Raw genomic sequence first — 115,343 nt, 5'->3', positions numbered from 1 at the left:
TCCCAACAATGAGGCGATAGTTCCGCTTTTGTTGACCACCACTTCAGTTCCGAATTCCAGTTTTCCACCATCTTTTTCATCCTTTTTAATAATCTGTACTCTCTGGCCGGCTACTTTCAGTTCCCAGTCTTCTTCTTTGGCATCTTTGATGAATTCACGAAGGTGCTGCATTCTTTGGGATTTTGTCATAGCAACCTGCTGAATAAGATATTTTGTCAGCGGAATATTGTGCCACCATGCCCCGAATAATGATCTCAGGTTTTTTGTGTTGACACTTTCAGGCAGATCAAGATAGCTTCCTTCTCTTAGGAATTTTGTGGAAAATCCGGCAAAAGGTCCAAAAAGAAGTGCTTTTTTACCATCAATAATTCTGAGATCAAGGTGAGGAACAGACATAGGCGGAGCATCTACAGTTGCCTGGGTATATACTTTAGCATGATGCTTTTCCACTAATTCCTGATTATGACTTACCAACCACTGTCCCGAAACAGGAAAGCCTCCGTAACCTTCACTTTCCTTAATATCAGAACTGTCCAGCAACGGAAGTGCATAACCTCCGGCTCCGATAAATACAAAATCTGCAACAACTTCCTGTTTATGGCTGTGAATCCTATCTTTAACCTTCATTTCCCATTTTCCGTCTTCTCTGGGATCAATATCTTTTACTTCATGATACAGGAATACTTCTACATTGGAATCTTCCAGCAGGTGTCTTCCCATTTTTCTGGTTAAAGTTCCGAAGTTAACATCCGTTCCCATATCCATTTTGGTAGCTGCCATCACTTCAGACTGATTTCTTTTGCTCATGACTAAAGGAATCCATTCTTTAAGCTGCTCGTGATCGGTAGAATATTCCATCCCGGAAAACAATACGGAATCTGACATTTTCTCATGGCGTTTTCTAAGATATTCAGCATCTTTTTCACCAAATACCAGGCTCATATGTGGACAGGAATTGATAAATTCCTTAGGATCTTTGATATATCCCTGATTTACTAGATAAGACCAGAACTGTTTTGACATTTCAAACTGTTCTGCAATGCTTTCCGCTTTGGTAATATCAATAGTGCCATCCGGTTTTTCAGGAGTATAGTTTAGTTCACAAAAAGCAGAATGCCCTGTTCCTGCGTTGTTCCATGCTGCTGTACTTTCCTTTGCAAATCTTCCGAGCCTTTCAAATATGGCAATCTCAAGACTGGGATCAAATTCGTGAAGCAGTGTTGCTAAAGTGGCGCTCATGATTCCGCCGCCTATCAGTACAACGTCATATTTCGGTTTCGGTGTTCTGCTTGTAAGCGATTGTGGCATAATTCTAAATTTTATTTCAAATTTCGGGAAAAAGTTTTATAAACAGGAAAATGTTTAACGATTTTAACACGTTAATTTTTATGGTAAAAATGGTTTTTAAACAGGCAAAAAAATTCTATGAATACTGTCAATATTTATCTATTGAAGAAATAATCAAACCAGAGTTCACAGTTATTAAATAGGTATGAAATAAAAAACTTAAGCCCTGAATGACTTAAGTTTTTTATTTTTATGATTAAGCTAGAGGTCAGTAAAGGCCTTACTTTTTCTAATTTAGTTTTGCAGTAAGCTTTTTAAACTGTTTTTCTGCATTTTTTCCTTCATAAAGGATGGCATAAACCGTATCTATAATAGGAAGCTTCAAATGCTTCTGTTTTGCTGTTTTATAAATGGAATCTGCAGCATAATATCCTTCTGCCACCATATTCATGGACTGGATTGCAGATTTTACGGTATATCCTTTTCCGATAAGATTTCCTAAACTGCGGTTTCTGGAAAAAAGGGAGTACGCTGTTACCAGAAGGTCACCCAGATAAGCACTTTCATTGACGTCTCTAGGGGCTTCGTATACAGCTTCAAGGAAAATTTCCATTTCACGGATCGCATTGGAAACAAAAACAGCGGTAAAGTTATCTCCATACCCCAGCCCGCTCGCAATTCCTGCTCCTATTGCAAAAATATTTTTAAGAATGGCACTGTATTCATTTCCTAAAATATCCTTGCTGGAATGTACTTTGATAAAATCTGAACTGAATATTTTTTCAAGTTTTTCAGCAGTTTCATCTTCTACTGCTGCTACCGTAAGATAAGAAAGTCTTTCCATAGCAACTTCCTCAGCGTGGCATGGCCCTGCAATAACCGCCTGGTTTCTGAAACCAATCTTAAATTCATCTCTCAGATAATGAGCTACCACATCGTTTACTTTAGGTATAATCCCTTTAATGGCTGAAACAAAAATTTTGTCACCATATTCACAGCTTATTTTCTCCATCGTATCCGAAAGGTAAATAGATGGGGTTGCCAATACGATCACATCGCAGGCAGAGACAAGCTCATTAATATCCGTAGTAAGTTTCAGACTTTTAAGATTAAAATTAACCGCCGTAAGATAGGTTGGATTGTGCCCGCGGAGTTCTATAGCTCCTTTTACAAATTCACTTCTTACGCACCAGTGTACTACTTTACAGTTTTCAACAAGCATTTTTACGATAGCGGTTGCAAAACTTCCGCTTCCTACTACTCCTACAGAAATATCGTTCTTATTCTTTTTTGGATTGGAAGATTCTGAAATTATTTTCTTTTTAGCCATAATTGGAATGTGAACTGCAAATATATTAAAACAAAGACGGAACGCAGACTTTTAAAACGATGATAAAAGCCACTTTCTGAAAAAATTAACACTTCAACACAATTAAACAGCTAATCAAACGTTAAATACAGAAAAAACTAAGTTTTCTTTAAAAATATACATCAAAGAGTATTTTTAATTAAATTTGCAGGCTTAAAACCGTTTTGTAAATATACTAAGAGAAGAAAAATGAAGAAATTTCTAAACAGCAAGAAGAACGTAAACATTCTCCTGGGAGGACTTTTACTAGTAGTTTTTGCGCAGGCTATCCTTATCGCCAGGTTATTTTCTGAAAAAGATGACAAAATGTACGAAGTGAACCTGGTAAAAATTAACACTGAAAAAGACAGTGTAGATTATTTGAAAATGAAAACAGATCTCACTATGGTGGATCAGACTGTAGCCCAGCTTAATTCATTCTTGAAGTCTAAAGATATCTCCAATGAAAAGCTGATGGTTCTCAGTAAAGACAGTATCTCAAATTCCATATACTTAGCTAAACAGGCCAACCGCTACAGCCAGTATTTAATGAATCTTCAGAAAAAACTGATGGAAGTTCCCCTGGGAATGCCAACAGACGGATATATTTCCTCCAATTTCGGCATCAGAAAAAACCCGATTCCTTTTAAAACGGTATTTGCTTCTGTAAAATCAAATACGGCTTCAGAATCTAAGCCGGCAGTAGTTGTTGCTGCTCCAAAGCCTGAAGTAAAAGCTGAGCCCGTTGAAAAAATCATTGAACTGACAGACAGCTATGGCAATAAAAGAGAAGTAAAGGTAATGGTAACTCCTAAAGCGGCTCCTGCTGCTCCGGCACCAACGCCTGCTGCGACAACATCAACGAAAGCTGTAGCCGGCAATGCTTCAGCAAAAGCTCCTGTGGAAAAGAACAATCCACCTGCTGAAGCTGATCAGATGCAGTTTCACAAAGGGCTGGATATTGCAGTTGCTTATGGTTCAGATGTAAGAGCTGCCGCTGCAGGAACTGTAATCTTTTCCGGACAGAAAGGAGGTTACGGAAACTGTGTTATTGTTTCTCACGGGAACGGGCTTGCCACGCTTTACGGCCACTTATCGCAATTGGTTTCAAAAGTAAATGATAAGGTAAAAGTGGGACAGGTTATCGCCAAGTCAGGAAACTCCGGGCGTTCTACAGGGCCTCACCTTCATTACGAAGTACATAAAAACAATACACCGGTTAATCCGAAATTGTTTATGAATTTATAAAAAAACGGCTGTCGAGTTGACAGCCGTTTTTTATTATTTATTTTATTTCAGAATCTTCAGAGTTCCTTTCAAGTGGGTGAATGTTCCGTTCGGTTCTGCAATATTGGTATAAATTATATTTTTGTTGTAATCCTGAATGTGGGTAACATCAGAGCCTAATTTGGGTTCATGCCAGTATACCATAAAGACATTTTTTGCCACTTCTACAGCAGTATACTGTACGGTATCTGTACTGCCTTTTACATTTTCGGAAACTCCTGTAAAGGTCATTTCTTTATTGTCTTTAAAATCCAGCATGAATTTAAGTGTTCCGAAATCGGCTTCCACTTTCTTTCCAATGGCGGGATATGGTGATTTCAGATCCCAATTCATTTCTCCAAAGAAAACTTTTGCTCCCATTTCCAGTTCTTCTTTTCCGTGAAGGTCAGGATATTTTTTTACCATAAAATCTGTAACAGCGGAAGATGTCTTATTTTCTGTGACTGCTTTTTTATAGTTTTCCAGGTAATTTTTAACGAAATCAAGGGACTGAGGAGACAAAGACTGTTTTGCAAAGTGCGAAGGTACTACCTGTTCAGGTTTTAATGCTTTCATGGCATCAATCTGCCCGATCCATTGATCGATTGCTTTGATATTCTGTGTATCTGCCATCCAGATATGTGAATCTACGGAAACGGAAATACCTCCTGCCACAGTTTTTAGAGAGGGAATCCAGACAAAACTGTGGGCAGGATCTTCAGCATTCTGTTTTATTTCAATTTTATTGCCTTCCAGATCCGGAATTGCATTAACTGCTTCCGGAATAATAATCTCTGAAGGGGCATCTTCTTTCAGCTGTGGTTTCCATACCGCCATTTTATCATCCTTTGAAGCAGATATAAGATAAGCAGTCTGTGCTGTTGAAATGATTTTTACGTTTGGAAATGCTTTTTTGATTACATCAAGTCCGAAATAAAAATCCGGGTCACTGTGGGAAATAAAAACCGTTTTCAGATTTTTTCCTGTTGCCTTAATTTCTTTTACCAGCTGTTCTGCATACTGCTTCTGAAACTGGGCATCAATAAGCATAGCATCTTTATCCCCGTAAATAATAGTGGAGGTAATAGGAAAGATAGCTTTGGCCCCGGGATTGTAAACTTTAATCTTCAGATTTCCTGCCAGAAGGATGCTTACAAACCCCAGCATCGCTACCAATGATAATAATTTCTTTTTTAACATTGTTTATTTTTTAAATTAATATGCTGCTGTAAAACGTTCACGGATGTGGTTGTTCTTTTCCAGCTCGTCTACCAAAACTACTGCTACATCTTCCACAGAAAGACGGCTTCTTCCGTTTTCATCAAAGACCGGTGTTTCCAAAGATGTTCTGTACTTTCCTGTTCTTTCTCCTACATTGGCCTGGTTCATTTCAATGGCAGGACTGAAAAAGGTCCAGTCCAACGTATTATTTTCTTTGATCCTGTTTAAATAGTCTCTTGCTGCTGTTGCTCCCGGCTTATAAGCTTCAGGAAAATCCGGAGTGTCTACAATCTGTACGTTATCGGGAGTGTAAAGGCTTCCTGCTCCTCCTACTACGATAAGTCTTTTTATTCCTGACTTTTCTACTGCTTTTTCAATATTAACAGAACCGTTCAGGAAGTCGTTGTAAAGATTGGGATTCGTCCATCCTGCATTGAAAGCGCTGATTACGGCATCACTTCCCTTTAAAGCTTCTGCCAGTTCGTCTGTATTGTTTACATCAACGCTTTTTGCAGTTACGTTTCCTTTTGTTTCTACTTTAGAGGCATCTCTCACCAAAGCTTCTACTTCATATCCTCGTTCTGCCAATTCGTTTACTACTTGTTTGCCTACAAAACCGGTCGCACCGATTACTGATACTTTTTTCATACTATTTTTTATTTTAAAATTAAATTGTAATAAAATTTGTTACATTTATGGTTAAAAATTTTTATTCGAACTGCTCTGAAAATTCTTTCAGGGATTTATCACCTAAAAATTGAGTAACCAACTTATCTGTTTCTTCAAATAATGTATTTAAATGATTATTGATCTCTTTACCTACGCTGCATGCCGGATTAGGATTTTGATTTTTCTTGCCTAAAACCTCAGTATTCTTCACTGCTCTGTAGATTTCCGATATACTGATTTGTTCTGCACTTTTAGCAAGCTGGCTTCCACCTTCTTTTCCCTGTCTGCTGACTATCAGGCCAACTTCCCTCAATACGCTGATCTCTTTTCGTACCATCACCGGATTGATGTTGATGCTGCCCGCCATCCATTCAGAAGTAAGCCACTCCTGAGGACTTTTTGCCAATAAGGTCATAATATGTATTGCCGTAGCAAATCTTGTATTGTTCATTGTAATTACAGGGCAAAGGTAAACAAATTCTTAATTGTAACAAATTTTATTACAGTTAAATTTTTCTTAAAGTATTAATTTATCCAGATCCAGCAATAAATAATTGATATTCTGATTGATTGTCCGTGTGGCAGACTGCATCTGGTTGAGCATGGCGGCACGGTTATGAAGATCATCCGCCCTGTAGAAACCTCCGTTGCTGAAAATAACTGACTGATCGGCATCAGCTTTAACATCATCAAACTGGTAATGCAGCCATCTTTCTTTCATATTGCTGATAATGGAATGCTCTTCTTTATTGGAAAACTTTTTCTCTGTATACATATACCAGATGAACGGTGGGAAATTCGGGGATTCCAGCTTTTCTCTCCAGATGTCTATCAATAAGTTTCTCTGGTGAATAAATTCTACTTTTTTTCCTTTGGGGTTAAGTGTTGCCAAACCGAAACCAGCTCCTAAAACTCCTCCACCGATATCAACTGCATTGCTCCATCCGCCATCTTTTATAATTCCACCTGCAATAGAAGCCGTAGCTCCCGTTACAATGGAAAGCAGGATAAGTTTGTTATTTTTAGATTCATTAAGGTTATCCACATAATTCCCGATCTGGGCTACTCTTTCACCTTCACAGTCGAATTCTGCAGCTACAGCATCCAGTTCTGTAAGGGCAATCGTGATTTTGCTGTTGATCCTGGATTTAAGCTGCAATACTTTAACCTGGGAAGCAATAGAGGAATCTTTTTTAAGATCAATGATCTGGTGAACTTCATCAAGATTATCCAAAGCATTTAGAATAAGAATGCTCTGATCGGAAAATATTCCCTGCAGCTCTTTATTGGCCAATAAAATGGAATCTGCATTATATGACGGAAGTTTATTGCTGTAATTGTATTTGAAAGGAGCCTTGCAATAACTATCCTTCAGGGTAAGGATATTTTGTTTAATCACCTGGTTCTTTTTGGAAACACAGGATGTCAGCAGGCTGAATACCGCCAAAATGTAAAAGAATCTTTTCATTCAGTTATATTTTTTGCTTTTTGCAGTTTTTGGATGAATAGCAGAGGACAAATCTTTATTTACTTAACCTCCTTCATTAATCTGTACGAATATAATACAAATAAAAAAATTACCCGGATTCAGGTAATTTTTTTAAGCTATTTTTAAGCCGGATTACTTTATATCCAACAGCTCCACTTCAAATACAAGTGTGGAGTTCGGTCCTATTTCTTTGCTGATCTGCTGATCTCCATATGCCAGATGCGGAGGAATAATCAGTCTCCATTTACTTCCTACGGGCATTAACTGAAGTGCTTCTGTCCATCCTTTAATTACTTTGTTCAAAGGGAAAGATGCCGGTGTACCTCTTTTCACAGAGCTGTCGAAAACTTTACCTGAAATGGTTGTTCCGTGGTAATGGCATTTTACTGTAGATTTAGGACCTGGTTTTGCGCCATCTCCTTCGGTAATGATTTCGTATTGCAAGCCGCTTGGCAACTGTACAACGCTTTCTCTTTTGCCGTATTCTTCCATGTACTCTTTACCGTCATTGAGGTTTTTCTCTGCCAGTTCTTTTTTCTTTTTAAATAACATATCTGCTACTCCCATTGTTGATATTTTTTACAAAGATAGGGGTTTTTGGCAAAGGATGGAGCAAGCGGGAAGATGGGAGCCGGAGACTGAAAAATAGAGGGACTTTATGATATACTTTATCACTAAAATACAAAGCTTCAATATTTTTTTACCACAGATTTCGCTGATTTACACAGATGATTGCACATAACTTTAACAATTTCAATAAAGTACAACATAAACATCTGTGTAAATCAGCGAAATCTGTGGTGGAAAATTCAATATAATTTTCATTTTGTCACTACAACTCTTCAAAATTCAAACAATTTTAATATTATGTTAACACAAATTCAGAAACTTGGCTTTATAATTGGATTTAAAAACTAAATGCCACAATTATTAAAATATAATAAGAAATTTGATGAGCTTAATGAGGAGGAAAAGAAACTCTTTGAAATCAATAAAAAATCGATTGCTGATTTTGTTGAACAGTCATCTTCTATAAGTGACACCAATTATGCCACCAGAAATGCCCATGCAAAAACTTATACTATAGCTGACGGTACATTTTTCATTGATAAGAATATCCCTGAAGAACTTCTTCTGTTTTTTGACAGCGAAAAATTTGATCTTACCATAAGACTTTCCAATGCCGGGCTGAAAATCAATACTGCCGGAAAAGATATTCCTGCTTATGGATTTGCTGTAAAAATCAAGGATGAAAATGGTGAACTGATCGCTAATTTTCCTCTTGTTAATTTTCCTTTATTTCCTACGAATTCGGTTTCCCAGTTTCTGAAGCTGTTTACTGCTCTGAACCGGTTTTATATCAAAAAATGGAGCAATATTTTTTCACTGACTGCTCAGGCTGCTAAAATAATTCCTTCTTTTTTCACTTTATCTTTTGTCAAAAATATTTTAAATCTTCTGGGTAAAAGAAACGACTTTATTCTGTCTTTTGACTATCATTCTGTGGGAGCTTACCGGCTTGGAGAACATATGATCAAGATCAAACTGGTTCCCAAGTCTGTCAATAAAAAATTTGGACGTAAGCTGAAGATGCAGGATGCTTTAAAAAATTATTTTCAGGATCATAATTATGCTGCAGATGTTTTTATTCAGCTGTGCTATGATCTGAAAGGCCAACCGATTAACCGGTTGAATGTGGAATGGAAAAATTCTCCTTATATTAAAATCGGGGAAGTAGTAATCAATAAAGGTTCATTGCTTGACTCCCGCGATTGTACCAATGAACTGCTTTCATTCAACCCATTTGAAAGTAAAGCTTTTTTTCAACCTGTGGGAAAAATACAGAAACTGCGTGATGAAGCATATAAGGTTTCTGTGCAGACGAGAAGAAAGATTAATAAGTTGTTGCATAAGCATCAATAAATTAAAACGATCTCAGAAATATTTTTTTAACTACGAAAATTCTGCTTTTTGAACCATTAAGATATAAAAGGCTCCTGAAATTGATCTTTCAGGAGCCTGTATTTAAAAGTAATTTTGATACTATTTATTCTTCCATCTTTTCTTTCTCATCTTCTTCCTTTTCAGGGAAAACAATGGATGCAAGAACGGAAAGCACCAATACCCCTCCTACAATTCCCAATGAAACCGGAGACGGAATATGAATCCACGGTGCAATAAGCATTTTTATCCCGATGAATGACAGGATAATTGCCAATCCGTATGAAAGTTTGCTGAACATGTGGATAAAATTCGCCAACAGGAAATATAAGGATCTCAATCCTAAGATGGCAAAAATATTGGATGTATAAAGGATGAACGGGTCATTTGAAATCGCAAAGATGGCCGGAATAGAGTCTACCGCGAAAAGAACGTCAGTAAATTCAATAACTCCCACCACTACCAAAAGCGGGGTTGCCATTTTGATTCCGTTCTGAATGGTGAAGAATTTATCACCATCATAATTATCGGAAACTTTCCAGAAGCTTTTAATTAATCTTGCTCCGGCTGTATTGTTGTAATCTTCATCATCTTCACCATCTCCTTCACCCCAGGATTTGATCCCAGCATAGACAAGGAACAGTCCAAAGAGTGTCATTACCACATTGATTTTTACTGCTTCCCCGAAGATATTCATTTCTGGAAGATAAGTAAGGTTGATAAGCCCTACCCCCGCAAAGATAAATATGGCCCTGAATATCAGCGCACCAATGATTCCCCAGAAGAGAACTTTATGATGGAGGTATTTCGGAACTTTAAAGAACCCGAAAACAAGGATAAACACGAACAGGTTATCTACGGAAAGAGCTTTCTCGATCCAGTAGGCTGCCTGATACTGTGTAAATTTCTCAATAGCCAGCGCATGGCTCTGAGGAGTTCCGTCTGTATTGAAAACCCAGTACACTACCCCGGAAAAAACCATAGATAATGAAATCCATACGACAGACCAGATGGTAGCTTCTTTTGACGATACTTCATGGCTCTTTTTGTTGAATACTCCTAAATCCAGGAGCAGCATGATAACTACCGTTACCGCAAATCCCCACACCAAGCCCGGGTGTAATTCTAAAATACTTTGATGTTCCACTTCAGTTTATGTTATTATATGATAAAAGCAATAGATGTACTGTACGCACAAATATTGCTAATTTTTAATGTTTTTATTTTGATATCAATCTATAAACAGGTTCTTGCTAAAGCCTGTAAAATTATTCATTTTTTCTGAACGAACCTAACCCTATTATGATTGAATATCTTTTGGTTACAAATAATTGGCCTGAACGGTCTGGATCGTCTGCTCCAGTTTTCTGTCTGAAGTAGCGCCCCCGATTGCATTGAATTTCCATTCTCCGTTTCTTTTATAGAAAACTCCCATTACCATAGCCACATGCCCTTTGAATGAAGCGTCATTCGCAATGTCATATTTGGCGAAAACTTCTCTTACATTGGTAGGAGTTCCTTCATAATAAATGTGAAAACCTATATACTGATCCAGTTCTTCCTGAATCAGGAATTTCCTCATGGTTCTTCCTTTGATAAATCCTGTATTACTTAAAATATTAACTGTTTTTCCCTGATTTTTAATTTCATCAAGAAAGTCGTTAATATTTTCGAAAATGATAACAGGCTTATATTCTAAAAACAGTTCTTCGCTTTTCAGATAAAAGGCTTCCAGTTTTTCTTTATTCAACTGTTTTATATCAACATTCAGTGCTCCAAGTATCATTAAATAGATCTCAAAAATCTCAATATTCCCTCCTGTAACCTCATTAACCGTATTGCAAAGATCATCATAATATTTTACGGTTTTTGCAACCTCATTTATCGGTTTATCAACATTAAAAAAAATGAGGAGAACAGCTCAACTCTTTTTGCTTTAAATTCAGGATGAGATTTGATTAGAGTAAGCCACAAGTCAAAGGAAAAATGACAGTGGTTATGAATGTCAATATCTGTTTTCAATAGTTTTAAGTTAAAAGTTTTTATTTAGCTTCTTGAAAAAGATTTAAAATTGTTCAATCATCAACAAGTGTTTAATTTCCTATTATTTTCAAAGATAAAATTTTTCTTATAAAAGCATTGCGAACTTCTCTGTTTTAAGAATTTTTTATGAAATTTCACCAACTTTTCTACTGGCTATGGGCAAAGCTTAACTATTTGTTTACATTCATTTAGCAAAAAATTCTTCAGAAAAATTTTTGACAATTAAAAAATTTATTTAAATTCGCAACCGATTAAAAATCAACAATGTCAACAAAAATGATAAATATAATAACTTTAAGCAACCCTGTGAGAGCTGTGTACTCTGGCAGCACTAAATATTTATCTGAATAGTTCTTAGATCTTGTATTATTAAAAATATATTGAAGACCTATCTGTTCAGATGGGTCTTTTTTGCTGCCTTATTTTCAGACATAATCATTAAAAGAAAATAGAATGGAACATAAGAGTTTCGTACGGGTACGGTTTCTTTAACGCAAAGAACTTCAACTCTAATCATTAGTAAGAAAGCAAAGAAATAATCAATCTCCGATTGATCTGATTAAGCTTACACTATACCAACAGCTTAATCAACGGCAAAGCCGCATTCTTTGCAAAACTTAAAATGAAAAGATTCTTAAGAAAAAACTTTGCGCCAAATAAAGTATTCCGTTTCAACAACTTGAGCATTCAATTCTAAAACATTCTAATAATCAACAATTTAAATACAGCAAAATGAAATATAACACAAGAAATATAGGAATTATAGCGCATGTAGACGCAGGAAAAACCACTTTATCGGAAAGGCTTCTTTATTACACGGGCCTTATTCACAAGATCGGAAATGTAGACGACGGAAATACCACCATGGATAAAGATATCCAGGAAAAAAACAGAGGTATTACCATTTCTTCCGCTGCCGTTTCAACGCAATGGAAAAAAGGGGAAACCGTTTATAATATCAATATCATTGATACTCCCGGACACATTGATTTTGCCGTGGAAGTGGAACGTTCTTTAAGAGTTCTGGACAGTGTTGTCGCTGTTTTCTGCGCTTCTTCCGGAGTTCAGCCGCAAACTGAAAATGTATGGTTCCAGGCTGAAAAGCATGGAATTTCAAAGATCTGTTTCATCAATAAAATGGACAGAATCGGAGCGGATTTCTTTGGAGTTCTCAAGGAAATTGAAACGAAACTTAATGCTGTTCCTATGGCTCTTCAAATTCCGATTGGAGCTGAGGCCCAGTTTGAGGGTGTCATTGACCTGATCAGACAGAAAGCGTTATACTGGACGGACGAAAACGGAGAAATCATCGTTGAAAAAGAAATTCCGGCAGATTACAAAGCTGATGCAGATGAATACAGAATGAAATTAATGGAAATTCTCGCCGGATATGATGAAGCATTCTTTGAGATTTTCATGAATCCTGAAGATAACATCACGGAAGACATAATTACTGAAGCCTTACAAAGAGTCTGCAGGTCAGGAGCTGCGGTTCCTGTCCTATGTGGTTCTGCTTTTAAAAACAAAGGAGTACAGCCTCTATTGGATGCCGTAGTAACCTATCTTCCCGCTCCGGATCAGTTGCCTGCCGTTCAGGGGAAAACTCCCGATACGGAAAAGACCGTGGAATTGGGAAGAAATGAAACGGAATATTTTTCAGGGCTTGTCTTTAAAGTCTTGATTGATAAACATATGGGCAGGTTCGCCATGCTCCGTATATATTCCGGGAAGATAAAATCCGGTGATACGGTTTTGAATGTGAGAACAGGTGAAAGTTTCAGAATATCAAGAATTCTGCAGATGCAGTCGGACAAAACGTTATCCTTGGAAGAAGGAAAAGCGGGTGATATTGTTGCCTTAACGGGAATAAAAGATGCCAAAACAGGAGATTCTTTATCTGCTGTCGGGAAACCGGTACTTTTGGAAGCGATTACCATTCCTGCTCCTGTCATCAGGGTTTCAATTGAGCCTAAAACAAACAGTGACGAGAAATCTTTCGGTTTGGTTCTGGCCAAAATCCAGGAAGAAGATCCTTCTTTAGTAGTTGAAAGGGACAGGCAAACCGGGGAGACTTTATTAAGCGGCCTGGGAGAGCTTCACCTTGAAGTTACCCTGGAAAAGATCCGTCTGAATCATGGGATAGAAGTCAATCAAGGGGAACCTAAAGTATCTTACCGTGAGATTTTAACGGAAACCAGAACTCACAGGGAAAAGCTTTCCAAGCAGAATGGCGGAAGCGGACAGTTTGCCGATATCACTTTTGAAATCGGACCTAGAGTGAGTAATGAACCGGGGCTTGAATTTATCAACCTGATTAAAGGAGGTACTATTCCTTCCGAATTCATTCCTTCTGTTGAAAAAGGATTCAGGGATGCTATGGAGAACGGGGCACTTAAAGGATATCCTCTGGAAAGCATGAAGGTAACACTTCAGGACGGTTCTTTCCATGTTAAGGATTCTGCTGCAACTGATTTTGAAATGGCAGCCAGAGATGGATTCAGAGCAGCGGCTTTATCATGCAGTCCAAAGCTTCTGGAACCGGTGATGCAGGTTGAAATTCAGAGCATTGAAGAGTATACGGGTGCAGTAACAGCCGATATTAACCGAAGAAGGGGAATTATTTCGTCTATTGATGAAAAGTCAGGCAGAAAGATTTTCACAGCAGAAGTTCCGCTGGCTTCTACTTTCGGATATATTTCTGATCTGAGGACTCTTACAAGCGGAAGAGCATCAATCAGTATGAAGTTATCGCACTATGCTTTGGTGCCTGATTTCATTGCCAATACATTAATAACCTAAAAAACAAGGGCTGTAAAGTTATTTTACAGTCCTTGTTTGGTTATTGTGATAGTGAGTGTCAATAGTGAATTCTTTTAATCTCCCGTTGATTGAACGGATGAAGCAGATTTCCCTTTCAGCTGCTTGCATCTTCCACCTTCCATCTTCCGTCTTCCTTTCTCATTACCTTACACTCTTTATTTCTCCGGTATCACTTTATACGTAGGGTCTTCCCGGATACTGATTTCTATAACGGCTTCTGCGTTTTTCAGCATTTTACGGCAGTCTTCACTGAGGTGGCGCAGATAGAGCTTTTTATTTTGCTGGCTGTAACGTTTTGATAATTTATCCAGTGCATCAATGGCACTCATATCTACAATCCTGCTTTCCCTGAAATCAACAACTACCTCATCAGGATCATCCATCACATCAAATTTATCCATGAATGCTGTTACTGATCCAAAAAATAAAGGTCCATATATTTCATAATGTTTTACACCGTTTTCATCTGTAGATTTCCTGGCCCGGATTCTTTTGGCGTTGTCCCAGGCAAAAACCAATGCGGCAATTATAACCCCTACCAGTACTGCCAGCGCAAGATTATGAAGAACAACTGTGATCAGGGCTACGGTAATTCCTACAAAAATGTCAGATTTAGGCATTTTGTTAACAATACGGATGGAAACCCACTGGAATGTACTTACAGCAACCATCATCATAACACCTACCAGCGCAGCCATTGGAATTTTTTCAATAAAAGGCGCCCCGAACAGAATAATCAGCAAAATCATAACGGAGGCAATAATTCCGGATAATCTCGCTCTTGAACCTGCATTTAGGTTCACAAGTGTTTGTGCCACCATAGCACAGCCTCCCATTCCTCCGAAAAAGCCGTTGGTGATGTTGGCAATTCCCTGCGCTACAGATTCTTTATTGGCATTTCCTTTTGAATTCGTGATCTCATCTACCATTGATAATGTTAAAAGGGATTCAATAAGTCCTACTCCTGCCATTATCAGTGCATAAGGAAAAATAATCTGTAAGGTTTCAAAAGTGAAAGGAAGCTGCGGAATATGAAAATCCGGAAGGCTTCCACTGATATGGGCAATATCCGCCACTGTTTTCGTTGGGATATCAAAGCCTAAAACTACAGCAAATACAACAATAATTGCCACTAAAGATGCCGGAACAGCTTTGGTTATCTTTGGAAAAAAATATACAATGGTAATCGTTAAAGCAGTTAATCCTGCCATAATATACAAAGGCATTCCCTGAAGCCAGCCAGAAGCCCCTGCATTACCGGTTATTTTAAACTGTTCTATCTGGGCCATAAAAATAATAATGGCGAGGCCGTTCAAAAAGCCGTACATCACGGGTTGCGGAATAAGCCTCACAAATTTCCCCAGCTTAAAAATTCCGACAAGCATCTGGAAGATTCCGGCAAGGGCAACAGCGGCAAAAAGATATTCTATTCCGTGGGATTTTATTAAAGCGATCAATACCACAATGGTTGCTCCTGCCCCACCTGAAACCATTCCGGGACGTCCGCCCAAGATAGCAGTGATGAGCCCCATCATAAAGGCTGCATAAAGCCCGGTAAGTGGAGGAAGTCCGGCCAGAATTGCAAATGAAAGTGATTCCGGAATCATGGTCATGGCTACCGTAAATCCAGCCAGAAGCTCGTTCTTGTAATTTATCTTTTTCGAGAAATCGAATAAACTTATTGTATTTTTCATTGCACTGCAAAGGTATGTACTGGGAGAATGGAATACAATATTCTTTATTTTTTTAATACAGCTTTATTTAATTAAAATAATTCACACAATCGTTCATTTAATTTGTTAATTTTAATTAAAATTAATTTTAATAGATATTTTTTATGTGTTTTTGAGAATTAGGTTCTAATTTTTATTTAAATTTGAAAACGAACAAACAGATTATTTACTTTTTAATAAAATGTATAATAAGTAAGAATCTGTTGATACTAAGGTAAATAGTTAAAAATATTACGAAAACTGTATAAAAAGGCCTGATAAGAATATTTATACAGGAATCAGCTTGAAACATAAAAGAGGTTTTGTCTGAATGAATTGAACGAGCATGTAGAGATAGGAGCCGAAGAAACAGAGTGTTCTTAAGATATAACCTAAACAATTACCGGATGGTCATCCCCTCAGACTGCCGACTGTGCATAATCAGGTATAGTGTTGAGCTTAAATTTCTTTTTTTTGCTGCTGCTAAGATTTTCCGGACGTTGTTTTTTGAACGTTACGTTATTCTTCGGAATGTAATATATTATCTGTTTTCCTTAATTGAATTTAACAAAAAAGTACTCAATATATGTTATATAAAGAAATTCATATAGGAAAATTCATCAAAGAGATGGTTGATGAAAATGAGGTCCCGATGGAAAGGATCTGTAATTTCATCAATAAAGATGAAAGTTTTATTGAGGCTGTGTATCAAAGCAAATCAATAGATACAGAGTTACTTTTGAGATGGAGTAAGTTGCTGGAATATGATTTTTTCAGATTGTACAGCTCTCACCTGATCCTTTATGCACCACCATCTGCAGTGAATAAGAATCAGAAGAAATCTGATAAAATTCCTTATTTCAGAAAGAATATTTATACCCAGGAGATCAAGGATTTTATTATGAAAAGGATTCTATCCGGTGAAATGACTTACAATGAGGTGATTAAAGAATATTCCATTCCTAAAAGTACGCTTCACCGATGGATTCAGAAAAAAGAGGATAATAGTAACGGATAAACAGAATTCTTTATGCGCCCCAATTACAAAAAGATATATTATGATATGCTGAGGCTGGAGCATCCGGAAAAGCTGAAAGACCCGAAAATCAAATCGCTTTTAGAAAAACTTAATACAACTGAAGATGTATTGAATTTTAATGATAAGATTTTTGAACAGTCAAAAGAAAGCCAGGCTAGCAATCAAAAGTTAAAAACTTATGATAAAAAAACCATGTTCAAGCTTTTGCAGTATCAGAATAAGCATGGTTTTTCCACCAGTTATATGTCCCGGAAATATAAAATCAGCAGGACAACGATCATGAACTGGAAAAAGACCTTTGAGGAAGAAATAGAAAAAGTAATAAATGCCGGCGAATAATTCACCGGCATTTTTGTAAAAGGTAATGAGCAGGAAAAAACGGGGCAGTCAGCCAGCCGGAGTCGAACCGGATAGCCTTGCCGGAGTTACCGGCTTCGCTATTCCTCCCCAAAATGTGTGACGATGGAATTTTTCCTTTACGACACTTTTATATTTTAAAACAAGGCAACGGCTGAAAGTGTATAAGCGTGCTCTAACCAACTGAGCTACTCTTCCTGTTTATAGACTATGTTTTTGTGGAAGAGACGGGATTCGAACCCGCGACCCCGTCGTGATGAGCGAAGTAACACTGTTCTACGGCACTTGTTTTTTTGGCAGATAAGGAAACAGGCGAAAAGAGTTTGCTCTTTCAGAGCGTCGTTCTTACCCTTAAGGGGCAGTGAACCGGCAATTCTACATCTGCGTGAGACTTACATTTTCCTGAGAAAACTTTTGCCAGGCCGGGTTTCAATCCGGCGTCGCTGGTTCGGTCACCCGAATTACGCTACCTTAGGACCGTTATATTACGAAGGAACCCTTCTCTACGACACTTATCTGCTTGTTTTTTTAATTAAAAAGAGGCTAAAGGCGGGAAAACTGCTTATATAAACCATCAGGTTTATGCTGGAGTCGAACCAATTGTAACCGAAGTAAGTTTTCTCTAACGGCACTCTTTGTTTACATCAAGGTAATTTTCATACAGACACTTTTATGCTTATATCTTACCATTAGACAACTGTTTTCACAGACAGGATTTGAACCTGTATCTTAAGCCTGGAACGAAGTATTTCTATACTACGACACTCGATTTTTGTTTTAAAAGTCTTTTTTAATTGAATAACATCATATATTTTTAAATCAGGGTAATAATGGCAGAATCTTTCTTTTCCATCTGCTCTGCCTGCTGAGCTACAATCCCGTTTACAACAGGGAAGACAGGGATCGAACCTGTGACCTGATGACGCGTATCGAAGTATGATTCCTAGACGACACCTGATTTTATTTTAAAGTTTTTTAATCAAGGTAATGATGAAAGGATCTTCCGTGCACTTGCTCTACCTGCTGAGCTACCTCTCCTTTTCGAGGGAAAGGGCAGGAATCGAACCTGCGACCCAATGTTTCAAAATCCCGAAGTATGATCCTAAAACGACACTTGATTATTTTTAAATTTTCATGGTTATTTTAATATTATGCTTATTATTTATAAAAACCAAGCAACTGGCCATAAGAGTTTTTGAATGTATTCAAATTGGAAGTTTGACGATGAAACTCTTACTGTACGGCATTGGTCTGTTTTACCGGGCATCAGGCGGAAAGACTCATATTCAATTAAAAGTCGAAGGAATTCTTTCCTTACGGCACCGGATTAATAACAATGCAAAGTTATTCTGAAAGTGCGCATTCTTTTTACGCAGTTAATATTTTTTTTATTTTTTTAAATACTGATATATAATTTCTGTGCTTTATTGATAACATCTTCTGTAAAGCTTTTAAAAACAGGATAATAATAGTTTTCAAAATCCGTATCCTTATATTCAATATGGTTGCAGTTTTTTACGGCTTCCAAAGTTCTCAGAAAATCATGAGCATCTATTTCGGTACATTCAGCTTCTATGTTTTGCCAGCCTGTACATTCATTATTCTGTCTTACCAATTCCGGCAGACTGCTGTATTCTTCAGGGGTAATGCCTTCGTAAAACCAATAGTTCAGATATCTTCTGAAACTTGCTCCACCAAAGAGCACAGCTTCCGTTCCCGCTTCTGATTCTGTAATGAGCATATATTCTTCACCGCAATCGGGTGCGCCGCAACAGGGACATATGCAGAGATGGGTGAGATCTTCTTTGACAAGGAAATTGTTTTCTATACATTGATGGTATGCTTCATTCATTACTCATCTATTTCAAATTTACTATCGTACATAATAACCTGCATAGTTTTATTTTTTTAGTAGAAAAGCAGTGCCTTTTACAGCACTACTTTTTTAATGATCTGAACGGCAGATTTTCTGTCTTCCAAAGCATTCAGTACATCGAAAACTTTATCTGACCAACCTGCGATAAGATATACATCATTTTTTCTGATATCCAGCGGCTGTGTTCCGTAACCTGCCAGGTCAAAAATATATAATTTTGCATTTGGAGCAATACTTTTGTACCGGTTCCAGGAATCTTCAAAGGAATTTTTTGTTCCGTTGCTGTTCCATAACTGAGTATCGGTAAATAGCATTACTTTGTCTGTTTTTTCTCTCCTTTTAATCAGGTCTTCAATCACAAGGTAACCATTGGTAGAATAACCTACTTCACCTTCCCGTTTGTAGAATTCATTAACATTTCTCAAAATACCGCTCTTAGGCATAGGAATTCTTTTCCAGCTGTCACCGAACATACCTGTAATAACGTTTTTACATTGTGACTGCAGGATCATAGACATCAACAAACCGATATCATAAAGCAATACTTTGCTTCTGGAAGAAACCGGCTTCTGCATAGAACCTGAAACGTCTGCAGCAATCACCACCGAAGTGTTAAAACCAAAACCTTTAATGTTTTTTGCACTCACCAAAACGGCATCTTCCAATGCCTGCAGAATGGATGCAATATAAGGAGAATCAATAGTTTTAAGTTCTCTGTATGCTGCCAAGAATCTGAACGGAAGCTGCTTTGAGTTCATTACAGCTTTTTCGCTGGATAAATAACTGCAAACTTTGGACATCGCTTCAGAAGAAACTCCTGCTTCTATAATATTTCTCAGGTTTCTGAGAGTCGCCATATAACCCAGCTTATTACTGAAGATTAATTCTTCCCATTTATTTTTAAAAGCCTGCTTTTTTTCTGCTTCGTTTGCAAATTTTGTCTGACCTAAAACTGAAAGCTCAACTTCCCATGTGTAAGGAGTTTCCAATGTATCACCAACAATCTTGTTGAAGATTGCCTGCTGACTTTCATCTTTTGCTTTCGGGTGAACCAGAAACAGGGCATCTCTCAAGGTTACTTCTGCCTTCCTGTTGTATTTGGCAAACTGGTATTCGTCAAATTTATTGAAAGATTTTGCAAGACCTTTCTGGATCTGTTTTGAAAGTCTGTTCAGTTTTTTAGTTTCTGTTCTTTCATTGGCAGTCTGGTAGTAAGCCAAAAGTTCAGTGATTTCATCTGCTCTCTGTACAACACCATCTACAGTTCTGCTCACCAGATCTGTACCTGAGATTTGCTTGGCCAACTCTGCGGTAAGAACCAAAGGAATTGAACGCAGATACATATCATTTCTTGCATAAACCGCCAATTTACCTACAAATTCAGGATCATTTTTTTTGATCAGAGACTGGATTCTTTCCAATCTTTCATTTCCTTTTTCGTAGGATGTATTGGATAATCCTGTTGTAACAACAGCACTATATAGTTCTTCGGCGGGTGTCATTGTAAATGCTTTTGCACCTTCGTAGTTCATTACGGTATTTTTCTCTTTTCTTAAAAAATTAAATTTCATGAGTTACTGTTTTTTTGTTAAACATTTTAGAGGATCATCTTCCTCTCTGATTTCTGATGCAAAGTAAAAACAGTATTACGCAGTCTTTTTGCGTAGTAAATTTTTGTGCAATTTTTTTTTCGGAGGTTGTAAAATATTTGATTATAAAACTTGAAGTTTCATCTTATTTAAGAGCATCATAAGTTTTTTTATAACCACAGATTTTACAGATGAACGCAGATGATTGTGGTTATTTGTGTAAAGTATTTGTGTAATTTGTGTTTAAAATTTAAGTTTTGGCTAAAGCCGGATGAATGGATTTTTTTTTTGAAGTGGGCTAAAGCCCACCCCTATTGAATATTGATAAAAATCTTTTAATCTTTTAATCTTTTAATCTTTTAATCTTTTAATCTTTTAATCTTTTAATCTTTTAATCTTTTAATCTTAAATACAATTTTTCTATCATCCATTTTCAATAAAGGAATTACGGTTCTTTCAGTTTTGAAAATGCATTATATAGTTTTGTATCCATTAAAATTCAAGTAATGATCAAAGGATTATATGAAACTCATGTTCAGGTAAGTAACTTAGAAGATTCTATACAATTTTATACCGAAGTATTGGGTCTGAAACTGGCGCATAGGGATGAAAACCGTCCTATTGCCTTTTTATGGATAGGAAAAGATAAGGAATTCATGCTGGGATTATGGGAGCAAAAAGAAAACCTGCAGACAAGACATTTTGCCTTTTCCTGCAGTAAGGAAGATATTTTAAATTATTCCGTAGATTTTCTGAAGAAAAAAGATCTGAAGCCTTATAACTTTCTAAGGGACGGCATTGATAAACCAATGGTTTTTGCCTGGATGCCTGCGCTGGCTATTTACTTCAATGATCCGGACGGAAACCAGCTAGAATTTATTTCCATCCTTGAAGGTGAAGGAAAACCGCAACTGGGCGTGGTCTCTTACGAAGAATGGATGAAGCATTAATAAATGAAAAAGGACAGACTTATTTTAAAAAGCTGTCCTTTTACTTAAATCTGCATTAATTTCTTTACGGCAAGCACATGTTTACACGGCCCTCTTTCGCCCTGGTATTTGCTGAACCATTCGCAGGTGCACCGCTCTTTATCATTCTCTATAATTACTGTGTGATGTACATCTGTGCCTTCCACTCTTGCCTCAGTTCTGGTTTCACTTTTATTTAATATTTCTATTTTTCCTTCTGCGATGAGCTTTTCTGCATTTTTCATACGTGGATTTAAGCCGATGATACGACTTAATTTAAATGGCAGTCTCCGGTAGAAAAACCCGTTATCGTCCAGGTCATAGCCCAAAAGTCCCATAGCAGCTAATCTTCCTGTAAGATTTTCCGTTTTTTTTAAATTAATATTTTCATTCAAAGCAAATACTGAAGGATTAAAAGCCTGGTTGGCATAGGCATATTTATCCAATGCATCAATCCATTCATCGGAAACATCATCTGTCAGGCTGTCCAGCACTGCTCCTTCGCCGGAAAATCCCCGCCAGCTTTCTCTTGATAATGAAAAACTGAACCTTATATTTCCCAAACAGAGCTGCCATGTAGTGGACTGCATACTGGAATGCGGAAATACCTGCATTTTATCAATATAAGGAAGAAGGGGCTCCAGCAAACGCAGTCTATGAAGTCCTCCGATGCAAACGGCATCCACCGATTTTACCGGTGAAAACATGGGCCTGTTTCCTCTGATGATCAGGTAATAATCTGTTTTAATAGTCCCTTTCGGTATTCCTCTGAACAGCTGCTGGGTCTGAATTTTATTGAAACAATGAAGTTTTTCAGATTCGGAAAGATAGATCTGGACTGTACTTAATCCTTTGATCCACTTTACAGGTAACGGGGCTTTTCTTTCTATTACTTTTCTATCTTCTTTGTAAAGCCCTACTTCTTTTTCACCTATGGAAAGCATTATTTTTTCACTGGGCCTGATGCTTCCCAGCGCTGTAATCATGGACTGATTAAAATCCACATTGGTGGTTCCGCTTTCTATAAACTCACCGTGAAGTCCATCAGGCAATACATCTACTCTTGCGTAAACACCCGCACAATGTGAAAATCCTTCAAAGCGTAATTTGTTATTTCCGGCAGTTACGATAGGATCTTTAAGCAGTGCTGTCTGAAACGGTGACAGGTTAAAGCTGGATTTCACAATATTGGATAGCGTAATGAGGCACCTTGCCAATATAAACGGCTGGCTTACATCTCCCCAAAAAAAGCAGGGGGCATCCGTATTTTTCTGAATTTCGCTGTACTTGGACAGAAATAATTCTTCAGATGTATCTTTTCTTATCAAAGATGATGGTCTCTGATAGTTGTAAATTAGCGTATCTTCCATATCTATTTTTTTAGAAGAAGACTGCAGATTTTTTTCAGGCTGGAATTTTCTTTCCAGCTATTCAGTTTTTCTTTTAAGTTCTTATCGGTCTCTGATTGGTTCAAAGCCAAAACCTCGTGGTAAATGTCCAATATTTTTTTAAGATTGGTAACAGGTGTTTCCATCTGATGTAAAATATGAGTGAGAAGCTGTTCCAGTGCCAGATTGTGGTCTTTGCTTACATTGAGCATCTGATGCTGTACAAGATCTGTAAATCTTTTCACAGGAGCCCATTCCAGCTTTTCGTGAAGCCCGATTACCTGTCCCAAACGTACATCATCCATTACTTTATGGGAAGTATGCTCCAACCAGATCTCTGCCGCAGTACCGCGTATTACCTTGTCTCCGTCCAGGAAAATGGTTCCCAGAAACAGATAACCTATTGTATCCAGAGGCTTTTTCATCTGATGAAGTGCCTGAGCCGCATTCAGCACCATATTTCTTTCATAAACTTCTGCAATTCCTGAGTAGAAGAGGCAGTGTTTAATGATCTTTGCCAAAACATTTCCTAATGTGTTGGGAAAACTCCAGATCAGGGACGGAACTTCTGAAAAGTTTCCCTGCTCAGCAATAAAGTATTCCAGAAAAAGCTGATGCTGTCTTTTTTTCAGGTGATATTTCGGAACACTGATATTAAGTTCAACAGGATAATAGGAGTTTTTTTTGCTGTCAATTGTTTTCCAGTCATAAATACCGGTCAGGAATTCTTCAGGAATATCATCATATCCGAAAGTTTTAAATTCTTCAAAACATACACCGGGGGATCGTGTAATTCCTGCTGTCATCCACCATGACGGATGTTGAAATTTTCCTTTTGGAGAAGCATTTTTATTAAAAAAGAAGAGCAGAAGCTCTTTATACTCTCCTTTTAACTTTTCTTCAGCCAACTGTAATGCGTATGAAGTTTTTTCCAGTGAACAACGCTGTAGTGCAAGCTGTACATCCAGGTCATCAGGCTCAATATTTCTGTTCTGATAGATTTCCAATCTTTCTACCAATGCTTCAGGATTTATCCAACATGGCTCATGAGTAACAGTAGATAGCAGCGGAGTTCTATCTCCTGATTCTATTTGATTAAAAACACGTACCGCCAAATGTTTGAAGGGTTCCATAGCCAATCCTCCGGCATAAATATCTTTAATGGGTTTCAGCTTTTTATGATAGGTGGAATACACTTCTCTCGAGGCTTCATCCTCACGGGTTCTGTTATATATTTTTTCAATATTTGTAAGCTGTAACGGGAATTTTTTCAGCAGCAGCAATCCGTAATTGATAATCAGGTTGCATAACAGTACGTTGAAGTGATTCACCTCCCATTTGGCAATGGTTTTACAGGCCTTTTGAAATACGGGTTCAAAAAGTTTTACAGATCCGGAATCGGCTTCATCTGCGAAGTGTACAAGTCCTGCAAGTGCCAGATCATAATAATAGGTTCCCGGATTTTCTATAGCCTGCGGAAGGAAAAACATGAGATCTTCAAAACTTTGCAGTTCCTGAATTTTGCATTCTTCATTAATGAGCTCGAGTTTTTCAGGCTTAACATGATCCAGATCCAGCTGCCTGTTCTCTATGTATTGGGCCAATACCGGTCTTACATTGGATAATATGTTATCGGTATAATGGGACAAAGCTTCTTTGATCTCTTCTGAGACCGGAATGTATTTAAGAATGAACTTTGCCGCTTTGGTCTGTATGCTTTCATCTTTGCTTACAAATGCTGCGCTCAGGGCAATTCCAAGGTTTTCAGTGTCAGTATTACTTTTCTGTAAAACTTTTTCTGTAACCGTTAAACTAGTTGTTACAACTGTTTTGATCTCTGAACTTAACAGGTTGGGAAGAAAATGTGAAAACTCATCGGTTCTGAATGCCGGGTCCAGAACTATTTTTTTCAAGTGTAAGAGTATGGTATTGACTGCCTTTGACTGTACGGAAGCTAATCCTGCCATCAGTTCATCCTGAAGTGCCACAAGTTCATCATCAGAAGGTTTCACTGCGATGAATGCATCCATAAACCATCCTGTAACATTTTTGTTGAAATTCCTGTTTGCCGCCAGAAGGGATTCCCTGAGAAATTTTGTTCTGTCGATTTTATTTTCAGCAATCAGTTTCTGAACCAACGGGAGCCATTCTCTTGTAAAAGGAAGTGATTTTGAAGGAAATTCGCACAGGTACCAGAAATGGGTTTCCAAAGTTACCGGAAATTTTTCCAGATCATACGGATGAAGGCTCAGGTGATAGCCCAGCAGCTCAGGTGTAGGTTTTACATAACCTTTTTCAGACCATCTTAAAATATCATGATAATTGAATGCAGTAAATTCTGCATCTACAGAATCATTAATGAAATCTGAAAACCAGTCCGGGCATCCCCACTCCAGTATTTTTTCGGTCTGTTCCTTATCTCTGAAAAGACTCCAGTAGTTTTTCCCGTAATGTTTCTGATCCATGCAGACAAATGAAGCGATATCAATAATAGAATGCTGCTCTGCGGAGCCTGCAGTATGATAGGATTTTTTTGTCATTACGATCTTACTGATCTCCCTGTCCAGCTTTTTTATTGTAGGAACCAGGGCCTTTCTTTCTTCTTCTGTGAGCTTCTTCAGGTATGGAATAATCTCATGTGTTTTTTCCTCATTAAGGATATCATAAAGCCTTTCTTTCATTTGTTTTTAATTTGGTAATAATTTTTTCAGGTTATTTTTGTTTTGTCATTCTTTTAGTCTTCCGTCACCATATGATCCATTTTAAGATGATTAATAGGCAACAGTTTATGATAGCAGTTTCCTGTACATCCGGGAACATACGATTCGAAAATTCATTAATGGGATTTACAGGTATTGGATAATGGCATGAAGCCTGGTACTGTTCCGGAATCCGCTCAGAATTCAGAAGGGAAAGCATGGAAATAGGATTATATCTCCGGTCTCTATTTAAAAATTCCTTTAAAATGACCGCAGTTTCTTTTTTCTCCCTGGAGTTAAATTTTTTATAAAAAGGAATTATTTTTCTGAGTTTATGGTTAAAATAAATCCTCTTCCATTCATGTTCAATAAGCATGATTCCAGTCTTTAGGGCCTAAAATAACAAAAAAAGGACTGACCGGCATACAATTATCCCTATAAAGTGAATTTTTTAACAAAAAATTATGCTTTAAACAACAGTTCAGCAGGCATTTCCGAATAAAAGTTAAAAGAATACTTCGCTCTTTTTATTTAAACTGCCAGATTTTTATTATCAATTTGATTGAGAGTTCATTATTCAATTTTTTAAGCAATAAAAAACTCCCTTAAAAAAGGGAGCATACTACATTTTTAATAATGATTGTATTAAGATTGCCTCAAGCACCAATGAAGAATCTTTGCAATATTCTTTGCGTCATCAACACCTCTGTGGTGGGTACCTTCAAGTTTCAGGTTAAGCTCGCCTAAGGCACGGCTCATTCCTACACTTTTTCTTACCGTTGGATGCAGCTGGCCAAACAATGTCTTTACATTGATATGATCGTTACTCAGCGGATAATCCACATTGAATCTCCTGGCCTGGTTCTGTAGCATATTCAGATCATAGTTTCCATAGCTGGCCCAGGTAAGATCCTCGGAGTTATATTCAGCTCTCAGAATATCCAGTGCATCTTCCAGCATAATTCCTTCATCATCCAGCATTCTTTGGGTGATGGTGGTAAGTTCCGTACAGAAAGGGCTTACCTTTGAATATTGTGGTTTCACTAAAATGCCTTCATTTTTTGAGATTGCACCGGTTTTTGTGTTCATAATACAGACACCGATTTCAATAATCTCGCTTTCCTGGCCTCTGGGGGGCCGTTCATCCCAGCAGGTGGCTTCCAGGTCAATAATTAATATATTTTCTGTTGTTTTCATTTGTTTACATTTTGTTGTTAAAAAAATGGATAAGAAAGGTTGGAAGTTTTACAAAATCCGGTTTTCACTCTTTCATCCATGACTATTCAAAATACTATTCTTCTCTTGTGTTAAATGGCGGCGAGCATTTCTTTCGCTTCATAATTTCTTTGACTTCTTCGTAAGAAACCGGATAGAAATTGTGACAGTCTACCCCTACATCGAAGCTTAATGCCATTTCATCATCAGGCAAGGTTCCGTGTGAGTGGCCGTACAGCTGCCATACCCCGCGATGTGAGCCGTTCCATGTACGCATAGCGTAGTGCAGGAGAATGATTTTCTGTTTGCCGTTGGCATTTTCGGGTTCATCAATTCTCAGTTCGTGGTAATCTCTTATGGAATCAAAACGTTTGGGATATGTGAGGGCTGCGCCTTCGTGGTTTCCTTTGATCAAATGGATCTTACCGTTTAATCTATCCAGAATTTCTTTGGTGAAGTCGGGTTTTCCCAAGCTGACATCGCCAAGATGGTAGACGGTATCGTTGCTGCTGATCTTTTCGTTCCATCTTTTGATGAGTTCTTCATTCATATGATCCAGGGACTCAAATGGCCGTTCTGAAAATTTTATAATATTGGCATGACCGAAATGGTGGTCTGCTGTAAAAAATATATTTGGTTTCATTTTTTTAATAGTTTGTTTGTTAATGTTTTAGTACATTTTTTTTACCACAGATTGCGCAGATTTTCACAGATGATTGTGTTTATCTGTTTTTTAAATCATACTGATTTTTAGTTCAAGCTTTAGTTAGTTTCTGAGAATGCTTTATAAAAAGCAGTTTCAATTTCAGTTACATCATTTTCCGTATATCTTCTTGAAAAATGGATGGGAACTGATTCTTTCACCTGACAATCTTTCATAATCTTTCCTGATGCAGAAGCGAAGCTGTGATAATTGATCTTTGCAAATTCCTGATCCTCATCTTTGTAAAATGTTTCAATGTAAACCATATCCGCTCTTTTGAAAACCGTTTTTAGCTTATCATAATTGCTTTCACAAACGGCATGATCCATAATGACGCCTAGTCTGTAGCCTGCATTTTTTGTCAATAAACGGAATAAATCAAAAGCTTTGTAAACTGTTCCTTCAATCTCAATTTCTTTTTCTGACTGGTCGTTTTCAAAAGCTGCTTTCAGTTCGCCGATCCATTTTCCTTTTTTGAATCCGGAACCGTTTTCATTAAAAGTAACTGAATCTTTTTCCTTAAACAGATAAGCAATAGAATCTGTTTTATGGTCAAGAATCGCGAAATCAACATTCACATATTCGTCTTCAAAAAGGAAATTCTGAGTTGTCACCAATTCGGGCTTCCAATATGGCGGACGGATTCTATAGACATTAATTTCTTCTTCTGAAACAATTTCCCGGATTTCATATTCAATGGCATTTTCATCCACCAGGTTCCATGTGTAAGATTTTAAGCGAGATTCAATCTGATGATGGATATTTTTCGGTCCGCAGATGACAATTTTTTCTCCGCTTCCAATCTGATGCCTGAAAATTCCGTCAAAATTGGAAAAATGATCGATGTGTGTATGGCTGATGAATACTGCTGAAAGTGACTGTATTTCTTTTACTGTCAATAAGCTGGCTTCACCACAGTCATACAAGTAATGCTTTCCTGAATTGGTTGTTTTTATCAATATACTGATGTCTTCTCTTAAAAGACTTTTTATTTCTGCCTGTAACATAATTTTTTTCTTTTTTTACCACCGCCAAAAATTCTTTGGAAGTGAATTATCACACTCTGATGCTGGCGGTTTCATTTTTAAATGTAAAAAAGTTCCGGTAAAAAATTACCGAAACTAAACTTTAAGAGTCATCAACTCTTCTTTTATAAAATCAATAACCAAAGTATTCAGTTTTTTATTGATTCTTTTCTGTTCTTCTTTTTCCACTGTGCTAAAAACTTCAGGAAAATCTTTTCCAAAATCTTCCAAAATATCTTGTGCAAAAAGGCCTATAATCCTACCAAGCATTTTGGGTTCAAATTCTCCAATTTTGCTTACTACATTATTTAACCTGTTTACAGTGACATATTTTTGAATCTCTTCCCAGATATTTTGAGCAGTTTCACTGAAGCTGACCTGTTTTTGAACAGTTTTCTCCTGCTTTCTCACCATTTTGGATTTTTCAGTCCATTTTTCATTCTTATTTTTCAGAATAACTCTTGAACCGTTTCCAAAATACCTGGTTTTCAAAGTTTTGACAATAGTTCCTTCACAGATATTGTTTTCAATTTCAGGAAGGCCAAGCCAGCCCGGGATTTTGGAATCAAAAGCGTTCGGAAATCTCAAAGCTTCTTCAAGTGAACCCTGAAATAAAATTTTAGCATAGAAAAATCCTGTTTCTTCGAAAATCATATTCACCAAATCTGTATCCAGATAAGTAGTACCGTTCAATTTAATGTCGAAAGCATAGAATTCGTTGTGAGGTACATATTCAATACCTTTCTGCACTTTTACAGCGTCTTTTACGGGTACTACTTCTTTGTGTTTGTAACCTCCCCCGAATAATTCTCCGTAGATTACTACAGTTTCAGTATCAGGATATATGCTTTTCACTTTATGGAATAAATTGATCACATTTTTCCTGTACTTTTCCAAAATCTGGTGAGCATTGAAAAACTTTTCATCTTTTTCAATAAAAGCGGTTCTTTTTCCGATCTTAATTCCCTTTCCATCGGTAAAGAAAGAGAAATTAGCCCCGTGAACCTTTTCCTGTACTATAAAAAACTCATCCCCAAAACCCTGTAACCTGATCTGATCGACCACACGGGTTTGGTAAGCATTTTCTATAGAGTTATATGTTTTGAAAATCATTTTTTAAATTTTTTAATAGTTTCTGATTCATTATTCAGCATTTGAGTAATGTGCCGCTGGGTATGAAGTGAGAGAAAATAAATGTACTCATAGGCATTAATTTTTCCTAAATCATTTACAGTCATCGTTGTTTTGCAAAGGAGGCCTTCACCATTTTTCATCAGATTTAAATAGTTTAAACACTGATGATACTGCTGGGAAATTAAATTCCTTATCTGATTTAAATTTAAGTCTCCTTTTGGCTCCATATGTTCCGGTCTTATCCATTCAAAAGCGCCATACTCTCCTACTTTTTCAAACTTTTCTTTATCGAAACTGTAATCTTTTATTTCAGCATCCAAATCAAGAGCTTTATAATTTCGCATTGCTTTTTTCGATCCTTTTTCAATAAGGATAAGCAGATAAAAGTTTGTAAGATAAATATGTTCAAGAATTTGGTGAGTAGTCCATCCTCCATTTGAAGGCTTATAATTTAACGTTTTCTGATCTTTATCAAACCACCTATCAGCTTCATCAAAGCTGAGCTTCAGATGCGTTTTTATATCCTGAATTAATCTAAAAATATCCATTACAATTTTTTAAAGTTTTTTAAAAGGCTTTCAATATTTTCCTTTCCTACCGGATTCATAGAATGGCAGTAGAATTTTGGCAGATTCAAATAGTTATCCATGCAATATTCTACCAGCCATTTGGCACAATCGTAGCCTGTTTTCTCTACAAATTTCAGGGTATCCGGCTCCAGATAATGTTCATCCGCCAGGTCATGATCAAAAGAGATCATTTCCGGAAGTCCTTTTTCAAGAATCCTGTTCACAAACTGTTCGTAATTGCGGACAATATGCCAGTCTTTTCTGAGGAAAATATCCTGTCTGGTATAATGATATGCTTCAATTGGATATCTTATATCATCGAGAAACAATAATCTTTTTGTGAGTTCCATGATTCCATTTTTATTTTTGAATACCTGTCGTTTTATATTTTAAACCATCATATCAGCACAATTGGAGCTTGCAAATGCGTGAGGTTTTGCCTTAAACACATATCCCATTCCCAGAATATAGCCCATAGCATCTTTCAATGCGGTATTTGATTTAAAATCGGGGTCGGTATTAATGTCTGCGTGTACCTCCATTTCCACACCATAAGCATCCAGAACGGCACAGATAGCGTAAGCAATTTCTACGGATCTGTTTACCTCGTTCAGCATTCGTTCTTTGATACTGATTTTCTGTATTTCTCTTTCTTTTCTGATAAAGGTAAACGCTCCTTTTCCTTCACGAACAAATACTACTGCCGTTGCGTAATTAATTGCGTCTCCATAAACGTGAGAGTCTGAACCCACACATACTTTAAGACGGTGGCCGTTAGCCTGTTCGCGGATAATGGCTTCTTCTACCAGCTGCGTGATAGGTTTCCGGAAAAAATTTCCATTCATGTTCTGCCATATTTCTTGTTGCGTTTCCATTTTTTCTACATGTTTTAAATTTGTTTTGTTTGTATTTTAATTTGTCAATCGTGAATTGTCAGTTCGTTTCACTTATCAATTTAAATTCACTTATGAAGTAAAATTCACTATTAGCCATTCACTTTTTTGCACTCTGAACCGGACCCGAACCAATACCATCAGTTTTGGAGACTGAGATGCTGCCATTACACTATCAGAGTAAATTTGTTGATTCACCAGGACTCGAACCTGAACAGCAAGAGTCAAAGTCTTGTGTGCTGACCAATTACACTATGAATCAGTTTCATAAGTAATGAGTAATAGGTAATTCGTAATATATTTTTGTATGTCATTGATTACTTATTGTACATTACTCATTACACATATTTTGTGGAACAGACAGGAATCGAACCTGTACCTTTAGTTTTTCAGACTAACGTGCAGACCTGCTACACCACTCTTCCGGATTTATAAGTATTGAGTAATAAGTAATTCCATACATTCATTACATTTACAATTTATTCATCGCAGCAATTACTTATTACCTATACTTTTTGTACCTCTCCCCGGATTTGAACCGGGACTTTACGGGGTTTAAATCCGTTTTCTCTGCCAATTGGAATAGAGAGGCAATTTTTGTACGGGAAGAGGGCCTCGAACCCCCAAAACCTTGAGCCTAAATCAAGTGTGTCTGCCATTTCCACCATTCCCGCAGGTTATTTTATGAGTAATGAATAATTGGTAATGAGTAATCCAAAGAATTATTCATTCATTATTCACAAATTACTTATTGCTCATTACTTATTACTTATCATTAAGGTCAGAGAAAGCCTGTCTATATTAAAAACTATGCCTGTTTGTTAGTGCTTGTAAGATCTTCTGCGCTTGACAAACTTTTCTCCTTCCTGTTTTTCTGTGAATGATCGATCAATTTTATTACTCAAATCTGAACTTTCATGGTATTCATTATGTATAACTGATTTTGACCATTCACATTTGTACTCCATAAGGGAACCGAACCCTCGTCTCCCGGTAGAAAGCCGGATGCACTCACCTCTATGCTAATGGAGTTTTTGAACCGACTGACCAGGAATCGAACCTGAACAACAAGAGTACATTTCCTGCATGCTGCCGTTACATTATCAGCGGTTTTGGTGGAAGTAGCAGGATTCGAACCTACTCAGCAATAAAGCAACAGATTTACAGTCTGCCCCGACTCTCCAACTTCGGCGTACTTCCAGATATGATGGGTAATAAGTAATTAGTAATGGGTAATTTTTTCATTCTTTATTTTCATTTTCTAATTTTTACCATCTAAATTCTTTTTGTGAAGAAAAACAAAGCCTGTCTGTAATTTTTAGTTTGATATAAGAACTTCTACGCTCGACAAACTTTTACTTTTTCTCCGGAACTAATCTCATTTTAGTTATTTGAGATGGTTATGGGATTCAAACCCACTAAGTTTTCACAACGGTTTTGCAGACCGCCCCGACTCTTCCACTTTGGCGAACCATCGTTTTTATAAGTAATCAGTAATGAGCAATGAGTAATTTTCATTTTACTGATTATTCTTTTATTTAGATTTTCATTAAAAAATAAAGTCTGTCTTAATTTTTTGTTTGATATAAGAACTTCTGCGCCCGACAAACTTTATTTTCATCTAAAAATTTATATTATGTTTATTATTTATTCTTTTCAATCTCAATAATTCAGAGTCAAGAAAAAGCCTGTCTGTTTTTTATCGTGTTTTTGGCGTAAAGATCTTCTGCTCCTGACAAACCTTTTCTTTTCTCTTTTTTTCGAAACAATTAACATTTAGCTATCTGCGATTCCGGAAAGATTCGAACTTTCAACTTCCGGTTTAACAGACCGGTGCTCTACCGTTGAGCTACAAAATCGTTTTGTAATTTCGGAAGGACTCGAACCTTCAACCTCCGGCTTATGAAACCGATACTCTAACCTATTGAGCTACGAAATCTTTTAAATGAATGGTGATTGTCAATTTGCGTTGCCTGTCAATTTTTAACATTCACTTGTGAAACAAAATTCACCATTCATTTTTCAGTCTGGAAAATAGGATTCGAACCTATGACCTCCCGCGTCCAAGGCGGGTAAACAACCACCGTTATCTTTCCAGTTTTGCAGATTCACTTTATATTTCTTTCCGGGAGACAGCCGAGCTGAAATTTTCCGTGAATCTTTGCGGTCTATGCGAGAATCGAACTCGCAGTACCCAAGAGACAGTCGGGCAGGTTACCGTTACCTCAATAGACCTTTTTTGTGACTCCGACAGGATTCGAACCTGTAACCTACGGTTTAGAAAACCGTTACTCTATCCAATTGAGTTACGAAGCCATTGGTAATCCCAGAAAGATTTGAACTTTCAACCCCCGGTTTAAAAGACCGGTGCTCTAACCATTTGAGCTATGAGATTATATTACTTTGGGTATCTTCGGGGATCGAACCCTGTTCTCCGGTTCCACAGACCGGCGCTTTACCAAATAAGCTAAAGAAACCATAAAAAAAGCACCTCTTTTCGGGAGGTGCTGTATATATTCAGACGTAAGAGATCATTAGCTGACCCACGTATATAAGCACCTTTTATCTATAAATTCACTATCAGGCATACATGTATATCCTTTCGGCCCCTGTCCGTATAGTCTTGAATCCAGATTAGATATGTTATGTAATTGTTTCATTATATTTTTTGTTTATTTAAAAGTTTTTGAATCCTGAAAACCTGTTGCTTTCAATTTTCGGTTGCAAAGTAAATATGATTTTTTTTAACCCACAAATTTATTTTTAATTTAAAATATTGATAATCAGATATTTAAATCTAATTTTTAGCATAGGAAATTTCTGTCCGCAATATCCTGCAGATGTCTTAAATACCTAAATGACTGTCTCTCATCGGGTTACTTATCACTCTTATTTATTGTATTAAATGTTCATTGTTAATTAAAAAATTTTCAATTTTATGGTTATTTTTTTTCATTCTAAATAATTTATGGCCTAAAACACAAAAAACGCCCCGATCATTCGAGGCGTTTCTGCAGTATTTTGTTTAAATTTTTACGGGTTTATTGTAAATAATTTTCAAAGCAAGCACATTTCGCCTCATTCCATATCATCCATTCATATCCGAATAATCCTTTTATTGAAGGGCTATCGCATAGATTTACATTGATATGTGCTCTTTGTAGTGTCATAATTTTTCTGGCGCAAATATATGAAAAATTGTTTTTGAGAGAGGAAAATAATACTTTTGTTCACAAGAAAGGGGGATAGTTTAACTGGAAAAACACTACACTGCTAACGTGAAAATGGAGGTTCGAACCCTTCTCCCCCACAAAATTGAATTATGGCCCCATATCCTTTTAGCAGCGAAGAGTGGGAAACGTGTCTGAAAGTTCTGGAAGCTCTTCAGGCCGATCCTTTAAATAATCCGGATAACCGGCGTTTCAAAACCCTGATTTCTTCAATCCGGAAAAAAGCCAAAAAGAATATCCAAAATAATCTGGATAATTATCTCGCTGAAAATAATAAAAGTTCTGATGTGGAGATTCTTAAAAAGTCGGTTATTGTACAACAGGCTTTGGAAAACCAGACTTCATATTTTCACATTCATACCGAGAAACCATCTTCTTTACTGGCAAAACCACAAGTTTGTTATTGCTGTCACCGGTCTTATCATGAAATTCACTTTTTTTATCATAAGCTTTGTCCGTCATGTGCAGATGAGAACTATAAAAACAGGGATCTTACTTATGACTTCAGTGGACAGACCGTTATTATTACCGGAGGAAGAGTGAAAATAGGATATGCCACAGCTCTAAAGTTTTTAAAAAGTGGCGCAAAAGTGGTTGTGACCTCCAGGTTTCCGGCTTTGGCATTTGAACAGTTCCAGAAAGAAAAGGATTATGATGAATGGAAAAATAGACTTTTTTTATATGGTCTCGACTTAAGAAACATCAGATCGGTTCATGAATTCACAGATTATTGTTATCAAAATTTTGAAAGTATTGAAATACTGGTGAACAATGCTGCCCAAACTATTAAATATCCTGCTGAATATTATCAGCCGTTGCAACTGAAAGAACAGCTTCTTTTATCTAATCTTGAAAATCAGAATTTAATAGAGAACAAAACTCCTGTCCATAAAGATAAAACCGAATTCCTGATAGTATCTGATGAAGATTTTGATGAAATTCAGCTTAACAGGTTTGGGCAGCCTAAAGATTTCAGAGATCAGAACAGCTGGAATTCCGTGATGGATGAAATTGGAACGGAAGAACTTCTGGAAGTAAATCTTATTAATCATATTTCCCCGTACCTCCTGATTTCTGCCCTCAAGCCTTTAATGAAGAAAAGCCTGGTGAAAAACAGACATATTATTAATGTAACTTCTACAGAAGGCCAGTTCAGTTATAAGAGTAAAAATGAGTTTCATCCTCATACCAATATGACGAAAGCTGCTCTGAATATGCTTACCAAGACCTCAGCCCCTGACTTTGTGAAAGACGGAATCTTCATGAATGCTGTGGATGTAGGCTGGATCTCTACGGGAGCTGCAGAAAGCAAAAGGGAAAGGCTGTTTGAAAAAACAAGAATACCGCCACTTGATCCTGTGGATGGTGCGATGCGGATTTTTCATCCGGTTGTGCAGATCAATAACGGAGATCAGCAGCTTTACGGGAAACTTTTGAAAAACTATAAAGAGACTGGTTGGTAAAGGACGTAGGCTTCGAGTACCTCTGCCATCTTACTTAAAAAAACACCTAATTTTTGAATCTTTGAATTTTTAAATGTTTTAATCTTTTAATTTTTGATTTCAATTCCTCAACATCTTATTCCTTCCCGTTTTAAATCTTGAAATATCTTTCAAAATTACATTGTCATCAGGGTTAAAGTATTTCAATTCATTGATAATCTCAGAGCGGGTAGCCACTTTTTCAGCAATGATTTCATAAGCAATATTGCGGGTTACGGACTGTAATTTCGGATCTTTTTTAAACTCATGCTTCATCGCATCAAGGTAAATGGTCTTTTTGTAGGAAGGTGTTTGTAGGTAAAGATTCTGAATTTCTGTTCCCAGTTTTTTAACATCAAAAATATTGGCAAAATAATTATTCAGGCAGTTGAATGCATCCTTATCTTCGTTCCATCCTTTCAGCAGAACTTTTTGGGCTTCTTCAGGCTTTTCCATTTTTTTACTGTATATCAATGATGCTTTTACCATCTGGCTGTTTGCGGTATAATCATCGGCAACCATTTGATAGTAGCTGTGGGCATTTTTAATATCATTAAGTTCTTTGTAAAGATCCCCTACTTTTTCTTTCTGCTGCATTTCTTTATACAGATCGATTGCTTTTTTATACTGCTTTGCTTTTTCATAGCAGGAGGCTGCTTCGGACTTATTGTTCAGTTTTTTCAGATAAACTGCTGCTGCTTCGTTATAGAAACCTCCGTTTTCCAGTGTTTTTGCACCCCGGAAATTGTCCTGGAGAAGATTCATATATACTTTAGCTGCTTTTTTATACTCATTTTCAGCAATATATTTTTCGGCAAGTTCTTCGTACTTATTTCGGATTCTGTCGAATAAAGAGGTTTCCAGATAAAAATTCCCTCCGCCGGAGCCTCTTTTTCCTGAATTATTGCTGTTCCGCTCTTTATCTTTTAAAGCGGTAATTACAATCATAATGATAAAAGCAACGACAAGGAAGATCACCAGTGTACCCACCACGCTCCAAAAGCTTTCGTGAAAGAGCTGTGCTGCAATCCCGATGATCTTAAACACAGCAAGAATCATAAATGCGGTCAGGAATTTGTCTAAAAACTTCTGCTTATTCATCGTCTCCGGTATTTAAAATGGTTTTGTCTTCGCTGAACAGGCGGTAAAGAAGAAGAATCACAAAAAATACAAGGATCCATACAAACCAGTTGTATCCGAACATACTGATGAGCGGATAGAAAAGATATACCAGCATGGAAACAAGAACCGCAGATAAAATAATTTTCACCCACAACGGTACGCTATCACCACCTAAATTTGGAGATTTTCGTTTGACAATGAAAGAATAAATTCCCACCGCTCCGAACATAAAGATCACAAGATACAGAATATCTGAAACCTTTGTCTTTTCCTTCCTACTATTTTCACCCGATTCAAGGGTTCCTGTTTTTGAATCTTTAATGGCAGCCGGAGGAAGATTCATCATATCAACAGTCCCGTAAAGCCGGCCCAGCGAATCGGCCATTAATACCTGTTTTTTCTTTAATATAAATTTCACAACCTCTCCGTTAACAGGTTTTCCTTTCGTATATTTCTTCAGGGAATCTGATATACGCCGTTTCATTTTTTCTTCCTGCTGAACAAGATGCTTCGTTATCCTTTTTGAATAAATGATTTTAAGGAAATCTCTGCTGTTCTGTTCTCTGTTATTGAGCTTTTCAATATCATTTCCTACTTCTCCAAGATTCCTTCCACCCGTCTTTTTATATTTTTCCCTTTCGTTTTTATCTTTTGACATCGCGGCGCCCGCAGCAGCATACTCACCGGAAAGTTTTTTCCTCTCTTTTCCATAAATAGAATCGATTTTCATATCAATATCCGTTACTCCGGACTGATAGGCAATCATATCTGCCCGCGCTTTATCGGTTCCATTCATAATTTTACCGGAGGAAACCAGAAAATCTTCCTTTTGAGCCTTGTCTTCTGAAGGCATAAAGATCCTGAAAAGTATAGCTCCTATAACAGCTGCCCAGAATATCCAACGGAAATTCCTGCTTCCTGTTGTTTCTTTCTCATCTCCCGCTCCTCCAAATAAGGTACTCAGCCAACTTCCTCCAAAGGTAAACTTTCCAAATCCGTCACCACGGGAAGTTCCCATAATATCCAGTGGTACACCAAGATCTACAGCCCTGTCAGGATATTTTTCTATATATTTTAAATATTTTTCAATTTCTTTTTTATTTCCCGCCATTACTTTTTTGAGATCAAAAGGCAGGTTTTTCATCCACTCTTCCTCATTTTTAGGCTGCTGAAGGGTGGCCAGAACTTTTTCATCATCCATCTCAACAGTAAAGCTTTCGATATGCTGAGGAGTTTTTACACCATTCGACGGTCTTCTTACCTTTCTTTCTGATATTTCAGGCTCCTGTATTACGGAAAACCAGTTGATCTCTTCCGTTAGTTTCACCAAACCAAATTCCGGATGCATTACCAGAAATTTTGCACCGGCATACTGCCAGTCTTCAGGATTGATCTTGGGATAAAAAACAGTATTTTCAGGGATAAAAAGTTTGTCATCTACACACTGGAAATATGCATTTTTCCCAATTTCCTGAGGTGCTTCATCATGAAATACAAGCAGGCATCCGTACAGAACATCAGGCTGATCTGCCGGAATAGCATAGGATTTTACCTTAGCAAGATCTATCCCCAAAACTTCCATTTCATAAAGCCATACACGAGGTGACGGGTCTTTGATTAAAAGCCCTTTTTTAGAATAGGTATTTTTCGGAAAAGGCTTTATTCTAAGTTCCATAATCCAGAATCTGATCAATAAATGCTGTTAAATACTGGGAATACATTTCTTCCATGGTTTTTACTTTGAGCAATGTTTGCTTTGGAAGATAATATTCTGATCCGCCATATTCGGTGTTGGTTGCCAATGCCAGAAACCCATATTCTGTGGAAGGAATATAAAATGTGGGAATACCGGTATTGCTGCTCTTAAAAGTAAGCATTCCACGGGAATCTGTAATAATTTCACTACCGTCCTGAAATGTGAACTTATTTTTGTTCTGCTCGGCAAGGATCTTCACCGGAAATCTGTTTTTATATAGGTTCAGCGAGTTTTCGTACAGTCTGCAGAGCTCATTTCCGGAAATAACGAGATTATTGTTTTCATTGATTCCCATCCTGTTGAAGTTACTGATTATTTTCATCCCACTGCGGTTCAGTTTGGTAACTTCTGTTTCTGCCTTTGCAATATTTTTATCTATTTCACCATCATCATTGAAGATGGATTCCACAGAAATGTTTCCTTCCAAATTAATCTTATACAAGGAAGAATTCATAGGCTGGTGCAGGTAAAAGTTCTTTCCGAAATAAACCAGATGATATGAACCCGGAATATTCAGCCCGGTAACGTTCTGCTCAGAATATTCTTTAGTACTCAGATTGAGCTTTGAAACCAGTTTTTTATCCGGCTGATACTGACATAAAATAAAATGCTGCTGTTTATTTTTAGCCAAAGCAAACTGTCCCTTCGGTTTTACCGAAATATCTTCAATCAGAGCCTCGCAGCCGTGGTAAGTTTTGTAATAGTCATAAGAATTCCGGTCATAGTAGTTATCAGACAGATAAGTTTTCAACAGCTGCTTTTTTGAACTCAGGATATAAAATTCACCTTCATATAAAAACTGGGCTATTTTATTGGATGGTGTCGGAAACAGGATCGGATAATTCTGTGGAAGATCTGTTTTCTTACCATTGATCTGATGAACTTTCTGTTTCCGCTGTGGCGGATTTGCCCACAGTTCCTGCAGCGGAAGTTTTATTTTCTGGATATGTTTTCTTGCTCCTTTATGATGTTTATAGAAATTCAGTTCGCCGTCTGAAGTAGTTGTAATCAGGAATTTCAGTCTGTCCCGGTTTTCATGTATTACTTTCCTGATTTTTTCATCAGCAAGATTTTCCTCGTGGGTGATAAAGAATACTTCAAGATCTTTTTCGGTATTCTCTTCATTAAAAAACTTACCTAATGCTTCTGAAACTTCCAGAACCGGGCTTACCTGGTTAAGATTTTCAATAACATCTTCCGTTTTGTCGAGAGAAATCGGTATACCGGCCTGTCCCAATGCAAAAACCTTACATTCGGAACGGGCTTTCGGATGCCTGATGACGGCAATGGCAGATGCAAAGGCCAACACTTTGGGAGTTCCCCAATTTCTCAGGGAAGTATCAATTAAAATGATGCGTTCAAAAACATTTTCTTCCGGCGGGATCTCCCTTTGGATATACAATGCTTCGTTATTGGCTATCCTGTTCATGAATACTTCATCATCATTGGCAAATTCGGAAAGAAGCATCCGGTGAAGATCGCCTTTATTTGCCATATCGGAAATTCCTCCGATGGGCTGTTCTCCGGGAGATAAATGACGCATGGGAATTCTCAGTCCGCTCCAGATTCTTTTGATGAGGCTTCCTACCTGAAATGTTTTGGGCTCTTCGATGAGTTGCTGGATAAAATCTTTATCCGTTTCTACTGTTGTTTCTTCTTCTATTACCTCATCATCCAGTTCCGGCTCGTCTATGTGATCCCGCATGGCATCAACGATAGACTGAACGGTGGGAAATTTTTCATTCAAAAGGTTAAGTGTGCTCAGATCTTTGTTGATCGCTGATGGTCCCGCATATTTTTTTTCGGCACTGGAAGCTAAAATCTGAGGTCTTTTGTAGTAAATGGTGAGGATCATTTCTGCCTTTCCGGGAGCGGTTCTGTTATGGGAATCCTGAAACAGGGTCTGAAGCAGTATAATTCTGTTTTGTCCCTGTTTATAGATTTTATTTAACGATTTCAGTTTTTCGAGGAACTCTATGCTTTTTTCTGCGGTGAAATCAAAGTTTCCGATGCTGTGAAAATTCGCGGTATGGTTTAATGGGCCTGCAAAATCTGTATACCCATCCTGCATGGCATATAAAGCCATCAGCAATGCACCAAACGGAGGCCATCCCTGCGGCTGAAGCTCTTTCAGGATTTCCATTATATAAGGCCTGTACGCTATAGCCCCACCCCCCGGAATCGAGATAAGGTTATTATCATGGTACCCGGAATCTCCGGCGATATCCTCATCGGTTTCCCATTCCCAAAAGTAGTTCTCGTATGACTGGAAATATTCGTTTAAATCCATTCTTTTGTTTTTTCAGTAAGACGGAAGGAGCTTACGGACAGTGTCCGGAAATCTTCTTTTCTGATGGGAAGAAAGGTTCCGTCTTCGTTCCATAATAACCATTTGTCAGACTCTTTATTATGTTGCTGCTGCAGAAGAGCGCTCATATTTTTAAATTCAAAATCAAAGCCTGCGGGCAGAAGATGTCCGTCTCTTATCCAATAGGTTTTTCCGGGAAGGCTTAACAGTGGTGTTCCGAGAAATAACGCTTTATCATCAATAACCGTCCATTCTATTTTTTCAAGCCTGAAATTGGGCTGGGCTGGAATACTTTCTTTAATTTCGTCTATTCTGCTTAATAATGCTACAACAGACTGTTCTTCATTACCCGGTTTTAATCTTACTTCAACTTTTTCATCTATTCCAAAATAATTCTGGTTGGAAGGAGGAAAAGTAAGCTTCAATGCTTTATCTAACGGTGACCAAAGCAAAGCTGTTCTCATTTTTTTGCTTGGCACCAGCGCTCCTTTTTTAAACAGAAGTCCTTCACGCAATTCATACAATATACAATTGGGTAACTGCTGGATCTCGGCAGATACAGCCTGTTCTTCGGTGAAGCCTTTCATCCACACCGTATCATCATCTGCTGCAATCTGCACATTCTTCCAATCCCGGATGGCTCCCAGAAAATCTTCATCGGCCCGGGGAAGTTCTGCCCAGAATTCGTTTATACGCTTTGAAGAATTTTCTGCCATAAGCTTTCAATTTCTTGCTGGATGTATTGTTTCTGTTCCGGATTCCTGATCCAGTCGCAACGTGTCTGGAGGTATCTCAGTTTATCTTTGATGACATTCTGCTCTTCAAAACTTAGCATTCCGCTATCCCATTTTTCCACAAGGATTTTTATATCTTTCATCACCTCCTCCGGGTTGGGGGTTTTGTTCTGCATGGCCTGTGGGTGAGATTTTGGATTATCGTCTTTTTCAATGGTCCTGTTGATAATTCCTTCAAGAATCTCGATCTGTTCTTCGGTATCCCAAATATGTTTCAATACCCAGAGATCGGAAAGTATGGCTTCATTTCTTCCACAGATCAGGGCACTGGCCGCGATCAGGTTCTGAAGCTTTACAGCTCTACGGTCGGAGATGGCAATTCCTGTATTCCGAAGGCTGATAATGGTGTTCAGATAGACTTCGTAAATGGGTTTCAGATCGACTGTTTTACACAGGTTCTGAAGTTCCCTTATCTCGTCTGCCTGAATTTCAGGGATATCTGTTTCTGTCTGGTTTTCAAGTTTTCTTCCGGCGAGAAGTACCTGCTGAAGCAGCTCAGGATTTACGTAATCAACATTTATTCTAACCAAAAAACGGTCAAATAATGCGTTAAGTGATTCGTCTTCGGGAAGAACATTACTGGCTCCTACGAACATGAGAGCCGGGAGATGTTTGGTTTCTTTTCCTCTTTTAAAGATCTTTTCGTTCAAAGCTGTCAGAAGTGAGTTCAGGATGGCTGAATTGGCATTAAAAATCTCATCCAGGAAAATCAGCGAGGCTTCCGGCATCATGCCTTCGGTATTGGTGAGCAGTTCTCCTTCTTTTAGTTTCCTGATATCAAAAGGACCAAAAATTTCATTCGGTTCTGTGAAGCGGGTTAAAAGGTATTCAAAGTTTTTTCCGTCTTTTACTGTTTTTGACAGTGTTCTCACAATGGCAGATTTTGCCGTACCGGGAGGACCGTACAGAAATGCATTTTCTTTGGCAAGAAGACATATTCCCAACAGGTCTACCACGTCATTTTTACCTACGAAGGTATCTTTTACGTAATTGAGAACGGTATTAAGTTTTATAATATTTTGAGTCATCAGTATTTATTTAATAAAAAATCTCAGCAATAAAAAATATATGAATCCACTTATAATTAATGAGAGCATAATATCAATATAAAAAGTCAGCGGTAGTTCAAAGTATTTAAAAACCAATAAAAAATCTGCCACGATAATGATAATGGACAACAGTATTGCCAGATAGGAAGACAGCGAAGTAATGATCATCAGTACTGCAATGAAAATAAAATACATCATTGTAGCCGCCACTATAAAAAAGTATTTCCCGTAAGCATCATACTGGCTGTGAATAAATGTCATAAAATCTGAAAAACCCTGTTTTCCGGACATAAGCTCCCAAATATTAGAGCCAAAATCCTGGAACATGCTAATGGTATTATTTCCCAGTATGAAATTCGCAGCCACAAAGATAATCAGAAAAAGAACTGTTACCATAGCCTGGAAAGCCATATTATTGTTCCTGGTTTTTGCTTCATGCTTTTTCAGTTCCAGACTATCCAGCACAAAATCTTCATCAGAATCAACGTTGACATAGCTGGAGAGGGGTAAATAGCCAAATTTAACTTTAATATTATTCCTGAGTGTATAGGAATACAGTGGTTTGGAGAATGACATAAACATATGAATCTCATTCACCTTCTTTTTAAAGATGACCTTTTGGGCATAATACGCCAAAATACCGAAAATAAAAAAATAGGAAGCCGTTACAAAGCCAATTGTAACCGCAGTATTAATCTCCATGTTCAATAATTTTTAAGTCTTTCCAATAGGTATCTTTATGTAACCCAAATTCTGCCATCAACAGTTTATTGATGTAAGGGATTTCTGCCAGTTCATAAGCTTTTTTTTCAACAATTCTTTCCAGATACAATTTCCGGTAAGTTTTATCTTTTAATTCTTTTTCCCAGTTTATTTTTTCCAGATTAAGATGATATCCTATTCCTGAATAATGAAACTGTGTAAGAATACTTTCAAGAATTTTAACCAACGGGTCCTGAGGATCAGCTATATTGAGCAGGGATACAATCTGTGGCAGGAATCTCAATGACATATCTGCAGACAAAACCGAAGAGATATCCGGCGGTGTTTTCCATCTCGGGATGAGTTTATCCAGATCTTTTGCGGTGTTTTCCCGGATAAGATAGAGCTGGGCACTGTGATACAAAACCTTGGCGGCCCAAACAGCTGTTTCTTTCTGACAATGAAGATCTGCAGATAAAAATTCTAACCTTTCTTTTTCGAATTCGGTTTCAAAATAATCTTTGGCTTCCTGTTCCTCTTTTTTTGAGATTTCCTGAAGGTTTGAAAAAATGGTAATGCATCCACTGTTCCGCAGCAGGAAAATAGTATCTAAAAACGGGGATCCGGTTTGCATCATCTAACAAAAATAAAACTATTTCGCAGAGAACAAAATTTTTATAACGGTTAAATATAATTGTGTATTGCTGTCTTTTTGACCACCCCGTCAGATCTGCGATCTGACACCCCTCCTCCGGAGGGGAATTTGAATACCGGAAACTTTGTGGACTGAACAGCAAACGTTTGGATTTTTCAAGCTAAAAGTTGTTATCTTTGTTGCTTCAAAATAACATTATGAGTATTCACATCAGTGCAAAAAAAGGAGAAATTGCCAAAGTAGTATTACAGCCGGGGGATCCGCTCCGTGCACAATATATTGCTGAAAATTATTTGGAAAATGCCAGACTGGTAAGCAAAACAAGGGGTATCTTTTATTATACAGGCCTTTATAAAGGTAAAGAAATTACTGTAGGGGCAAGCGGAATGGGCTTCCCAAGCATCGGGATCTATTCTTTTGAATTGTTTACGGAATATGAGGTAGATACCATCATCAGAATAGGGACCTGCGGAGCTTATACTACGGACCTTAAGCTTTTTGATATTTTAAATATTGAGAATGCAGCAAGTGAAAGTACATATGCAAAATATGCATGGGGAATTGAGGATGAGATTCTTTCTCACCAAGGAAACATTTTTGAAACAATCAATAAAACTGCTCAGGAACTTTCTTTGGATGCAAAGGCGATCAATGTGCACAGCAGCGATATTTTCTACAGAAAAGACCCTAATATTCCTGAAATTGCAACAAAATATAACTGTCCGGCTGTAGAGATGGAAGCTTTCGGATTATTTGCGAATGCACAGCATTTAGGGAAAAATGCCGCTACGATTCTTACCGTAACTGATATTATCCCTACTCACGAAAAAATCTCAGCTGATGAAAGAGAAAAAGCCCTTAAACCAATGATGGAGCTGGCTTTGGAATCAGCATTGAAGAGTCTTTAAAAGTAAAAAGGCAGAGAAGCAAAGACAGTTAACAGGCTGATCTACAAATTTGCATTTTTACCGTTTTACGATTTAGCATAAAAAAGAGCTTTACTTCATCAGTAGAGCTCTTTTTTATATCTTGAAAAATTTTCTGGCGGTTTCTGTGGTTCCGTCTGCAACTTCGGAAATGCTGATCTTTTTCCAGTGGGCGATGGTTTGCGCTACGTAAGGTAAAAAAGAAGGTTCGTTGCGGCGGTTCTGCATTCTCGGCATATTCTTCGGCAGCATGAAAGGTGCATCTGTTTCTATCATCATCCGGTCCAGAGGAGTATATTTTATGACGTCTTCCAGGTGTTTAAATCTTTTATCATCACTTACAGCTCCGGTAAATCCTAAATAAAACCCTTTTTCAAGGTATATTTTAGCCTCATTCAGCGTTCCGGTAAAGCAGTGTACAACAGCTTTCGGCAGCCTGATAAGATATTCATCTGTAATTTCATTAAATCTCTTAAAGGCTGATCTTTCATGGAGAAATAACGGTTTATTCACCTCAACGGCTAATTCCAGCTGGGCTCTGTAGCATTTTTCCTGAACAGGTCTTGGGGAAAAATCCCGGTCAAAATCCAGCCCGCACTCTCCTACCGAAATCACATGGTCTAATTTCAGAAGGTTCCTGAGTTCCCGGATGCTTTCGTTATTAAAAGATTTTGCATCATGTGGATGAATTCCTGCTGTAGAAAATAAAATTTCCGGATAATCTTCAGCTATTTGTGCAGATTCTTTGCTTCCTCGTATACTTGTTCCTGTAAGGATCATTTGTTCTACCCCATTATCCAACGCACGGTTGATAATTTCTTCGTATTCATTATAGAACTGTTTATTGGTCAGATTAATGCCAATATCAATGTATGTATTCATTTGTTTTTGTTTTGTTTTTTTATTTGAAAAAAGAAAGCAAGCTGGATTCGAACCCGCAAGTCACATTAAAAGTGTGTGTTTTTCCGTTAAACTATTGCTTCCGTTATTTGAAAATTTAAGAGCAGATATTTTTATATTTTTTAAATAGAAACAGACAGGGCTCGAACCTGCAACCTTCCGCATACTCGAATGTTTTTCCAATTAAACTACTGTTTCTATAATTATGTTTCCACTTCCAACAGGTTGAAATATTCTGAAGCTGTCAATGCCCTTGGAAAACCGCGTGGCTTTACTTCCCTTTCCAGTTCACAGATCAGGAGATCACCCTGCCTTTTGAGACATTTGATAAACGGAATAATATTTTCGTGGATCCTGAAAGTGGATGCAATAGCTGTTAATGCATTTCCTTTATATTCCTGCTCTACCCAAAGCCAGTGTTCTTTTTCCGTGGAAGGACACCAGCATTTTACCGCATAGGAATATTTATCCGTATCGCGCCACACGTTAATTCCCAGCTTTGTATTCTCAATTTCATACAATTCATAACGGTTGATCCTTTTAACCTGGATTTTATTTCCGTTCTGATCGTATTCATTATAATTAAGCTCTATTTCTTCTTCGTTGATTTTTTCTGCTTCAAAATGCTTCATCAGATTTCCGACACCAATATAGTTAAAACAGAAAAAGCGGAAGTTTCTGTCATCAGATTCAAAGAATTCTTCAAATTTTATTGTTTCCACTACATCCCATAATTTTTCTATTTTCTTCAGGATTTTGGTAAAAAAAGGTGTTTCAAACTTTGCCCATTCACGCTCATACTCCCTGGTCATAAAATTGAGAAAACTGCTGTGGCGCAGCTTAAGTATGGACACCAGTTTCCTGATGCTGTAATTCTGCTGATGAACCACATATTTGAAAGGTACTCTGGAAATAATCAGCTTATCTTTTGAAAGATACATCCTGCCATTGACTCTAAAATAAACATTTTTTGCCAGATGTTCAAAATGATCCTCTTCATTATACAGATAAAAATTGATTTCTTTTAATGAAGGGAAACGGGATCCGCGAAGTTTTTCGTCCCCGAGGTAATTTACATATTCCAGAGATTTAAAATTGACCTTAAAAGCATTTTCCAGCTTTCCATTGATTCTTTTAAGATGCTCAAATTCAATGGAGGTATGCATAAGGAGATTCCCAACTTCCTGAAGCCTTGGAGCAATTGTATTATAGGTCCGATAAGTTCCTTTTACCTTTTCAAGGGAAATGAAATTACAGGTTTCACCCTGGTTTACAATATTTCCTTCAACATTCTTCAACACAGGGAATCTTACTCCAGAATCATAGTTAACAGAAATGCTTCCGGAGGTTTCCAGCAGCGGGAAATCTGCATAACAGCCTTTTCCAAGAGTAATATTTCCAGTTATTTCCTGTAGTACAGGAAAAGAAGCCTTTGTCCTTTCAAACCTCAGATGTCCCTTAATTTTTTTCAGATTCGGAAAATCGTGGGTAAAATAGTGCCCGTTTTTGTCGCGGCACTCCATATTGATCATCCCCTGAAGAGATTCAAGGTGAGGAAAAGATACATTTTTACCATAAACATTGATCTTCCCATAAATTATATGATGAGGGATCATAATATTATCCCCGAAAATATCTACATTAAAAATGCCGGTTTCAGGAAGAAATTCAACCTCATACTGGAATCTTACCGATATCACATTTTTTATCAGGGTCAGTTTCTTACCTCTTGCTATAACATTGGCTTTTTTAAGGGAAATGCTTCCTCCGATGGTTTCCAGGTGTTTGAAATTATAATCAACAATACACTTAAAATGTCCTTTTACGGTTCTCAGTTTGTCTAATTCTGCCGGGCAGTGAAGGGTAAAATTTTCTTCTACCGTTCTGAGGCTCGGAAGGGAGCAATTTCCGGCATCTACAGATAAAGAGCCGCTGACCTTTACAAGATTCGGGAAATGACAGCCTTCTCCGCGAATCAGCAGATTTCCGTTCAGTTCCAGGATTTCCCATGTGATATTTCTGCCATAAATCTCTACTGTCAAATGCTCGTCAGAAATTATTTCCGGCAGGTCTTCTGCGGAAAATACTTTGTATCTGTTTACAGGATCAGTCGTATGCATTTTCTATCAGTTTTGTTATGGGATTGTATTCCTGCTGGATATATTTTACAAAATACTCACTTTCAATACGCAGTATTTTATGCTCGTTATGAAAAATAAAGGCATCTCCGGAGATTTTAATGGTTTCCGCAGCGGTATCTTTATCAATAACTTTATATCCTTTTGCTTTCAATATATGTTGGTTGCCTGTTTTTTCCAGGCAGTATTCTTTATAGTCTTCGGTATACTGCTGAAGGTCATCAATCCTTTTCTTTATTTTTGTCTCCGTACTTCTGTAAGAAATATTTTCAGGCAGTTCAGGAATGTCCGGGTTTTCTGTAAAAGAAAGTTTTTTTTCTTCTGTTACAGGGAAAACGCTTATTTCTACAGCAGGACTGCTGTTTCTAAAAAAGTCAAATATTTTCTTCAGCATCATATTTATTTTTTAGTGGTAGACCTCAGTTTATACCTGCAAAATTATCAACTCAATGCGCAATCTTTTTACGCAGTGAAATTTATATTTTATCCGTTGATAAATTTTTCCAGAAAACCAATCAGCTGCTTGCCGCCATGACTCCACCGGATTCCGTGTCCTTCCTTTTCCCTGACCTCAAAAACAAGCTCATGTTTATAATGATAAAAAACATTCCACCATGTTCTGTGATCCAGAATATAATTGATCTTTTCCATTACTTTTTCCTGTTTTTGCTGATTGTTTCCTTTGATCTCACCCCAAAACCGGTCATCCATTCTTCCAATATGTTTTTCCCAGGCTCTTTGTGCAATGGTAATTTCACTGTTGAAAGGTTTTGTACAGGCTTCAATTAGCGTTTCTTTTACAGGCGGAACTGCATTTTCATCGCGTATGCTGGCGGAAGTAAGTCTTTGTCCCAGAATGATCAGCCAATGTTCAAAAGGGATTTCTTCAAGCTTAGAAGCTTTCACCTCATCCGGATCATTGTTGTGAAATACCCGGATGAACAGATTAAAACTTTCTTTCCTGTCTGTTTTAATTTCTTCATTAAAATACGGAAGTTTCCAATCCAATGTATTTTCCTGAAACTTAAAAATATTATTTTCCATAGACTGCAAATGCTCTTCAGCAAGAACAGCATGGTATTTTTCTTTCCAGGCATCAGAAATTAATGGAATATAAGGAGTAAATACATTCATTTTTAAAACATTCTTACCAGATTAACATCCAGTTTTTCTTCTGTAATCAAATATTGGATGAGATTGAACCAGTTTTTACAGTTATCTAAGATCCATGCATCTGAAGACACTGCTATTTCTGAATTTTCCGCCAGAAATTTATCCGGATTGTACTCCAGCCCGGCTTCCCAGTTCAGGTTATTTTCCACAGCGAAATCAAGGATAATTTGTTTGATTCTCCCGCTATTGGAAACGGGCTTATCAAAGATCCAGACCAATTTCCGGATTCCTGCTTTATGGAAAAATGAAGCCACCAATTCTACGGCTCTTAAAGTCTGGTTTACCCGTTTATAAGTTCCGTGAACACCGGAAAGGTCACGAAAACATCCATCCAGCCCTTCAAATATATAAGCCCCGGAAAGCAGACTTTCCATAACGATCAATACATTGAACCCATCCAGATAAAGGACCCGGCCTTTCAGATCTGATATTTCCAGCCGGTTGGATTTTCTGTTCCCTATTTGCTTTTCAGATGCCGAAGCGCCCCGTAGTGCCTGAATCTGACGGGTTTTCAGTTTATAACGGTTGCCTACCAATTCTGAAGATGCTTTTTCAGAATAATCCCGGCTTAATAAATACAGCATATCCTGAGCTGCCATTTTCAGCTTCTCCATCTGTTTGTCTGAACCGAATAAGATATCATCACCTGTATTTTTTCCGCGGTTTCTGTTATTCATGCTCAAAAATAGTTTTTTAAGCGGATATATTTAGCAATCTGTTTTTTAGTTAACTGCTTATAAATGGAAGCTCCGGCCCAAATTTGGGCCGGAGCTTATTTTTTCAATTTGGTTTGAATCTGATTCTAAAATTCCGGATTTACATAAATTCCTGCCACCATTTTTTCCAGGTTACTTCTCCTAAATGATCAAGATCTGCTTTTTCCCCAATTTTTGGAAGGGTAACGGGAATATTATGTTCTTCCGCATATTTTGAAACAAGCTCCAAAGGTTCAAACCACGGATGCTGAGCCAGTTTGAATTTCGAATTATGAACCGGAATAAAATTTTTAGCCTTAAGTTCCTGTACTTCTTTTATGATCTGCTCCGGCAGACTGTGAATGTAGGGCCATTTTTCGTTGTACTGACCGCATTCCATCACAGCAAGATCGAATGGCCCGTACTTTTCCCCAATTTCTGAAAAATGGTTTCCATAGCCGCTGTCACCGCCTAAGAACAGTTTTTCAGAAGGTGTCTGTAATACAAAAGATGTCCACAGTGAGATATTCCGGTTCAGGAGTCTTCCTGAAAAATGCCTTGCCGGAGTCAGGGTGATTGTGAATCCGTCAGCCAGATCAATACTTTCCCACCAGTTTTTCTCAATAACTTTATCGGTTTCCCAGCCCCAGTACTCGAAATGCTGCCCCGTTCCCAATCCGCAGATTACTTTGCCTACTTTATCTTTCAGAATCTGAACGGTTGAATAATCCAGATGATCCCAATGATCATGGGAGATCACGAGAAAATCTATTTCCGGCATATCTTCAGGTTTGTAATGATCTGATCCGGGAAAAGCCTTTATAGAACCGGGCATAGGAGAAGCATTACCACTAAATACCGGATCTATCAGGAATTTTTTGCCATCTACCTGAATGAAATAAGAGCTGTGCCCGAACCATACAAGAACATTCTCATCAGGTTTGAGATTTTTCAGATCGGTTATCACAAACGGAATGGGTAATTTGGGTGTTACATTTTCTATTTTACATAAAGTCTGAAACAATAATTTGGTCATGCTTTCTCCTTCCAGTAATGCGGGTGTGGGAAGTATATTCTGGAATTTCCCATTGGTATAGTTGGATAGTGTACTGAAATATGTTTTTCTTTTTTCATTGGGAAACTGCCCCATTTGTTTCTTTAAATTCATTCCGTTGTTTTTTTATATTCCGATTCTTAAGATTCATCAGAAGAATAAATATAAGAATAGATTTCTTATTTACACCAATCAACGAATAAAGGAGGTATTTTACTTTATTGCTGATATTTTTTATATAGTTGATCATACGAAAGAAATGATGAAATGCCTCTTTTTAACAGAAACTCTCATATCTGTTAATTTTTTATTTATTTTTTAATCTGATGTAACAAAGTTTCTTCAATAACTGTCTTATTTGGTGAAATATCACTTTGAATGAAAATAATTATATCTTCAATAGCATTATTAATGGCATCACTGGTTTTTGCCCAGGAAAAAAGCGATACTATCAGGCAGAAGGAAAATAAGATTGAAGAAGTTACCTTAACCGCGAGAAAACCTACTGTAGAATCTAAAGTAGACAGAACGGTGTTTAATGTATCGAACAGCTCTATCCTGGCGGGAAATACCACCTGGGATGTCCTTAGAATGACGCCTTTGGTAAGTATTGATAATAATGATGCCGTAAAAGCGGAAGGAGAATCGGTGACGGTTTACATTAACGACAGGAAATCTGTTTTTACAGGCAAAGAATTAAAAGAATACCTGAAAACGATTCCTGCGGATAACCTGATGAAGATTGAAGTAATTACAAGTCCATCATCCCGCTATGAAACAGCCGGATCTGTCATCAATATCGTATTGAAAAAAAGGGATGATGAAGGAATGAAAGGAAGTGTAACTTTTAATAACAGACAGAATGCCAAAAATTCACAGTATACAAACCTTAACCTTAACTATCATAAGAAAAATTTTACCCAGACCCTGATTGGAAGTTACAGTGACAATACGTACTTCCAGAGAAATAACAGTGTGAACAGTTTGTATAAGGATAATGATGTTACCCAGATCAGTAATGAAACCTTGGGCAGGAGCAAAAGTCCTTCGATATCCTCTACTTCCGAATATGAGCTTAATGAAAAAAACAACATAGGTCTTATCCTGGAATATTACCAAAGCCAGAATTCTTCTGCTTCCGATGCAGACCTTATCAGAACCAAAAACGATATATTATTTGACTCTTATCACCAGGACCAGAATGTGACGGGACGCTACCGGACGCTGGGAACCAATATGTTTTACAAGTATTATGATAAGGAAAAAAACAGGATTCTGGATATCAACCTGGGAACCAATTACAATTCCCAGAAAAATACAAATGAATTTTTAAAAACATTCGCCGCTTCACCGGTTACCAACCTGCTTGGAATAAGTTCCCATGAACAGACGCGGAATTATTACATTAAAGTAGATTATACCCAGCCTCTGGGAAAAGGAGGCAATTTTGAAGTTGGCGGGAAAATGGATTTTAACAATAATGTGATCCCTACTAATTTGTCCGGAAATAATGCGGATAATCTCCGTACCCATGATATTTTCCATTATGAAGACAACATCAATTCCCTGTATGTGAACTACAGCAAAACGTTCTTCAAAAAGCTGGAAACAAGAATCGGGGTACGCTATGAACATATTGATTATAAAATGAGACAGGATGTAGCAGGAACGGAAAGGAAGGATTCTTACGGCACTCTGCTTCCCAATTTGTTGCTGAAATATTCTTTTTCGGATAAGTATGATCTGAGTTTAACCTATAACCGTAATCTCTGGCGCCCGTGGTATTCGGAATTCAATCCTTTTCTGGTTCCTACCAATGACGGAACATTCTCCCGTGGAAATATGAATCTGGAGCCTAACCCCAGCCACAGACTTTATATGAAATTAGGGATATTGAAGAAGTATTTCCTTTCCGCAAGGTATATGTACACAGACAAGGATTACTGGACTACTTTTGCCGAGGAGGACGGCAGAACAGTTACTCTTCCGGACAACCTGAACGGAAAGGTACAGAAGTATTATATTTTTGCCAATACCAATCAGACTTTCCTGAAAAATAAGCTTAATGTGAATATTGGAGCCGGATGGTATTATATTGACAATCATGATTTCAATGAGGTTAATGACCTGAAGGGCAAAAATTACATCAGCTACATAGGAGCTTCGGCGAATCTTTCCTATACGAATCTGTTTAATAAAAATATCAACCTGAGTGCCTGGATAGAGCTTTCGAACCAGAATAACGGGAATTCTTATGCAAACAGAACGAATGTTTTCCACAATATTTCTGCAACGAAGATATTCCCTAAAACAGAAATGGAAGTGAGCTTACAGCTGATGAATATTTTCAGCAGGCCTAATTTTGATGCTACTACCTATAGTCCGGACGGAACCTTCAGGTCTGCTATGAGATCAGACTGGTACGGATTCTCTCTTTCATTCGTGAAACGTTTCGGAAACCAGAAGGTAAAAGGAAATACGAAGACAGATGTAGAAAAAAACAGCGGCGGAGGGAAATAAAAAGTATTCTGTACACTGTAAATGACAATAAAAAAAGACACTTGCATCAAGGGAAGTGTCTTTTTGTTTATAATAAGGAAGGCCTTTAATTCAGTATATCATTCATTTGAGTTAAAATAATGGGCTTTCCATCGGTTACCACAATAGTATGTTCGTGCTGTGCCATATAACCGCCTTTATTTCCTACCATCGTCCAGCCATCATTGAGCTCTACGGCAAGGTTTGAAGATGTTGAAATAAATGTTTCGATGGCAACCACGGAATTCTTTTTAAAACGCCTTAAATCGAAACGGTTTTTATAATTAAGCAGTTCATCCGGCTGCTCGTGAAGACTTTTCCCGATCCCATGACCGGCAAGGTTTTTAATAACTTTAAAGCCTCTCTTTTTGGCTTCCGTTTCCATCAGAAATCCAATATCGGCTATTCGTACGCCTCCTTTTATGTGATCAATTGCTTTCTGTAAAATATCTTTGGAAGCATTTACCAGCTTCTGGTGGGAATTGACATCTTCTCCGATGACAAAAGAACCTCCGTTATCAGACCAATATCCGTTAAGCTCCGCAGAAACATCAATATTAATAAGATCGCCTTCTTTTAAAATTCTTTTATCAGTCGGAATGCCGTGACAAAATTCATTATCTACGCTTATGCAGGTCCAACCGGGAAAACCATACGTCAAATAGGGTGCTGATTTCGCACCGTAACCGGAAAGTATCTTGGCTCCATATTCATCAACCTCTTTTGTAGTCATACCAGGCTGGGCATAATTCATCATCTCTTTTAAAGTATAGGCAACCGCTTCACTTATTTTTTGCATTCCTGCCAGTTCATGTTCATTTGTTATGGACATTGCTATTTCTTTTGATTATTATTTTACAGGTATTGAATACTACTGATAACTACAAAGTTAAGAATTTAAAATATCATTTTTTAGCTAATATCAATACAGCCTCTGAACAATCAGGGGCTTTTTTATGGGCAGATTCCGGCAGTCAGGATCAGTAATAATTGGGCTATTGAACCTGTTTTTTTATTTGATACAGGCAAAACTGATGCATTATATTCACACAATGTGTAAATTTGGACATTATTAGTTATTGAAAACCGGATGTCCAGGCTAAAACAAATAAGGGAACAGCAAAATTTAACCCAGGAAGAACTCTCTGAAAAATCAGGAATTTCCGTAAGAACAATTCAGAGGATTGAGTCCGGGATTCAACCTAAAGGACATACGCTTAAAACGCTGTCCAAAACTTTAGGCATACAGGAAAACGAATTATTAGACGAACAGACAAAGACCGAAAACGAAATAAAAGTTGAGGAACCAGCCATAATTTCTGAAGATAATTCTACAACAGATTATTCAAAAATCAAGCTTATTAATATGTCTTCCATCTTGTTTGTTGTTCTTCCTCCTCTTAATATTCTCGCGCCGTTTATTCTTTCCTATACATTAAAGCAGAAAAATCCGATAACAAAGCAAATCATTACACTCCAGATTTTTTGGACCGTTCTGGCTCCTGTTCTTTTTATGTTGGGAATCTTTTTAAAGCTCGGGCGTTCATTCACTATTGTACTATTGGCTCTCATTGTGTTGTCCAATATCTTTTTAATTCTCCGTAATACCGCCGAAATCGACAGAAAGCAAAAGCTCCGTTATAAATTGAATTTCAACATATTATAATTCTGTCAGGCGATTGTCGGGTTTTTGTCGGGTTGATTTTTTGCCATGGAAAGGTTATCATTTTAATCTTTGCAAAAAATTACTACAATGACTAGAATTCATTTTTTACTGCTTATTATTTTCCTGTTTTTATCTCAAAAAGCTGAAGCGCAAACAGACAAACCGGATGCTCTTTACAAAACTATTTTAGCTAAAGACAGCTTGCTTTTTGATGTTGGTTTTAATACCTGTAACATCAAACAATACGAAAATTTATTAAGTGAAAACCTAAAATTCTATCATGATAAAGATGGAATTTCCAGTAAAACCAAATTCCTGAACGATCTGAAAAACGGACTTTGCAAAAACCCAGAAACCCGTCAGGTAAAAAGAGTTTTGATGAAGAACAGCACTGAAGTCTTTCCTCTTTACAAAAATGGAAATCTTTACGGAGCCGTTCAAAACGGAACCCATATGTTTTATGAAAACCCTTCAAGCGAACCGGGGGTTGCGAAGTTTTCCAATGTCTGGGAGCTTGAAAACGGAGAATGGAAGCTGACAACGTCTTTGAGCTTTAACCACCAGGCTTATTCGTCACCACAAAACGGAAATTCAGTTTTGGATGATGATGCTGCTATCGAAAGCTGGCTGAAGGAAAACCATATTAAAACACTTGGTCTTGGAATTATTGAAGAAGGAAAATTAAAGCAGGTGAAGGTTTTCGGGGAAATCAAAAATGGAGTTTCTGCCCCTTACAATACTATTTTCAATGTGGCTTCACTCACAAAACCAATCACAGCGATGGTTGCTCTGAAATTGGTCAGTTCCGGGAAATGGAGCCTTGATGAACCTGTGTATAAGTACTGGACAGATCCGGACCTGATCAATGATCCAAGAAACAGAAAACTGACAACGAGGCTTATTCTGAGCCACCAAACGGGTCTTCCGAACTGGAGATGGCAGACTGAAAATAATAAATTACAATTTGAGTTTGATCCCGGTACAAAATATCAGTATTCCGGGGAAGGATTTGAATATTTGCGAAAAGCACTTGAAAATAAATTTAAAAAGCCATTGGAACAATTAGCCGCAGAACTGGTTTTCCATGCGTTAAAAATGAATAATACAGATTTTATCTGGGATAAAAATACTGATGAATCCAGATTTGCAATTGGCTATGATAAAGACGGAAAACCTTACGAAACGGTTAAAAATAAAACAGCCAATGCTGCTGATGATCTGCATACTACGATAGAAGATTATGGGAATTTCCTTGTGAATATTCTGAATGGCGGTGGCTTAACAGAGAATGTTTATCAGGAAATGCTGAAAAGCCAGGTTAAAACCAAAGAAAATAAATACTTTGGACTGGGCTTCGAGCTCTATGATTTGGGCAAAGGAAATTTGGCAGTTTCTCACGGCGGTTCGGATTTCGGAACGCAGTGTATAACTTTTCTGCTCCCAAAAACCAAACAGGGGATTTTAATTTTCACCAATTCCGATGCAGGTTATAAAATTTACGATAAGCTTCTTATTCATTATTTAGGGGAAAACGGGAAGAAACTGATTGATATTGAAACGAACTGAATCCTTTAAAAGATGTATTATAATTGCTGGAATTGGCTTCTATAAAAATAAAAATTTTACTTACTGAAAGCAACGAAACAAACTTCACTTTTAACATTTTCCGGGAATTCCGATAATTAAAATATAATTTTTAAAACAATTAATTATTAAATTATAATTAATAATGACATTATTCATGTAGAATAATGTCATTATTTTGGATAAAATGTATAAATTTACAAAAACACACGCATGAAATTCTCGATTTTATATAGGCTCCTGTATTCAGGAATATCTCAATTGATACCGGTCCCAATACTTTTAAAAACTTTAAACGCAGCAAAAATCTACACACACATAGAAATATATCGATACACTATCTTTTGATTGATTGGAAAAAATTAACAATTTTGCAAGAAATTTATTATAAAATAGTTAGAATTTACTGTTTAGATTAATAAAACTAAGATTCTAAAAACACATTAATTAAAAGAAGTTAACTGCATTACTGTAATTTTTTTTTAAAAAATATAGTGCATTATTAATTATTTGTACAGAAGGTCAGAAGTTAAAAATATCGTTAATCCCTCAAACATACTGTTTTAAATTTCTTGCCGAACTGTTCATAAATTAATATAAATTTTGTTGAGACTATTATTTTGATTTTGAAATCCGGTTCATCGATTATGAAAATGATGTATGAAATGCCATTTCTTTAGTTATAAGTGAGGATCAACGGACTATTAAAATTAATTATTACTTCAAATTTTAAACTAAGAATATGAGAAAAGAAACACGCAAAACATTAATACTTCCCTTTTGTTTCCTTATCAACATATTTAACGCACAAGTTGGAATTGGAACAAACAATCCACAAGGAGCCTTACATATAGACGGAGCTAAAGACAATCCGGCTTCGGGAACAATAACACCGGCACAAATTTCCAATGATGTTATTGTGAATAAAACAACCGGATTTATTGGTGCAGGAGTTCTAAATCCCCAGGTTCAGCTGGATATGAGATCAGCAGGAAGTGAGAATTCTCTCGGTTTGGGTACAACAACCATGTCTGCCGTCACAGCAGGAGCAGGTGCCACACGATATGATGTAACCAGTACCCCTGTAGGAGCTAAAATTGAAGTTTCTGATGGTGTGGCATGGAACAAAGCTTATATTGCCCCTCAAAAGGCGGTAGTTGTTATCCGAAAAATTTCAAGCCAGTCAATACCATCAGCTTCTGCAACTACCATTATCAACTGGAACGAGGTACGTGACATGAGCAACAGCTTTGATCCCAGTTCCGGTGAATTTACAGCTCCGCGAGACGGAACCTATACTTTTTTATTAACATTTAATTTTAGCGGTGCTGTTATCAGTGACGGATCCAGGGTTGAATCACAATTTTACAACCCTGCTACAAGTACTGTTCTTGCCAGTGTATATAAAACTTTTGGCCAGTCTATGACAGGTACATCCGATGATGCCAACTCTACGCGTTCAACACAAGCCGGAGGATCAAGTACGGTTACCCTTACGTTAACTGCAGGAACGAAAGTAAGTGTCAGATTGTATCAAAACCTTACCACAGGTTCCATCCCACTAAGGGTTACCAGTAATGCTTCGGATCCGGCGAATCCAGATGACGGATTTAATAATTTAACTATAATAGAACATTAAGATACAGATTATGAAAAAGAAAATCAGTGTAATTTATAGACTATTTACTTGCATCTTAATTTTTTCTGCAATGAAGACAAATGCACAAGTTGGATTTTATACAACAACCCCTGCACAGCCTTTGCATATAGATGCCGGAAAAGATAACGGCTCTGCTCCTGATGCAACAAAAATATCCAATGATGTTGTTATTACATCGGAGGGCCAAGTTGGTGTCGGACTTTTAAATCCGGTTACTAAGGTAGATCTCAGATCATCCAGCGACCAGAGAATTATTGGTTTAGGCAGTGCTACACAAAGCCCATCCGCAGCAGGCGGAGGTGCACTGCGCTACAATACCGGCGGATTTCTGGAGTATTCCGATGGTGAGCAATGGATAGCATTACCGCTTACGGCCCCAACCAAAGCGCTGGTAAATGCCAGTAAAGGTTCAGCACAAAGTATTCCAAGTGCAACTTCTACAGTTATTACCGGCTGGACAGAAACAGTTGATCTGGGTGCAGGTGCCGGAGGTGATTTCGATCCTACTAACGGAATTTTTAAAGCTCCGCGTGATGGTTTTTACCTGGTTTCTTTCAACATTACCCTGGCTAACGGAAATATTCCTAAAAATACATTCATAGAAGCTGCAATAGAAAGCAATCAAAACACGGATAACATTCCTGTATTTAAAACAATAAATTCTTATCCTGCGTTTCAGGCCGGTGCCGTAAGTAATTTCATAAGTGGTAACTGCAATGCTATTTTCAATCTTAAAAAAGATGATACTATAAAATTTAGCGTAAGGCATAATATAGGCAGTGCCCGAAACACTTTAAATGACAGCAAGTTAAATAATTTAAGCATCAGCGAACTGTAAAAATAAATCATGATGGGACCAAAAAATAAAATAAAAAGGTTGATGAGTGCTTTCATTGTTTTGTCACTTGCAACAACACACACAAACGCACAAATAGGAATAGGAATACCCAATCCTACAAATCCTGTCGAAGTTAAAACAGATGCAGGTAATATTATCATAAATAATTCCGGGAGAATAGGTGTAATAACAGCCAGCCCCAAAGTAGCTCTTGATCTGCGTGGAAGCACAAATGGTACCATAGCGATCGGGAATACTACAAAAACAGCGGCGCAGGCCGGTGCAGGTGCATTACGGTATGTGGCAAGCCCTGCCATTGGTGTAAAAGGTTATTTAGAATTTTCAGACGGTTCAAACTGGGTGAGTTTTTTCCCAAAAGGAAAACCGCGTATTGTAGTAATGGCAAGTAAAACAACCCAGGATACTTATGTATTTGAAAGCGCTACTCCTTCAGAAATAGGAACCAAATCCGGTGTTGTTCAAAGAAGGTCTTCTTATTTAACTAACTGGACTGAAAAATTAGACTCTGATTCGGGTGTACCAACTTCAAATTTTACTCCGGCTACAGGTGAGTTTATTGCACCGCGTGATGGTGTATACTTTGCGACTTTTACTTTTGCATTACAATCCAGCCAGGTAAATACGGGTTCCAATAATCAGACAGAGGCAATCTGGGAGGTTAGAAATTCAGCCGGCACCATTACCCAAAGAATAAAAACGAATAACGGATATGCTTCTGATACCGGGGCAAGTCCTAATGCAGTACCCGTAGGTTCGGCCTGTACTGTAAGTGTATATCTGAATAAAGGGGACAAATTAAGGCCTTTTACCTGGATAACCGTAGCATTTGATGGCACAACCAGCCAGTTTGATGTTTCAGGAAGCGGAGCTTACAATGCACTTACGATAGTTGAGCAGTAAAACAATATCCAGAAATAATACTTTCATTAACAGCAAATACTGAAACCGTTGGTGGCCACCTGATTATAAGTCAGGTGCTCTCACCAACCGAGCTGTAGAACCCCAGAATCTGGTTACATTTTGAAGGTACAAAGAGTCCGGAATTTTAGATTACGGTTTATAATTATTAGTAATAAGCATATTCTGGCTTAGTTTACGCCATTTGGCTACTGTATTTCTGCTTAATTTAAAATAACGAGCAGTCTCGATATTGTTTAGATTGTTTTTTTTCTGATAATTAAGAATTTCTATGATAGCTGATTGATCATAAGATCTGTGCCGCTGGTTAAGAACATTATTTTCTCTATTCTGAGATCCAAATATTAATGAGTTCAATTTAATTACATCAAGAAAGGATAAGTCTTTTTTTCTTAAAATAGACAGACATTTTTCTTTATTTTCAGGGCATCTTTTTATAATAATGTCATTATAAATTCTCTTGTAATCAGGTTGTAGTTTTTCCATATAATTTTTTGAAGGCACTCCTGTTTATTTCTTCGTTTCATTATTTTTATATTTGGCTATCCATTTATACAGTGTGGTTTTAGGGATCCTATATTCGGTTATAATCTGCTGCTTTGTTTTTTCATTATTTTCAATAAGCTCAAGAATAAACTCTATAACTTCTTTTGTGTAGATGTTTTTTCTGAATTTCGGCAACTCTGATTTTTCATTCTGCTTATGATACATCTCACTGGCCGGAGCATATAAAATCAAGTGTTGAGAGTATAATCTAAAAAAATCATATTTCAGAAGTTTACTCCATCTTAACAGGATTTCAGCATCGAGGCTTTTTGATTGATATATTTCATCCACATCATATTCCGAACAATTAAGAAAATTACAGATCCGTGATAGATCTACATTACATTCCAATACCTTTTGATGTATTAAGAGTCCGATATGAATATCTTTTATATTAATTGAAGCCACTATGAATTGATTTATTAATTATTTTCATTTTCTCTATGAACTAAGGGGGTTACTAATTTCTTAAGTCTTTTTGCTTATTTTTTATAAACCATGATTTATAAATGCAAAATTAGAAGCCTCAATATTTTGGGGAAAAGAAAACAACTAACGATATCTCACAGTGCATCATACGATTTCACACGCCTTAAATAACTGTCTGATTATCATTATTTTTAAATGTACTGTTTTGAATAAGTGTAATGGAAATCGTTTTTAATAACCGGAACGAATGTTTTTACAAATTAAATTCTTGAGATCCAGATATACATATTTTCATCAGAAGAAATATTGAGTTTTCTCCGGATTCTGTATTTTTTTGCCTCAACCGCCCCAACAGTCATTTTTTTGATGGTTGCAATTTGTTTAGTATCGATGTTGAGTTTTATAAATGCACAAATTTCTATATCGGAAACTTTCATCGTAGGATTGATTTCAAGTAATTTTTTATCAAACCCGGAAAAAGTTTTTAAAAAAAGATGATAAAAAGAGGGGTCGTTACTCATTGCAAGTTCAAAAAGCTGGCTTATTGAAAGTGCATCCTCTTGTTTTATTTCTGAAAAATTATCTGTTATTTTAATATCAGAAATTGAACTTTTATTTCTTGAAAGTTCATATTTCTTAAATACCCAAAAAGAGATGATTGCAAGTGCTATAAGTAGAATAATGATTGGGTAATTGCTCTTGCTGAAAGTTTCCGGACTTTTTTGTTTCTCATCCACTTTAAGACTAACCTCTTGTAAGTTTCGTTTTCTTACGATATCGAGACTGTCTTTTAGACTGTTCGTTTTTTCAAGATACTTAACCCGGTTATTTACATCTTTTTTCTCGGCATAAACATCTGCCAAATCATTATAGATGTATTTAAGCAAAGCTTCATTGTTACTTTTCTTTGCATAAACTTCAGCTTCTTTAAAGTGATGGATTGCGCTATCGAGATAATACCTGTTATTTTCTTTGTTTTTAGATTCAAACTGTGCCTTACTTTTATGGTAGACGGCTAAATCAAATATATTGCTGTTTTTTGTGATATATTTTTCTTGTATTTTGAGATAATAGCCGGCCTCTTTATATTGTCCGTTATTGATATATGCAACAACCAGACATCTACTTCCGTTAAGCATCCAATTCAATTTGCCCGGATTGCTGTCATCCATCTTATTGGCTTCCTCAAACATTTTTTTATTGTAATATATACAATTCTTCATGTCTTCGAATTCATCATAAATACTACCCAGAATAAAGTAAGAATTTACATTGATATTTTGTCTCTGAGCAGTATCTTTTACAAGAGAAATATATTTGGAAGCAGATAATACCGTATTTTTTGATTCTTCAAATAATCCCAAATACAAATAGACATAACCTCTATGTACTTTTGCCATACATATACTATAGTAATCATCTATTGCAAGTGCCAATTTTTCAACTTCTTCTGTACTGGCAATTACCTTACTGTATTCTTTTCGAGCATTTATCCGGAATACCTCCAGCTTTAATAATGCTTCTATCTGTCCTTTTTTATAACCAATGTTTTTGGATTGATAGTATACTTCTGCACATAAAGCAGTATAGTTTTTGTCTTCATTATCAAACAAAACCTTTTTAACCGAAAGATTAATACTATCTATTTCCCTAACAGTCAATTGTTTTTGTGGAAAACAAAAAATAAAAGAGAAAGAATATAGTAAAATAATACTTCATATTCATTTAAATTAATAATTATATTTCACTAAAAGCTTTTTGAAAATATAAAACAAAACCTTTGTGAAATTACTGAAATAAATAATATTACTAAAAATTTTCCTGTTTAAATATTTAATTTTCGGGTGTCTGTTATTATGAATCTTATCAATACAATTTTCTATATCAATATCTTCCCTATTTGAAATAATGAAATTATCAGAAATGCCAACGATCCTTTCAATTTTCCTGCAAGAGCATAAAAAAACACTTACAAGAGGGTAAGTGTTTTTTTTGTGGACCCACCTGGGCTCGAATATTTTTTATTTTTTCCTTTATTTATGGGACTTTCAAGCATTTCAATTTTCAAAGGGGGCGTTTTAGGGGACTATTTTCAGAAGATTTACTGATTTAAAACTAAATCTGCATTTAAATGAACTCCATAATAGTCTTCCAAAAACACATCTATAATTTCCTGATTTTCCTCTGACATTAAGAAATTAATTTCTTCTTCATTAAAATTTGGAATTCCAAAATTTTTCATATAATTTCCATTTAGTGAATAATATTCAGAGGAATATGGCTTACTCGTTGATTTTATATAAAACCAAAATAATCTTGATTGTAAAATCTTTTTTATTACGATCATTTCTTCTACTGTATGTCCTACAATAGCTTGACCATTATAAAATAGTAAATCGACATCACTACTTATTAAGTAAGTTGGTATTTTGTCTGAAAATTTAGGGAAAAATATTTTATTACCAATCTGCTCTAATGATTGAGTTCTTCCAAAAGCAAACCATTTCTCATATTCACCCTTACCTTTATCTCTCATCGCTAATATTTTTTTCTTTCGTTTAAAATATTCATAAGCGTTAGGATACATTTCCTTCAAAAAATCTTCATCAAGAGCTTTGGGTTTAATTTTATTATCATATGGAAATAAAACCTTTTCTTTTACCTCTTCAAAATTTATACTTCTACTAAGCTTGTTTGAATTAAGAATATCTTTACATATTCCCTTTTCTATAGGGTACAAATCGCCGTTCTGTAAATAATAAAAATCATTGTCTTCAGCTACGGGTTTAAAAATATAAATATCATTTTTTAATGTTGCAATACCATGTCTAGTACTATAAATCTCTCCAAAAGATTTACCTACAGCTTCTATTCTAGATATAATTTTATTATTATGTAAATTCCATCCTTTCTTAGCATTTAAATCTCCATAGTAAATTGTTTTAAAATCATTGGCATCTTCAGGTAATTCTTTCTTTACAGATCTATAGTATTGGACATGATTTTTCTGGGTATTTTCTAAGAAACAAATACATGTATACGTACTCTTTGATTTGAAAATTTGTTGGGTTCCAAAATCAATAATTTTAACTCCAATCATATTATCTTCAAAATACCTTCGTAAAGATCTACCGTTTAAACTTTTAAAGAAAGTATTCATAGTAATATAGCCCAAAACACCATTAATTGAAAGATTTTCAAAACCTATTTGAAAAAAAGGTATATATAAGTCTGGATTACCTGAGTTACATACAATCCAATTTTGAAGATTTTCTTTTACTGCATCATCTAAATTTCTAGCACAAACGTACGGTGGGTTTCCAACTATAATTTGAAATCCCTCAAAATCATCATAATATTGATCCCATCTAAAAGTTAAAGCGTCACCTTGATGAATATTAAAATAAAACTCTTCAATATCTTCACCTTCTTTTAGAGCAAGCAAACTAAGTAATAATTTGCTTCTAGTAACTGAATACTCTTGAATATCTAATCCAAAAATCTGATTTTGAAAAATAGATTGGTAATTATTTCCAGTTAATCTGTTTAATTCAACAGCAGCAGTATATAAAAAGCCCGAACAACCGCATGATATATCAGCAATTTTAACTTGTTGAAGGACATTAATATTTTTATTAAAAGTTTCACTTATAATATATTCTCTAATTTCTGATGGGGTGTAAATAGCACCATTTACAATTCTATCGGAAGGAGAAATTACAAACTCAAATAGCTCGATAACATCTTCAATGTCTAAATAATCTTTCTCTTTTTTTATTAATTTAATAAACTCCTCTAAAGTAAAATAATCCTCATCATTTTCGGTTATTAAGTAATCAATTACAAATTGATTATGAAGCACATCTATCTTATTAATATATAAAAATGCAGAAATAATAAGTCGGTCTACAAACCAAGGGTTTGATTGACACTCTTGACTTAAATATTTTGTTGCGTTTTTCATTTAAATACTACTTAATTGTTTAGTATAATTTCTATACTCTCGATATAAAATTAACATTCTATCTTTTAATATTTGACTATCTATAACAGATAAAAGATTTTCACAATCTTCTATTAAACTATCTAATTGCTCTATACGGTAGATAATTTCATGTTGAGGTTTGTGGAATTTTAACTTATAATACATCCATTTTCCTAATTCTGTATGATACATTATTTTTCCATCTGGGCATCTATAAAATTGATCATCATAATTATCTTCACATGGATCAATAAAACCTTCATTATTTTGATTATGAATAAATTCATTACCTGTAGGCCAATGAGCTCTTTTGGAATTATTACAAGATCTACAAGCGTAGACTAAATTAGAATAATCAGTATCTTTAATAGTTTTTAAATACTTTTTGGGAACAAAATGATCTAATTCAAACCAAACTGTTCGCCAGACATCAATATCATTACAATAGCCACAACGGTTATCAAAATCTATAATTAGATCGTTCCTGTGATCATTATATTTTGCAACAGAAGCGATTATTTTTCTTCTTTTTGGAGTTGCTTTTCTAAATCTATCCATTTAATTTTTCTGATTTAATTTTTTAAGTTCCTCCAAAATTTCTTTAGTTTCATTAACGAAATCATTTAGTTTTGATATTGAATTTCTTTCGATTAAACTTGCTGGTAAATCCTTACCATTTGGATTTAGTTCATCAAATAATATATAAAGTTTCGTTAGCTCTTCTTCCTCACTAACATTTAATCCCTGAGTATTTCGCTTTTCTACTAGGTTCTCAATTTTCAGGTTGGTATCGTCAATTTTTTTATAATAATTTGTGATATTAGATAGGATTTTTTTCTTGAAAAATTCCAATTCTTCCTCATCTTTATCATCTTCTATAGTAAGAATATCTTTACTGTAGATTATATGCACATCATCAGTATGACTAATAGCCTGATTAGGATAAGAAGTTAACATGACAATTGGAAAATATGGTCTTAAATACTTCATTTCCTCAACTATTTTATTTCCATTAAAAGGAACTTCAGCATTTTCTTCTAATAAATAATCTGTTACTATAGCATCAACATCACTATCAATTAATAATTTAGTGATTGCTTGAATTGAAGATTCTGAATTAACTTCTATTCTCTCAATATCAAAATCATCTTTAAATGTATGATAAAAGGTATTTATCCAACCTTTATCTTCGTCTATGTATGCGATCTTATATTTCATTTTCTAATTTTAAAACTAATCTTAAATGTTAAACCTTCATCTATTTTTAGAATTGAAATAGATGAGTTATTATATTCTTCAATGATAGATTTTACTATATAAAGACCTAAACCAGTCCCAATTTTATTACCCTTATTATCTGTTTTTGATGATTCATTCAAATTAAAAATTTCCTCAGGCATATCTTTATATTTTCCATCTAGACCTTTACCATTGTCCGAAAAAATTATTTCGATATTATTTTCATTTTTCTTCCAGCTAATTTCGATTTTTTTTCCTTCTTTATTATAACCATAATGTGCATTTATAGAATTTGAAAGAAGATTATTAAAAATCGAATCCATGTTTACCTCAAAGGCTCTTACAGTATGTTCTTCATCATCCTCCTTTTTTAGTTCCAAACTAATATTCCTTTGCTCTAAAGCTTTGCTCCAATTAGCCTTGAAATTCTCGAAATATTTTGAAAAATCTAAATTTTTTCTTTCTCGTTTATCTATTTTTAGAGTGCTTAAAGAATAATCTAACCAATGTTTTAATTTTATGTCTTCATCTCTCATTAAATTAATCATATAAAAAGGATTATCATCCTGATCTAGTTCTTCTGAAAGCTTTACTTCATCCAAATGCTTTTTCAACTCACTTAACAAAAATTTTGTTCTTGGTACAAGCCTAGCACGCAAACTTCTTACTTCATGAGCAAAGGATGATATAATCAGACCAACACTAGCCAACCCTCGCAATAATCGCAGTTCTTCATCCTTTTTTTCATTAGATTTCTCTAAGATAAATATTGTATCAGCCATCTGCTCTTCACTATCGGAATAGTCTGTTGATTCTTCAGAATTTGGCTCATCATCATTTTTAGGTTTTTCAGCTCTTTCTTGCTTTTGTTTACGTATTCTCTCAGCTTCTTTAAGACCAATTCTTAACATTTCCACATCAAGATTCCTAATCGAATTCAACCTAAATAGACTATTCATTACAACATTTCTATCCTTTTCAAAGAGTGATATTATTTCAAGTAAGATATTTTTAAATAATTCAAATTCGTCATTTTCTATTAAACCTTCTCGACCTGATTTATCTTGAAAGCTTGTATTATTTAGTCTTGAAATTTTTACTGTTCCAGCTATTTGATTTGGTCTAATTCTATATCCTCCTAACCTTTGCCCTGCTCCACCAGGACTTTGGGCTTGCCGCTCTCCAAGTCGTAACCAATCATCTCCATTTTCACCATACGGTCGTATTCTGAAATCATCTCTAAATATTTTAATTCCTCCAAACTTTCTTAACCACGCCCTTCTATTTGCACTATTTATATTTTTATAAGGATATTTTTTCACATCATCTTGATCATCAGAAATCGTATTTTTTAAAAAATAAAATGTAAAATCAAACTTTCCAATTCTTTTGAGCATATCCTTATCAATTTTATCTGATAAAAGTTCAGAGGTTGGTAAAGTAAATTTAATCGTATCTTTTTTGAAATCTTCCAATCTATAAGGATATTTTTTCATTATATCAAAATCGAAAATACCTGAATATCTATTTTCGAGAACTTCTATATCTAGCTCATTCCGCAGTATTTCTACATTTAATATTTCATTTTCATAAGATGCATTAATTTTGTAATCAAAATCATCATAAAAGGCTCTTTTTACTTGACCATACTCTTCTAAATTATTAAGAAGAAAAAAATCAATATTAAAGTCTTTTTGTTCTTCTGGAGGCAAAAGCATTTCTAAGTTGGAAAATAATTTATTAAGTTTATCTTCATCCCACTCATCATTGAGTTCACTAATTTCTATAATTGTACCAGAGGTAAAATCAGTTTTATTTATTAATTGCTGGATGCGAGTAAATGAAGAATACTTAGTTATTAATTCTTCTTTTAAATTTATATTTTCACGTTCTGTTAATAATGCCTCTATATCAGATACCACAGCACCTTTTACATCAAAATCTTTCCAATCTACCGTCCATTCAAAACCTAAATTTTCGCTATTATCAATTGTTGATATATCATCATCCTCTTCTTTTACAATAAGTTGAGGAATAGATAGCATATTTGTTAGCATACCCAACCTATTAAGAGCAAATCTACCAATACCTTTTGCACCCGTTTTTATTCTTCCATTCTCAGTTGTATATTCATAAAGCTTATTATCCGTCCCAATAGTCATCCATTGATTTTGAATAATATTGCCACACATTCCAACACCATTATCAATTATGTAAATTGTACTAATTGATTTATCAATTTTTCTATTTTCAATTACTACTCCTTCAGAAGATATTATTTTTTCATTGTGATATTTAAGGTCAAAGATCAGTATACAATTGGTAGCATCAGCATCATATGTATTTTTGACTAACTCTATAATTGCTCCTTCCTCTGTTGAGAAATTTTCCAAGCCTATAAGTTTTGCGGTTCTTGCAGAAACTTTAAATGGTACTTTTAATGTATTATTACTCATTAATATCTTATTAAGGTGGATTATTGGTTTTAATATTTAGGCATATGTATCTGGCTAATATAGTTGCTGTAAATATCTAATAACTAATCTACAAAAATAGCCTAAAATAATAATTTAAAATATTGTTTGAAAATAAAAAACAACGAGATATTAATCTCGTTGTTTTCTAAACAAATACATTGCAAAATTACAGCAATAACCTATTTTATAAAAATTTCTCCAAACATGCAATATTACAGTTAGCAATACATAAAAAACAAATTTTAAAATTCCGATTTTATCCTTGCAACATTTTTATATTAGACTTTGCTTGTATTAGTTTTAACCATTATTATTTTATTTCAAATTACTTAGCGAACAGATTTCCTAGTGAGAAATTTTTAAAGCTTAAATAGGTACATTTCTAAGATTGACTTACTTTTTTCAATGTATCTTCATTTAGAAACTCCCATCACTAAAGTTTTGAGAGGAATATATATTGGTCCATCGGATGCTTTATAATTGTCTGATCCACCTCTGCCCTTTACTATATCTTCTATATTAGTAATAATAGTTTTAGAGATATATTAACCTTAGTTACTACTTGAAATAGCAGGCACGACGAGTTTATTGATCCTTGCTGACAATTTCCGATGAAACTCTTTTTTCACAAAATCATCATCTCCTTTATATTGATTGTAAATATCTTCCAAATTTGCAAGATATTTATTCCTATTATTTGTATTCAAGATCGGAGATGCGAACTCAATAAACTTTTTAACTCCAAAATATTTCAATCCTAGAAATTTCAAATATTCATCAAAAGCTTTTGCGCTCTTGCTATTTAACTGAGACTTCACAAGACCCTGAGTAATATCTGGCGAAATTTCATTTACAAATGAGATATTAACAAAAAGTTTGTATAATTCGTTACCCAACGAATGAAAATTCTTTCTGATAGATTCCAGAGTCCGTATTTTACTTTTTATGGAAAACCGATTAAATTGACTCACTCGCTTCACTCTCAGCTCAATCCTAATAAAGCTATTATTCTTTGAGACTTTTTTTACCAAATGCTTCCTTCTTACCTTGCTTGCATTTTTGAAAACTTCATTTTGTTGAGATTCTCTTTCTAATTTATTATATACAGAGACTTCATATTTTTGATTTTTAAAATTAACAGTATTTCCAATTCGTAGCGTATTTTCCATACCTTTCATTCTTGAAACACTACTCATAATAGAAGCTATATTCATATTAAACCTGATATTTACCCCCAATTCGACCTGAGTAATTTTTGCCTTCCAAAATTTTTCTTTTTCAATCCCGAACTCGTGCGCATACAGTTCGATTATTTCAACAAAATTCAAATAATTTAGATCAGTAAAAGGATTTAAATTTTTGATGCGGATAAAGTCTTTTCTTATGTTTTGACAAACCGACAATCTACCTTCTTTTGCGTTCAATTTTCTTTTAAAACTGATGAACTTATTCTGGTATGACAGCTTTTTGATAATATGTTCTTGTTGAACTACAATTTCAGATTTTGGTAAATTACAATCTTCAGCTTTTACCTTTTGTGACAAAAAAGAAATCACATCAGGGTCAGCTTTAAAAATTTCAAATCCACCTTCCTCTCTTATTTTTATAAATTTTGTCGCTAAGATATAATCGCTTAGCGATACATTTTCAAGATAAAATTTAATTAAATCTACCATACTACTTTTTTTGTAAAAATTTTTCCAGTTCTGCTCTATTAACATAAATCTTCCCGTTCCTATTGGGCTGAGGAGCATCAAAACCTTTTTTCTTAATCTATCAAATGTTGATCGGCTCATATTGAATAACTCCAACGTTTCTTCTACAGTCAAAATTTCTTTGGATTTTATGTTTTCTAATGCTAAAGATTCTAATACTGCTATTCTTTTTTTAAGTTTGTTAGTGCGGTTCAGTAAGAACAGAAACCGTCTTTCTTTTAATTTTCTCATTTTATATAACACTTTCTTATATAATAGCAGGGAAACAAAAGTAAAATCCTGAAAATTGCGTTAATTTTTTGTTAAAGTTTTCTTACAAAAGTTAAAAAACACGAAAATAGACGACTAAAAGCCGCCTATGAAGATCACACATCGAATATATTTGAAACTTTTCACTTGTATTACTCAGTGAAGTATAGTTTTAAAAGATAAAATTCATTCTAAATAGTAAGTTTTTACTTTCGGTTCCACTGAAGCCGATCAGATTACCCGTACTTGTTTCTTCTTATATTATGACTTGCATTTTTTACTTATTATTTTAGTAAAACATATCATGCTTTTACTTGCTTTCCTCTTGTTTTTATTTTCCTTTAAAATCTTGATATTCTAAATATACACCCTTTAGAGAGCATTAAAATGTAATCTTATAAGTTCCCATTGAACTTACATCGGCTTTTTCAGCCTTTACATATTTCTTGATCCAACCAATTGACGTTGATACAATGCAAGAATCTGAACCCCCTCCCGATCTTCTGGCAGAAACTACATTCCCTGCCTTGTCTACGGTATAGGCAATCGTAACAGAACCTCTTGCCGTGCAACTATGAGAAGGTTGTTCTCCTCCTCTTCCCATTGTTCCAGGAATATAACCTATTAATTTTCGATCAATTCCCACTTTGCTATTACCGTTTCCATCACCGCCTAAAGGATCTCCTGTATTTTCATTTTGGATTACTTCTTTTCCTCTTCCTTTTATAAGATTCCCAAAGACAGGATTTTCTTTTTCATTCTCAATATATTTTTCATTTTTATCAGTTCGATAATATTTAATTTTTTCTGCCATCATAAATCCTTCAACATCACGAAAAGTTATCTTATCTAAGCTATTGGTAATACCCTGAATATACGCCTTACTATTTTTACATTTTCTGGAAGTAAAATCAATAATATTCCCGTTATCATCTTTGTACATTTCGGCTTTTTCCAGCTTTTCAGCTTTTACATTCGTATAGGAAGCATAATATCTGACCTGGTTAGCACACGTGGTATCTAGCAAAAAGAAATCTAAGCTTTTTTCAGCTCCAACCAAGATTCCTTCTTCATTGAAGTAGTAGTTATAGGATGTTTTACTATCTCCGATATGCCCCCATAAATCATCAGATTTACTGATATAGACAATTTTATTATTTTTTCTAATGATTTTATAGAATAAATCCCATTGAAGTTCAAATTCTTCCACTGGATTATCGGTTTTACTTTGTTTTATTCCACCGTCAGTCAGTTTAACATACTCAATAACTTTTGAAGGCTGATTTTTCAAAACTTCTTTTACAAACAGCTTAGTCTGCTTCAATTCGTTTTCATAAGAATCTTGGGAATAAAAAACTGAGAAAAGACTCAGAGTGATAAGTACGATTATTTTTTTCATGATTAATTGATTTGTATTGAGTCTTCTTCCAATTTTTCATTTTTCCTATTGTTGAATTCATCCTGATAGATTTCGCTCGATTTATATTTATCCGCAGAATAGTTGTAGGTATTTTCATAAGCAGGCGGATAGGATTCATTAATTTTGTATGATTGTTTTCTTTCTTTAAAAATTTCCTCATGTTTTAGGCTTTCATCTTCAAATACAACCTTTGTTAATCCCAATATTCCGTAAGCTGTAATGAGGTTTTCTTGTAAATTTTCATCTCTGAATACCAATTTTCTTAGAATCACTAAGTCCTCCTCATAAATACCGATATTTTTGTATCCTTTTTTTGAAATACTATTCACAATAAAATTTTCAGAACTTTTCTCACTGAGCTCTTCACCAATAAAAATATTTTTAAACGTTTTTATGAGTTGAGGTTGTGAAATCATCATATCATCAACAATCTTATTCTGTATTTTAGCCCGATCAGGCTTTAAGAAGAAAGCAGAAACGCTAAACAAGATGATTATACCAACTATGATATAAAAAGAATAACTTTCTCCTGACTGCATTTTTTGAGTGATGTAAAGGTCATTTACAGCCTTTTTATTAACATCTTTATCACCTGAATCCTGAACCTCATCAGGAAACATGATCGAAATATCCCGTAGTATTTCTAAAGCAAGATCATTATTATATTGTTCAACGATTTTAGGAATCCTGAAGAGTTCAATAATTGCCCAGATAAAAAAACCTCCCACGGTAAAAATATACAGTATCAGCCAACCCCATTTTTTAAGGTAGGCGTAATGCCATCCTAAAAGAAACCAAAGCAGGTAAGATATTCCTACAGATTTTTTTCGTCTTTCAAATTCACTAATGAAGATTCGTTGTTGTTCTGAGTTCAGGTCTCGAAATTTTTTCTGAATCAGATAAGAAAAGTTTCCCATGATTATTAGTAACCATTCAGTTCCAAAACGGCAATTTAATACATAGAAAAAGCGTGGAACTTAAACCGTATTAGTAACCGAGGTACTGCCATACCCAACGCACATAATAGGAAAAGCCCACGCATGACGGGGCGATTCACTATTTAGTCTCAGTGCGTTAGAAAATTGGCAGTTTTCGGTAACGAGAATAAACAGCTTACGCTTTTATTTTAATTATATTTTTATCTTTTACAAATTTATTAATTTATCCGAAACGAACATTACTCATTACGCTTTTAAGATTATTAATATTTGAATTTGTATAAATCAAAGTATTGGCAATATTTACATGTCCTAGTAGCTTACTTACAATAGGAAGGGAGATATTACAATTGTTCACCAAATAAGAAGCAAAAGTATGACGTCCAACATGAAATGTTATATTTTTATTGATCTTACACTCTTTTGCTATTTCTTTCAGAATAGAATTTCCTACTTGATTACTGACCTCTCTAAAGATTTTTGTATTGGACTTTTGACTTACCATATATTTCAAGAGTAATGTTTTTATTTGACTATTCATTGGAATATCAATATTATGCTTAGTTTTTAACATCTTCTTTGATATAATTCCTTTGTTAAAGTCTATATCTGATACTTTCAATGAAAACAGGTCAGAATACCTTAAACCTGAATAACAGGAAAGCAAAAACATATCCCTTACTGTATTAGCTAAAATACTATCGCTTTTAAAACCTTTAAACTTAACTACTTCATCTTCATCTAAAAAAACAGTTTTATGCTTTGGAGTCTTAATTGTAAACATATCTTTACCGTACGGCTGCTCAATTTTTGCTTTTTTATATCTATTAGCTTCATTTATAATACATTTCAAGCACTTATGATGATTGTAAATACCCCCATCTCCAATATTCAAGCCTTTTAAATAATTATCAAATCTTGTGATAAAAGCAACATCAATATTTGAAGTAGATATTCTCGGTTGAAATGCTTTTAATCTGCTACGTAAAGTAGCATACTTATATTTAGTATCATCACAAATTTTTGGTTTCTTTATTTCCATGACTGAATCGAAAACATCATAAAAATTGCTGTTCTTTGTCCCATTTAAAAATTTATCTATATCAGAAAATGATAATTGATACCCTGCAATAATGCTATCTGTGCAAAATTCCTCTAAATCGCTTTTTCGCTTATCAATCATCTTGTTCAGATTTCCATATCCTTTGCCTATTGCACGACCTGCATCCGTATCCCAATGCGAAGGATGTATTTTTTCTCCGATTGAAATTCTTTTTTTATCTCCATTCATTCTGATTTGAATACATATAGGACATTCGCCTGTTTTTTTATCAGTCTTATCAGTTCTGATGATTGCTTTAATGATTGGTTTTCTCATTTTATAATATTTTAATTGTTACTTTCTTATTCATACATCGGTAACAATTAAAAAATCAGCTAAGATAGATAAAAAGATTAAAATATCAAATTAATAATTTGATAATCAATCAATTACAATCATGTTAAAGTTTATTAACTTCTCGTTAAAGGGATTTTTCAACAATAAAAAAGTATATTTCTTTATAAAAATTGATAGTTCTAGTTACAAAAGCACTCATTAAATACATTGCTTTTTGGTCATCATATATTCGATTTTCAATTTTTGTCCAATATTCCTTATCATCAGTTATAAAGAATTCTGATGCTTCTAGATCTTCGGCTTTCAGTTTAGGGTTTTCACGATTACCATGACTTCGATTCTCTTCTAACGAAATAGCTCTCAAATTAGCATTCATATTATGCCAATCTCTAATTTGAGGATTAACATTTTGTTGTTGATATACCCAACTACTTGGATATATGTGATCATAATCCCATGGTCTATTTGTATCACTTAAAACTTCCAGACTATTGAATTCCCGAAAGTTTTTATTAAAATAATCTCTCTGACAATAAATCAATACGTTACGATTCCAAGCTAATTGATTTGCAAGATGGTTCCATTGGTTTTTATAAATCTCAGATTTTTCACCTTCATCAAAACCTTTTTCATCCAAAGCATTATCAAAAAGTTTTAAATATTCCTCCTTTGAAGGATAAAACTCATTCCATCTGACTTTCTTTTCAATCACCATTTTATAAACTACTTGCAGATCGGATATTTTAGGCATTGTAATAAATAGATAATTGCTGTAAGCAAGTTTTTGTAAGCTTTGATAAGTCCAGAAAGATAATTTTGACGACTCACCCCATATTTCTTTTGGTAATTTATTTTTATCCAAAGTAAATAATGTTAAATAGAAAAAGCCTTTTTTTATTTCTGAGAAACTCTCTGGTTTGATGTTGTAATAATGAATATAAATCCAATTTAGATAAAAAAGAAAGATTTCTGGGTAATCATTTATTAAACTTTTCACTAAGATTATTGGTAATTTGATTTTATTTTCAGACAATAAAATATCAAATGATCTTTTAAAAACTTTATTTGCCATACTTTCATTATCACTACCAATAAAGTCTTCCAACCTTTTTAAAAAATCTAAATTATTTAATCTATCTCTAAATTGATTTACACTGAACGAATTTGGATAATTATTTTGACTTAAGTCAGACCAAACCAACCTATTAACAAATGATAACAATCTTGAAGGTTGAATAAAATCAGCACTGATTGATTCTACTAATTCTTTACTTTTTGGAAATTCAGCCTTATAGATCGAATAAATTAACTCTTCTCCATTAAGAGGAGTTCCTTGTGAATTTAATCTTACAAATAGTGTAGGATCCTCTTTTTCTTGGCTATTAGCTACTTTTATTAATGAATTACTCAATACTATTGCTGGAATTGAGTAACTCGTCAAATTCTTGCTTATTTCGTCAATAAAATCATCGAAAGCATTTGAAGAAATGAACTCTTCATATAAGCTCTCTTTTTGATTATTCATTTTTATATCAGCAATCTGATTAATTAATTTTTCTTTTGAAGATGTAGCATCTTGCTTTCCATAAATATATTTTAATAGAAAAACTAATGGAATGGGAAGATTTGCATCAAAAGGAAAAACATCGATATTTTTCAGCTCAGTATATTTTACATTTCTTCCAGCATTCCTAAAAATATCTAATGCTCTTTTTCGATCAGAGATACTTAGAGTAGAACTATTGTTTTTTGCTTGATAACCCCAAGGATGAGATCTTGTGAGAACTCTGATTAAATATCTATTAGTATTACTAACTTTTTCAGGATTCAGATCAATCCAAACCGTAGGAATATGATAGTAATTTTTATTTTTACTATCAAAAAATGTTGCAGAACCTTCTTCCCAAGGATTAAAAAATCCTAAAGAAATTGAAGTGGAACGTTGCTGACCGTCTAATAATTCAAAGGTACTATCCGTAGTTTCTGCCAAAAGAAATGCTCCAATAGGATAACCTCTCAAAATCGAATCCCAAACAGTTTCTATTTGATTTGGCTTCCATACAAAAGATCTTTGTAAAATTGGCAACTTAATCTTCTCATCACCTTTTAATTGCCAATTGGCAATATTTTCTAAAGAATAAAATTGGTTTTTTGATACAGTCATGATTTACGTTAGTTTTTTTTCAAATATATCGAAACAAACTAACACAATCATCAATTCTGAATATACGAGGGGGGGGGGCGGATCGGGGGACGTTATTGTGACGAACCATGACGAATGATGACGAAATAAATCAACAAAAAAACCCCATAAACAGGGGCTTTTTTAATTTTGAAGAAATTTCATTCTTCACTTTCGTGGTCCCACCTGGGCTCGAACCAGGGACCACCTGATTATGAGTCAGGTGCTCTAACCAACTGAGCTATAGGACCTCAAAACTTGGTTAAATTTTGTGATTGCAAAAATAGCAAAATTTCTTTCACTACAAAACTTTTTATTGCTTTTCTTGACAAAGTTCTACCAGTACACCATTCGTAGATTTTGGGTGTAGGAATACAACTAATTTGTTATCAGCACCTTCTTTCGGTTCATCGGAGATAAACTGGAATCCTTCTTTTTTTAATCTTTCAATTTCTGTAAGGATATTTTCTACGCCAAATGCCAAATGATGGATCCCTTCACCTTTTTTATCTATAAATTTTGAGATTGGGCTTTCGGGATTACTCGCTTCCAGCAGCTCAATTTTACTTTCCCCGGTTTCATAAAAAGAAGTCATTACCCCTTCCCTTTCCACCGTTTCTTTTTTATAAGACTCTTTTCCTAATAATCTGGTAAAAAGTTCATCAGAAATTCCCAAAGATTTTACGGCGATACCAATATGTTCTAGCTTCATAAACACTAATAAATATAATTAAATCGTAAATTTGATACCTGAGCTGAATTTCAAAGGTATCAATTCAAACAAAAGTACTAAATTTGCATAACTTATGGAAAGTAACAGACAAAGAAAAGTAGCACAGATCATTCAGGAAGACTTCGCAGAGCTTTTCCGTAAACAATCTTCGGAAAGCAAGCAAAGTATATTGGTATCCGTTTCAGATGTAAAAGTATCTGCAGATCTGGGTATTGCTAAAATTTATTTAAGTATTTTCCCGCAGGAATTCCGTTCCGCGGTGATGAAGGAGATTGAAGAAAACAAACCTCAGTACAGAAATTTCATCGGCCAGAAAATGGCAAAACAGGTACGTATTATTCCTCAGCTTAACTTTTATCTGGACACAGCTCTTGATGATGTTGAAAAGCTGGAAAGAGAATTAAGAGGTGAAGGCGACAATCCGGTTTTATAAATCTTGAAGAATATTGCATTTTACATAGCATCCAGATACCTTTTGGCTAAAAAAGGGAGTACCGCCGTGACCTTTATTACATGGCTTTCGGTAGGCGCAATGACTGTTGCTGTAACTGCAATGTTCGTAATTATCTCAGTTTTTTCAGGCCTTGAAACCCTGAATAAAGACCTTATCTCCAATCTTCACGCGGACCTTACCCTGGAAAGTACTTCAGGAAAAACAGTGAAAAACCTCGATAAGGTCACAAAAGTTTTAGAAAATGACAAAGCGATCAGCAGCTTTTCCCGTATTATTGAAGAAAAAGTATACGTTAATTATAAAGGTAAAGGTGATATTGCTTATTTAAGAGGAGTTGATTCCGCTTACATAAAAGTCAACCCTATTGATAAGGACGTTTTCTACGGAACTTATCCAAGTTTCAAGTACTCCAATGAAGTATTAATGGAAACCAACCTTCACAACAGGCTTTCAATTCCTATAGATTCCACCAGCAATTATGCTACAGTTTTTATGCCTAAGCCCGGGACCGGTATTATCAATAAAGAAGAAGATATATATAATAAAAGAGATTTTCTTGTAACAGGAGTTTTTCCGGGAAAAGAACAGCTTGACAGTTATATCATTGCCCCTATAGAACTTACAGAAGAATTGCTTAGCCTTCCTAAGAAATCCGCATACCAGATTGTAATTAAATTAAAAAATCCGGACAATGCAGATGCTGTGAAACAAAATCTTCTTACCTCGCTGGGGAAAAATATTGAAATAAAAACCAAAGAAGAAGAAAATGCAGCCTTCTGGAAGATGATCAATACAGAAAAAATGTTTATCTATCTGATCTTCGCACTGGTTATCTTCATCACAACCTTTAACCTGGCTGGGGCTATTATCATTCTTCAGCTTGATAAAAAAGAACAGGCAAGGTCCCTTATTTCATTAGGATTTCCAATCAGTCACTTAAGAATGACGTATTTCTATACCGGACTTCTTATTGTAATTTCCGGAGTGATTTCAGGACTGATCGTAGGAACCCTGCTTTGCTATTTCCAGCTTTATACCGAATTCTTCAGAGCCAATGAAATACTTCCTTTTCCTGTAAAAATCGTCGGAAAAAATTACCTTATCGTAGCATTTACCGCTTCCCTATTCGGAATTATTATTTCCTGGTTCTTTTCCAAAATCAGCAAAGACTATATTACCAAAAGTTAATATACATTATTTAAAATAAAATCAACTTCATTTTCAATTTTTTGTACCTTTACGGCCCAATTTTTTTGAAATGAAACGAATTTTATCCTTTTTTCTTCTGAGTTCTGCAATTTTTCTTGCATCAGCACAGGCACCTGTCACGTATTATGACGGAACAGCAGGTTTAACCGGTATAGCTTTAAAAAATAAGTTAAGCCAGATTATTACGGATGGTCACCAGGCTAAAACCTATAATGGTTTATGGACTGCTTACCAGACCACCGATCGTGATTATTTCTATGAAAATGACGGAACTGTTTTGGATATTTATTCTGAAAATCCAACAGGACAGGATCCGTATAACTATACAATCATTACTAACCAATGCGGACAGTATAACAGCGAAAGTGATTGTTACAACAGAGAGCATATTGTTCCTCAAAGTCTCTTTGATGAGGCTTCCCCAATGGTAGCTGACGTAAATTTCATAAGAGCAACCGACGGAAAAGTAAATGGTATGAGATCGAACTATCCATTCGGAAAAGTACAAAACGCATCCTTTACTTCACTAAACGGATCAAAACTTGGAAGCTCTGCATCTCCAGGCTATGGCGGAACTGTATTTGAACCAATTGATGCATTCAAAGGTGATGTCGCCAGAATGATCTTCTACTTTGTAACAAGATACCAGTCTCAACTGGGAAGTTTTACAAGTGCAAACGGAACAGGAGACATGCTTGGAACAACAGCATTTCCCGGATTACAAACCTGGGAACTGGACCAGCTTAGAGCCTGGCATATATCAGATCCTGTATCATCCGCTGAAATTGCCAGAAACAATGCAACCTATGAATACCAGCAAAATAAAAACCCTTTCATAGATCATCCTGAGTTTGTTGAGCTGATTTGGGGATCAGCCGTGGCAGATACACAATCTCCTACAGCGGCTACCAATTTAGTTGCTCAAAATCCTACTTCAAGTACGATGTCTCTGAGCTGGACAGCTGCTACGGATAATATTGGTGTGGTAGCCTATAACGTATATGCTAACGGAGTATTAAAAGCAACAGTTTCAGGAACTACGGCAACAGTTCAGGGCTTAACACCATCAACAGCTTATACATTCTATGTAATTGCTAAAGATGCTGCCGGAAATTCTTCTCCGCAAAGTAATGATGCAAACGGAACAACACTTGCAGGACAGCCAAGCGGAACAAGCTGTGGAACAGAAAATTTCAGTAATATTCCAGCCTCAGATTCCCAATATTTAACAAGAACATGGACCAGTAATAATATTTCCTGGACTGCTACCGCTGCAAGAACTGACGAAACTGTTAATGGTAAAGCGATCACCATCAGAAATGGAAATTTAACAAGTTCCGCAATTTCAGGAGGTATTCAGAATTTAGAAATAAAAACCCAGCTGAAATATGGAAGTACAGCAGGAACTATGAACGTACTGATCAATGATGTACAAGTAGGTACCATATCTTATACAGCAGAAAAAACAGTGTCTACAATAAACATCAATAATATTAATGTAAGCGGAAATGTTGTAATTAAAATCGTTAACCCTGTCTCTGCCAGTGGAAACAGAGTTGCCTTGGATGATCTTACATGGACATGTTTCAACACATTAGGAACTTCAGAAGTGAAAAAAGACAAATCTGAATTCACCATCTACCCTAACCCTGTTAAAAACAATGAATTATTTGTTAAAGGTGAAAACCTGGGCAAAATTTCAAAAGCAGAGATTTATGACCTTTCAGGAAAACTGATTGAAGTGATTGCAAATCCTTTCAAAAACTCCAATAAAATTAACCTTAAAGGACTTGCCAAAGGAAATTATATCCTAAAAACAGACAGCTTCTCTACAAAGTTCGTGGTAGAATAATCTGTAAAAAATATTTGAGAACAAAGACCGATTTATTCGGTCTTTTTTTTATTTTTGATCTATGGATTCCAATAAAAAATTAGGACTGATAGGAAAAAACATCTCCTATTCCTTTTCTAAAAAATTCTTCGAAGACAAGTTTCAAAAGCTGATGCTGAAAGACTTCACTTACGATATTTTTGACCTGAATGAAATTAATGAAGTAGAAAGTCTCCTTAACGATCCGGAACTTTTAGGATTCAATGTCACCATTCCCTACAAAGAAAAGATTATGGATTATCTTGACGGCCTTAGTGATGAAGCGGAAAAAATTGGCGCCGTAAACTGTGTTCTGATCAGAGACGGTAAAAAAACAGGTTATAATACTGATGCTTTCGGTTTTGAAAAAACATTCCTTCTTCACAAAAAACCACATCAGAATAAAGCTCTTATCCTTGGAAACGGAGGCGCCGCAAAAGCAGTGAAATATGTTATGGATAAACATGGAATACCATCAATCACCATTTCCAGAAATTCCGAAATTAATTTTAAAAATCTCGACAGCGAAACTGTGCGCGGTCACCAGATCATTATCCAGTGTACGCCCGTAGGTACCTTTCCCAATGTTGAAGACTGCCTGGAATTTCCCTTCGAAGGAATCACTTCTGAACACCTGATCATTGATCTTATCTACAACCCTAATTATACCCAGTTCATTATTAAAGCATCTGAAAAAGGAGCAAAAACAGTGAACGGTTATTATATGCTTGAACAGCAAGCAGAAAAAGCTTGGGAAATTTGGAATTTTCAAAAAAAATAACCTAAATTAGTACCTTAATTGGCTTTGCAGCTATATTATGCAAAAGGATATTAACGCCACTCACATAAAAGATTTGCTATGATTACAGAAAACAATCTTTCTGAAAACGAAGAAAACAAAAATTCTAACGAAGTATCTCAAGAAGAAACCTCAGAAATATCCCTGCCTCATGATGAAAATACTCATGAAGATGCGGAGCATTTAGAGGAAGACCATGCTGATGACATCTCTCTGGCTGATGCTTTGAAAGAAATGGAAACCATTATCAATTCGGCCAATGCAGGTGAAAACTTCAAAAGATTCAATCAGTTAAAAGAAAAAGCAAGTCATTACATTCACGATGAAGTGGAAGACAAGAAGCATGAATATGTAGAAGGCGGAAATCCTCCCGAAAATTTCAGCTACGAGCATCCTTTACAGTCCAAATTCTCTGCATTAATCAATATTTTCAGAGAAAAGCACGACAGTTATCAGAAATCCCAGGACGAAGAGCAGAAGAAAAACCTTGAACATCGTCAGAATATCATAGAAAGACTTAAAAACCTTTACACCAATTCTGAGCCGGGAACCAATCTTTTCAAATCCATCCGTGAGATTAAGGAAGAATGGTCAAAAGCCGGACAGGTCGCAAAATCTGAGTTCAAAATCCTTAACAATAACTATTTCCACCATCTGAACCAGTTTTATCAGATGCTGGATCTGAATAAAGAATTTCTTGAGCAGGAATTCAGCCATAATTTAGAAAAAAGACAGCATATCATTGCCCGCGCCAAAGAGCTGGAAAATGAACCTGTTATCCAGAAAGCCCTGAATGAACTTCAGTATCTTCACAAACTCTGGAAAGAAGAAGCAGAACCTGTAGCTGAAGAATTCCGTGAAAAAACATGGGAAGAGTTCAAAGAGATTTCCAACAAAATCCATGAAAGAAAATCTGAACTATCTGCGGCTATTGAAGGAGAGCAGAACAGCAACCTGGAAAAGAAGAACCAGATCATCGCAGAAATTAAAAAACTGTCTGAACCTTCTGAAACTCCTAACCACAGCTACTGGCAGAACTCTATCAAAAGAGTGGAAGATCTCCGCACAGAATTCTTAAAAACAGGAAGTGTGCCGAGAAAACTCTCCAACCAGAACTGGAATGATTTTAAAACCATCCTCAGAGGCTTTAATACCACAAAAAACAATTATTACAAATCTCTGAAAGGTTCCCAGCAGGCCAATCTGGAAGAAAAACTAAAATTAATCCAGACCGCTCAGGATAACATGAACAATGAAGAATGGGATATTGCCGTTCCTTTATTCAAAAAGCTTCAGGAAGACTGGAAAAAGATAGGCCATGTTCCCAAAAGCATGACCAATAAGATCTGGGACGAGTTCCGTGATGCATGTAATACATTCTTCAACAATTACAGGGAGAAGAACAATGCTTCCAACGATAACTGGAAAGAGAACTACAAACAGAAAAAAGAAATCCTTGAAGATCTGAAAACCGTTTCCAATGATGAAGGCAGCATCGAAAGAATTGAAGCCATAAAAACAGCCTGGAATAACATCGGAAAGGTACCGAGAGACAAAATATCGATCAATACCGAATTCAACAGAACCTTAAGAGAAAAGCTGAAACTGAACAAGATCAACGAACTTGAACTGAAAGAGGAAGGATTAACGGAGAACCAGCTTACAGACAAAGCAAGAAAAATCAAGAGCCAGATTTCTGACCTTGAAGCTGAAATTGTAAAACTGGAAAACAACCTGGCATTCTTCAACAAACCGTCAAGAGAAAACCCTCTTCTTAGAGACACTTTCAACACAATCGACGAGAAGAAGGCCCATCTGGAAACTTTAAAACAAAATCTTCACAATATTATTACCGGAGATTAATCTATTAAACAATATAAAAAGGCGGAGCAAAGAAATTTGTCTTCGCTTTTTTCTTTTCACTTTATGAATAACGACGAATTATACATAAAAAGATGCATTGAACTGGCCCAAAAAGCTTTAGGCAAAACCTACCCCAATCCACTTGTGGGCAGTGTAATTGTTCACAACGGAAAAATTATCGGGGAAGGTTACCACCACAAAGCCGGAGAAAATCACGCGGAGATCAATGCAATCAATTCTGTAGAAAATAAAGACCTTATCCCGGAATCTACCATCTATGTTTCCCTGGAACCATGCGCCCATTACGGGAAAACTCCGCCGTGCGCTTTAAAGATCAAGGAACTTGGCTTTAAAAAAGTAGTGATTGGCGCTATGGACTCCCACGACAAAGTAAATGGTAAAGGAAAAAAGATCATTCAGGAGGCCGGTATTGAAGCTGTTTCAGGAATACTGGAAAAAGAATGTATTGAACTGAACAAAAGATTTTTCACCTATCACGAAAAGAAAAGACCTTACATTATCCTTAAATGGGCACAATCCGGAGACGGTTTTTTAGATAAAGATTATAAGCCTGCTGCTATTTCAAATACTTTGGCCAACCAGTTTGTACATCAGTTAAGAGCCGATGAACATGCTATTTTAGTAGGTACACAAACTGCTTTAAATGATAATCCAAGCCTGACCGTAAGAAATACAGAAGGAATAAATCCCGTAAGAATTCTCATTGATTTTGATCTGAAAGTCACTGAAAATTTTAACATTTATAATGATGAAGCACCAACCCTCATTATAAACGGCAAAAAAGAAGGAATAGAAAAGAACATTAAATTCATTAAAGCAGAAAAAGAAAATTTCCTGCATAATCTGATGGATATCCTTTATAAAGAACAGATACAGTCCGTTATCATAGAAGGAGGCAGCTATACTCTACTCCAGTTTATTAATGCAGGACTTTGGGACGAAGCAATTGTAATCAGAAACGAAACCCTGATTTTAAGAAACGGAACTAAAGCACCAAGTCTAAATTCAAAACCGCATAATGTTAAAACATTCAGGGATAATACTGTTTCATTTTACCTGTTAAATCATTAGGTTAAAATATTGAATACTATCAATTTTCACATCGCAACAACATACTTAACATAATAAAATTATCCGGAAATCATTTTAGTTTAAATTAAATAATTAACTTCATGGTGAATTAAAACTTTGAATCCAAATTATAATTAAAATGAAAAATCTAAAGAAAATTTCAAGAGCCGGTTTAAAAAGCATTACCGGCGGAGTGTTTGTGACCTGCACTCTTCCCAATGGAGAACCTACCCGATGCAGAGATAAGTGTCCTCAGGATTTTTGCGGACCTACAAGCTATATGTGCCTGATCCCAATGGATCTGTGCGGAGGAGGAATATAAAAACTATCATAAAGCTTAAAGATACAGGAAGCCGTCAGGAATTTGGCGGCTTCTTCATTTGTTTATGATGCAACTTAAAAAGCATTTTATACTTTTGCATTTAATAGTGCGTTATTTCGTAACAACAATCTATTAATTATGAAAAATTTCTTTCTGTCATCAATAGTAACCATTATATTTTTGTTCTCCTGCGGTTCAAAAAGAAATATATCATCTGAAAACTATGAAGCTACTGTCTCCAGTGAGATCAATTACCTCCCCTATTATCTGGAGATCTATAAGGCAGACAGTTTATTAACCATGAAAAAAGATCTGGAAGCCTTTCAGAAACTGGATAGCCTGTTCAAAATTTATGCTCCCTTAAATCAGCTGGGTTATTCTGAAATGTTGAACTATATAATTCTTTCTCAGAAGCTCGGTAAAAATATTGATTCAAAAAAGTATATTGAAAGTCTGATCAGAGATTGGGGTATAACAGTAAAAGAGCTTAAAAAAGAAAAGACATTAACTAATCTTTTAAAAGACAGTTTCTCAGATGCAGAACTTCTCTCTCTCGAAAAGCAGCACAAAGATAATATCGACTGGGAATACCGGAAAATACTAAAAGAAATGGTTATAGCAGATCAAAATAGCAGAGGAGATCAAAATGAACCGCAGGTAGATGAAGACAATATGAAAAAAATGATACACCTTATCAAAACGAAGGGGTATCCCGATATTCCAACCGCAGGAAAAATAGCCGATGAAGGAATCATGCTTCCCGTGATGTACCATCATTTTGCCAGAGCAGATGAATATAAAGAATTCAAAGCATTATTGCTTGAAAATATTAAAAAAGGAAAAGCTGGTCCTGCGGAAATGAGACAGCTAATGATGGGAAAATATAATCTGGTTTATGAGCAGAAGTATTTCAGCCAGACTACAAGGGATATTAAACATGCAAGAGGAATTACAACAAATTATCCAAAAGACACATTCAGCATAAGAAGAAACAAAATAGGACTTCCCTCCCTGGAATATGAAGAATGGAAAGACAACCTAATGAAACAGGGCAACAATTAATGCAACTGAAAAATGTTTGAGTACAAAACTATAGAAAAACCCGTAGAAAACACTTTACTGAAAGAAAAAGGCAGCAAGTTCATTGGATTTGCCTTTCCCGTAAACAATGAGAGAGAGCTGAAGGAAGCGCTGGAAAAAATAAGGGAAGAACATCCTAAAGCAACGCATCATTGCTATGCCTTCAGAATAGGCCTGGAAGGTGAAAACTACCGCGCCAATGATGACGGAGAACCATCCGGAAGTGCAGGACTTCCCATATATAATCAGCTTTTAGCCCATGAAATTACTAATGTTCTGGTGATATCAGTACGTTATTATGGAGGAACAAAGCTCGGAGTTTCAGGCTTGGTGAAAGCTTATAAAGAATGTGCAAAGATCACGTTGGAAGAAGCCAATATCATTATAAAAGAACTTGAAACAGAACTTGAAATCCGGTTTAATTTCAATCAGCAAAATACTATTTTCACCCTGCTTTCCAAATTTGACGCAAAAGTTTTGAATTTTGATGCTAACGAAAACTGTATTCTCACAGCCTCTTTAAAACTGGCCCAAAAAGAAAACATCTCAGACAAATTGTCCGAGATGCAGTATGTTTCATTTGAATTTAAAGATTAATCCCTTCTTCCGCCGAGCAGTAAAGAGCCCCAGTAAAGAAGTTGTGCCAGTGATCCGATAGCCGCAACAACATAAGTTCTTGCCGCCCATTTCAGGCTGTCCTGTACCCCTACAAACTCCTCCTGCGTTACTGTTCCTGTATCTTTAAGCCATTTCATAGCCCTGTTACTGGCATCATATTCTACAGGAAGTGTTACAAAAGCAAAAAGTGTAGTCATGGCAAACATGGCCACCCCAATCGCCAGAACTGTAGTATTCCCGTTCGGATCTTCAATGGATCTTGTTGCTGCCATAATCCCAATACCTGCGATAAGGACAAACTGCATTAAATTAGAGCTTAAGTTAACAACCGGAACCAGTTTTGAGCGCAGATTCAGCATTGAGTATCCTACAGCATGCTGTACCGCATGTCCGCATTCGTGTGCCGCAACTGCAGCCGCAGCCGCATTTCTCTGCATATAGACACCTTCGGAAAGATTGACTGTTTTATCTGCCGGATTATAGTGATCCGTCAGTTGCCCGGGAACAGAAATTACCTGTACATCAGTAATACCGTTATCTCTCAACATTTTTTCCGCCACTTCTTTCCCTGAAAGACCGTTTCTGAGATGTACATTGGAATAGTATTCAAATTTCGATTTCAATCTGGACGAAACCCACCAGCTCACCAGCATTGAAATACCGATAATGATATAATAACCTATCATTTTATTTAGATTTTTTGTGTTTCAATTTTAATCATAATGATGTAAAAACTGTGCCAAAGTATTACATTTTATTATCTATATTTGTTCTTTAATTACGCCTCAAAACACTATGTCTAAAGTTTCAATTCTTGAAGTAAAAACAGCAGCGCAGCTTAAGCAGTTTGTAAGGTTTCCAATGGATCTTTATAAAAACAACCCCTATTATGTTCCTTCCTTTATTAAAGATGAATTTAAAATTTGGGACAAAAAAGAAAATCCGGCTTTACAATACTCAAAAGCCAGGCAATATATTGCCCTGAAAGACAATAAGGTAGTTGGAAGAATCGCTGTGATTATCAATCATAAAGAAGAACAGGAACTGGGCATCAGAAAAGTACGTTTCGGATGGATAGATTTTATTGATGATAAAGAAGTTTCCGAAGCTTTGGTTCAAAAGGCAATTGATTACGCCAGAGAAAATAGCATAGACAAAATCGAAGGGCCAATGGGCTTTACCAATCTGGATAAAGCAGGAATGCTGACTATGGGCTTCGATAAGCTAGCAACGATGATCGGCATCTATAACCATGCATACTACCCTAAGCACCTGGAAGAACTGGGACTCACCAAAGAAAAAGAATGGGTGGAATATGAGATGAACTTTCCAAAAGTGCTACCTGAAAAAGTAGAAAAATTCAGTGGTCTGATAGCGCAGAAATATAAGCTTAAAGTTCTTAACTTCAAATCAAAACAGGAAATACTTCCATTCGTAGAACCGATGTTTAAACTCCTGGATGAAACCTATAAGCATCTTTCAACCTACACTCCTATTTCGGATGAGCAGATAAAAACTTACAAAGAAAAATACTTCCCTTTTATAGACAAAAACTATGTAATCTGTGTAGTAGACGAAAATAACGAGTTGGTTTCATTTGCCATCACTATGCCTTCCTATTCAAAAGCTTTACAGAAGTCAAAAGGAAAACTGTTTCCTTTCGGATGGTGGCACTTTTTGCAGGCAGGAAAGAAAAATGACCGCGCGAATTTTTATCTGATCGGAATTCATCCCGAATATCAGAGACGTGGCGTTACGGCTATTATATTTAAAGAAATTTTTGTCCGGTTTACCAGTATGGGAATTGATTTTGCCGAAACGAATCCTGAACTGGAAGAAAACAAAAGTGTACAGGTTCTTTGGCAGGATTATAATCCCGTAAACCATAAGAGAAGAAGAACCTATTCATTGAATATAAATGATAAGTAATTAGTGACTTATTACATATTCCATAAGAATAACTCATACTTTTAAACTCAAATTTTAAACCTCGTATCACGAATCCCGCAACCCGAATCTTATAAATCCTGCCCATGAAGCCACACCTCATAATTTTTGCCATCCTGATTGCAGCATTTATTACCTACAATCTCTTTTTCCGTATTGAAGATGACAGGATGAATACGGTTGTTAATATAATATTGGCCAGTATTCTTTTTGGATATATATCATTCATGGCCTATTCCCTTCTGAAAAAGATGAAAAAATAGCTGCTGCAAAAAACGGGGAATGTTTGCTCAAAAAATAATCCGCAAAAGCTAATTTTTATTCATTCTAAATTACCGGTTTTCCTTATTTTCAGTCCACATTTAAGCCGATTAATTTCATGCTTTCTTGTTTATTCGTTAAATTTGCAAATTGAGATAATAATGCAAAAATGAATTTACCTGAAAGTTATATTCCAATCCTGATTCAAGCAGGTGTAGCGGTGGGATTTGTAGCCGTTTCTTTGCTTGGAGCCCATTTTCTGGGACCGAAACAGAAGAAAGGGAATTCTGTAAAAAATCAAAGCTGGGAATGTGGGGTTCCTGTAGAAGGAAATGCAAGAACGCCATTCTCTATCAAATACTTCCTGACTGCGGTATTATTCGTACTATTCGATATTGAAATCGTATTTTTTTACCCGTATGCGGTTAATTTCAGAGAATTCGGAATGGAAGGCTTCATTGCCGTACTTACCTTCGTCGCAATCTTCTTCATGGCGTTTTTCTATGTCTGGAAACGCGGTGCTTTAGATTGGGATAAATAAATTTTAACATTAAAAGATTTAATGTATTTAAATAATTTAAAAATGGGCAGTTTTTTCAATTTTTGAATCTTCTAAGTACTTCAATCTTTAAACATTTATAAACAAAATGTCAGATAAAAAACCAGTAATAAGAACAGATGCACCTGCTCCGGAAGGATTTGAAGGAGAAGGGTTTTTCGCAACGAAACTGAGCAGTGTAATCGGGATGGCAAGAAAATTCTCTCTTTGGCCGTTACCTTTTGCAACCTCTTGTTGTGGTATCGAGTTTATGGCTACCCTGAACCCTACATATGATGCTTCAAGATTTGGTATGGAAAGAAACTCTTTCTCTCCAAGACAGGCAGATATGCTGATGGTTTGTGGAACTATATCTAAGAAATTAGGACCAGTCCTGAAAGAAGTTTACACTCAGATGGCCGAGCCAAAATGGGTGGTTGCTGTTGGAGCCTGTGCTTCCAGCGGTGGTATTTTTGACACATACTCTGTATTACAGGGAATTGATAAAATTATCCCGGTTGACGTTTACGTTCCAGGGTGCCCTCCAAGACCGGAGCAGATTATTGAAGGCGTAATGCAGGTTCAGGCATTGGCAGAAAGCGAAAGCATCAGAAGAAGAGATATGCCGGAATATCAGAAATTATTAGATTCTTACAACATAAGCAACTAAGGGAAAAATGACAAACGAATTTGTATTAGAAGCTGTTACCAGAGAATTTCCGGAATCCGTTATTTCAAGTTCAGAACCTTATGGAATGCTGACGGTTGAAGTGAAGAAAGAAGATATCAAAAAGATCATTCACTATCTGAGAGATTCATCATTGGGATTCAATTTCCTTACCGATATCTGCGGAATTCATTATCCTGAATTTCCCGACAAGGAAATTGGTGTAGTATATCATCTGCACAATATGATGGAGAATTTCAGATTACGACTGAAGATCTTTATGTCCAGAGAAAATATTGAAGTGGATTCTCTTGTAGAATTATTTGCAGGAGCTAACTGGATGGAAAGAGAAACTTATGATTTTTACGGAATCAAATTTAAAGGACATCCTGATCTGAGACCTATTTTAAATATGGAAGATCTGGGATACCACCCAATGCTGAAGGAATATCGTTTGGAAGACGGTACAAGAACAGATAAGGACGATAATATGTTCGGAAGATAAAAAACAATGCAATAAGCAGTAAGCAGTAAGCAGTAAGCTTAAAGCCTAAAGCCTATAGCCTAAAGCATTTAAATTATGAAAGATAACTCATTATCTAATATACTTAACCAGTACGAAAGTAAGGAACAGATTGACGGGCAGCTTTACACCCTCAACCTGGGACCTACCCACCCTGCCACTCACGGGATCTTCCAGAATATCTTAACGATGGACGGAGAAAGAATTCTTCATGCAGAGCAGACCGTAGGATACATCCACAGAGCATTTGAGAAAATTTCTGAAAGAAGAAATTATTCCCAGATCACTACCCTTACAGACCGTATGAACTACTGTTCCGCACCAATCAATAACTTGGGTTGGCACATGACCGTAGAAAAACTGATCGGTGTTGAAGTTCCCAAGCGTGTAGATTATATGCGCGTTATTCTAATGGAATTAGCCAGAATCGGTGACCACCTGATCTGTAACGGAGTAACCGGAATGGATTCAGGAGCAATTACAGGACTTACCTATATGTTCATCGAAAGAGAACGTATTTATGATATGTATGAGCAGATCTGCGGTGCGAGAATGACGACCAACATGGGAAGAATCGGAGGTTTTGAAAGAGATTTCACTCCAAGATTCCATGAACTGTTAAAAGACTTCTTAAAAACATTCCCGCCAAGATTTAAAGAATTCTGTACCCTATTGGAAAGAAACAGAATTTTCATGGACAGAACCATCGGAGCAGGAGCCATTTCTGCAGAAAGAGCATTAAGCTATGGGTTTACCGGTCCAAATTTACGTGCAGCAGGAGTAGATTACGATGTAAGAGTTGCACAGCCTTATTCTTCATACCAGGATTTCGACTTTATTATCCCTGTGGGAACATCAGGAGATACTTACGACCGTTTCATGGTTCGTCAGCAGGAAATCTGGGAATCTATCAAAATCATCAAACAAGCATACGAAAACCTTCCTGAAGGGCCATTCCATGCGGATGTTCCCGATTTCTACCTACCTGAAAAAGCAGATGTTTATCAGAAAATGGAAGCGCTGATCTACCATTTCAAAATTGTAATGGGAGAAACAGACGTGCCGAAAGGAGAAGTTTACCATGCAGTAGAAGGCGGAAACGGAGAATTAGGATTCTATCTTGTAAGTGACGGAGGAAGAAGCCCTTACAGACTTCACTTCAGAAGACCATGCTTCATCTATTACCAGGCATACCCTGAAATGATCACCGGATCTGTAATTTCAGATGCCATTGTAACGATGTGCAGTATGAATATCATTGCGGGAGAATTAGACGCATAATTGAAATTATAAATTTTAGATTATGAATTTTAAATTAATCTAAAATAAGTATTCAAGATAAATAATAAAAAATGATAAGATTTTTAGAGTATGGTTTTTCATCTAAAATCTAGAATCTAAAATCTAAAATCTTTAAATATGAGCGAAACAATAGCTTTTAAACCGGAAAGTTTAGCACAGGTACACAAAATCATCGCAAGATATCCTGAGGGAAGACAAAAATCTGCCCTTCTTCCTGTACTTCACTTAGCGCAGAAAGAATTCGGAGGATGGTTAGACGTTCCTGTGATGGATTATGTTGCTGAATTATTAAGTATCAAGCCAATTGAAGTATATGAAGTAGCTACTTTTTATACCATGTTCAATATGAAGCCGGTTGGTAAATATGTTTTGGAAGTATGCAGAACAGGCCCTTGTATGGTTTGCGGAAGCGAAAAAATCCTTAACCATATCAGAACCAAACTGAACATTAAAGACGGAGAAACTACCGAAGATGGTATGTTCACCCTGAAACCGGCTGAATGTCTTGGAGCCTGCGGATACGCACCCATGATGCAGCTAGGGAAATTCTTTCATGAAAATTTAACGATAGAAAAAGTAGACGAAATCCTTGATCTTTGCAGACAGGGACAAGTTGCTTTAGATTAATTAAAATATACGATGAGTAAAAAACTTTTACTTAAAGACGCACATATAGAAGGCATCCGCTACTTTGAAACCTACCGTAAACAGGGAGGTTACACCGCAGCAGAAAAAGCCTTGAAAATGACACCTGATGAAATCCTTGAAGAAGTAAAAGCTTCAGGACTTCGCGGACGTGGTGGAGCAGGATTTCCGACAGGGATGAAATGGAGCTTTCTGGCAAAACCGGAAGGCGTTCCAAGACACCTTGTTGTAAATGCCGATGAATCTGAACCGGGAACTTTCAAAGACAGATATCTGATGGAGTTCCTTCCTCATTTACTGATCGAAGGAATGCTGATTTCATCTTACTGTTTAGGTTCCAATGTTTCCTATATCTATATCCGTGGAGAATACTCATGGATTCCCGATATTCTGGAAGAAGCTATTGAAGAGGCCAAAGCAGCAGGATTTTTAGGTAAAAATATCTTAGGAACCGGTTTCGATTGCGAAATTTATGTTCAGAGAGGTGGAGGAGCTTATATTTGCGGTGAAGAAACTGCATTGCTTGAATCTCTTGAAGGTAAAAGAGGAAATCCAAGATTAAAACCACCATTCCCGGCTGTAAAAGGGCTTTGGGAAAGACCAACCGTTGTTAACAATGTTGAATCTATCGCAGCCATTGTTCCTATCATTGACATTACCGGAGCTGAATACGCTAAAATAGGAGTTGGAAGATCTACAGGTACAAAATTAATTTCCGCTTGTGGAAACATCAACAAACCAGGAGTTTACGAAATTGATATGACTATTACAGTTGAAGAATTCATTTATTCTGATGAATATTGTGGTGGTATTAAAGATGGGAAAAGATTAAAAGCTTGTATTCCTGGAGGTAGCTCTGTTCCGATTGTTCCAGCTAACCTATTGTTGAGAACCGTAAATGGAGAACCAAGATACATGAACTACGAATCACTGGCAGACGGTGGTTTTGCTACCGGAACCATGATGGGTTCAGGAGGTTTCATTGTTTTGGATGAAGACCAGTGCATCGTGGATCATACCATGACTTTGGCAAGATTCTACAACCACGAAAGCTGCGGACAATGTACACCTTGCCGTGAAGGTACAGGATGGATGTACAAGATTTTAAAGAAAATTGAAAAAGGAGAAGGAAAAATGGAAGACATTGACCTTCTTTGGGATATACAGAGAAAGATCGAAGGAAATACGATCTGTCCGTTGGGAGATGCAGCAGCCTGGCCGGTTGCAGCTGCGATCCGTCATTTCAGAGATGAATTCGAGTGGCATATTAAAAACCCTGAATTATCTCAGACACAAAACTATGGATTGGCAAATTATGCAGATCCCATTCCGGCTGTTGAAAAAAATGCATAGCTAAAAAGATGAAGAAGTTATTGGTTGTCGGCTTAATGATGTCGGGGTTTGCTTTCGGGCAGATAAAACAGGATACATTAGACAAAGAATACAAACTGGAGGTAGCTCCAAAAAAAGAGAAGAAGCAAAAACCCAATCCTTTGAGCAAAAAAGGTCAGGTATTTGTTTTTTACGGATGGAACAGAGGAGCTTTCAGCAATTCTGATATCCACTTTACAGGAAACGGTTATGATTTTCAGCTGAATAATGTACAGGCAAGAGATAAACCTACAAAATTCGGAATCGTTTATATCGATCCAAGCTGGTTTACCGTAACGCAGTACAATTTCAGACTGGGATATTTTATAAAAGATAATTTAGCCCTTGTTTTAGGGATAGACCATATGAAATATGTGATGAAACAGGACCAGACGGTTGATTTTTCAGGCACAATTTCAGATCCCAAATATGCAGGAATGGTACAGAACGGGCAGGTTAATTTAGCTGATACCCAGTTCCTGACTTTCGAGCATACAGACGGACTTAATTATGAAAACTTAGGTCTTGAGAAATACAAAAATCTTATTCATAAGAAAAATATAGATTTAGTATGGTCTTATGGAGCAGGAATCGGGATAATGTTTCCAAAAAGTAATATTAAACTCTTTGGAAATGAAAGAAGCGACCGTTTTCACGTTGCAGGTATGGGAACCGATCTTAGAACCAGCCTTAACATGGTTTTCTGGAAAAACTGGATGATAAGAGCAGAAGCGAAAGCCGGATATATCAATATGTGGGACATTAAAACCACATTAAACAATAAGCCGGATAAAGCCCGTCAGGATTTCATTTTCGGACAGGTCCTAGTAGGAATCGGATATACATTTAATACAAAGAAATATAATTAGAAAGTGAATCAACATATCCAAAATATTGCTATTTCCAATTTCAAGTCTATAAAAGATTTGAAAATTGATGGTTGTAAAAAAATAAATATTTTTGCAGGAAAGCCAAATGCAGGAAAGAGTAACATATTGGAGGCTTTAGGGGGATATCAATTTTTAAAAAATCAAAGTCATAGAAGAGCAATAGATATAAAAACTTTAAATGAATATATTAGATTTGAAGCACTACAAGATATATTCTATGAGAGTAATATAAGTGAAGAAATTTCAATAGGAATTAATCAAATTGATTTAAATTTTGATTATAATGACTTTTCAGAAACTGATCTCTATGAAATAAGTATAAATTCTCAAATTGAAAAAAAAGGAGAAGAACTTATTACTCATATTAAAGAATCCGAACATATAAAGTACTACAAGTTTAAATTATCGGATGATAATAAAAATAATTATTTAAAATATTTAAATTACCCATTTGGAGAAAATATAGGTAATATAATTTCTCAATATACTGAAATAAGAAGTTTTGTAAATAAGTTTTTGGCATTTAACAAGCTTAAATTATTAATAGAGAAAAACACTAACGAACTCAAAATCTTCAAAGAATATGAAGATGGAACTGTTTTCACATTACCATATAATATGATTGCTGACACTCTGCAGAGGTTAATATTTTATAAAACTGCAATTATGAGTAATCAAGATTCTGTTTTATTATTTGAAGAACCGGAAGCACATTGTTTTGAACCTTATATTTTAGAATTTACAAATGAGGTTAAATTTAATGAGAACAACAATCAGTTTTTCATGGTTACTCACAGTGATTTTATTATACAGGAATTTTTGAGAGACGAAGAAAGTAAAAATAATTTACAGATTTACTTAGTGAATAATGTTGATGGCAAAACGGAAGTAAAAAAATTACAGCGAGAAAACAATGATGATGTTTATGAGTACGGCATGAATGTATTTTTCAATTTTGATAGCCTTTGGAACAATAATTAATTATGGAAAGGGTTGTTGCAGTTGAGTGTTTTGCAGATAAATATTTTTTTGGAAGGCTATTACAAAATGAAAAATGTATCCGAAAAGAAAAAAATAAAAATGAGGTTATTAAAGCTTTTGAGAGAGTAAGAGGAGAATTTCTTATCGGCATTGTAGATCAAGACAGGAAAGATTTATTACTTAATCCTAATTTGAAAAACTTCGAGAAAATCAAAGAAGGAAACAGTTTCAAAATTTATAAGGAGAAAACAAAATATCAGTTTATTTTTGCACTTTGTCCTAAGGCCTTTGAAGATTGGATTTGCCAGTTTTTAAAAAGTCAAAACAAAGATTTAATTGAATTTAATTATAGTGATTTTGAATCATTCAAAAAAGAAACTAAAAGTGAACAAATAGATAAGGAAAGTAAGTACAGAAATTTGGTTAAATACATTATTCAAACATATCCAAATTTTGATAATCATATTAAAGAATTCAAAATTCATATTGATTATCTTCTTATAGAAACTTATAATTTTAATTTAGAGAGATTTAAAAATTTATAGAGCTTAATTATTAAGCGAAAAGCATAGAATATGAGCGAAGAGGTTAAAAAATTCAAAATAACTATAGACGGACAGACTACTGAAGTTTTGCCTGGAACTTCTATTTTGGAAGCGGCAAGACAGATCGGCGGAAAATCTGTACCTCCTGCAATGTGCTACTACAGCAAATTGGAAACCAGCGGAGGGAGATGTAGAACTTGCTTGGTGGAAGTTTCCAAAGGATCTGAAGCAGATCCCCGTCCTATGCCGAAACTGGTTGCAAGCTGCAGAACCAATGTAATGGATGGTATGGAAGTAAAAAATCTTACTTCTGAAAAAGCTCAGGAAGGTAGAAAAGCCGTTACCGAATTCTTATTGGTGAATCACCCTCTTGACTGTCCGGTTTGTGACCAGGCTGGTGAATGCCACCTTCAGGATCTTGGTTATGAGCACGGAAACCTTCAGACAAGAACAGAATTCGAAAGAAATACTTACGAAGCAGACGATCTTGGACCTCACATTAAGCTAAACATGAACCGTTGTATTCTTTGTGCAAGATGTGTATTGGCTGCCAACCAGTTAACAGGTGAAAGAGAACATGGAATTCTTTTCAGAGGAGATCATGCAGAAATTTCAACCTATTTAAATAAAGCTTTGGATAATGACTTCATCGGAAATGTAATCGACGTTTGTCCGGTAGGAGCATTAACAGACAGAACATCACGTTTTGCAAGCAGAGTTTGGTTTACCAAGCCAATGAATGCAACTTGCAAATGTGACAAATGTTCAGGAAAAGCCGTAGTTTGGATGAAAGGTGACGAAATCGTAAGAGTAACTGCAAGAAAAGATCAGTGGGGTGAAGTTGAAAAATTCATCTGCGATACCTGCCGTTTCGAAAGAAAAGAACTTGCTGACTGGAATATTGAAGGTCCTAGACATATCGACAGGCACTCAGTAATTTCATTGAACCACTACGAAAAACCTAAGGATGAACTGAGAGTTTTAGACAATCCGATGGCTAAAGAAATCAGTGAAAAAGACGAAAAATTATAATAAATTATAAATTTTAAATTATAGATTTTAAATGAATTCATAATCTATAATTTAAAATCTAAAATCTAAAATTCAGAATGGATTTACTAACATTTAAACTTATACTTGTACTGGCACTTTTCCTGCTTTCGTTAACGATTGCGGCCTACTCTACCTGGGCAGAAAGAAAAGTTGCATCCATCATGCAGGACAGAATTGGTCCCAACAGAGCAGGACCTTTCGGATTACTGCAGCCCCTTGCTGACGGTGGAAAATTTTTCTTTAAAGAAGACTTCACACCGGCCAATGCTGAAAAATTCCTTTTCGTATTGGGTCCGGCTTTGGTAATGTTTATTTCATTAATTACGGGAGCAGTTATTCCCTGGGGTAAAAGTTTAAATATTGCAGGTACTTCTTTTGATTTACAGGTTGCCAACATCGATGTTGGAGTACTTTTCATCATCGGAATGGCTTCAATTGGGGTTTACGGAATCATGATCGGAGGTTGGGCTTCGAATAACAAATACTCATTATTAGGTGCTATCAGAGCTTCTTCCCAGATGATTTCTTATGAATTGGCAATGGGATTAGCGCTACTTTCTATCATTATGATGACAGGAAGCTTAGATCTTAAAGAAATCACAGAAAGCCAGACAGGTGGAAAATTATGGGGAGTTATTCCCTGGATTTCCGGTATGAACTGGAATATTTTCTATCAGCCGATTGCTTTCCTTGTATTCTTTACTGCCGCTTTAGCAGAAACCAACAGACACCCTTTCGATTTACCTGAATGTGAATCCGAATTGGTAACAGGATATTCTACAGAATATTCATCCATGAAGTTAGGTTTATATATGTTCGGTGAATATGTGAACATGTTTATTTCCAATGCGTTCATGGTTGTTCTTTTCTTCGGTGGTTACAACTACCCTGGAATTGAATGGGTAACTCAGAATTGGGGTGAAAATGCAGCTGGAATTTTAAGTATCGTAGCATTTTTAACGAAAACGGTAATCGGAATTCTGATCTTTATGTGGATCAGATGGACACTTCCGAGATTCAGATATGACCAATTGATGCACTTAGGATGGAAAACTTTAATTCCTATGGCATTAGTAAACCTGCTGGTTACAGGAGCTGTAATTTTAGCATTTGCAAACTAAGGCAATTTGAAAATTTGAGAAAAAGCTAATTTGAAAATTTAATAACAATAAAATTATCATTAGCTTCATAAATATTAAAAATTAAGATACAGACAGGATTAGTCTAAAATCTAACGTCTAACATCTAACATCTATAATTAAATGAAACTTACGAACAGATCAAAAGTTGTTTCCAATAAAGAAATGACCCTTGCTGAAAAAATCTACCTTCCTGCTATTTTTACAGGGATGGGGATTACATTCAAGCATGCTGTAAGAACCGTGATAAAAGGTGCTCCCGCAGTATATTCGTATCCGGAAGTACAGAAGCCGAGAACTACCATCTGGAGAGGTCAGCACGTTCTGAAAAGAGACGAAGAAGGCAGAGAAAGATGTACGGCTTGCGGACTTTGTGCGGTAGCCTGTCCTGCAGAAGCCATTACCATGACGGCTGCTGAAAGAACCAAAGAGGAAAAAGGCCTTTACAGAGAAGAAAAATACGCATCAGTATATGAAATTAATATGCTGAGATGTATCTTCTGCGGAATGTGTGAAGAAGCCTGTCCGAAATCTGCCATTTACCTTACAGACAGACTGGTAGACGTAGAAACCAACAGAGGTTCTTTCATCTACGGAAAAGATAAGTTGGTTGAAAAAATAAATGAAAGGATTGATATTACGACAAGACAATCCGAGAAACAAAAAAATGCGGTAAAATAATGGATCAGATTTTATTTTTCTTGGTGGCGTTTTTAGCAGTGGCAAGTGCGGTTTACTTCGTATTTGCAAGAAATCCTCTCTATGCTATTTTGTCATTAATTGTTACGATGTTTTCCATTGCGGGCATGTACATTCTTCTGAATGCACAGTTCCTTGCAATCATTCAGATTATAGTGTACGCCGGAGCCATCATGGTATTATTCCTTTATATCCTGATGATGCTTAACCTTAATAAAGAAGACGAAAGTAAGAAGGGCAATACTTTAAAATTTGTCGGAGTTTTTACAGCCGGTCTTTTATTAATTGGAGTTTTAGGTGTATTCAGAGGCGTTCAGGACAATCACATTGTTGTTGAAAATGTAGACAGAGGGGTTGGTCTTACGAAAAATCTGGGCAGACTTTTGTTTAATGAATATGTTTTACCGTTTGAGCTTGCCTCCATCCTGATTTTGGCTGGTATCGTAGGTGCGGTATTAATCGGTAAAAAAGATTTATAAAATTATGGGAGAAGTAAATACATTTATACAAAGTGTTCCTCTTAACTACTTCATCATTCTTTCTTCAGTATTGTTCTGTCTGGGAGTGTTGGGAGTATTGCTGAGAAAAAACGCTATTGTTATTTTGGGCTGTGTAGAGCTTATGCTGAATTCTGTAAACCTTTTATTAGCTGCTTTTTCAGCGTACAAAGGAAACGGAGACGGACAGCTTTTAGTTTTCTTCATTATGGTGGTAGCCGCCGCTGAAGTAGCGGTAGGTCTGGCAATTATTGCGATGCTGTATAGAAATACCCGTTCTGTAGATGTAAGTATATTTAATAAATTAAGAGGATAAGGAATGGAAAATTTAGTGTATGCAATAGTACTTTTACCACTTTTAGGGTTTCTTATTAACGGTTTATTCGGGAAAAATCTTCCAAAAATATTCGTAGGCTCTCTCGCTACGGCAATGGTTTTCGGGTCATTCTGTATTGCGGTAAGCCTTTTCATGAAATTTGATTCTGAAAGTCAGCCAATTATTGTAAAAGCATTTGAATGGTTTACGGTAAACGGAGTTCAGATCAATGTAGGATTCCAGATTGATCAGCTTTCATTAATGATGGTAATGATCATTACAGGGATTGGATCTTTGATTCACCTGTACTCTATCGGATATATGAGCCACGACAAAGGTTTCTATAAGTTCTTTACTTATCTGAATCTTTTCATCTTCTCCATGCTGCTTCTGGTAATGGGAAGCAACTACCTGATCCTGTTCATCGGATGGGAAGGTGTAGGTCTTTGCTCTTACCTGTTGATCGGATTCTGGTATACCAACGAAGAATATGGTAAAGCCGCAAGAAAAGCTTTCATTATGAACAGAATCGGTGACCTTGCGTTACTGATCGGTATTTTCATGATCGCTTCTCAAACCAATGCTGTAGACTACCTTACAGTAGCACAGAACTCTTCAAAATTTGAATTGGACGGAACGGTAATTATCTTTATTACAGCGAGTTTATTCATCGGGGCAACCGGTAAATCAGCTCAGGTTCCTTTATATACATGGTTACCGGATGCGATGGCCGGGCCAACTCCTGTTTCAGCGTTGATCCACGCGGCAACGATGGTAACAGCAGGTATCTATTTAGTAGTAAGGTCAAACTTCTTATTTACTTTAGCACCAACAGTTCAGGGAGGAATTTTATTCATCGGATTTTTAACGGCTGCTTTGGCCGGATTCTATGCGCTTCGCCAGAACGACATCAAAAAAGTATTGGCTTACTCTACCGTTTCACAACTTGGATTCATGTTCATTGCTTTAGGATTGGGAGCTTATACAACAGCGATGTTCCACGTAATGACGCATGCATTCTTCAAGGCATTATTGTTCCTGGGAGCAGGTTCTGTAATCCACGCTATGAGCAACGAGCAGGATATGCGTTTCATGGGAGGTCTTAAAAAATACATTCCAATCACACACGCTACTTTCCTTATCGGAACATTGGCCATCTCAGGTTTCCCTTTATTGTCAGGGATGATCTCAAAAGACGAAATTTTAGTAGCAGCATTCGCTAAAAACCCAATTTACTGGGTAATCTTATTTGTTTTAGCGGCAATGACTGCAACCTATATGTTCAGACTGTATTATCTGACTTTCCACGGAGAATTCAGAGGTACTGAAGACCAGAAGCACCATTTACACGAAAGCCCGTCTAATATGACACTTCCGTTGATCGTACTGGCCATCCTTTCAGTGCTTGGAGGTCTTATCAACCTTCCTCACTTCATCGGACACGGTCATTATGCCAAATTAATGGAATGGCTTAAGCCTGTTCTTACTGAGCAAAGCTTCAGCCAAATGGAAGCTACTCTTTCAGGAGTTCCGTTTGGTACTGAAATGATATTATTAGGAGCTACTGTATTGATGTTCTTCACTGTTTGGTTCATCGTAAAAAATACTTACGTGAAGAAGAAAAAAATGGCGCTTGCGGAAGAAAGCTATACCGGATGGGAAAAGCTTTCTGCTAAAAAACTATATGTAGACGAACTTTACAATGCATTGATTGTAAAAACTGTTGAAGGATTAGGACGCGGAGGAAAGATGTTCGATAAGGGGATCTTAGACCGTTTTGTGGACTTCGTAGGCGAAGGTGCTGAAGACAGCGGAAAAGCCATGAAGCGTATCCAGAACGGAAATGTGGAGACTTATATTCTTATCATGTCTTTAGCAGTGGGAATTATACTGATTGTTAACTTTATATTACAATAATGTCTGGTTTATTATTAACATTATTACTATTACCTCTAGTAGGTTCGGGATTAGTTTTTGCATGGAAAGATAAATCCAGCAAATATTTGGCGCTGGGAATTGCATTGGTCCAGATGCTTATTACCTTCTATATTGCTTCGGATTTCAATTTTAATCCGACGGTAGACAGTGTATTACAGCACGAGATCAATTATCCTTGGTCACAATTCATTAAAAGCTCACTTCATTTCGGAATTGACGGAATGAGCCTTCTGCTTTTATTGCTGACCAACATTCTTACGCCGATCATTATTTTATCTTCTTTCAACGAAAATGTAAGCTACAGAAATACATTCTACGGTCTGATCCTGCTGATGCAGTTCGGTCTTATAGGCGTTTTCACATCGCTTGACGGATTGCTATTCTACATTTTCTGGGAAGTAACTCTTATCCCGATCTGGTTCATTGCCGGACTTTGGGGCCAGGAAAACAAAAGATTTGAATTCACTACAAAATTCTTCGTATATACATTCGTTGGATCGTTATTTATGTTAGCCGGATTGATCTATGTGTACAACCACTCTGCATCATTCGCTTTAACAGATCTTTACAATGCCGATCTTAACGAAGTGCAGCAGACTGTGGTATTCTGGTTTATTTTCTTTGCATTTGCAGTGAAATTACCGGTATTCCCTTTCCATACATGGCAGCCGGACACCTATACCTACTCTCCTACTCAGGGATCCATGCTTTTATCAGGGATCATGCTGAAAATGGCAGTGTATGGTGTTATGCGTTATTTATTACCGATCACCCCGCTTCCTATTGCAGGAATTTCAGGACAGATCGTTATTATCCTTGCTATTGTAGGAATTGTTCACGGTGCATTAATCGCAATTATCCAGACAGATATGAAGAGAATTATTGCCTATTCATCTTTCTCTCACGTAGGATTGATGGTTGCCGGGATCTTCTCTTCCGCAGTAATCTCTTTAAGAGGCCCATTCAATATTGAAGGTGCTGAAGGTGTAATGGTACAGACTTTTGCCCACGGTATCAACGTAGTTGGATTATTCTACTGCTGTGATATTTTATACAAGAGATTTAAATCAAGAGATATCAGACAGATGGGAGGTTTAGCAAAAGTAGCTCCTAAATTTGCCGTATTATTCCTGATCATTATCTTAGGTTCAATGGGAGTTCCATTGACGAATGGATTCATCGGGGAATTCATCCTGTTGAAATCTGTATATGATTTTAACGGACTGGCAGCAATAATTGCAGGTCTTACGGTAATCCTTTGTGCTGTCTATTTATTGAGATTTTACGGAAAAGCAATGTTCGGAGAAGGAGACGAAGCTGTTTTAAGTACAGCAAAAGACCTTTCCAGTGTAGAATTCTCTGTATTGGCAAGTTTAGCGGTTTTTGTGATTGTATTTGGTATCTTCCCACAACCGATAATCGATATGGTGAATAGTTCGTTGAAGTTTATCTACCAATCAATGGTAAGCTAATTTGATATTTTAAAAAATGAGTGTTTTAATTATTGTTTTCCTAACGGCAGTTATTGCGTTATTTTCAGGAGTTTTTGAACGCGGAAAATTCGCAAGATACATTGGGATTTTAGGATTAATCGTAGCATTATACGTAAGCTTCTTACCGGAATGTTCTTTCTTCGAAAAGTACAGACATATGTATGAGTATACGTTAAATACTGCGTTATTCACCAAAATATCAATTGTAACGACATTATTGTTATTCTTTCTGGGAGGTTTTGCATTCAGCAACCACAGAAGCCACCAGTCGGAATTATATGCACTGATGCTTTTTGCATTATGCGGAGGAATTATTCTTTTCGGATTCCAGAATCTGGTAACCCTTTTCTTAGGGGTAGAAATCCTTTCCATCCCATTATATGTAATGGCCGGTGCCAACAAAACTGATTTAAGATCAAACGAAGCTTCAATCAAATATTTCTTAATGGGTGCTTTTGCGACAGGTTTTTTACTTTTCGGTATTGCATTTATTTACGGAAGTGCCGGAAGCTTTGATCTCTATAAAATCCACGATTTCGGATTGGCCAATACTACAGATGTAATGTTCATCCTGGGGGTTCTACTGATCCTTTGCGCATTGGCATTTAAAGTAGCTTTAGCCCCTTTCCATATGTGGAGCCCTGATGTATATGCAGGTTCACCTTCATTAATCACAGCATTTATGGCGAGTGTAGTAAAGATCTCAGGATTCTTTGCTTTATTCAGGCTGATGACCATAGGTTTTACAGGAGTTACCCATGAATGGATTAATGTTTTGGGAGTATTCCTGATCATTACTTTACTTTTGGCAAACGTTATGGGTCTTGCCCAAACCAATGCGAAAAGAATGCTTGCCTATTCTTCAGTATCTCATGCAGGATACATCGGACTGGTTTTCTTCGGAATGACAAACCTGTCTACTTATAATCTTGCCTTTTATTTATTCGCTTATTCATTGTCTACAGTAGGAGTTTTCATGTGCCTGATCTGGGTAGAAAAGCTGAAGAGAGAAACTTCTTTCGGAGCTTTCAAAGGATTGGCTAAAACTGAACCTCTGTTGGCTACTGTTGCTACAATCTCCATGCTTTCAATGGCAGGAGTTCCGTTAACTGCTGGTTTCATGGGTAAATTTGCTTTATTTTCCCAGGCAATGAACGGTGCAGCTTTCCTTGTATTAATAGCTGTTTTAGGTTCTGCCCTTTCCATCGCCTATTACTTAAGACTGATTATTGCGATGTTCTTCTTTAAAGAAACTACATTCAAATCTTCAGAAAAAGTAACACTTACTTACAATATCATAGCGGTATTTGTTATTGCATCAATTATTATTTTGGGTGTCTACCCGGATCTGTTTGCAAAACAGTTCGGATTATAGAATCCTGATATAAAATATATAAAAGCACAACTTTTCAGTTGTGCTTTTTTTGTAATAATTGGGATCATTATTTTTTTAAACGCAAAGTTTTCACTTAAAAACCGTTTCATTTAAGTAGGGCAAAGATAGGCAACCCTATTGCTGATTAAGCGAAAGAATAAAAAGTCCGCTTAATTAAATCAACCTTTGGTTGATTCCTTCTTTGCAGCCTTAATATATACACTATAAATAATAAACTTTGCGTTAAAAAACTCATAAAGTAACAGCATAATCAGAAACATATTTTTTAATAAAGTATACTTGCCACGATAAATAATACTTTATCAATATCCCGATATTGTTTAATAAAGAACAAATAGAGCTTTTATAATCATTCTTTTTACGAATTTGCATACACTTGGAAGTTGTGTTTTTTTCATAACTTTACCCTAAATTTCAGCTCTTGGCCAATCTTTACAAAAAAGACGCTCCATTTCAGGTTCTTATATCATTCAAAAAATATTTGGATGTGCTGGAACATATCCGCTATAACGACCGCTTGGAATACCGGGTCAATTATGCAGAATCACTTATTGAAAGAACTAAAAATTTCCAGGAATTAAAAGACGGGTTTCAGGATGTCTCACTGTTGAAAAAACATGAAGACCTCATCAAACTGCTTCTTGCAGACCTCTTCCCGACAGGGCTTACCAACAACGAGATCAAGGCCGCAAGTATTCCCCTTTCCAATATTACTTTCAATTATACCGAGAGATTTAAAAATATACTGAAAGATGCAGGAAAAGATTTTGAAATAGAACTCAGAAATATTGATGATAACGAATTTTATGTCTTCTGCTGCTGTCTTATTCTCCAAACTTATTTTAAGAGGGATGTAAGAAGTACTATTCCTTTTTATTATGATATTCCGAACAGGCTGGGAATCATGAAGCATTATAAGATTACGGTAAATGCTGATTTTACAGAAGTTTACCCTACTGAAAATGCCAAAATCCCGTCTGATGATATTATTGATATGCTGCTGGAAAACCTGGATGATTTCAAGCTGTGGAAAAAGTATTTCCCATCAAAATCATGGGTCTTAAAGGGTTTTGCTATTATTTCTCTCGTAGACTGTACTTCAGAAGTGGCATTGTCCGACCTGAAATCAAGCATGATAGAGATTGATCCTGAAGATCTGAGCCCGAATGAGAATCTTGTAGAAATTTTCAAGTCTTATTTTGATGTACCGGAACTTAACTTCGGTTTAATGCTGTTCGATAAGAAAGATCAGAAACTCGGCAGGCTCCCCATTTATGAAAACCTGTTCACCAATCATGTTCTGGATTTCTGGATCAATGCATTTGATGAAGAAACCCGGAAGAGTACATTTAATAATTTAAATCATAATTCCAAACCTATTGTTATCTCCAACGTCAACAATATGGATGAGAATGTTAAAAGCCTTCCCTCTTTCAGCATTTTAAGGGATAACAATATCAATAGCTTCATGGTGATTCCCATCATGAAAGACAGTGAACTTCTGGCCATTATGGAGTTCACGTCTCCGCAAGCGAACAGTTTTAACGGGTTAAAGCTTAAAAAACTGGAATTTTTAACAGATATGATCCTTTTCTCCCTGAACAGGTTCAGCTTTGAGAAGAACTATCAGATAGAAGCCATCATTCAGCGCGAATATACCTCCATCCACGATAGTGTGGTATGGAAATTCAGAAATGAAGCCGAGAAATATTTCAATGCTTCACTGGCAAAAAAAATATATACGCTGAAACAGATCTCTTTTAAAAATCTAACTCCGCTTTTTGGTTTCTCAGATATCCGTTCCTCCTCAGACAAGCGTTTTAATCTTATGCTTGAAGACCTCAACCAACAGCTTGAAAGTCTACATGATATTTTCACGATGATTAATTCAGATTCAGAGAAATACCTTCTGGCTCTTGACGTCTTTGAAAATGAACTGAATAACGAGATCAAAGCCGATACGGAACAGCGTTTCCAGAGATTTCTGAGAGAAGAAATTCATCCTTACCTTCAGGGAAAACTGGAGCTCAGAACCGACAAGGAGATAAAAAATAAGATCAAAGATTATTTTGTACAGGTTTTTACCCAAACCGATCTTTTTTATGCCAACAGGAAAAATTTAGATGATTCTATAACGCTGGTCAACAGAAAGCTTGCAGATATGCTGGATGAAAGCCAGGTCAAAGCCCAACAGATCTTTCCCCATTACTATGAAAGATTCAAATCCGATGGTGTGGAGCACAACCTGTATATTGGCCATAATATTGCCCCGGATCTTAGTTACACCTCAAAAGTAGTTCACAAATTAAGGTACTGGCAACTGAAGACCATCTGCAATATGGAACGCGAATTCCAGACGTTTAAAAACAATCTGCCAATCCAGCTGGATATTGCCTCACTGCTTTTTGTTTATAACGAAAAAATAGACATCCGTTTCAGAATGGATGAAAAACGTTTCGATGTAGACGGCGCCTATAATTCCTATTATGAAATTATAAAAAAACGTCTGGACAAAGCCCATGTCAAAGATTCTCCGGAAAGAATAACCTGCCCGGGAAAAATTACCATCGTCTATTTCGGGATGGAAAACCAGAAAGAATACCTGGAATACATCAATAAGCTTCAGAAAAAAGAAATTCTACAGAACGATGTGGAATTCTTAAAAGTAGAGGATTTACAGGGAATTACGGGGTTGCTGGCGCTGAGGGTTTCTTTGGCGAAGTAAAACAGTTCAGATTAATCTATAAAATAAGTATCCGGCTTTTTCAGTTCTCCCTGCGATATTCCCGCCTGCTCAAAAATAGAATATTCAATAGTTCGGCATATGCTGTTCAGGGCCAGATCATTTTCTTCCTCTCCAAAAGGCTCTCCTATTTCCTGAATGATAGCATCCAGCGCGATAAATGTATAGCTTATCAGCAAAACGATCAAAGGCATCATCCAGTCAAGCGTATCCACCAACCCGAAAGGAAGCCAGAAGCAATACAGGTAAACCGTACGGTGAAGAAGCACGCTGTAAGCAAAAGGCAGCGGTGTGTTGTGAATTCTCTCGCATCCTCCTGAAATATTGGAAAACTGGTTCAGCTGATGATCCATAGAAGTCATAACGATGGTATCAATATTTCCCTTCTTCTGCTGCTCATTCAGCCAGTCTGCAATAAAACCGAGAATAATGCCGGGAATGAATTTCTTATCTTTCAGTTGCTCTGCCTGTTCCGGTGAAAGAAGCCTTGTTAAATGTTCCGTCCCGGATTTGTCCCTCAACTGATAGTTCAGGGACCAGCAGAAAGCTGATATCATTCTGATGATCCTTTCTTTCTCTTCCTTAGCATCCGATGGATCATTTACTAATGAGAGTATTTGTCTGGTCAGGGATCTTGTTTCTATCACCAGCAGCCCCCAAAGCTTACGACCTTCCCAGAAACGGTCATAGCTTGCGGAATTGCAGAATCCCATGAAAATAGCCAACGCAAGACCAATCAGCGTAAAAATAGTAGGATTAAGATGTACCTTATAATCGAAGATCTTGCCTTTAAAAAAATAAATTAACAGTGAGAAAACCAAAATAACAACCAGCTGTACTACAATTTTCTTTAATACGGAACCCCTCCATATAAACAACATTTTCAGCCAGTTGGTGCGCTGTCTTACAATCATCGCATTTATTTTTAATTAAAGGGAAAGAAAAGCATATCCGAAAGAAAGCACGGAAATAATAATTCCTGCCATAAAAATCTTATAGGTAATGGACAATAGCTTATACTTTCTGTCAAGAACTTTTCCCAGGAAATAAAGATCTTTCACCATAGAGTCATAGATATAATCCCTGTCTTTGATCAGGTCTTTCATGGCATTATGATAATCATTGAAAATCATTTGGTGGAAATTTCCGAAGAACAGAAGATTTACTTTTCTGTCTGCGATATCCTGAGCCGTAAAATGGGTCTTTGTTACATTCGGTTTTGTAGACAGGATTGCAAATATAATGGTCAGAACACTTGAAATAAGCAGTACAAAACTCGGAATGATAAGATGTGCATTTTTAGGGGTATCCAGTTTGGGAACCAGAACAGAAAGGCAGACTGAAATAATGATGGCATTTACCGAAAGAAGGATATTCGCTTTACTGTCCGCAATATCACTCAGCCTTGTATGATTATTCAGGGTCACCCTGAACAATGTATCTACACTACGGTCGGATTTCGGTTCTTTAGGCTCTTTCTTATTGTCTGAATTATCCTTTTTATCCTCTTCTTTTTCCAATTTTTTTTCTATTTTTTTGATGTTTTTCTTTTTCAGAGGCTCCCAGTTTTCCTGTGCATATTCCGTATAATAATGATGCTTGTTTTTGAGCATTTCAAGATTTCCGGCATTCCATTCGTCATTGGAAAAACATCTTACGTTGGTAAGCTCCCATTCTTTTCTGAGGGCATCGGAAATATCATTATAATCGTGACTGGCAAAGTGGCTGCAGTCCGCATCTTTTACAATCTTTTCCAGAAGATTCTGCGGCTCATAGGTGATTTTAGTCGCAATAATCAGTTTGGAAACATCTTCAATATAATTTTCGGGATAATTTTCCTGTTTCAGAAAATCTGTAAGAATTGTAACACCTTTTTCTTCATGATTCTGCGCACATTCCACATATCCTGTATCGTGAAACCACAGTGCCAGAAGCACCTTTTCCTGATCTTCTTTCGAAACAGGTGTATTTCGCATGATCTCTTCGGCCTTATTTACGGTATAGGTCGTGTGAATAAAATTATGGTAAAAGTATACAGAAGATAACTTATCTTTGAATAAGATTTCTACATAATCTTTAGCTTTGTGTAAAATATTCATTCCTGAATTTTTGTTAATGTAAATTTATGAATTTATCCTTTAAAACTCATTTAAAAAATACTTCTATTGCCTTTAGAGCTGTATTATCTGCAGGCGTTCTCTATTCCTGCGCAACATATAACGTAAAAAAGGGTAAAAACTTATTTGAAGTAAAAAATTCTGATGTAAAATCTGAAAATGACTTTAAAGTTTTCCTGATCGGAGATGCCGGAAATTCAGATGAACCCCAGGCACAGAACACTTTAAATTTACTCAAAAGTAAACTGGATTCCGCAGACAGCAATTCGATGCTGATCTTTCTTGGTGATAATATCTATCCCAACGGATTACCTAAAGAATCAAGCAAAGATTATGTAGCGGCAAAGCAGAAACTGGAAAATCAGCTTGCCATTACCAAAAATTTCAAAGGAAAAACTCTTGTTATTCCGGGAAATCACGACTGGAATAGCGGTCTGGATGGTTTAAAAGCACAGGAAGACCTTGTAAAGACTTACTTCAACGATAAAAAAGCTTTTCTTCCTAAAAATTCCTGCGGAATTGATGATATTAACCTGTCTAAAGATATCAAACTTATTGTCATTGATACGGAATGGGCTCTTGTCAACTGGGACCGGTATCCCGGTATCAATAAAAACTGTAGTATCAAAACCCGTGAAGATTTTTTCACGGAGTTTAAAGATCTTATTACCAAAAATCAGGATAAAAAGATTATTGTCGCCTTGCATCATCCTATAATCAGCAGCGGAACACATGCCGGATTTAATTCTGCAAAATCACATCTTTATCCATTGAAAAGTAAGATTCCTGTTCCGGTTGTTTCAAGTGTGATCAACATTTTGAGAAGTTCTTCCGGGGCAAATCTGGAGGATATCAACAATCAGCATTATGCAGATCTGGCCAACAGGTTAAAAAGTATTGTTCAGGATAAGGAAAACATCATTTTTGTTTCAGGACACGATCATAATCTGCAGTATCATGAAGACAGGAATATCAGGCAGATCATCAGCGGTGCAGGCTCTAAGACAGATCCCGCCACCATTGTTGAAAAAACCGATTTCTCATACGGAGGCAGCGGATTTGCCGTTCTGAATATCAGAAAAGACCAAAGCACAGATGTTGAATATTTCTCCACAAAAGACAACAATCTTAAAAAGCTTGCCCATATTTCTGTGATCTCAAAACCGGATGTCTTTGTGAATAATTACCCAAAAACTTTTCCGGCAATAGCAACTTCCAGCGTTTATCCCGTGGAACTTACCAAAAAAGGGCCGGTTTACCGCTGGTTATGGGGTGAACATTACAGAAAATATTACGGAATCCCGGTTGATGCTCCTACGGCTGATCTGGCTTCTTTGAACGGAGGGTTTACCCCTTTCAGAGAAGGTGGAGGGAACCAGTCAAACAGCTTAAGGCTTAAGGCGGCAGACGGACAGGAATTTGTAATGCGTGGAGTGAAAAAGAGTGCAGTCCGTTTTCTGAATAACATGGCTTTCAAAAAAAGCACTTTCGGAAATGAGCTGAATAATACATTCCCTGAAAAATTCCTGCTGGACTTTTATACGGCCAATCATCCGTTTACTCCTTTTTCGGTAGGAAATATGGCTGATAAACTGGGTATTTTCCACAGCAACCCTAAGCTGTACTACATTCCGAAGCAATATGCCTTAGGCGAATACAATGAAAGCTACGGTGACGAAATGTACATGATTGAAGAGCGTTTTTCTTCTGATCCCAAAACCTTAGCTTCACTGGATAATGCTAAAGACATTGTTTCCACAGATGATGTTCTGAAAAATTTCACCAAAAATTATAAATATTCCGTAGACCGCGAATCCTATATAAGAGCAAGAATTTTTGATATGCTGATCGGCGACTGGGACAGGCATTCCGACCAATGGAAATGGGCAGAATACCAGGATGGCGATAAAGTAATTTACAAACCTATCCCAAAAGACAGGGATCAGGCTTTCAGCAGATATGACGGGGCTGCTTTCAGAATTATCATGAATGTTCCGGCCATCCGCCACATGAAAACGTTTAAGGAAGAGATTAAAAATGTGAAATGGATGAATATGGAGCCATACCCAATGGACCTCATCTTTTTAAAAGGCGCTTCACAGGAAGAATGGATGGCACAGGCAAAATATATTCAGGAACACCTTACCGATGCTGATATTGATGATGCATTTACCGATCTTCCGAAAGAAGTAAAGGACGGTACGATTACTGATATTCAAAGTAAATTAAAAGCCAGAAAAACAAAGCTGCAGGATTATGCAGCCCGGTATTATGATGTACTTCAGGAAAAAGTTCCACTTGCGGGTACGGTGAATCCTGATCAATTCGTCATTACAAAAACAGCCAGTTCCGTTAATATAAAGCAATATAAATTAGACAAAAATAAGGAGAATCCAGAATTGGTTTTTGAGAAAACGTATGAGGATTCAAAAACGAAAGAGCTTTGGATCTACGGTCTTGAAGATGATGATATTTATGAAGTTTCAGGAGAAGGAAGGCCTAATATAAACATCAGGCTGATTGGCGGCAACAATCATGATGTTTACAATATTGCTGATGGAAAAAGCGTGAAAATTTATGACTTTAAAAGTCAGAAAAATACTTACAACGGTTCCGGAACTAAGAATATTTCTGATGATTATGATGTGAACACATACAATTATAAACACCCGAAATATAATTTCTTTGCCGGTTATCCAAATGCAGATTATAACCCGGATGACGGTGTGATCTTAGGGGTTCTTGCCAATTATACGGTAAATAATTTCATCCGCGATCCTTATACCCAGAAGCATAGCCTTAAAGTGAATTTTTATACCGCTACCGGAGGGTTTAATGCTGCCTATAAAGGAATTTTCAAAAAGGCAATATCGGGCTGGGATTTTAATATTGATGCAGCTTATACAACACCCCGTTTTTCGAAAAACTTCTTCGGACTGTCCAATGAAAGCCCGTACGACAAAGAAAATACGGAAAGAGAATATAACAGAGCAAGGATTTCCAGGCTTAATTTTGCCCCTTCAATTTCTAAAAAGAGCTGGATGAATCTTCAGCATCAGTTCCAGATGACCTTTGAGGATAATAAGGTACAGAAAAAGGGTAACCGTTTTATAGACCAGTCACCTGATGTAAGGCCGGAAGTCTTCAAAAGCCAACAGTTTGCAGGAGCCAATTATACATTCAGTTTCAAAAATCTGGATAATAATGCCTTCCCTACTTTAGGACTTGAATTCCTGATGAATGCAGACTGGAAAACCAATTTATCTGAAACCTATAAAAACTTCTTCACCTTGAACGGTACATTAACTATAGATCACAGGCTTGATAAGAGAGGACAGTTTGTTTTTGCGAATTCCAGCAACGCCATGTGGATCAGCAACAATAACTTTGAGTTCTATCAGGCTGCAAGCATAGGTGGTAATAATGGAATGAGGGCTTTCAGAAACGAAAGATTTTCAGGTAAATCCTATTTCACCAATAATTCCGAGATCCGCTGGGATTTTGGAAGGGTAAGAAACAATATCGTTCCTGCCAATATGGGAGTTCTTATCGGCTACGACATCGGACGTGTATGGAATGACCATGAAAACTCCAAAAAATGGCATCAGTCTGTAGGAGCAGGATTATGGCTGAGCGTTGTAGAAATGATTTCTGCAAGACTTAATTACTTCTACGGTTCTGACGGTGGAAGGATCTCTGCGGGTGTTGGAATGACTTTCTAAATTTACCTGCTTTGTTTCCATAGAAAAAAGAACAGATCTTATTAACTATAAAAGAGGGACAAAAAATTGTCCCTCTTTATTTTTTTAGTTTAATCCTATTTCAGTTAAGTTATTTGGCTTGGGGATTAAATTCAAACCTGTATACATTTCCACCTGTATCATTATCTTTTTCATCAGCAATCAATAGTGTTTTGTCATCAAGAAAGACAACTGCTTCTTTTTGAGAATTGTGGTTTAACGATACTTTTTCAATTTTAGCGGTACTGAAATTATCTGCTGTAAATCCTGAAAGAACATGGATATTCTTATGGGTAAGCAGGACAATCTTATCATTGGTACTGTTTATCGCCGCCGAGGTAATGGCCGCATCACTGTACTTCCCTGCCAGTTTAAGTTTTCCGATTAACTTAGCTTCAAAATCGCCTTCTTTATTGGGAACCTGGAATACCAGGAAAGTTCCGTCAAATCCTTTGCTTCTGTTTTTGGTGAACAAGTAAAAGTTCCCGTTCATTTCTACGAAAGCCTCACAGTCATATAACCAGTTTGATTTTTTCGGAGGAAATTCAGTTTGTCCTTCGTAGTGAAATTTCGTAGTCTGAACAGCTTTTGTTGTTTTTTGGGAAGCATCTTTCAAGTCTAATTTTAAGATGGCCAGATTCTGCCGGTTATTGTCGTTATTTCCAAAATCTCCGAGATAAATATTTCCCTGGGCGTCTTTGGTAATATCTTCCCAGTCATTATTTTCGGCATTTTCTACCAGCACGTCCGTTACTAGCTTACCTTGTTTATCCAGACCGTAAACAACATTTTTATTTCCCTGGTCTTCAATAGCCCAGATGGTGTTTTTATCCTGAGACAATACAATTCCCGAAACTTCCTTCAACTTTTTAGGAAGGGAAAATTCTACTTTTAATTCATCAGTTTTAGGGGTATCCTGAGCTTTCGGATTGCAGCTCCATAATAAGAAAGCGGATAGGGTAAGAATACGCAACATAGCTATTTTTTAATTTTATTTAAACTGAAAATACGGGTGCCGTATATTTTTCTCTAAGTTATTAATAATCTGTTGATGGTAAAAAAATACGAGATATACTTAAGACATTCTTTTTGCCTTCTCCCACAATACATCCATTTCCTCCAAAGTAAGGTCAGCCAGGTTTACATTGGTTTCCTGTGCCAGCTTTTCCATTTTCTGGAATCTGGAAATAAATTTTAAGTTGGTTCTTTCGAGAGCAGAATCAGGATTAAGCCCGGAAATTCTTGCATAATTGATCAGTGAGAAGAATACATCACCTAATTCCAGTTCTTTTTTATCCGGATCGGTTTCCGCATGAAATTCCTGAATCTCTTCATCTACCTTTTTCCAGGCATCTTCCGCATCATGGAATTCAAAACCGATTCCTTTTACTTTATCCTGAATTCTATACGCTTTTACCAGGCTTGGTAAACTTTTCGGAACACCTCCTAAAATGGATTTATTTC

General features: G+C 36.2%; 97 protein-coding genes and 18 tRNA genes (2 of these 115 cut by a window edge). 45 read left to right on the top strand and 70 right to left on the bottom strand.

Going from position 1 to position 115,343, the window contains the following annotated elements:
- Together mqo and HNP36_RS16965 are read right to left on the bottom strand one after the other, a co-directional pair.
- Positions 1–1,308, bottom strand: partial view of a malate dehydrogenase (quinone) gene (gene mqo, locus HNP36_RS16970; RefSeq protein ID WP_184166579.1) — the 5' portion only. Its footprint begins 198 nt before the window's first position; only the first 1,308 of its 1,506 coding nucleotides appear in the window; its start codon is at positions 1,306–1,308; its stop codon lies beyond the left edge, outside the window.
- 268 nt (positions 1,309–1,576) lie between these two features.
- The gene (locus HNP36_RS16965) at positions 1,577–2,617 is read right to left on the bottom strand and encodes an NAD(P)H-dependent glycerol-3-phosphate dehydrogenase (RefSeq protein ID WP_184166582.1); all 1,041 of its coding nucleotides are present in this window, start codon (positions 2,615–2,617) and stop codon (positions 1,577–1,579) included.
- A gap of 228 nt (positions 2,618–2,845) precedes the next feature.
- Between HNP36_RS16965 and HNP36_RS16960 the strand changes: the two genes are divergently transcribed.
- On the top strand, positions 2,846–3,883 hold the full coding sequence (locus HNP36_RS16960) for a M23 family metallopeptidase (protein WP_184166587.1): 1,038 nt from the start codon (positions 2,846–2,848) through the stop codon (positions 3,881–3,883).
- A gap of 42 nt (positions 3,884–3,925) precedes the next feature.
- Here HNP36_RS16960 and HNP36_RS16955 read toward each other — a convergent pair whose 3' ends face one another.
- From HNP36_RS16955 to HNP36_RS16935, 5 genes are all read right to left on the bottom strand, one after another.
- Positions 3,926–5,101, bottom strand: a complete 1,176-nt coding sequence (locus tag HNP36_RS16955) for an MBL fold metallo-hydrolase (protein ID WP_184166590.1) — start codon at positions 5,099–5,101, stop codon at positions 3,926–3,928.
- Positions 5,102–5,116: 15 nt separating this feature from the next.
- Positions 5,117–5,770 (bottom strand): NAD(P)-dependent oxidoreductase, encoded by a 654-nt coding sequence (locus HNP36_RS16950; RefSeq protein WP_184166593.1) that lies wholly within the window; start codon positions 5,768–5,770, stop codon positions 5,117–5,119.
- Between the two features lie 61 nt (positions 5,771–5,831).
- Positions 5,832–6,242, bottom strand: a complete 411-nt coding sequence (locus tag HNP36_RS16945) for an Rrf2 family transcriptional regulator (protein WP_184166596.1) — start codon at positions 6,240–6,242, stop codon at positions 5,832–5,834.
- Positions 6,243–6,308: 66 nt separating this feature from the next.
- The gene (locus HNP36_RS16940) at positions 6,309–7,259 is read right to left on the bottom strand and encodes a hypothetical protein (RefSeq protein WP_184166599.1); all 951 of its coding nucleotides are present in this window, start codon (positions 7,257–7,259) and stop codon (positions 6,309–6,311) included.
- Positions 7,260–7,412: 153 nt separating this feature from the next.
- A complete protein-coding gene (locus HNP36_RS16935) occupies positions 7,413–7,847 on the bottom strand; it encodes an FKBP-type peptidyl-prolyl cis-trans isomerase (RefSeq protein ID WP_184166602.1) in 435 nt (144 codons plus the stop codon).
- A 351-nt stretch (positions 7,848–8,198) separates the two neighbouring features.
- Between HNP36_RS16935 and HNP36_RS16930 the strand changes: the two genes are divergently transcribed.
- Positions 8,199–9,203 (top strand): catalase, encoded by a 1,005-nt coding sequence (locus HNP36_RS16930; RefSeq protein ID WP_184166605.1) that lies wholly within the window; start codon positions 8,199–8,201, stop codon positions 9,201–9,203.
- Between the two features lie 124 nt (positions 9,204–9,327).
- Here HNP36_RS16930 and HNP36_RS16925 read toward each other — a convergent pair whose 3' ends face one another.
- Positions 9,328–10,368, bottom strand: a complete 1,041-nt coding sequence (locus tag HNP36_RS16925) for a TerC/Alx family metal homeostasis membrane protein (protein ID WP_184166621.1) — start codon at positions 10,366–10,368, stop codon at positions 9,328–9,330.
- Between the two features lie 174 nt (positions 10,369–10,542).
- Complete coding sequence (locus HNP36_RS19290; RefSeq protein WP_228456421.1) at positions 10,543–11,007, bottom strand: TerD family protein; 465 nt, start codon at positions 11,005–11,007, stop codon at positions 10,543–10,545.
- Positions 11,008–11,996: 989 nt separating this feature from the next.
- Here HNP36_RS19290 and fusA point away from each other — a divergent pair.
- Positions 11,997–14,063, top strand: coding sequence for an elongation factor G (gene fusA / locus HNP36_RS16910; RefSeq protein ID WP_184166624.1), 2,067 nt, complete (start codon positions 11,997–11,999; stop codon positions 14,061–14,063).
- Positions 14,064–14,239: 176 nt separating this feature from the next.
- On the opposite strand, the gene HNP36_RS16905 is transcribed toward fusA, so the two are convergent.
- On the bottom strand, positions 14,240–15,778 hold the full coding sequence (locus HNP36_RS16905; RefSeq protein ID WP_184166627.1) for a SulP family inorganic anion transporter: 1,539 nt from the start codon (positions 15,776–15,778) through the stop codon (positions 14,240–14,242).
- A gap of 604 nt (positions 15,779–16,382) precedes the next feature.
- Here HNP36_RS16905 and HNP36_RS16900 point away from each other — a divergent pair.
- Both HNP36_RS16900 and HNP36_RS16895 read left to right on the top strand, forming a co-directional pair.
- Positions 16,383–16,814 carry a transposase gene (locus tag HNP36_RS16900; protein ID WP_184166630.1) on the top strand — a complete coding sequence of 144 codons (432 nt, stop codon included), beginning with the start codon at positions 16,383–16,385 and terminating at the stop codon, positions 16,812–16,814.
- Positions 16,815–16,826: 12 nt separating this feature from the next.
- Positions 16,827–17,174, top strand: a complete 348-nt coding sequence (locus tag HNP36_RS16895) for a helix-turn-helix domain-containing protein (RefSeq protein ID WP_184166633.1) — start codon at positions 16,827–16,829, stop codon at positions 17,172–17,174.
- Between the two features lie 1,414 nt (positions 17,175–18,588).
- Here HNP36_RS16895 and HNP36_RS16890 read toward each other — a convergent pair.
- Together HNP36_RS16890 and HNP36_RS16885 are read right to left on the bottom strand one after the other, a co-directional pair.
- Positions 18,589–19,044, bottom strand: a complete 456-nt coding sequence (locus tag HNP36_RS16890; RefSeq protein ID WP_184166636.1) for a hypothetical protein — start codon at positions 19,042–19,044, stop codon at positions 18,589–18,591.
- Positions 19,045–19,121: 77 nt separating this feature from the next.
- Complete coding sequence (locus tag HNP36_RS16885; RefSeq protein ID WP_184166640.1) at positions 19,122–20,639, bottom strand: TROVE domain-containing protein; 1,518 nt, start codon at positions 20,637–20,639, stop codon at positions 19,122–19,124.
- Positions 20,640–21,163: 524 nt separating this feature from the next.
- Here HNP36_RS16885 and HNP36_RS16880 point away from each other — a divergent pair.
- The gene (locus HNP36_RS16880; RefSeq protein ID WP_184166643.1) at positions 21,164–21,607 is read left to right on the top strand and encodes a VOC family protein; all 444 of its coding nucleotides are present in this window, start codon (positions 21,164–21,166) and stop codon (positions 21,605–21,607) included.
- Positions 21,608–21,651: 44 nt separating this feature from the next.
- Here HNP36_RS16880 and HNP36_RS16875 read toward each other — a convergent pair whose 3' ends face one another.
- The 23 genes from HNP36_RS16875 to HNP36_RS16765 all read right to left on the bottom strand — a co-directional run bounded on the left by HNP36_RS16875 (position 21,652) and on the right by HNP36_RS16765 (position 33,729).
- A complete protein-coding gene (locus HNP36_RS16875) occupies positions 21,652–22,995 on the bottom strand; it encodes an SWIM zinc finger family protein (RefSeq protein ID WP_184166646.1) in 1,344 nt (447 codons plus the stop codon).
- A 2-nt stretch (positions 22,996–22,997) separates the two neighbouring features.
- The gene (locus tag HNP36_RS16870; protein ID WP_184166649.1) at positions 22,998–25,694 is read right to left on the bottom strand and encodes a DUF6493 family protein; all 2,697 of its coding nucleotides are present in this window, start codon (positions 25,692–25,694) and stop codon (positions 22,998–23,000) included.
- A gap of 663 nt (positions 25,695–26,357) precedes the next feature.
- Positions 26,358–26,909, bottom strand: coding sequence for a 3'-5' exonuclease (locus HNP36_RS16865; protein WP_184166652.1), 552 nt, complete (start codon positions 26,907–26,909; stop codon positions 26,358–26,360).
- A gap of 94 nt (positions 26,910–27,003) precedes the next feature.
- Positions 27,004–27,570, bottom strand: a complete 567-nt coding sequence (locus tag HNP36_RS16860; protein WP_184166655.1) for a metallophosphoesterase family protein — start codon at positions 27,568–27,570, stop codon at positions 27,004–27,006.
- Positions 27,571–27,689: 119 nt separating this feature from the next.
- Positions 27,690–28,637, bottom strand: coding sequence for a peptidase (locus HNP36_RS16855; RefSeq protein WP_184166659.1), 948 nt, complete (start codon positions 28,635–28,637; stop codon positions 27,690–27,692).
- A gap of 114 nt (positions 28,638–28,751) precedes the next feature.
- The gene (locus HNP36_RS16850; RefSeq protein WP_184166663.1) at positions 28,752–29,768 is read right to left on the bottom strand and encodes an RNA ligase, Rnl2 family; all 1,017 of its coding nucleotides are present in this window, start codon (positions 29,766–29,768) and stop codon (positions 28,752–28,754) included.
- Positions 29,765–30,337 (bottom strand): DinB family protein, encoded by a 573-nt coding sequence (locus HNP36_RS16845; protein ID WP_184166666.1) that lies wholly within the window; start codon positions 30,335–30,337, stop codon positions 29,765–29,767. The genes HNP36_RS16850 and HNP36_RS16845 overlap by 4 nt, the downstream gene beginning before the upstream one ends.
- On the bottom strand, positions 30,337–30,708 hold the full coding sequence (locus HNP36_RS16840; protein WP_184166669.1) for a cyclic-phosphate processing receiver domain-containing protein: 372 nt from the start codon (positions 30,706–30,708) through the stop codon (positions 30,337–30,339). Before HNP36_RS16840 ends, HNP36_RS16845 begins: the two co-directional genes overlap by 1 nt.
- A gap of 39 nt (positions 30,709–30,747) precedes the next feature.
- Entirely contained in the window at positions 30,748–31,233 is a 486-nt protein-coding gene (locus HNP36_RS16835; RefSeq protein ID WP_184166672.1) for a ribonuclease H-like YkuK family protein, read from the bottom strand.
- A gap of 129 nt (positions 31,234–31,362) precedes the next feature.
- Positions 31,363–31,433: transfer RNA gene (locus tag HNP36_RS16830), tRNA-Trp, on the bottom strand.
- 7 nt (positions 31,434–31,440) lie between these two features.
- Positions 31,441–31,513: transfer RNA gene (locus HNP36_RS16825), tRNA-Gln, on the bottom strand.
- A 90-nt stretch (positions 31,514–31,603) separates the two neighbouring features.
- Positions 31,604–31,676, bottom strand: a tRNA-Phe gene (locus HNP36_RS16820).
- Between the two features lie 93 nt (positions 31,677–31,769).
- Positions 31,770–31,843, bottom strand: a tRNA-Leu gene (locus HNP36_RS16815).
- 8 nt (positions 31,844–31,851) lie between these two features.
- Positions 31,852–31,925 (bottom strand) — tRNA-Leu (locus HNP36_RS16810).
- A 286-nt stretch (positions 31,926–32,211) separates the two neighbouring features.
- Positions 32,212–32,283 (bottom strand) — tRNA-Glu (locus tag HNP36_RS16805).
- 81 nt (positions 32,284–32,364) lie between these two features.
- Positions 32,365–32,451 (bottom strand) — tRNA-Tyr (locus HNP36_RS16800).
- 587 nt (positions 32,452–33,038) lie between these two features.
- A tRNA-Asn gene (locus HNP36_RS16795) sits at positions 33,039–33,110 on the bottom strand.
- 6 nt (positions 33,111–33,116) lie between these two features.
- A tRNA-Met gene (locus tag HNP36_RS16790) sits at positions 33,117–33,190 on the bottom strand.
- An 87-nt stretch (positions 33,191–33,277) separates the two neighbouring features.
- Positions 33,278–33,349 (bottom strand) — tRNA-Pro (locus HNP36_RS16785).
- Between the two features lie 66 nt (positions 33,350–33,415).
- Positions 33,416–33,486 (bottom strand) — tRNA-Asp (locus HNP36_RS16780).
- A gap of 7 nt (positions 33,487–33,493) precedes the next feature.
- A tRNA-Arg gene (locus HNP36_RS16775) sits at positions 33,494–33,567 on the bottom strand.
- 2 nt (positions 33,568–33,569) lie between these two features.
- A tRNA-Lys gene (locus HNP36_RS16770) sits at positions 33,570–33,646 on the bottom strand.
- Positions 33,647–33,656: 10 nt separating this feature from the next.
- Positions 33,657–33,729 (bottom strand) — tRNA-His (locus tag HNP36_RS16765).
- Positions 33,730–34,491: 762 nt separating this feature from the next.
- Here HNP36_RS16765 and HNP36_RS16760 point away from each other — a divergent pair.
- Together HNP36_RS16760 and HNP36_RS16755 are read left to right on the top strand one after the other, a co-directional pair.
- Positions 34,492–34,561 (top strand) — tRNA-Ser (locus HNP36_RS16760).
- A gap of 12 nt (positions 34,562–34,573) precedes the next feature.
- Entirely contained in the window at positions 34,574–35,944 is a 1,371-nt protein-coding gene (locus tag HNP36_RS16755) for an SDR family oxidoreductase (RefSeq protein WP_184166675.1), read from the top strand.
- Positions 35,945–36,043: 99 nt separating this feature from the next.
- Here HNP36_RS16755 and HNP36_RS16750 read toward each other — a convergent pair whose 3' ends face one another.
- From HNP36_RS16750 to HNP36_RS16720, 7 genes are read right to left on the bottom strand one after another with little or no spacing between them, the layout of a single operon-like run.
- Complete coding sequence (locus HNP36_RS16750; RefSeq protein WP_184166678.1) at positions 36,044–37,063, bottom strand: hypothetical protein; 1,020 nt, start codon at positions 37,061–37,063, stop codon at positions 36,044–36,046.
- Positions 37,056–38,759 carry an APC family permease gene (locus tag HNP36_RS16745; RefSeq protein ID WP_184166681.1) on the bottom strand — a complete coding sequence of 568 codons (1,704 nt, stop codon included), beginning with the start codon at positions 38,757–38,759 and terminating at the stop codon, positions 37,056–37,058. The genes HNP36_RS16750 and HNP36_RS16745 overlap by 8 nt, the downstream gene beginning before the upstream one ends.
- A complete protein-coding gene (locus tag HNP36_RS16740) occupies positions 38,749–41,130 on the bottom strand; it encodes a hypothetical protein (RefSeq protein ID WP_184166684.1) in 2,382 nt (793 codons plus the stop codon). The genes HNP36_RS16745 and HNP36_RS16740 overlap by 11 nt, the downstream gene beginning before the upstream one ends.
- The gene (locus tag HNP36_RS16735; RefSeq protein ID WP_184166689.1) at positions 41,121–41,864 is read right to left on the bottom strand and encodes a hypothetical protein; all 744 of its coding nucleotides are present in this window, start codon (positions 41,862–41,864) and stop codon (positions 41,121–41,123) included. Before HNP36_RS16735 ends, HNP36_RS16740 begins: the two co-directional genes overlap by 10 nt.
- Positions 41,837–42,970 carry an AAA family ATPase gene (locus tag HNP36_RS16730; protein WP_184166707.1) on the bottom strand — a complete coding sequence of 378 codons (1,134 nt, stop codon included), beginning with the start codon at positions 42,968–42,970 and terminating at the stop codon, positions 41,837–41,839. Before HNP36_RS16730 ends, HNP36_RS16735 begins: the two co-directional genes overlap by 28 nt.
- Before the next feature lie 6 nt (positions 42,971–42,976).
- Positions 42,977–43,693, bottom strand: a complete 717-nt coding sequence (locus tag HNP36_RS16725; protein ID WP_184166711.1) for a hypothetical protein — start codon at positions 43,691–43,693, stop codon at positions 42,977–42,979.
- Positions 43,683–44,330, bottom strand: coding sequence for a hypothetical protein (locus HNP36_RS16720; RefSeq protein ID WP_228456419.1), 648 nt, complete (start codon positions 44,328–44,330; stop codon positions 43,683–43,685). The genes HNP36_RS16725 and HNP36_RS16720 overlap by 11 nt, the downstream gene beginning before the upstream one ends.
- A gap of 215 nt (positions 44,331–44,545) precedes the next feature.
- Here HNP36_RS16720 and deoD point away from each other — a divergent pair, with 215 nt between their 5' ends.
- On the top strand, positions 44,546–45,256 hold the full coding sequence (gene deoD, locus HNP36_RS16715; RefSeq protein ID WP_184166714.1) for a purine-nucleoside phosphorylase: 711 nt from the start codon (positions 44,546–44,548) through the stop codon (positions 45,254–45,256).
- 114 nt (positions 45,257–45,370) lie between these two features.
- Here deoD and HNP36_RS16710 read toward each other — a convergent pair whose 3' ends face one another.
- The 8 genes from HNP36_RS16710 to HNP36_RS16675 all read right to left on the bottom strand — a co-directional run bounded on the left by HNP36_RS16710 (position 45,371) and on the right by HNP36_RS16675 (position 51,348).
- Positions 45,371–46,156 (bottom strand): TatD family hydrolase, encoded by a 786-nt coding sequence (locus HNP36_RS16710; RefSeq protein ID WP_184166717.1) that lies wholly within the window; start codon positions 46,154–46,156, stop codon positions 45,371–45,373.
- Between the two features lie 32 nt (positions 46,157–46,188).
- Positions 46,189–46,257: transfer RNA gene (locus tag HNP36_RS16705), tRNA-Lys, on the bottom strand.
- A gap of 45 nt (positions 46,258–46,302) precedes the next feature.
- Positions 46,303–46,372: transfer RNA gene (locus HNP36_RS16700), tRNA-OTHER, on the bottom strand.
- Between the two features lie 5 nt (positions 46,373–46,377).
- On the bottom strand, positions 46,378–48,294 hold the full coding sequence (locus HNP36_RS16695; RefSeq protein WP_184166720.1) for a hypothetical protein: 1,917 nt from the start codon (positions 48,292–48,294) through the stop codon (positions 46,378–46,380).
- Positions 48,281–48,709, bottom strand: a complete 429-nt coding sequence (locus HNP36_RS16690) for a hypothetical protein (protein WP_184166723.1) — start codon at positions 48,707–48,709, stop codon at positions 48,281–48,283. The genes HNP36_RS16695 and HNP36_RS16690 overlap by 14 nt, the downstream gene beginning before the upstream one ends.
- Before the next feature lie 86 nt (positions 48,710–48,795).
- Positions 48,796–49,446, bottom strand: a complete 651-nt coding sequence (locus HNP36_RS16685; protein WP_184166726.1) for a hypothetical protein — start codon at positions 49,444–49,446, stop codon at positions 48,796–48,798.
- 2 nt (positions 49,447–49,448) lie between these two features.
- Positions 49,449–50,162 (bottom strand): DUF434 domain-containing protein, encoded by a 714-nt coding sequence (locus tag HNP36_RS16680; RefSeq protein WP_184166729.1) that lies wholly within the window; start codon positions 50,160–50,162, stop codon positions 49,449–49,451.
- Between the two features lie 139 nt (positions 50,163–50,301).
- Complete coding sequence (locus HNP36_RS16675; RefSeq protein WP_184166732.1) at positions 50,302–51,348, bottom strand: MBL fold metallo-hydrolase; 1,047 nt, start codon at positions 51,346–51,348, stop codon at positions 50,302–50,304.
- A 264-nt stretch (positions 51,349–51,612) separates the two neighbouring features.
- Here HNP36_RS16675 and HNP36_RS16670 point away from each other — a divergent pair, with 264 nt between their 5' ends.
- Positions 51,613–53,754, top strand: coding sequence for an outer membrane beta-barrel family protein (locus HNP36_RS16670; protein ID WP_184166735.1), 2,142 nt, complete (start codon positions 51,613–51,615; stop codon positions 53,752–53,754).
- 85 nt (positions 53,755–53,839) lie between these two features.
- Here the strand turns inward: HNP36_RS16670 and map are convergent, their stop codons facing one another.
- Positions 53,840–54,604: a type I methionyl aminopeptidase gene (map, locus tag HNP36_RS16665; RefSeq protein ID WP_184166738.1), complete on the bottom strand. Its 765-nt coding sequence runs from the start codon at positions 54,602–54,604 to the stop codon at positions 53,840–53,842.
- Positions 54,605–54,862: 258 nt separating this feature from the next.
- Between map and HNP36_RS16660 the strand changes: the two genes are divergently transcribed.
- The 5 genes from HNP36_RS16660 (at position 54,863) to HNP36_RS16640 (ending at position 60,441) form a co-directional block, all read left to right on the top strand.
- Positions 54,863–55,438 carry a helix-turn-helix domain-containing protein gene (locus HNP36_RS16660; RefSeq protein ID WP_184166741.1) on the top strand — a complete coding sequence of 192 codons (576 nt, stop codon included), beginning with the start codon at positions 54,863–54,865 and terminating at the stop codon, positions 55,436–55,438.
- A gap of 87 nt (positions 55,439–55,525) precedes the next feature.
- Entirely contained in the window at positions 55,526–57,004 is a 1,479-nt protein-coding gene (locus HNP36_RS16655; protein WP_184166743.1) for a serine hydrolase, read from the top strand.
- A gap of 760 nt (positions 57,005–57,764) precedes the next feature.
- Entirely contained in the window at positions 57,765–58,661 is an 897-nt protein-coding gene (locus HNP36_RS16650) for a hypothetical protein (protein WP_184166746.1), read from the top strand.
- A gap of 70 nt (positions 58,662–58,731) precedes the next feature.
- Positions 58,732–59,520, top strand: coding sequence for a hypothetical protein (locus tag HNP36_RS16645; RefSeq protein WP_228456417.1), 789 nt, complete (start codon positions 58,732–58,734; stop codon positions 59,518–59,520).
- Between the two features lie 9 nt (positions 59,521–59,529).
- Positions 59,530–60,441 (top strand): hypothetical protein, encoded by a 912-nt coding sequence (locus HNP36_RS16640; RefSeq protein WP_184166752.1) that lies wholly within the window; start codon positions 59,530–59,532, stop codon positions 60,439–60,441.
- A gap of 150 nt (positions 60,442–60,591) precedes the next feature.
- On the opposite strand, the gene HNP36_RS16635 is transcribed toward HNP36_RS16640, so the two are convergent.
- From HNP36_RS16635 to mce, 14 genes are all read right to left on the bottom strand, one after another.
- Entirely contained in the window at positions 60,592–60,945 is a 354-nt protein-coding gene (locus tag HNP36_RS16635) for a helix-turn-helix domain-containing protein (RefSeq protein WP_184166755.1), read from the bottom strand.
- 24 nt (positions 60,946–60,969) lie between these two features.
- Positions 60,970–61,296 carry a hypothetical protein gene (locus HNP36_RS16630; RefSeq protein WP_317168980.1) on the bottom strand — a complete coding sequence of 109 codons (327 nt, stop codon included), beginning with the start codon at positions 61,294–61,296 and terminating at the stop codon, positions 60,970–60,972.
- Positions 61,297–61,694: 398 nt separating this feature from the next.
- Positions 61,695–63,095 (bottom strand): tetratricopeptide repeat protein, encoded by a 1,401-nt coding sequence (locus tag HNP36_RS16625; RefSeq protein WP_184429288.1) that lies wholly within the window; start codon positions 63,093–63,095, stop codon positions 61,695–61,697.
- A gap of 440 nt (positions 63,096–63,535) precedes the next feature.
- Positions 63,536–65,398, bottom strand: coding sequence for an Eco57I restriction-modification methylase domain-containing protein (locus HNP36_RS16620; protein ID WP_184167050.1), 1,863 nt, complete (start codon positions 65,396–65,398; stop codon positions 63,536–63,538).
- Positions 65,399–65,977 carry an HNH endonuclease signature motif containing protein gene (locus tag HNP36_RS16615; RefSeq protein WP_184167047.1) on the bottom strand — a complete coding sequence of 193 codons (579 nt, stop codon included), beginning with the start codon at positions 65,975–65,977 and terminating at the stop codon, positions 65,399–65,401. It lies immediately after the preceding gene.
- Complete coding sequence (locus tag HNP36_RS16610; RefSeq protein ID WP_184167044.1) at positions 65,978–66,637, bottom strand: hypothetical protein; 660 nt, start codon at positions 66,635–66,637, stop codon at positions 65,978–65,980.
- Positions 66,634–69,114 carry an ATP-binding protein gene (locus HNP36_RS16605; RefSeq protein WP_184167041.1) on the bottom strand — a complete coding sequence of 827 codons (2,481 nt, stop codon included), beginning with the start codon at positions 69,112–69,114 and terminating at the stop codon, positions 66,634–66,636. Before HNP36_RS16605 ends, HNP36_RS16610 begins: the two co-directional genes overlap by 4 nt.
- A gap of 572 nt (positions 69,115–69,686) precedes the next feature.
- A complete protein-coding gene (locus HNP36_RS16600) occupies positions 69,687–71,081 on the bottom strand; it encodes a hypothetical protein (protein WP_184167038.1) in 1,395 nt (464 codons plus the stop codon).
- Between the two features lie 400 nt (positions 71,082–71,481).
- A complete protein-coding gene (locus HNP36_RS19285; protein ID WP_228456415.1) occupies positions 71,482–72,498 on the bottom strand; it encodes a hypothetical protein in 1,017 nt (338 codons plus the stop codon).
- A gap of 2 nt (positions 72,499–72,500) precedes the next feature.
- Positions 72,501–73,247 (bottom strand): hypothetical protein, encoded by a 747-nt coding sequence (locus tag HNP36_RS16590; protein WP_184167035.1) that lies wholly within the window; start codon positions 73,245–73,247, stop codon positions 72,501–72,503.
- 433 nt (positions 73,248–73,680) lie between these two features.
- The gene (locus tag HNP36_RS16585) at positions 73,681–74,835 is read right to left on the bottom strand and encodes a site-specific integrase (protein ID WP_184167032.1); all 1,155 of its coding nucleotides are present in this window, start codon (positions 74,833–74,835) and stop codon (positions 73,681–73,683) included.
- 145 nt (positions 74,836–74,980) lie between these two features.
- The gene (locus HNP36_RS16580; protein ID WP_184167029.1) at positions 74,981–77,020 is read right to left on the bottom strand and encodes a DUF262 domain-containing protein; all 2,040 of its coding nucleotides are present in this window, start codon (positions 77,018–77,020) and stop codon (positions 74,981–74,983) included.
- Positions 77,021–77,215: 195 nt separating this feature from the next.
- A tRNA-Ile gene (locus tag HNP36_RS16575) sits at positions 77,216–77,289 on the bottom strand.
- A gap of 62 nt (positions 77,290–77,351) precedes the next feature.
- Complete coding sequence (mce, locus tag HNP36_RS16570) at positions 77,352–77,750, bottom strand: methylmalonyl-CoA epimerase (protein WP_184167026.1); 399 nt, start codon at positions 77,748–77,750, stop codon at positions 77,352–77,354.
- A 94-nt stretch (positions 77,751–77,844) separates the two neighbouring features.
- Between mce and rbfA the strand changes: the two genes are divergently transcribed.
- The 9 genes from rbfA to HNP36_RS16525 all read left to right on the top strand — a co-directional run bounded on the left by rbfA (position 77,845) and on the right by HNP36_RS16525 (position 87,057).
- Entirely contained in the window at positions 77,845–78,204 is a 360-nt protein-coding gene (gene rbfA, locus HNP36_RS16565; RefSeq protein WP_184167024.1) for a 30S ribosome-binding factor RbfA, read from the top strand.
- A 3-nt stretch (positions 78,205–78,207) separates the two neighbouring features.
- Complete coding sequence (locus HNP36_RS16560; protein ID WP_184167021.1) at positions 78,208–79,413, top strand: ABC transporter permease; 1,206 nt, start codon at positions 78,208–78,210, stop codon at positions 79,411–79,413.
- Between the two features lie 70 nt (positions 79,414–79,483).
- A complete protein-coding gene (locus HNP36_RS16555) occupies positions 79,484–81,286 on the top strand; it encodes an endonuclease (RefSeq protein WP_184167018.1) in 1,803 nt (600 codons plus the stop codon).
- Between the two features lie 61 nt (positions 81,287–81,347).
- The gene (locus HNP36_RS16550) at positions 81,348–82,085 is read left to right on the top strand and encodes a shikimate dehydrogenase family protein (RefSeq protein ID WP_184167015.1); all 738 of its coding nucleotides are present in this window, start codon (positions 81,348–81,350) and stop codon (positions 82,083–82,085) included.
- Between the two features lie 78 nt (positions 82,086–82,163).
- Positions 82,164–83,966 carry a DUF349 domain-containing protein gene (locus tag HNP36_RS16545; RefSeq protein ID WP_184167012.1) on the top strand — a complete coding sequence of 601 codons (1,803 nt, stop codon included), beginning with the start codon at positions 82,164–82,166 and terminating at the stop codon, positions 83,964–83,966.
- Between the two features lie 63 nt (positions 83,967–84,029).
- The gene (gene ribD, locus HNP36_RS16540; RefSeq protein ID WP_184167009.1) at positions 84,030–85,058 is read left to right on the top strand and encodes a bifunctional diaminohydroxyphosphoribosylaminopyrimidine deaminase/5-amino-6-(5-phosphoribosylamino)uracil reductase RibD; all 1,029 of its coding nucleotides are present in this window, start codon (positions 84,030–84,032) and stop codon (positions 85,056–85,058) included.
- A 139-nt stretch (positions 85,059–85,197) separates the two neighbouring features.
- Positions 85,198–85,380, top strand: a complete 183-nt coding sequence (locus tag HNP36_RS16535) for a bacteriocin-like protein (protein WP_184167006.1) — start codon at positions 85,198–85,200, stop codon at positions 85,378–85,380.
- A 138-nt stretch (positions 85,381–85,518) separates the two neighbouring features.
- Positions 85,519–86,442, top strand: a complete 924-nt coding sequence (locus HNP36_RS16530; protein ID WP_184167003.1) for a hypothetical protein — start codon at positions 85,519–85,521, stop codon at positions 86,440–86,442.
- 12 nt (positions 86,443–86,454) lie between these two features.
- Positions 86,455–87,057 (top strand): IMPACT family protein, encoded by a 603-nt coding sequence (locus tag HNP36_RS16525; protein WP_184167000.1) that lies wholly within the window; start codon positions 86,455–86,457, stop codon positions 87,055–87,057.
- Here HNP36_RS16525 and HNP36_RS16520 read toward each other — a convergent pair.
- Entirely contained in the window at positions 87,054–87,764 is a 711-nt protein-coding gene (locus HNP36_RS16520; RefSeq protein ID WP_184166997.1) for a zinc metallopeptidase, read from the bottom strand. The two genes, HNP36_RS16525 and HNP36_RS16520, sit on opposite strands and share 4 nt — an antisense overlap.
- Positions 87,765–87,873: 109 nt before the next feature.
- Between HNP36_RS16520 and HNP36_RS16515 the strand changes: the two genes are divergently transcribed.
- The 20 genes from HNP36_RS16515 to HNP36_RS16420 all read left to right on the top strand — a co-directional run bounded on the left by HNP36_RS16515 (position 87,874) and on the right by HNP36_RS16420 (position 108,004).
- Positions 87,874–89,007, top strand: a complete 1,134-nt coding sequence (locus tag HNP36_RS16515; RefSeq protein WP_184166994.1) for a GTP cyclohydrolase — start codon at positions 87,874–87,876, stop codon at positions 89,005–89,007.
- 104 nt (positions 89,008–89,111) lie between these two features.
- Entirely contained in the window at positions 89,112–89,288 is a 177-nt protein-coding gene (locus tag HNP36_RS16510) for a hypothetical protein (RefSeq protein WP_184166991.1), read from the top strand.
- Positions 89,289–89,455: 167 nt separating this feature from the next.
- Positions 89,456–89,827 (top strand): NADH-quinone oxidoreductase subunit A, encoded by a 372-nt coding sequence (locus tag HNP36_RS16505; protein WP_184166988.1) that lies wholly within the window; start codon positions 89,456–89,458, stop codon positions 89,825–89,827.
- Between the two features lie 106 nt (positions 89,828–89,933).
- Positions 89,934–90,494 carry an NADH-quinone oxidoreductase subunit B gene (locus tag HNP36_RS16500; protein WP_034712360.1) on the top strand — a complete coding sequence of 187 codons (561 nt, stop codon included), beginning with the start codon at positions 89,934–89,936 and terminating at the stop codon, positions 90,492–90,494.
- A 7-nt stretch (positions 90,495–90,501) separates the two neighbouring features.
- Positions 90,502–90,996, top strand: a complete 495-nt coding sequence (locus HNP36_RS16495) for an NADH-quinone oxidoreductase subunit C (protein ID WP_184166985.1) — start codon at positions 90,502–90,504, stop codon at positions 90,994–90,996.
- Positions 90,997–91,071: 75 nt separating this feature from the next.
- Positions 91,072–92,295 carry an NADH dehydrogenase (quinone) subunit D gene (gene nuoD / locus HNP36_RS16490; protein ID WP_184166981.1) on the top strand — a complete coding sequence of 408 codons (1,224 nt, stop codon included), beginning with the start codon at positions 91,072–91,074 and terminating at the stop codon, positions 92,293–92,295.
- A gap of 138 nt (positions 92,296–92,433) precedes the next feature.
- The gene (gene nuoE / locus HNP36_RS16485) at positions 92,434–92,943 is read left to right on the top strand and encodes a complex I 24 kDa subunit family protein (RefSeq protein WP_122635523.1); all 510 of its coding nucleotides are present in this window, start codon (positions 92,434–92,436) and stop codon (positions 92,941–92,943) included.
- Positions 92,944–92,955: 12 nt separating this feature from the next.
- Positions 92,956–94,314: an NADH-quinone oxidoreductase subunit NuoF gene (nuoF, locus tag HNP36_RS16480; protein WP_184166978.1), complete on the top strand. Its 1,359-nt coding sequence runs from the start codon at positions 92,956–92,958 to the stop codon at positions 94,312–94,314.
- 8 nt (positions 94,315–94,322) lie between these two features.
- Positions 94,323–95,201: a hypothetical protein gene (locus HNP36_RS16475; protein WP_184166975.1), complete on the top strand. Its 879-nt coding sequence runs from the start codon at positions 94,323–94,325 to the stop codon at positions 95,199–95,201.
- Positions 95,202–95,204: 3 nt separating this feature from the next.
- Positions 95,205–96,203: an ATP-dependent nuclease gene (locus HNP36_RS16470; protein WP_184166973.1), complete on the top strand. Its 999-nt coding sequence runs from the start codon at positions 95,205–95,207 to the stop codon at positions 96,201–96,203.
- Between the two features lie 2 nt (positions 96,204–96,205).
- Positions 96,206–96,748: a hypothetical protein gene (locus HNP36_RS16465; RefSeq protein ID WP_184166970.1), complete on the top strand. Its 543-nt coding sequence runs from the start codon at positions 96,206–96,208 to the stop codon at positions 96,746–96,748.
- Positions 96,749–96,778: 30 nt separating this feature from the next.
- Positions 96,779–97,780 carry a 2Fe-2S iron-sulfur cluster-binding protein gene (locus HNP36_RS16460; protein WP_184166967.1) on the top strand — a complete coding sequence of 334 codons (1,002 nt, stop codon included), beginning with the start codon at positions 96,779–96,781 and terminating at the stop codon, positions 97,778–97,780.
- A 77-nt stretch (positions 97,781–97,857) separates the two neighbouring features.
- Complete coding sequence (gene nuoH, locus HNP36_RS16455) at positions 97,858–98,922, top strand: NADH-quinone oxidoreductase subunit NuoH (RefSeq protein ID WP_184166964.1); 1,065 nt, start codon at positions 97,858–97,860, stop codon at positions 98,920–98,922.
- A gap of 141 nt (positions 98,923–99,063) precedes the next feature.
- Positions 99,064–99,621: a NuoI/complex I 23 kDa subunit family protein gene (locus tag HNP36_RS16450; protein WP_040996950.1), complete on the top strand. Its 558-nt coding sequence runs from the start codon at positions 99,064–99,066 to the stop codon at positions 99,619–99,621.
- Positions 99,621–100,118, top strand: coding sequence for an NADH-quinone oxidoreductase subunit J (locus HNP36_RS16445; RefSeq protein WP_184166961.1), 498 nt, complete (start codon positions 99,621–99,623; stop codon positions 100,116–100,118). Before HNP36_RS16450 ends, HNP36_RS16445 begins: the two co-directional genes overlap by 1 nt.
- 4 nt (positions 100,119–100,122) lie before the next feature.
- Positions 100,123–100,452 (top strand): NADH-quinone oxidoreductase subunit NuoK, encoded by a 330-nt coding sequence (nuoK, locus tag HNP36_RS16440; RefSeq protein ID WP_034703571.1) that lies wholly within the window; start codon positions 100,123–100,125, stop codon positions 100,450–100,452.
- A 3-nt stretch (positions 100,453–100,455) separates the two neighbouring features.
- Positions 100,456–102,369 carry an NADH-quinone oxidoreductase subunit L gene (nuoL, locus tag HNP36_RS16435; RefSeq protein ID WP_184166958.1) on the top strand — a complete coding sequence of 638 codons (1,914 nt, stop codon included), beginning with the start codon at positions 100,456–100,458 and terminating at the stop codon, positions 102,367–102,369.
- Complete coding sequence (locus tag HNP36_RS16430; RefSeq protein ID WP_184166956.1) at positions 102,369–103,862, top strand: NuoM family protein; 1,494 nt, start codon at positions 102,369–102,371, stop codon at positions 103,860–103,862. Before nuoL ends, HNP36_RS16430 begins: the two co-directional genes overlap by 1 nt.
- Positions 103,863–103,878: 16 nt before the next feature.
- Positions 103,879–105,258 (top strand): NADH-quinone oxidoreductase subunit N, encoded by a 1,380-nt coding sequence (locus HNP36_RS16425; protein ID WP_184166953.1) that lies wholly within the window; start codon positions 103,879–103,881, stop codon positions 105,256–105,258.
- Between the two features lie 442 nt (positions 105,259–105,700).
- The gene (locus HNP36_RS16420; RefSeq protein ID WP_184166950.1) at positions 105,701–108,004 is read left to right on the top strand and encodes a GAF domain-containing protein; all 2,304 of its coding nucleotides are present in this window, start codon (positions 105,701–105,703) and stop codon (positions 108,002–108,004) included.
- An 11-nt stretch (positions 108,005–108,015) separates the two neighbouring features.
- On the opposite strand, the gene HNP36_RS16415 is transcribed toward HNP36_RS16420, so the two are convergent.
- Positions 108,016–108,936 (bottom strand): bestrophin family protein, encoded by a 921-nt coding sequence (locus HNP36_RS16415; RefSeq protein ID WP_184166947.1) that lies wholly within the window; start codon positions 108,934–108,936, stop codon positions 108,016–108,018.
- A 15-nt stretch (positions 108,937–108,951) separates the two neighbouring features.
- Positions 108,952–110,121, bottom strand: a complete 1,170-nt coding sequence (locus tag HNP36_RS16410) for a Pycsar system effector family protein (RefSeq protein WP_184166944.1) — start codon at positions 110,119–110,121, stop codon at positions 108,952–108,954.
- Between the two features lie 26 nt (positions 110,122–110,147).
- Between HNP36_RS16410 and HNP36_RS16405 the strand changes: the two genes are divergently transcribed.
- Positions 110,148–113,861: a metallophosphoesterase gene (locus HNP36_RS16405; protein WP_184166941.1), complete on the top strand. Its 3,714-nt coding sequence runs from the start codon at positions 110,148–110,150 to the stop codon at positions 113,859–113,861.
- A gap of 109 nt (positions 113,862–113,970) precedes the next feature.
- On the opposite strand, the gene HNP36_RS16400 is transcribed toward HNP36_RS16405, so the two are convergent.
- Together HNP36_RS16400 and mazG are read right to left on the bottom strand one after the other, a co-directional pair.
- Positions 113,971–114,855, bottom strand: coding sequence for a hypothetical protein (locus HNP36_RS16400; RefSeq protein WP_184166938.1), 885 nt, complete (start codon positions 114,853–114,855; stop codon positions 113,971–113,973).
- A gap of 99 nt (positions 114,856–114,954) precedes the next feature.
- Positions 114,955–115,343, bottom strand: the 3' portion of a protein-coding gene (gene mazG / locus HNP36_RS16395; RefSeq protein WP_184166936.1) for a nucleoside triphosphate pyrophosphohydrolase. 379 nt of this gene lie beyond the right edge of the window; the window shows 389 of its 768 coding nt (coding positions 380–768); the start codon falls outside the window, past its right edge — the gene reads right to left on this strand; its stop codon occupies positions 114,955–114,957.

This window comes from Chryseobacterium shigense, from assembly GCF_014207845.1.
Classification (GTDB): Bacteria; Bacteroidota; Bacteroidia; order Flavobacteriales; family Weeksellaceae; genus Chryseobacterium; species Chryseobacterium shigense_A.
The sequence above is the reverse complement of the archived record's forward strand: the minus strand, read 5'-3'. Positions and strand labels throughout refer to the sequence as shown.

Bases quoted from the DNA above. Each gene is read 5' to 3' on its own strand.
- HNP36_RS16965 (WP_184166582.1), bottom strand. From the start codon at position 2,617: ATGGCTAAAAAGAAAATAATTTCAGAATCTTCCAATCCAAAAAAGAAT.
- HNP36_RS16960 (WP_184166587.1), top strand. From the start codon at position 2,846: ATGAAGAAATTTCTAAACAGCAAGAAGAACGTAAACATTCTCCTGGGA.
- HNP36_RS16955 (WP_184166590.1), bottom strand. From the start codon at position 5,101: ATGTTAAAAAAGAAATTATTATCATTGGTAGCGATGCTGGGGTTTGTA.
- HNP36_RS16950 (WP_184166593.1), bottom strand. From the start codon at position 5,770: ATGAAAAAAGTATCAGTAATCGGTGCGACCGGTTTTGTAGGCAAACAA.
- HNP36_RS16945 (WP_184166596.1), bottom strand. From the start codon at position 6,242: ATGAACAATACAAGATTTGCTACGGCAATACATATTATGACCTTATTG.
- HNP36_RS16940 (WP_184166599.1), bottom strand. From the start codon at position 7,259: ATGAAAAGATTCTTTTACATTTTGGCGGTATTCAGCCTGCTGACATCC.
- HNP36_RS16935 (WP_184166602.1), bottom strand. From the start codon at position 7,847: ATGGGAGTAGCAGATATGTTATTTAAAAAGAAAAAAGAACTGGCAGAG.
- HNP36_RS16930 (WP_184166605.1), top strand. From the start codon at position 8,199: ATGCCACAATTATTAAAATATAATAAGAAATTTGATGAGCTTAATGAG.
- HNP36_RS19290 (WP_228456421.1), bottom strand. From the start codon at position 11,007: ATGATACTTGGAGCACTGAATGTTGATATAAAACAGTTGAATAAAGAA.
- fusA (WP_184166624.1), top strand. From the start codon at position 11,997: ATGAAATATAACACAAGAAATATAGGAATTATAGCGCATGTAGACGCA.
- HNP36_RS16905 (WP_184166627.1), bottom strand. From the start codon at position 15,778: ATGAAAAATACAATAAGTTTATTCGATTTCTCGAAAAAGATAAATTAC.
- HNP36_RS16900 (WP_184166630.1), top strand. From the start codon at position 16,383: ATGTTATATAAAGAAATTCATATAGGAAAATTCATCAAAGAGATGGTT.
- HNP36_RS16895 (WP_184166633.1), top strand. From the start codon at position 16,827: ATGCGCCCCAATTACAAAAAGATATATTATGATATGCTGAGGCTGGAG.
- HNP36_RS16890 (WP_184166636.1), bottom strand. From the start codon at position 19,044: ATGAATGAAGCATACCATCAATGTATAGAAAACAATTTCCTTGTCAAA.
- HNP36_RS16885 (WP_184166640.1), bottom strand. From the start codon at position 20,639: ATGAAATTTAATTTTTTAAGAAAAGAGAAAAATACCGTAATGAACTAC.
- HNP36_RS16880 (WP_184166643.1), top strand. From the start codon at position 21,164: ATGATCAAAGGATTATATGAAACTCATGTTCAGGTAAGTAACTTAGAA.
- HNP36_RS16875 (WP_184166646.1), bottom strand. From the start codon at position 22,995: ATGGAAGATACGCTAATTTACAACTATCAGAGACCATCATCTTTGATA.
- HNP36_RS16870 (WP_184166649.1), bottom strand. From the start codon at position 25,694: ATGAAAGAAAGGCTTTATGATATCCTTAATGAGGAAAAAACACATGAG.
- HNP36_RS16865 (WP_184166652.1), bottom strand. From the start codon at position 26,909: ATGAAAACAACAGAAAATATATTAATTATTGACCTGGAAGCCACCTGC.
- HNP36_RS16860 (WP_184166655.1), bottom strand. From the start codon at position 27,570: ATGAAACCAAATATATTTTTTACAGCAGACCACCATTTCGGTCATGCC.
- HNP36_RS16855 (WP_184166659.1), bottom strand. From the start codon at position 28,637: ATGTTACAGGCAGAAATAAAAAGTCTTTTAAGAGAAGACATCAGTATA.
- HNP36_RS16850 (WP_184166663.1), bottom strand. From the start codon at position 29,768: ATGATTTTCAAAACATATAACTCTATAGAAAATGCTTACCAAACCCGT.
- HNP36_RS16845 (WP_184166666.1), bottom strand. From the start codon at position 30,337: ATGGATATTTTTAGATTAATTCAGGATATAAAAACGCATCTGAAGCTC.
- HNP36_RS16840 (WP_184166669.1), bottom strand. From the start codon at position 30,708: ATGGAACTCACAAAAAGATTATTGTTTCTCGATGATATAAGATATCCA.
- HNP36_RS16835 (WP_184166672.1), bottom strand. From the start codon at position 31,233: ATGGAAACGCAACAAGAAATATGGCAGAACATGAATGGAAATTTTTTC.
- HNP36_RS16755 (WP_184166675.1), top strand. From the start codon at position 34,574: ATGGCCCCATATCCTTTTAGCAGCGAAGAGTGGGAAACGTGTCTGAAA.
- HNP36_RS16750 (WP_184166678.1), bottom strand. From the start codon at position 37,063: ATGAATAAGCAGAAGTTTTTAGACAAATTCCTGACCGCATTTATGATT.
- HNP36_RS16745 (WP_184166681.1), bottom strand. From the start codon at position 38,759: ATGGAACTTAGAATAAAGCCTTTTCCGAAAAATACCTATTCTAAAAAA.
- HNP36_RS16740 (WP_184166684.1), bottom strand. From the start codon at position 41,130: ATGGATTTAAACGAATATTTCCAGTCATACGAGAACTACTTTTGGGAA.
- HNP36_RS16735 (WP_184166689.1), bottom strand. From the start codon at position 41,864: ATGGCAGAAAATTCTTCAAAGCGTATAAACGAATTCTGGGCAGAACTT.
- HNP36_RS16730 (WP_184166707.1), bottom strand. From the start codon at position 42,970: ATGACTCAAAATATTATAAAACTTAATACCGTTCTCAATTACGTAAAA.
- HNP36_RS16725 (WP_184166711.1), bottom strand. From the start codon at position 43,693: ATGGAGATTAATACTGCGGTTACAATTGGCTTTGTAACGGCTTCCTAT.
- HNP36_RS16720 (WP_228456419.1), bottom strand. From the start codon at position 44,330: ATGATGCAAACCGGATCCCCGTTTTTAGATACTATTTTCCTGCTGCGG.
- deoD (WP_184166714.1), top strand. From the start codon at position 44,546: ATGAGTATTCACATCAGTGCAAAAAAAGGAGAAATTGCCAAAGTAGTA.
- HNP36_RS16710 (WP_184166717.1), bottom strand. From the start codon at position 46,156: ATGAATACATACATTGATATTGGCATTAATCTGACCAATAAACAGTTC.
- HNP36_RS16695 (WP_184166720.1), bottom strand. From the start codon at position 48,294: ATGCATACGACTGATCCTGTAAACAGATACAAAGTATTTTCCGCAGAA.
- HNP36_RS16690 (WP_184166723.1), bottom strand. From the start codon at position 48,709: ATGATGCTGAAGAAAATATTTGACTTTTTTAGAAACAGCAGTCCTGCT.
- HNP36_RS16685 (WP_184166726.1), bottom strand. From the start codon at position 49,446: ATGAATGTATTTACTCCTTATATTCCATTAATTTCTGATGCCTGGAAA.
- HNP36_RS16680 (WP_184166729.1), bottom strand. From the start codon at position 50,162: ATGAATAACAGAAACCGCGGAAAAAATACAGGTGATGATATCTTATTC.
- HNP36_RS16675 (WP_184166732.1), bottom strand. From the start codon at position 51,348: ATGAATTTAAAGAAACAAATGGGGCAGTTTCCCAATGAAAAAAGAAAA.
- HNP36_RS16670 (WP_184166735.1), top strand. From the start codon at position 51,613: ATGAAAATAATTATATCTTCAATAGCATTATTAATGGCATCACTGGTT.
- map (WP_184166738.1), bottom strand. From the start codon at position 54,604: ATGTCCATAACAAATGAACATGAACTGGCAGGAATGCAAAAAATAAGT.
- HNP36_RS16660 (WP_184166741.1), top strand. From the start codon at position 54,863: ATGTCCAGGCTAAAACAAATAAGGGAACAGCAAAATTTAACCCAGGAA.
- HNP36_RS16655 (WP_184166743.1), top strand. From the start codon at position 55,526: ATGACTAGAATTCATTTTTTACTGCTTATTATTTTCCTGTTTTTATCT.
- HNP36_RS16650 (WP_184166746.1), top strand. From the start codon at position 57,765: ATGAGAAAAGAAACACGCAAAACATTAATACTTCCCTTTTGTTTCCTT.
- HNP36_RS16645 (WP_228456417.1), top strand. From the start codon at position 58,732: ATGAAGACAAATGCACAAGTTGGATTTTATACAACAACCCCTGCACAG.
- HNP36_RS16640 (WP_184166752.1), top strand. From the start codon at position 59,530: ATGATGGGACCAAAAAATAAAATAAAAAGGTTGATGAGTGCTTTCATT.
- HNP36_RS16635 (WP_184166755.1), bottom strand. From the start codon at position 60,945: ATGGAAAAACTACAACCTGATTACAAGAGAATTTATAATGACATTATT.
- HNP36_RS16620 (WP_184167050.1), bottom strand. From the start codon at position 65,398: ATGAAAAACGCAACAAAATATTTAAGTCAAGAGTGTCAATCAAACCCT.
- HNP36_RS16615 (WP_184167047.1), bottom strand. From the start codon at position 65,977: ATGGATAGATTTAGAAAAGCAACTCCAAAAAGAAGAAAAATAATCGCT.
- HNP36_RS16610 (WP_184167044.1), bottom strand. From the start codon at position 66,637: ATGAAATATAAGATCGCATACATAGACGAAGATAAAGGTTGGATAAAT.
- HNP36_RS16605 (WP_184167041.1), bottom strand. From the start codon at position 69,114: ATGAGTAATAATACATTAAAAGTACCATTTAAAGTTTCTGCAAGAACC.
- HNP36_RS16600 (WP_184167038.1), bottom strand. From the start codon at position 71,081: ATGAGAAAATTAAAAGAAAGACGGTTTCTGTTCTTACTGAACCGCACT.
- HNP36_RS19285 (WP_228456415.1), bottom strand. From the start codon at position 72,498: ATGAAAAAAATAATCGTACTTATCACTCTGAGTCTTTTCTCAGTTTTT.
- HNP36_RS16585 (WP_184167032.1), bottom strand. From the start codon at position 74,835: ATGAGAAAACCAATCATTAAAGCAATCATCAGAACTGATAAGACTGAT.
- HNP36_RS16580 (WP_184167029.1), bottom strand. From the start codon at position 77,020: ATGACTGTATCAAAAAACCAATTTTATTCTTTAGAAAATATTGCCAAT.
- mce (WP_184167026.1), bottom strand. From the start codon at position 77,750: ATGAAGCTAGAACATATTGGTATCGCCGTAAAATCTTTGGGAATTTCT.
- rbfA (WP_184167024.1), top strand. From the start codon at position 77,845: ATGGAAAGTAACAGACAAAGAAAAGTAGCACAGATCATTCAGGAAGAC.
- HNP36_RS16555 (WP_184167018.1), top strand. From the start codon at position 79,484: ATGAAACGAATTTTATCCTTTTTTCTTCTGAGTTCTGCAATTTTTCTT.
- HNP36_RS16550 (WP_184167015.1), top strand. From the start codon at position 81,348: ATGGATTCCAATAAAAAATTAGGACTGATAGGAAAAAACATCTCCTAT.
- HNP36_RS16545 (WP_184167012.1), top strand. From the start codon at position 82,164: ATGATTACAGAAAACAATCTTTCTGAAAACGAAGAAAACAAAAATTCT.
- ribD (WP_184167009.1), top strand. From the start codon at position 84,030: ATGAATAACGACGAATTATACATAAAAAGATGCATTGAACTGGCCCAA.
- HNP36_RS16535 (WP_184167006.1), top strand. From the start codon at position 85,198: ATGAAAAATCTAAAGAAAATTTCAAGAGCCGGTTTAAAAAGCATTACC.
- HNP36_RS16530 (WP_184167003.1), top strand. From the start codon at position 85,519: ATGAAAAATTTCTTTCTGTCATCAATAGTAACCATTATATTTTTGTTC.
- HNP36_RS16525 (WP_184167000.1), top strand. From the start codon at position 86,455: ATGTTTGAGTACAAAACTATAGAAAAACCCGTAGAAAACACTTTACTG.
- HNP36_RS16520 (WP_184166997.1), bottom strand. From the start codon at position 87,764: ATGATAGGTTATTATATCATTATCGGTATTTCAATGCTGGTGAGCTGG.
- HNP36_RS16515 (WP_184166994.1), top strand. From the start codon at position 87,874: ATGTCTAAAGTTTCAATTCTTGAAGTAAAAACAGCAGCGCAGCTTAAG.
- HNP36_RS16510 (WP_184166991.1), top strand. From the start codon at position 89,112: ATGAAGCCACACCTCATAATTTTTGCCATCCTGATTGCAGCATTTATT.
- HNP36_RS16505 (WP_184166988.1), top strand. From the start codon at position 89,456: ATGAATTTACCTGAAAGTTATATTCCAATCCTGATTCAAGCAGGTGTA.
- HNP36_RS16500 (WP_034712360.1), top strand. From the start codon at position 89,934: ATGTCAGATAAAAAACCAGTAATAAGAACAGATGCACCTGCTCCGGAA.
- HNP36_RS16495 (WP_184166985.1), top strand. From the start codon at position 90,502: ATGACAAACGAATTTGTATTAGAAGCTGTTACCAGAGAATTTCCGGAA.
- nuoD (WP_184166981.1), top strand. From the start codon at position 91,072: ATGAAAGATAACTCATTATCTAATATACTTAACCAGTACGAAAGTAAG.
- nuoE (WP_122635523.1), top strand. From the start codon at position 92,434: ATGAGCGAAACAATAGCTTTTAAACCGGAAAGTTTAGCACAGGTACAC.
- nuoF (WP_184166978.1), top strand. From the start codon at position 92,956: ATGAGTAAAAAACTTTTACTTAAAGACGCACATATAGAAGGCATCCGC.
- HNP36_RS16475 (WP_184166975.1), top strand. From the start codon at position 94,323: ATGAAGAAGTTATTGGTTGTCGGCTTAATGATGTCGGGGTTTGCTTTC.
- HNP36_RS16465 (WP_184166970.1), top strand. From the start codon at position 96,206: ATGGAAAGGGTTGTTGCAGTTGAGTGTTTTGCAGATAAATATTTTTTT.
- HNP36_RS16460 (WP_184166967.1), top strand. From the start codon at position 96,779: ATGAGCGAAGAGGTTAAAAAATTCAAAATAACTATAGACGGACAGACT.
- nuoH (WP_184166964.1), top strand. From the start codon at position 97,858: ATGGATTTACTAACATTTAAACTTATACTTGTACTGGCACTTTTCCTG.
- HNP36_RS16450 (WP_040996950.1), top strand. From the start codon at position 99,064: ATGAAACTTACGAACAGATCAAAAGTTGTTTCCAATAAAGAAATGACC.
- HNP36_RS16445 (WP_184166961.1), top strand. From the start codon at position 99,621: ATGGATCAGATTTTATTTTTCTTGGTGGCGTTTTTAGCAGTGGCAAGT.
- nuoK (WP_034703571.1), top strand. From the start codon at position 100,123: ATGGGAGAAGTAAATACATTTATACAAAGTGTTCCTCTTAACTACTTC.
- nuoL (WP_184166958.1), top strand. From the start codon at position 100,456: ATGGAAAATTTAGTGTATGCAATAGTACTTTTACCACTTTTAGGGTTT.
- HNP36_RS16430 (WP_184166956.1), top strand. From the start codon at position 102,369: ATGTCTGGTTTATTATTAACATTATTACTATTACCTCTAGTAGGTTCG.
- HNP36_RS16425 (WP_184166953.1), top strand. From the start codon at position 103,879: ATGAGTGTTTTAATTATTGTTTTCCTAACGGCAGTTATTGCGTTATTT.
- HNP36_RS16415 (WP_184166947.1), bottom strand. From the start codon at position 108,936: ATGATTGTAAGACAGCGCACCAACTGGCTGAAAATGTTGTTTATATGG.
- HNP36_RS16410 (WP_184166944.1), bottom strand. From the start codon at position 110,121: ATGAATATTTTACACAAAGCTAAAGATTATGTAGAAATCTTATTCAAA.
- HNP36_RS16405 (WP_184166941.1), top strand. From the start codon at position 110,148: ATGAATTTATCCTTTAAAACTCATTTAAAAAATACTTCTATTGCCTTT.
- HNP36_RS16400 (WP_184166938.1), bottom strand. From the start codon at position 114,855: ATGTTGCGTATTCTTACCCTATCCGCTTTCTTATTATGGAGCTGCAAT.